Genomic DNA, 90,053 nt, shown 5'->3' on the forward strand with positions numbered 1-90,053 from the left:
ACGTCGATTTCTTTTGTTACTGTTCCCATGTCAAATCCTCCGATCGAGTTGGAAAAGCTGTGCGCCTACTTTAGGAAGAAAACCATCGAAAGAAACTGGGTTTTCAGGGATCCCTCAGGTCGCGTTCGAAGGATTCCCAGAGTCGCTGTCAGCACTATGATCGTGCCACTCGCGCTCCGCTCAGGCCGAGCACTGGACGCTGGGGAAGGGTCTTGATCGTGGCTGAACCAACAGAACCGGGCGCATCCGCTGACTGGCCCCTCACCGTGCCGCGCTACAATCACTTCTAGGAGAAGTCTGTGGCTACCGCGTTGCGGTGGTACTCAAAGATCATGCTCGTGTTGGTGGAGGCGACGCTGTGTCGAGCTGACAGGTGGTCGACGACGAAGAGTCGCACCTGTGAGGAGTTTTCTACCGCGATGTGGACCAGGAAGTCATCGTTGCCGCCCACGAAGAACAACTGGATCACGTCGGGCAGCCGGCGAACTTCGTCAGTGAAAGCTTGAATGTTCTCCTGGCGGGCTCCCGGTCGCAGCGATACTCCGATGATGGCTTGCAGGCCCCGGCCGAGCTTCGCCTGATTGAGGGCTGCGTGAAAACCGGTGATGAGGCCGCGGTCGAAGAGCGACTTGATGCGGGTGTGAGCAGTGGATGCCGCAATGCCGACCGCGCTTGCGATAGCCGCATTACTCGTGCGAGCATCGCGCGAGAGAAGGCCGAGGATCTTCGTGTCGATCGGGTCAAGGTCGTCAAGCATGCGAAGATCCTTCGGTCAGGATGAGTATTTAGCGCAATTTTCGCATGCTTTCGAGGTTTAGGGGTCGAGTTGCCGATTAATATTCTGACTTTTCTCGAAAAGTCAGAATTTCTGACAGGCTAAGGCCACTACTGCGAAAGGTAAGTCGATGCAAATTTCTGTGCCTGCTGAAATCAAGAACAATGAGAATCGTGTCGCGATCACTCCTGCGGGTGTCGACACCTTGGTGGCAGGCGGGCATACCGTCACGCTGCAGGCCGGGGCCGGTATCGGTAGCGGCTTCTCCGATGAGGAATACGCTGCAGCGGGCGCACACATCGTCGTTGCGGCTGAAGAGGTATGGGCATCCGCCGACCTCGTCGTGAAAGTAAAAGAGCCGATTGCTTCGGAGTACGGCTACTTTCGCAAAGATCTCCTTCTTTTCACCTACCTGCACCTCGCCGCAGACCGCGCGCTGACCGAAGCTCTCGTTGCTTCTGGAACCACCGCGATCGCTTACGAAACTGTTCAGGGCGATGACCGTTCGCTTCCTCTTCTCGCACCGATGAGTGAGGTCGCCGGTCGACTTTCTATCGTCGCTGGTGCTCACGCTCTGCTCAAGGCTGAGGGTGGCGGTGGTCAACTTCTCGGAGGAGTTGCCGGAACGCCGAAAGCAAAGGTTGTCGTCATCGGCGGCGGTGTCGCTGGCGAGCACGCTGCGGCCAACGCTCTCGGCTTGGGCGCCGACGTCACCATCATCGACATTTCCCTGCCTCGTCTTCGCGCGCTAGAAGTGCGTTTCAACGGTGAAATTCAGACTCGTGTTTCGACGCGCTACGAAATTGCTGAGCAGCTTCTCGAAGCCGATCTCGTCATCGGTTCGGTGCTGATCCCCGGCGCCGCAGCCCCCAAGTTGGTGACCGACGAGATGGTTGCGTCAATGAAACCAGGTTCAGTGCTCGTCGACATCGCCATCGATCAGGGCGGATGCTTCGAAGGCTCCCACGCCACGACCTACGACAACCCCACGTTCGCCGTGCACAACTCGCTCTACTACTGCGTCGCCAACATGCCCGGCGCCGTGCCGCGCACTTCGACGCGCGCGCTGAGCAACGCAACGCTGCCGCACGTTGTGGCGATCGCGAACCTCGGTTGGGATGCCGCTGCTGCTGCATCGCCGGCTCTCGCTCGCGGGTTGAACGTCGCCGGTGGCGAAATCGTCAACGAGGGCGTTCGCGCGGCAATGGCGCGCTAGCAGTCTTCCGTTAGCAGTCGCTCGCTAGTCGCCCGCTAACGGTGGTCGGCTAGCGAGAGTGTTAGCCGACCGCTTGAGTGACTAGCTTGCTCACTTGGGCTTCGACGTCATCCGTCCATTCCACTAGGGCGTAGGCGGCAGGCCACATCGGGCCATTATCGAGGGCGGCTTCGTCGCTGAACCCGAGGGTCGCATAGCGCGACTTAAATTTGAGGGCAGCCTGAAAGAAGCACACGATCGTGCCGTCCTTGGCGTAGGCAGGCATCCCGTACCAGGTTTTCGGCGTGAGGTTGGGGGCGGCGGCGAGCACGGTTGCGTGAACATGTTCAGCCAGCGTGCGATCGATGTCAGGCATCTCGGCAATCTTGCTGAGCACATCTTCCAAATCTTCGGCAGCGGATGCTTCACGTTTCGCTTCTCGAGCGCGCTCCTTCATCGCCGCACGTTCGTCTGGGCTGAAACTCTCTTTCGCCATGGACAGGCCTCCTTGAGGTGAGATTACTCTCGTGGCGCGATTGTCTCTAGAGCGTGGTTGGCGGTTATCTTTTGACGGCAAGTCGAGGGCTGACCTGCACCCAGCCTGCTTCGAGGGGCTCGCTATAGCCGGGTGGTAAAAGATGGGCGCCACCGCTACGGCCGCCACCGCCAACCGAGACAGCTGCACCTTCAGTGGCAAAGGCCTCTGGCGGTACGCACACGTGGGACGCGCTCCAGCCGTAGCCGTGTTCTTCCGGGCTTGGCGAAAGAACAGCGATGACGCACCAGTTGTCTTCGTCATCCCGGCTTGAGTAGGCGGTCATCTCACCTTCCTCGCCGAGGAGAGTGAGATCGATTGACGGAAGCATGCCGTCGTCGTCTAGCCACTCGGGAAACTCGGCATCTTCGACTGAGCCGTCTGATTGCAACTCCGTCGAGGTCACGCACCCTGCGAGGACTATGGTGAGCGCAGCACCGATCGCAAGAATCGCGGCAATCGGTTTACTCATCCGTTCAGCGTCGCAGCCCGGTCATCCAATGGCAAGGCTGCTCCATTTTTCTTGGTGATTAACTCACTTGTCATGCCGGCGCGTTCTTTCGAATTTTCATTTCCTCCCTGACGCGAGCTCACGAGGCTAAATTTGTCACCATGAGTCAGGATGCGGAACTGTTGATTGGGTCAACTCTCGACGCCGGCTGGCTGCCCCAAGGAGGGCGAGCAGACGTCATCCGTTCGAGTGTCGCCCCTAGCCCGGCGAGTTTGGTGAGGTTGCTTCTCCGTCGAGGAAGCTCAGTCTTCTGTGTGCCGCGAGACGGTTCAGAGAAACTGGATCTGCCCACCCAACGGGTGCCGCCATCCGATCCTGACGGCCGAGTAGCAGCGCAGCATCTCGTGCAGTTTGTGCTCGGTGCCCCGACCGAACCGAAGCCGATCGGGTTCGTTCGCAACGTTGTTACCACCGCGGCGAAAGGCTACGAGTGGCCGACCCCTCATGCTCACTTCACGCTATGGGCAGCGGATGGTAGTCCGGTAATACCCGGAACGTGGGTAGATATTGGCACCCGCTCAGAGCTCTCAGACCGACACTGGTTTCCGCTTTTAGAGTGACAGCGCATTCTGGCGCGCGTGAAACTCTCGCGCCTGCGCGGTGAGCCAGCCGAAGAGTAGCGTGCGGTCGCGTTCGCTCGACTTGTCGTCTTCGGGATGCCACTGCACGGCAATCAGGGGAGAGCTCGGGTCGGTGCTTTCCACCGCTTCAACCACGCCGTCGGCGGCGCGACCGGTGGCGGTGAGACCGGCGCCCACGACATCCACCGCCTGGTGATGGCCGGAGCGGATTGTCATCGTGCCGTCGCCATAGAGCTCGGAAAGCTGCGAAGTGGGTGCGAGCGTGACGTCGTGGTCGACCATCGCATCGACGCCCTTACCGCTGTGCACGACGGTGCTCGGCTCGAGGTGCTGGATGAGGGTGCCCCCACGCGCAACGTTCACGATGTGCATCCCGCGGCAGATCGCGAGCAGCGGCAGGCGACGTTCGGTGGCCTGGTTCACAAGTTCGATGTCGACGCGGTCTGTGGTGCGATCGATGTTGTAGAGCTTCGGATGCCGCTCGGCTGCACCATACTCGTCGGGGTCAACATCGCCACCGCCGAGCAGCACGACGCCGTCTGCCTGGCTGAGCGCAGCATCCACGTCAGCAGCGGTGAACCCGTCGACGCTAATGACCCGGGCACCAGTAGCTTCGATGGCCGATTTCATGGAGGCTTCGAGCCCATGAATGAGCGCCGTGAGCTCGGGCTTCTCCTGGTCGCCGCCGGCCGAGGCCCTCGACAACACGACGGTGGGAACGTACTCAGGGGTGGTCGTCATGGGCGGAATCCTCTTGCCAGCATTCGGTCGCTCAGACCGCTGAGATCAGCCTAATTGAGGTGAGCGCGCGCGGAGAGCAACGCGACCGCAGCGCCGGATGCTACGAGCCGCCGACGGAATTAACGACGGCAATATTACCGTCGAACTCCTTGACGGTAATATTGCCGTCAGATGTGTTGACGGCAATAAGACCGTCGGATACGCTGAAGGCAATAAGACCGTCGAAGGGGGCTAGTCATGGGAGCGCGAGGAGAAGTGAAGAGTGCGGAGGCGCTCGGCCGGATGCTGCAACAGGGCCGATTCGTCAGCGGTCTCTCTCAGCGCGAACTCGCCGAGCGACTTGACGCCGATCAGAAGTACATTTGGGCTTTGGAATCAGGAAAGAAACAGATCGTGCTCGAACGCATTTTCGAGATCATGAGGGAGACGGGCATCCGGATGTATCTGGAAGTCGACGAGCCGCAGGCGGGATCAGCGGAGAACACGGGGGATGCCAGCAATGGCTGACCTCCGCGTCGAGCTCTACGGTGAACTGGTCGGACATCTCGTAGGCGGTGACCGCCGCACTTTCGACTTCATCGCGACCCCAGAGGCCATCGCCGCGTGGGGGCTGGGGAGCACGATTCTTTCAGAGTCGGTGCCGCTCGACCTCGTCGCGAACCGCAGCCGCGCAGGGCGCCGCCGCAATTTCTTCGCCGAGATACTTCCTGAGGGGCGAGCTCTGGAGAACTTGGCCGCGGAGATCAGGGTCTCTGCCGATGACGTGATTCCACTCCTTGCCAGATTCGGGCGTGATGTTGCCGGCGCGATACAGATTTACGACCCGGAGGCTCCGGGGGAGCCCCGCACGCCCGCCCGTGCGGCGGTTAGCTCCGCCGAAATTGGCCGGATGCTCACCAATACCCAAGCGGCGCCGCTCGGAAATCGACCCCAATCGGGCCGAACATCGCTGGCTGGCGTGCAAGACAAGATCGTTCTCGCGCGCGAAGATGGCCAATGGTTTCAAGTGGTGGAGGGCTATCCCTCCACCCACATCGTGAAGCCACCGTCATCCCGCTACCCCACCATCACGTTCGACGAGGAGTACGGCTATCGTGCAGCGAAGGCCGCAGGCCTGACGTCGCTGGAGGCGAAGATCGAAAACTTCGACGGCATCCAAGGTCTCGTGATTGAGCGCTACGACCGCTCCCCGGACGCGCCGCAGGGGCGCATCCACCAAGAAGATATGAACCAGGCGCTCGGCGCGTCGAGGAACGAGAAGTACCAAGAATTCGGCGGCAAAGTAACGCTCAAACGAATATCGGATGTTCTAGGTCGCGACGGCGATCGGGAGTCTGTTGAGCAACTACTGAGACTTCTCACGGTCTCACAAGCAGTCGGAAACCTCGATATGCACGGCAAGAACATCAGCATGCTCCACCTGCACGACGGAACCACGAGAATCACTCCGGCCTACGATGTGGTGCCGCAAACCCACCTCGACAGTGACGGCAAGATGGCGTTGGCGGTGAGCCGAAAGTATGCGCATAGCGCCATCACTATCGACGACCTCGTCGCGGAAGCTGAGACGTGGAAAGTGCGTTCGGCTCGCGCGATCATCTCATCAACACTCGACAGCGTCGACGTCTTTCTTCGCGCAGAGGCGCCCGTTGCACAGGCCTACCCGGGACTCCACGATGATATTTCGCGGTTTACCCGGAATCTGCTTGACGGTAGGCAGACCGGTTACGTGTCCTAAGACATCGAGTTGCAATGGCGGTGAGTAGCCGCGTTGCTCGCCGCGCTCGATCATCAGAGGCTGCGCCGTACGTGAAATGATCTAGGCTCAATTATTGAGTTTCATTGACGAGGCAAGGAGCGCAGCATGTCGGAGCACGATCGCGCGGCCGATCACCTTGAGGTGCGCATCGAAAAGCGCCTAGGTCATCCGGTGCGTCATGCGGCACGGTTCGCGGCCGAACTCGTCGGAAGTGTGCTGATGGGTGACACCAGCCCGAGAGGGCCAGGTGCCGACCTCGTCGTGGTGCGCCGCGCGACCGGTGTAGAGATTATCCGCACCCCTGTTGACTCGGTGGAAGAGGCCGATCAGTTGCTCCGCGTAGTGCGCCGCGATCTCGACGAGAAGTCGGTTCTCGAATTCACTGCCGAATGGCACGAGCCTTCGTAGGCCCCTGTTTTGGGTGTATCAAGTTATTGATACAGCAGGCACTCTGTATCAATACACCGATACAGGGGGAACGATGACGTTAGACAACGGCTTAGTGGTTATTTTCGCGGTGCTCGCGATCGCGATGATCATCGTGTTCGTGCGGCTCGCCAAGGCGCCGAATCCGCTTCACGTCATAACTGAGGAGGCTCGGCCACAAGTGCGACCCCCATCCACGGTGACCGTCGCCAGCCTCGAAGCGCGCCGCTGGTGGAGCTTTGCGCAACCCCGCACAATCGCCGCGATGGCGGCGCTCGCGGTGGCCACGCTCGTCGTGCAAACCGCCGTGGTGCTCGTCTCACTCCTCGACCAAGGCGCGTTCGGAGATGATCAATCGACCGCGCAGCTTGCTGCGGCCGTCGCTGCTGCGATTGTCGTTGTCACCGCAGTCAGCTTCTTCTTGCTTCGCAGGTTCGCACACCGCGCCGCACCGCCAGAGCGCGAGCAGTTGGCGCTCGACATTGCTGTGCGCAGCGTCTCTGCCCGCATCGTCACCTCCGTCACGAGCGCTCTACTCTTTGCCCTTCTCGCCAACGCCGTCGCGATGCTGGGCAATCGTGTTTCGGTTTACCACGCGGTGCGAGCGGGTCAAAACTCTATGGGCGCTGTGGCGTTCACAGTGGACACCATCGCCGGCATCCTCACCGCTGTGCTGGTAATCGGAGCGATCGTCGAACTCATTATCAGCATCGTGCTCGCGACTTCCTTGATCGGTCACAAGATCCGGCAACGTCGTACACCTGCAGAGCAGTCGGCGGCATGATCACCGTCGATCAGTCGCTGGCGATCCCGGCCTTCGAGCAGATCCGCGGTCAGCTTGCCCATGCCATCCGCGCGGGCGAATTGGATGCCGGAGCCAGGCTCCCTTCAATTCGCCAGCTTGCCGGCGACCTGCGTGTCGCACCGGGAACCGTCGCTCGCGCGTTCACCGAGTTGGAGGCCGCCGGGCTCATCCGCAGCGATCGCCGCGGCGCTCGCGTGGAAGAGACGACGGTTGCGGGTGACGATCTGCGCACCGCTGCGGCAGCGTTTATCCGTTGCGCGCGCGAGGCTTCTATTCCGCTGGAGGATGCCCTTAGCCTGGTTCGCGCTGACTGGGAGTCGGCAGCCTGTGAGGGGGAACCTGGCAAGCAAGCTCGATAGACTTGCCTGAGAAAACTTCAGTCTGATAGGGGCGTCATGGCAGTGGAACCGGTAGCGGCACAATCAGCGACAGAAGCACCGGCAGCACAGCCGATCGCAGTGATCGCCGGAGCCAGCGGTTTCGTCGGGCCAGCAATCGCCAACGCCTTCCGCGAAGACGGTTACGACGTGCGGTTTATCGGTCGTAGCGCCGCTGTCACCTGGGACGATCCTGCCGCTATTGCCCTCCTCATTGACGGCTCAGCAATCGTCATCAACCTCGCGGGCAAGTCCGTGAACTGCCGCTACAACGTCAAGAACCGTAACGAGATTTTGCGCTCGCGAGTGGAGACGACTCGGGCACTGCGAGAGGCGATCGCCGCGGCATCCGCCCCGCCCGCCATCTGGATGAACGCCTCAACGGCCACGATCTACCGCCACTCAACCGACCGCCCCAACAGCGACGACAATGGCGAACTCGGCAAAGGTTTCTCGGTGGATGTTGCCCGCAACTGGGAGAACGAATTCTTCGAGAGCGACCTGCCGCAGACCCGCCGCGTTGCTCTCCGCATGGCGATCGTGCTGGGTGATGGCCCGGCCACAAACCTCCTTCTGCGGCTTGCACGCATCGGTCTCGGCGGCCCCCAAATCGACGGCTGGTGGTTCGGCCACAGCCGTTACCGTGGCATCGGCCCCACGCCAACCGGCGGCGGTCGCGCCGAAGGTCACAAGACGGGCGGGCGCCAAAAGTTCAGCTGGGTTCACCTCGACGACGTGGTGCGCGCGATCCGCTTCGTGCGCGACACCGACACGATCACCGGGCCCATAAACGTCGCGAGCCCCAACCCCTCAGACAACCGCACCCTCATGAGCATCCTCCGTCGCGCTGCCGGTATGCCTTTCGGATTGCCTGCCTGGCGTTGGATGCTCGAGCCAGCCATGTGGGTGCTGAGAACCGAACCCGAACTCATCCTCAAAAGCCGCTGGGTTGTGCCAGGCACGCTCACCCAGGCGGGCTTCACGTTCGAGCATCCTGACCTCGCGGATGCGATCAAGGACATAACCGAGCGTTGAAATTTAGCTCCAACAGCCCATGGAGACCTGAACGCGCGCTGAGACTAGTGCCGGATTTTCGAGAGGATTGACCCGCTCGGAGGGAATCTCAGAAAGATCAGTGTGGCAAGCCATTGGTGGAAATGAAGCTGAACGAACTTAGCCACGTTTCAGTTATCGCCGCCGGTGCTTTTGCGGTGCGCGGAGCACTAATTGAGAGCCTTCCGCGGGGCATCGCGACCAAGCGTTGTTGCGTGCATAGCGATAGGGTGCGGATGTGGAATACCTGTCGACTGAACTCATGCGAACGCTGGAAGAGATCAGCGCCCGCTTGGCAGCCTTGGAGTCAGCTATCGCGGTTCGCGACGCGAATGAGACTACTCGCCGGGAGTCCTCGCTCTGGGCTATTGAAGAGCTTCGCGCGCAGGCTTCAGCCAGCGGAGCCGTCATCTACGCTGGCGTTGTGCCTAGTAGCAGCGGGGGACAAATTGAATGGCAATATGGTCTGCCCATCGACATCATTGTCGCTCGCTCGTGGCCCGAACGTGCTGGCGCCCTTTCAGCTCTGGCGCATCCCATTCGCCTTCGCATTCTGCAGCTAATTTTCGAAGGCACCGACCGCATCGTTGACATGGCTGGCCTGAACGATACCGGTACGACTGGTCAGATATACCACCACGTAAAGCTGCTGGCTGATGCTGGATGGGTCGTCCCAGCCGGTCGTGGCCGCCTAGCGATACCTAGCGCTCGTGTTGTACCTCTGATGGCACTCTTTGCGATCGTTGATTCTCCGGAGTGACATTTACTCTTGTAATTTCGCCTACAAGCGCACATAATTTATGAATTACTCAGAAAAGTAGAGTTATTCCGTAATAATGCGGGCCAAGTAGAGACCGAATCTGTGGTCATGGGTATCCCTCTCGGATGCTCCGCAGCGTCGGCGCAGAGAGGGAGCAAGATGAGTACAGTGACGAAAGCACTAATTGGACTAGTCGGTAGTACCGCGATCGTGGCGACAGGAATTGTTGTCTCAACGAGTCCCCCGACAATCGCGAACGCCAATACGGCAGCGGTATCGGTGGTTGCGTCCGCTGCCGTGGTCGGGAGCGAGTCCGACGACATTAAACAGCCGAACGTTCCTGTTGCGGTGGCGACTGCACTGGCCCGAGGCTTCACGGCCGCAAAAGCACCGCAAGCGGTCAGCCAAGCTGCCCGCCAAGGATCTTTTCTGCAAGGGCTGGGGTTCTTGGCGTCGGCACCCACTAACGCCGACGCCGCCGCTATCCAAAACGCATACTTCGACCGCTAAGAAGTGGATCTCTGTGTGGGTAGCTGTTTCGGCGGTTCCAGCATCTGCGCGAGGAATTAGATGATTTGGTCACGCTATTCCTCGTTCATGAGGGTGGTACTCAGCGCGCTTGGGTTGACGTTCGTCTCGGCATTCCTCGGATCAGCTCTGGTTATGGCGGGCCCGACGACACCATTGACGTTCCCGGCGCTAGGCGTCGTGGCGTCGGTTATGCAGCCCCATTTCATTCAGAACTGGAGTCTCTTTGCTCCTGACCCGATCAGTGAAGAACGTGGAATCGCCGCCCGCTATCGCTGTGAAAGTGGCGATGTAACCGAATACGTCGACGTGACGACCCGTGTCATTCAGGAAGTGCAGAGGGATCGATTTTTTCCAAGTAGAGAGTCGCGCATCATTAGTAATGGAATTCTTGAACGCTTCGCGGAAGATCCCATGCTGCGGGCGCTTCGTGATTCCACTGATCACACTGTCCTGAACTCCCCTGCCGCTATCGAGATTATTGTGGCGGAGGAATCGGGCCGAGATGCTGCAGAACTGATGCTCGCCCGATACGCGATTGCGATCAGTGATGAGGGTACCTGTGATGCTGCAAATGGCATGCCTGCTGTCGGCGCGGTTCAGCTCCGCTACGTCTTTCACGCGTTCCCCGGGTGGTCACAGCGACACGACCTTCGCTCCCAAGGCGATGTCACATTCACAGACTCTGGCTGGATTAGCCCGTGACTGGCGTAATGGGTACCTCTAGACACATCATCGATCGAGTGTCCCGGTGGATGACGATGACTCCGCACGGAGAGACGTCGCTATCATTGCTCCGCGCAGTCGTCGGGTTTCTCGGGCTCGCGTATTATCTGGTCGATTACGAAGATCGGCGCCTTTTTTTCGGCCCTGATGGTGTTTACGGAGCAGCGGCCGTTCGCGAAACGGTCGACGACCTGGGGACCTTCGATCTGTACGTGCTTAGCGACTCAGTTGTGTTTTTCGAGATCGTATTTCACTTGGGCATCCTTCTGAGCATTGCGGTCCTCCTTGGCGTCGGAGGTCGTGTCATCCTCGCCTGCCATTACATCGTTCTCTGGTCGACGTACACGCAGAATGTTGCGCTGCTGGATGGCGGGGACAATCTACTCATGATCGTGATTCCCGTGCTGCTGCTAACGCGGTGTTACTCACGGTTCAAGCTGCCGATTATGCAACTACCCCCTATGCGGCATCCGGGGATGTTTGGCTCAGCCCTCAACAATGTCGGCCTACTGCTCATTGCTGGGCAAATCTGCATCGTTTATTTGATGTCGGGTTTGTACAAAGTTCAGGGACAAATGTGGCAAGACGGCACGGCGCTTTATTACATATTGCGCGTGCCTGATTTCTACTTCCCCGGGGTGACCGAGTTGCTTTTTACGTCAGACATCCTTCTCGTGCTCGGAGCTTACGCCACCGTCCTCTCGTCCATAGCCTTCCCTTTTCTTGTCCTCTTTCCTCAGGGTCGGCTTCCAGCGGTCCTAGTTATGACGGCTTTTCATCTCAGTATTGCGACGTTCATGGGACTCACCGCCTTTGCGCTCATAATGATCGCCTGCGATCTTGTTTTCGTGGACCGTCATGTCTGCGCGGGTCGACGAGAAATTACGGCGATGGTAGGCCGCGCGCTAAGGCACGTTGTTGGTGTCCGATCTCGGCCGACTTCGAGCCGCGAGGTCGATGCCCTTGGAATCACTGGGGAGGTAGGGTCGTGAAGTCGGATAGGAATTCGGCAAGCGTCATCACGGGCGGTCGCATCGAGACTCGTTTGGGAGCGGAGTATCGAGCCGGCGCGCTCGTCGAGTGGGCAAGCGTCACAAAAACAGTAACTGCGGCCACTACACTCGCTGCACTCCGCGAAGTAGGAGTTCAGGAGTCCACGCGGGTATCCGAACTGTTGCCTGATGTCGATATTGGAGGACGTTATTCGGTGGCTGACCTCCTCGATCACACCTCGGGTCTGCCCAGAGTTCATCCGGGGATGCCCAGCGGAATTTTCGGTGACCCATACTCTGGGGTTGAGGATGCCACTGTGTTTGCGGTTCTCTCGAGAGACTCATCATCGGGCGGAACCGCTCGTGAGTATTCGAATCTAGGCTACGCCGTTCTGGGCGCAGTTATCCAAGCGATTACAGGTGAAGGCTGGCTTGAAGCGTGTGAACGCCTCGTGCTCAAGCCTGCTGGAGTGAGTTCCGCGACTGTCTCACCAGCGGATGCAGATCGCGTACTCTTGCGCGGTTTATGGGGAAAACCTCGAGAGCCTTGGGGCTTGTCTGGCAGCGCGTACGTCGCTGCGGGCGGTTTGTGGTCAACGCTCGACGATGTGGCTCGATTTGGTGCGTTCGCCAAGTCCTCTAATCCACACCTGCGAGGATGGGAACGTCGAGATGACCTTGTTTGGCACAGTGGACAGAGTCGTGACAGCGGGATATGTCTTCTTCTTACAGACAACGGAGCAATTGCCGCGCATACGATTGGGCACATCCCGGGGGCCGCAGATAAGTTGGCGCTTGACCTTCTCCCCGCGGATGCCGAGGAAATAGCCGTTGACGCGACACGACCGCGCTAGTGATTATTTGGAGGCGCGCCTTGAACAGCGTCGTCTTAGTCGTCTTCGCCGTGCCGGACGGTTCGCCGCTGGCGTTGTTGGGGCGCTGCTCGCGGGAGATTCCGCGATAGCAGGCCCGGTAGCCGACCTCGTAGTGACTCGGCGTGAGACAGGAGGCGAAGTGCTTCGCACTGAGGCGGGGCCGCCCGAAGTGGCTGAACAACTGCTCCGCACCGTGCGTACAGACCTTGAGCAGAAAAGCATTGCCGAGTTTGTGCAAGAGTGGCATCTATTCGAGTAGAAGGCTCTAAAACTCAGCACCTTTTGGGGCCCGCCCATTTAAACGTCGCGAGCCCCAACCCCTCAGACAACCGCACGCTCATGGGCATCCTCCGCCGCGCGGCCGGAATGCCGTTCGGTTTGCCAGCCTGGCGATGGATGCTCGAGCCCGCCATGATGGTGCTGCGAACCGAACCCGAACTCATCCTCAAAAGTTGCTGGGTTGTGCCAGGCACGCTTACCGAGGCCGGCTTCACGTTCGAGCATCCTGATCTTGCGGATGCTATCAAGGAGATATCCGGCCGCTAGCCTCGATCGCAACGGATGCCGGTGTGCCCGTGATGCTCGGATTCATGAAGCGTTTCGGCTTGGCCTATAACCGGCTAAAGAGCCTCATTGACGAGACGGAACACTTCATTGGGGCGCCTCAGGGCGCCGAAGAATTCAGCCCCTCCGCCGCAACCGCTACTTACGCGGCGCTCGTGTCAGCTTCGCCCAAAAACCGGCTGATCGCATCCAGGACCTGCTGGTCGCGCATCACCCGGTGATGGTTGAGCCCGGAGGTGAGCAGGGTGCGGGAGTTCTCTGGATGCGCGGCAGCGAGCAGTTCTGCCTGACCGTACGGCACCCAGGTGTCGTCGCGGTCGTGGATGATCAACAGCGGTACGTCGAGCGGGGCCGCGGTTGCCGACAAACTGTTCCAAAAATCGGGCACGGTGCTAAAACGACGCCGTTCGATTCGCTGAATCAAGCCATCGAGGGTGCGGGGGTTCAGCTGCATGACCCCGCTGACGCTCGTGACCACGTACCGTAGCTCTGCCACCCCACCGATCGACACCAGCCGGCCGGTCTGAGTGCCATTGCGGATGGCGAGAGTCGCTGCGAGGTTGCCGAAGGAATGCGCCACCATTGCTTCGAACGGGCCGTACTGTTCACCGAGCATCTCGATGGCGGCGGCAAAGTCGCGCACATCAGGCAGCCGCCCGCGTGACCGGCCATGCCCCGGTGCATCGAACGCAATAATGGTGCGATCGTCTCGACGCAATTCGTGAACAATGTCGCCAAACTCAGCAGCGCGGCCATGCCAGCCATGAGTTAACAGCACCGAGTTGGGCCCGTCTCCCCAGGTGTAAACGGCGATGCGATTGCCGTTAACGCGGATCGTCGACCGGGTTGCCCCGTCGATAACCGACTGTTCGCGAGGGTGCACCTGCTTAGGCAGGCCACTCGATAGCCAGAGCACATAGGCAGCCTCGATAGCGAGCCGCGGAGTGAAGCGCTGCATCAGGCCGAGCGTGGCGACAGCCGTGTCACGTACAGACATTAATCCCCTACCCGCGGTATTGCGAACACGCTAGATAGTACGTCAGCCCGTCAAATATGAGCAGAAAGCAGTCTCCGAATGTGCCGAACTTTCTCCATCGCGCGTCGGGTGCGGATGCCTGTTTTGGATGCTCGACCTGAGCAACTCGGCATTGCGGCAGAGCTGTCTAGCCCTAGCACTGGGGGGCGGTGGATGCGCAATTTGACGCCACTCCGTTCTCGCAGTCTTCTAGTGTGGAAGGGGAAAGCGTGAGACTATCGAGTCTTTCCTGTTAAACCCGAATCTGCATAAACCCGAATCTGTATAAACCCGAATCTGCTCGAACGCGAAATTGCTCGAACCCGAATTTCGTGTAAACCGGCTTTGCTTGAACCCGAAAATTCGCGCAAGCCGTACCCGCATGAACCCGAATTTCTCAACCCTTCGTCAGCCTTACCCGACCGACAGCCCCGCAGTGGTGTCAATCGTTGGGTTTTGTTGGCGGTACGTGAGGTACCCCTGATGCTTACCCGCCGCGCCCATTCCCGAGCGCAGAAACCTACCGATAGTCGTTCGCGCCCGCTGAGGGCAGTTATCTCTGCGGCGACGGCACTACTGGTAGTTGCGGCGACGCTCATCCCGGCAACCGCTGCGGCCGCTTTCGAACCAGCCGCTGTTCGCAACGTGAAGTCGGCTAATGCGACTGATGTCGCGCCTGGCGACTCGTTCAACTGGATGATTGAGGTTGGTTGTTCGGTACTGACGGACGAGTGCGTTGATGCCGTTTTGACGGATGAAATCCCCGCAGAGTTCATCGTTCCTGATCCCACAGAGATTCTTCTGACTCCCACGCTCAGCGACTCCGAGCGGACCATCACGGTGACCGGGCAAACCGTCACGGTGGCATTTCACCAAAACCTCACGACTCCGGCCGGCAAAACGGGCCTCACAAACGGGACTGTGACGGTGACTATCCCGGTGACAGTGCGATCCGACCTCGACTACACCCCGACCCCGCGTACCGTGGAAAATACATCGGAAATGGTCGCCGAGAATGCCCCAATGCGGCCAAGCACTGCTTCCGTGAAGCTGACTGTTCCGCTGGAGCTTGCGACTAAGCCCACGAAGTCGTTTTCGCCGGCCACGAACATTGCCGTGGCTGGTCTCGGAACGCAACTGGCCTTGGGCGGAGAAAACACCTCCAATGCTGCTGTTTCGTCGCTGACCATCCAAGACCCGGTGAACCCTGCCGCAACCGGAAACATTTTCCGCACGGCGCTCGAGCTGAAGACTCTTGATTCGGTTACGTGGCCAGCTGGGGCGACGTCGGCCGTCGTCTCGCTGTGGGACAGTTCGCTGTCGACACCAGCATGGGTGGATGCCCCCTCCGTCAATTCTGGCGGCACTCTCGTTTTCCCGGCTAGCGTCGTTCCCGCGAACGCTGGCGGCGTGCGCATCGTCTTTTCGTCGGGAGCGACCGCAGATATTCCGCGCGCGGCCACCGCGAACTTCATCCTGAATTTGGAGAACCGTGCAGGCGTCGTTGCCAAGACGTATCCCAACACTTCTCAATCAGTCGTCGTGCGTGATTCGTTTTCCGCGGACAAAACGGTCACGGCCAACTACGTAGTAACGACTGCTACGAGTGCAGTTTCCGCGGGCAAGTCGATCACTCCTGACCGGATGTCGACGATCGCGTTCGGTGCCAACGATCTCACTAAGGGCACCGTCACCCTCACCGGTGGCAACGCTGGCTCGATTCCCCTGACTTCGCTCACCATTGCTGAGCCGTCTGATCCGACTCTCATCGACGCCACGAACCCGCTCGCTCCGGCGCACACTGGTGGTGGACTGATCTTCAGCGGTTTCACTACCGGAGTTGTGTGGCCCGCAGGAGCAACCGGCGCCAACATTACTTACTACTTCGCCGACGGCACCAACAGCGGGGCGCTGGCCGCAACGGCCCCGGGATTGCCTGCTACGGGGTCTGCGAAACGAGTCACCGGCTTCAGCGTGACATTCACCGGCTCTATGGCCCAGGGCGTCGGCGCAAAACTTCCCTTCGCAATCACTGCAAATACGCTGCAGGTTGCCCCCAATTTGAGCGTGGACTATCTGAACAAGATCAAGGTCACCGCGGTGGACAAATACAACCAAAATGTCGGTCCGAAGTACGCGTCGGATACGGTGACGGTGCTGGCTGAACAGATCAACCTTGAGACGTCGAAGTCGCTCTCGCGCGGTACCTTGCGCGCATCGCCAGGGCAGACGACCACAGCGACACTCACCACTCACGTGCTTGATTACCCCAGCTCCACACGATCACTCGACCGCATTGAAATGACAGATCCGTCAGCGGATACTGGCCTCACTGACTGGTACAAATACTTCAACGCCACAAGGCTTGTCGTTACGCCCGTACCGGGCGACGCGACTCTCACAATCTCTTACCGAGACTCGGCGGGAGCGTACACACCTCTTACCGTGCTCTCCCCAGGAGTTCAGACTTACGACATTCCCTCTGGCATCCGTGGAAGCATTTATGGACTCAAGCTCGATTGGAACAGCACTACGGGGTTCCAGCCAGACCAGACTCTCGTCGCAAACGTTGAATACGCCCTTCGTTCGACGCTCAGAGGCGAAACTACGTCGCTGCCGAACGCTGCCGCAACGCTAGAGAACTGCAGCGCATCCAGCGGATCGAGCAGCGTCGGATCGACGGGCCTTACCTCCAATGACGCCGTCTCCAGCCCCTGTCCTACGGTCAAGCTCGTTCCGTATGAGGGTTCCGGGACGGGCGGGTCAGCGAACCTGCTCGATAAGAACTTCATCAACACGAATAACACCACCAACCAAGACATCATGAACACTCGCAACAGCGAGAGCACACGGGCGCGCCTCTCGTGGTCTACCGATGGCTACTCGGGTGTGAACAAGATGGTGATCTACGACGGAGCTGTAGATTCCGCGGGAAACCCCGACCCCTCCGCCTGGACCAAGGGAATGTACGACGCGTACAACCTTTCTCAAATTCCCAAGCTCAGCTCGATCGACCCGCTCGTCAAGTACGACAAAGTGGCCATTGAGTTTTACAGCAAGTCAGCTCTGAGCAGCGCAACGGCGTGGGTGTCTATCACGGGTTACTGCACGCTCGCAGCACCATGCGACGGCGGAACTGCAGCCGCTCGTACTCTCACAGCCGCGCAGCAAGCTGACTTCGTCGCTGTGCGGTTCACATTCACTGAGGGCACGAACCGTCCAGGTCTCGCTCCGGCCCCCGGCAGCGGCGTGGCAGATTCGATTGGCAACAATCGCAAAATTGACCTCGTATTCCAGATGCGAGACTCGTTGCGCAGCAACGCGGCGACGCCGGTTGTCGACGGTTATCGCTACAACGCTGACGTGACGACCCCGACTCCACCAGCGATAGCGCACAGTGTGATCCGCAACGACGCTCACTCAGAGGCCACGCTGGCCGTAGGCGATCCGCTCTACGACCGGGCAGCTGACACCCTTGAACTCCGCGATCCCGCACTTGCCGTTTCAGCCGCAAAGGTGTGGGCCGGCGGGCCGATCCCCATCCCCACTACTGGTTCCACCGTTGCCGTTCAACCAACAAGTCGGGTGACCCTCACGGCGGTGAACCAGACCACAGCCAAGGTGCAGTCCCTCTCAATCAGTGAGCCAAACATGTCGGCGGCAACGCCCAACGATTCGCCGTTCGAGGACTGGAACCTTCAGCGATTCCAATCGGTTAGTCACCCGGTAGGCGCGACAGGACTCACCGTCACAGTCATCCGATCGACCGGGGGAAATCTCACCGCGAGCGGTACGAACCTGGCTGCAATGACGACCACGATTCTCGGCTGGACTCCCACGCAACTAGCGGATGCGACGGCCTTTACATTCGTCTACACCGGCCAGATCAAAGCAACCGCATCAATCGCCAGCCCCGGAGGAACAGCGGCCATTGCTTTCGACTTGAGCCTACGAACGTCGAAGCGAAGCGGCGGAGCGATTGTCGCCGGTACGGATTACAACTCAACGCAAGCGACTATTGGCGATACCCGATGGAACCCGTCGAGCCCGGCCGCCAACCCGACCTTCGAAACCTCTTCTCTCTCCGCTGTCAAAGGCGCGAACATCGGGCTCATCGCCACCACAATCGACGTGTCAACGACAAAGAAATTCGGTAAGACCTCCGAGGCTGAATCAGACCGCAGCACTTTCCCGCTCACGCTGGAAGCCACACCCAGTGGCAGCGAGAGAGTGCAGTCTCTCACCATCACGGATGACCGCGCGACGTTCTGGAATGCATTTGATTTCACCGGGATGGCGAGCGGAACACCAGTGCTCCCGGCGTTTAGTCCGTCCCCGTCGGGAAGCCATACGGTCATCCAAGTGGAAGCCTGTGTTGGCGGAGCATTTATTGCCGCCGACGTGGTGACCGCTCCGAGCTCCAGTTGCACCGATCGTGGTGGCTCGTGGAGCGGTGCTGGGCAGTGGAAGACCCAGGCTCAAGCGCAAGCGAATTTCTTGCCGACCGGGGTCACTGCGGCCCAGGTGCAAGGTCTCCGTTTCACGGTGAAACGAGCCGATGACTCTCAGTGGGAGAACCCGCAGGCCCCCAAGGTGAGCATCCCGATCCTGGTCCAGCGACGGGTGGATCTGCGCACAGGCGATCCAGTACCGACCGATCTCTCGGTTAACTCGGCGGCGCCGGGCGAAACTGTTCTCGGTACCACCACGAATTCGCTCAGCGCGAGCGTTCTCGGTATTTGGGGCAAGACGGCGACCGCAACAAACTCAGCTACCTACTTGTACAAGCATGCGACCACTGGCGTGCAAGTGAAGAAGAGCCCCACCGGAGTGAAAGCTCCCGGTCGTCTCTTTGACTACACGCTGAAGGTCACAAACACGGGAACATGGCCCATTGTGAACCCGGTCATCACCGACTACCTTCCGAGCGATAGCACCGGTGCGCAGCTCATTTTCGATCCCGACAAGCCCTGGACCTACAAGTACGCGCTCTCCGGTGCGGCACCGGCCACGCCTACCGGCACTGCATTGCCCGTTGGCACTACCGGTCCCATTGTTGATACAACTTCGGATGCGTACGGCCCGACCACAATCGAGTTCACGTTTCCCGCAGGGTCGGTATTGGAAGTCGGCCAGTCCTATGTGATCACTGTCCCGATGATGTTCCGACCGGGGCTCGTCAACGACACTGCCGTGACGAATAAGTTTGGAATCAGTGGCGATCGGGCATTCGATACCTGCACCGCCCCTGCCGGCTTCACAGCGGACTACGTCAAAGCCACCGGCGAGTGCCGAACCGAGACGACGGTGCGCCCATCTGAGCAGGCGGCACTTCGCGCGCTCATGACGGTAAAGGCCGACCTCGACACTGACTTCCCCATCGATCAAGGATTCACCGGTGGAACGAACGCAGAGTGCACCGCAGCTCAGAGCAGTGCTGGATTCTCAAGCCTTCCCTGCGTTCCCCTTACGCTTCCGGGCCAGAAGGAAACCTGGCGGCTCACCGCTCAAAACACGGGTACGACCAACATGCCGCGGCTGGTGCTCTCCACCAGGCTCCCTGCTGTGAGCGACAAGACGATTCTCGACGGCTTTGTGCGAGACTCGCGCTGGGCTGCAGGGTTTGCTGACGAAATATCGGCAGATCTTGGCATCCCGGGCGCCACGATGACGACCTACTACACGACCGCGGCATCTCCCTGTAAGGCCGTTCTCCAGACCCCGTCGAATCTCAACGCGTGCGGGGAAGACCCGGCAACAGGGTGGGCAGAGTGGACTGCTGGGGCGCTTTCTGACCCGACCGTTGTCACTGGCCTCCAGTTTGTGATCGACTTCCCGAACGGCAGCTTGTTCGCGCCGGCAGACATCGTCACCATCGATGTTGTGACGCGAACTGCTGCACTGTCGGCGACTCCGGGTGCAGATACGACGGCAAAGAACTCGCTGTCGGCATCCGCCATCACGAGGACTGGGGCGACTAACACTCCTGTAACGGCCCTCGACTACTCTGTCGTTGCCGTTGCCTTGGCGACGGGCAGCCTTCGCCTCGAAAAGGAAATCACTGGCCCAGCAGCCTCGTTCATTCCGAACGGTCAGACCTTCACGGGCAAACTCGTGTGTACCTCGTTGGGTGAGACCATCGAGCGCAACTACACCATGACGTTTGACAGCAGCACGGCGCCGGCGACGGTTCCTGCCGTAACGTTCGACGACCTGCCGGGTGGAGCTTCGTGCACGGCTACGGAAACCACGGCAAGCGGCCAGTCAAGTTACAGCGCGACTACGGTGACTATCGATCCGAGGATTACTGACCCGACTCTCTTGCCGACGGTGACGTTGACCAACGACTACCAGCTGACAGGTCTCGCAGTGTCGAAGACTGTGACTACAACTGCTCCCGTAATTCCGACACAGTTCGAGTTCACCGTGAGCTGCACCTTCCTCGGGGTCGCTGTGCCGCTCGCGGCGGCCGATGCGACCTTCACCTTGGATGCCACGGAGACTCGCACCATCACCGGTGTTCCAGTTAATTCCAACTGTGTAGTCACCGAGACGGACGCGAAGAGTGCGGACACCACGATCATGACGGCGAGTACTGACTCGACGCATATTGGGTCAAGTGTTGCAGTCGATAGTGCTGCTCGCACCGCGACCTTCACCAGATTGAGCCCGAACACTGCAGCCGGAGTTGTGACAAATACGGCGAAGGCCAATAACAGGTTTGACGCACCGGCAGCCCTCGTCGTAACGAAGAAGCTCTTCGGCGATGGTGCAACCCAGTTCGGTGAAGACAAGACCTTCAGCGTGGCTGTGTTGTGTACCTTCGGGGCGACAACCCAGTATGACGATTCGGTTCTGTTGAATGCAGGAAACGCGTGGCAGGTGGTGCTCGAAAACATTATTGCCGACTCGGATTGCACGTTCACGGAACCCAGTCTCCAAGGGGCGGATGCCGTAGTCATCACGCCGAACGACGGAATCGATGCGACCGTGGGTACACTCACTGTTCCCGCACCAACAGTCGCCGTTCCGTCACCGATCGTCAACATTGACGTCACCAACTGGTACTTGACGGGTTCAGTGGAGGTCACCAAGACCTTCGCTGGTGATACCGGTGCGATTGATAAATTTGCGCGCAACCCTGTTCCGGAGATCGAGTTCGAGTTCAGCCTGAGCTGTCAGCGCGATGGCGAAGATGTTGTAGTCCCGGGTGGGGCAACTCGCACGGTGACAGCAGCATCCCCGGTAGCTGACTACACCGGCGTAGCTTCTGGAGCCGAATGTGCACTCACAGAAACTCGCACCGGTGGCGCCAGCATCACCCGCGTTCTGGATGACAACGACGAAGAACTCGTTGACGGCATGTTCACGATCACGGTCGACAACACGATTCTGTCGGTCGATGACCAAGCTCAGCAAGACCTGTCCGTCGAGAACACGTTCCGATTTGCCGAGCTGGCGGCGACGAAAAAGGTTACTAACGCAGACGATGCCACATCACGTGCTGCTGGTCCGTTCGAATTGACGCTGACCTGCACGCTCGATGGACGAAGCATCAACGCGGAGGAATCGGCGGCACGATCGATCTCGAATGGTGAGGTCGTGACCTGGACAGAGCTCGCTGAGGGTGCTGACTGCACGATCGTGGAGACGGTCACCGGTGGTGCCGCGCAGACGTCGACAGTAGCAACCGCGGCAGACGGCAGCGCTGGACCCTCACTCGTAGGTACGTCAGTAGAACTCCTTCCGCTGCGGTGGACCGGAGCCGATGCGCCGAACGCGATCACCTTTACGAACTCGTTCCAACTCGCGTACACCGGGTCGAACGTCAACGCGACATCACTGCTGCTGCTTCCGATCGGACTATTGCTGGTTGGTGGGCTGTTCCTTGGTTTGGTAGCAGCCAAGCGTCGTCGAAGCCGCGAGACAGTGTCAAGCGAATAATGCGGAAATTCCTCGGATCATCGTGAGCGGTTCTTGCGCGCATGATCCGAGGACTCGGCGTTCGGCCCCGCGCGGTCAGCGCCCACAGGAGTGGCGTTGCTGGTATAGCGGCGCACCGATGGACTAAAGGCGAACTGCGACGGTAGTGAGCAGTTCGACCCATCGTGCGCGCGGCCCTGAGCCCTGCGCGGCTGCGTCGGCACCAGCGAGAGCATCCGCATTAGAGAGCACACAGAGATCGAGCTCTGTGAGCTGAGCAATATCAGCGATGGGCACTTGGAAGGTGCGGAATGGCCCCAGCGGCGGGGGAGTGCCAGTGGCTATGGCGCGGGCGCGAGCCTCTTCAAGATCAACATCGTCGAGCTGTGGGCGCTGGTCAAGAACGAACCCGGCGGCACGGAGTTCGACAGCACCATTCGCATTGGTCGCCCACGCTGCGATCTTCCAAAACAGTTGCGGGATGCCCACGCCCCGGTACACCGGATCCTCGTCACCGAGCACCGGCGCCGTAAACACGCTGATGCGGTTTCGGTTCGTGCGCGCGTACTCCAACACGTGATCTTCGAGACCGAGCCACAACTCTTTCGACTGGTTGAAGCCCGCAGCTTGGGGTGCGGCGTTCGTGAACGCGAACGTGTCGTAGTTGGCTTGGCTGGCGGTCGCCCCGTCTCCCCAGACAGGGTCTCGCCGCCGAACGAGATGCCCGCGGTCGAGATCATTGCGGGCGTACACCGCCTCGCCGGTCTGTTCCTGCTCCGGGATGCGCGAATCCAGATGCCAGTCATTGCCGCGACCCACATCTACGAGCTGATCGCCATCAATATTCACGCCGGTCGTGCTGGCGAGACCCCGCAGCGGATCCAGATTTACCGTGAAATGCGTGTACGGTAACTCGCGGATCGGGGTTCCTGACGCTGGGGAGGGGCACGGCACGGGAACGCCCAAAAAGTCAGCGTCGTACCCCTCAGCGCTGAGCGATGCGGCATCCATAAAAGTAGTTAAACACTCGCTCCTGACAATTTAGATGACGGGCACAGCGGCGGCAGCAGCGGACTCATCAGCCGAATCGTCCTCGAGCGCCGTATCCTCGATGGCGCGCGCCGGTTCGGTCAACAGGAATGCTGTCGTTGCCCCGATCGCGACGAGGATAAAGATCGCGAGTCCGAGCAATCCCGAACTGTTGAGCCAACCACTGGTCAAGGCGAAGACGGCAATCACAGCGAGCCACGCGGTTGCGACGACCGTTCCTCGTGACCGGCGGCGAGCATCCGCTGCTAGACGCCAGCGTGCGGTTGCGAGAGTGACCGAAATCAGCACAACGACATTGACAGACATGCCAACCCACACGGGGTGGATTCCGAGGTGGAAGCTTGAGGGTGACCATGCTCCGAGCTGGTACCAGGTCAGTCCAGCGAGGAAGCCGGTGATGAGGGATGCGTAGGCGGCGCGACGAGTGGCAAGCGGCCAGAAGAACACCGCAAGCACCGGTGCGAGCGTTGCGCCATTGCGCAGCGTCCACGCCAAGATGTTCCACCACGCGGCCTGTTCGGTGCGCAAGAACGCAAAGAGGATCATCAGGCCAGTGAGGAGCACGAGCGACCACCGGGTGTACCGAACCAACTGCTCCTCGGTTGCGCCGGGGCGAAGCGCGCCACCAACATCGCGACCAAGGCTCGTCGCGCCCGAAAACTGGCACGGTCCAGCCCAGCCGAGGGCACACGCCCAGACACCAAGGAAGAACACACCAACTAGGGGTGCAGGAAGCACCTGAGAAATATAGGTGGGTACTGCAACGAGTCCCAGAGCTTGATTGGGAACAACGATCGCTGCGGCAGTGCCGAGGATTGTGCCACCCACAATGAGCGGAAGCCCGAATCCGGCGGCGAGGAAGAGCCCCTTCTGGCCGTCCTCAGGGGTGCGGCACGACAGACTCATCTGGAACGCGGCCTGCGCGAGCAATACATTGACGATGAACGTTCCAAACCACGCAACGATCAGAGTCACGCCCGAGTTCGACAGATCAAGCATCTTCGGGTCGGTGGTCGCCAACTCGGCTAGACCGGCGAAACCTGGCCTGATCAGGAACGCGGTGAGTCCCACGGCGAGCATCGCGATGAAGGCGAAGCAGTTCATTGTCTGGCTGAATGCAATCGCACGCATTCCCCCAAACCAGAGGAACACCAGCAGCAGAACCGCAGTCACAATGATCGATGCATAAATCGAGAGATCGGTAAACGCGGCGAGTGCCGAGGCGAAGGCGATGGCCGTTGCAACGGACCACATCGGAAACGTGAAAGCAGTGATGAGTCCAGAGATGATTTGGGCTACTCGACCGAAGCGTTCGCCGATCATCCCGGTGACCGTCACGACAAGTTTTTCTCGAAGCGGCTTCACGAGCAGCAGAGCAATAAGCAGCACCTGCACCGTTTCGGCAGCCCCGTACCAAATCGCCGAAATTCCTGTGTGATAGCTCAGCTCAAGGATCGCAATGTACGACGACCCCGAGAACAAGCCCGTGATGCACACCGCCACAGTCAGTGGACTGAACGTGCGGCCACCAACGAAGAAACCCCCAGCAGTCGTTGGCTTGCGTGCAGCGCGGCGTTGGATGACGGTTCCGCCCGCTACGAGCAAGGCGGTGTAGGCGATCGCAAGCCCGATTGTCCAGAGCCCTGCGTCGGTCATGAGCGGTACCGATCGTCAGAGTGCGGAGCAAACGTTTGCGGGGAGAACTGCCATTGAAGGTCGAGCGCCACGTTGGCATCCCGCAGCAGGTTCGTGGCAGGGCAGCGCTTGTCGACCAAGCGGCGAAGCTCCGCCAGTTCGGGCTCCGAGGCGGTCGTCACGATCTGCACCAGAAGGGCGTAGTCCGAAAAATGTGGAGAGACATCCGCCGTTCCAGCGAACCCCCGAACGTCCATGTGCGCACGGCTCAGAGTCTCGACGTCTTCGAGAGCAATGTCGAGTTCTTTCGCCACTGACTCGATGGTCACGGTGATGCACGCATTGACCGCACCGGCGACGAACTCCATGGGGGTGGGCGCCGTGTTCTCTCCGCCCTTAGCGAGAGGTTGGTCGGTGACGAATTCGAACTCGCGGATGCGGACCCGAGTGCGCAGGTGACGCAGCCACGATCCGGTGGCGCGCACCGATTTCACCCAAGGGTCGTGAGCCGGGGTGCGAGGTGCAGCAGCAGCCTCAGCCTCTGTAAGTGAACTCATTCCGCGCCATCCAATCTGGCCGCAGTGAAGAAGCAGCCCTATCGAATTCAAGGCCCTTTTCGACTGTGGCCATAATGACGTCGTAACGTAACTTCACATTGGCTCGGCCCTCATCCGGTCATTGCGCAACTAGCCCCGAGAATGGTGTGGTCGAATCAGCTAACCGTTGAGAGGCAACGCTTGCGAAGTGCGTTTTCTCAGGTTGCGCGGCCACGTGCTCAGGGAAATCTTCCTCTCCGATGCCGCCCGGAGCGTAGAAGCCTTCGATAAAATTGCGAGCCTCAGCCATCAGCTGATCTCGTGTCATCCGAGGGTGAAGGCCATTGCCCGGCGATGCAGCATCAGCAGCAAATACTCCAACGCTGAAGCCGTAAGTTCCCTCGGCTGGGCCGTTCAGCCACGCAAAGTTGTAGCTACTCGCCCGGTCGGGATGCGACTCTTCGCGAACACGGAATTGCTCGCCAAACACCGAAAATTCGAAGTCATCCAGCAACTAGCTACCGCCCTGTTCCCTTGATCTAGTCGACGATCTCCGTCTGAGTTTCGATGAAGGCGCGCTCGTCGTCGGTGAGGTGCTGGGGCGCAGTCGGGACGGCGCTCCCCGAAAGGGTCTCGATTTCTTTGAGCACTGACGCGCTGAGCTCGCCATGGAGATCCTTCTGAAGCTCGTGCTTCGCAGAAATGCTCAGCTCGGGCCACCAGCGCTCAATGGGGGGAAGGTTGGTGTGTGAATCCATGGGGTTCCTCTCCGCGGTCGGTTGACCTATTCTGCACCAGGTAGATGATGGTTTCATCGTCAACGCGCTGTTTCCTCAGACCGATTCATCTAGGGAATGTCAGTGGCTCAGAGTATGTTTTAAAGAAAGTTGGCCGACACGCCGAGACACTACATCTGGGGTAATGACATGGGTGTCATTACCCATATATAGTGAAATCTCCGACAAACCGTCGGCAAACTTCGAGAAGACTTTAAGGAGGATCGAATGGATAACGACAACGACAACGTCGGCGGATACGCAATTCCCGTCGACCCAATGGATCTTCTGCAGTGCGATAGCTGCCAGTAGAAACTTACTGAGCTAACGCCTCACAAGATTACTGAAGCCCCGGCAGACCTCACGGTCACCGGGGCTTCACCCATTAACGGGCGAGACCACAGTGGCTGCCGCTCACAGCCACAGAACCCACACACCCGCGCACCCAGAACATTGCCTAAGCTGGACACCGTGCCAGTGAATAAAGAACTAGAAGGTCGGGTCTTCCCGCCCACCAGTCCCTACCTCGTTGGGCGAGAAAAAGTGCGCGAATTCTCCCGCGCCGTCTTCGCCCAGAGCCCCCTTAACCACGACCCCGAAGCCGCACGCGCAGCCGGCTACGCCGACGTCGTCGCACCGCCCACCTTCGCTGTCGTCATCCAAGAAGCAGGCCTCGCCCTCCTCCTGGCTGCCCCAGACACCGGCATCGACTTCTCCCGCATCGTGCACGGCGAGCAAAAGTTCACCTACACCCGGCAGATCGTCGCCGGCGACGAACTCACCGCCATCCTCACAGTCACGAGCATCAAGTCGCTCGGCGGCAACGACATGATCACCGCCGAAACCGCCATCAGCGATGCCACCGGCGAGCACGTCGTCACCGCAACCTCCGTACTCGTCATGAGAGGCACAGAATGAGCGACCTCGTCGTCGGCCAGGAACTCATCACCGGCAAAGTCACCCTCACCCGCTTCTCCCTCGTGCGTTACGCCGGAGCGTCCGGAGACTTCAACCCCATTCACTACCGGGATGATGTTGCCGCCTCCGTCGGGCTCCCCGGCGTTCTCGCCCACGGCATGCTCACCATGGGCCTAGCCGTGCAACCCGTCATCGACTGGATGGGCGACCGCGGCGAACTCGTCGAATACGGTGTGCGCTTCACCCGCCCCGTCGTCGTCGACGGCAACGGCGGAGTCACCGTTACTGTCACCGCCAAAGTTGGCGCCATCGAAGACGACATCACCCGCATCGACCTCACCGTCAGCGCCAACAACCAAACGGTGCTCGGTAAATCACAAGTGAGGGTCAAGCTCCATCCATGATTGACACCGCCCCCAGCGAAGGCACAGCGCCGCAACACAACGCAATGCTCGCCAATCTCACCACCATCAAGGTAGGAGGGCCAGCACACACGCTGCTTCGTCCCGCCACTGAGAAAGAACTTCTCGCGACCATGCGAGACGTGTGGCAGCGAGGTGACGAATGGCTGCTCATTGGGGGCGGCTCCAACATGGTTATTAGCGACGAAGGATTCGATGGCACCGTCATCCACATCGCTACCCGTGGCATTCAACTCGTCGCGCAGACCGAGACCTCGCTCACCCTTCGAGTGCAAGCCGGAGAATCGTGGGATGCGCTGGTGGCGCGCCTCGTTTCACGCGGGTGGGCAGGGCTCGAAGCGCTCAGCGGCATCCCCGGATCGGTGGGCGCAGCCCCCATCCAGAACATCGGCGCCTACGGTCAAGAGGTCGCCAGCGCGCTCGACGGCATCGACTTTCTCGACTACGACAACAGTGAATTCGTTCACCTCACGACCGCCGAACTCGAACTTGGTTATCGCAACTCTGTGATCAAAGAGGGTCGCACGGGTGTTGTTCTCGCCGCGTATTTCACCCTGACGGCCTCGCCCGAGAGCACCGTGCAGTACCAACAGCTCGCGACCGCACTCGGCGTGAGCATCGGCGACCGCGTGCCTGTGCAGCAGGTGCGTGACACCGTGCTCGCACTTCGAGCATCCAAAGCAATGGTGCTCGACCCCAACGAACCTGACTCGACCAGTTGCGGCTCGTTCTTCACCAACCCGATCGTTCCCGAACACATTGCCCGTGCTCTTCCCGCGGATGCCCCACGCTGGGTAATCGATGATGAGCCTGTTGTCGACGTTGCGGTTCCGCTCGGCGAAGAGCCCGCTCCGCCGCCCGTGCCCAAACCGCGCCTCGTTAAACTCAGTGCTGCGTGGCTCATCGAGAATTCTGGCGTCAAGAAGGGCTTTCGGCTGCCCGGCTCCCGCGCGGCCGTCTCCACTAAGCACAGCCTGGCGATCGTCAACCGCACCGGGGCCGACGCCGCGGAGGTCGCGGAGCTCGCCCGCTATATCGGGGCGCGTGTGCTCAGCCGGTACGGCATCCACTTGCAGCCCGAGCCTGTCGCTGTCGGAGTCGAGCTGGTCTAGCTGCTCTAACCGGCGAACTTTCCCGCTGGCCGCCAACGCGCGCTGGCCAAGTTGCTGCGTGTCAGCTGCCTGAAAGACGCTACTGCGCTCTATTGCGGGCTGCGTGATCGAGCGCCCTAGTGATTTGGCTAAAGCTCCACAACCATGTGAGCTCAACCGGGCCGCGGTCGAAGCGCTTCAGCCAGAGAGACGAAGCGGCGCTAACGAGCACAACAACAATCAGATAGACGAGGATCGTCGCCGGAACGCGCGCTACCGGATCGAGCTGGGATGCCAGCCCGAACCCCCACCCGTAGCAGATGACGGACGCGATAATGTTCTGCAGCACGTACGAACTGAGGGCTGTTCGACCCACATCGCGAACGCGTCTGCCCACAAAGCCGCGACGTGGTCGAGCAGCAACGAACTCGACAACAAGCGCGAGCAACCCCATCGCCACTAGTGGCGCAGTACCGTAGCGCGTGAAGATCAGGCCGGCAACATCTCCGGCGAGCCCGATGGTCAAGTCGAGAACGAAGGCGAATGCTCCGATGACCATCAGTGCGCGTCTGAGCGAGCGGCCTGCGGGCTCAAGAACACCTCGGCGCACTAAGAAGGCGCCGAACAGAAACATAGCGATGGACAGTGCGGTGATGAACACAGGCTCCAGCCGAAAAATCACCACGTTGTCGAGCCGAAAGATGACCAAATCGAACCAAGTGCCGTCGGCGTAAGGGTTCGGCTCGAGAGGCTGCCGATTCGGGCTAATCGACGACATCGCAACCACCGCCGTCAGGCCGGTGAGAAGCAAGAGATGAAGGCTGGCGGCGACGATCATCCAGATTCGCTGAGCGCGCTCAGTGGTAACCAATAGGTAGGCAACCACCATGCCGGTGACCGCGTATCCCATGAGCACATCGAACTCCACGACGAGAACAAAATGAAGAATGCCGTCGACCAGAAGTATCGCTGCACGCCAGGGATACCGACCGGGCCAAGCGCGGCCTGCTTTGATCGCCGATCGTCGCTGCAGTTCGAGGCCTACTCCAAACAAGAGCGTAAGCAGTCCGAGAAACTTGCCCTGGGCAAGTTGTTGCAGCACTGACTCGACCGCAGCCCACGCTGCCGGCGTTACGGCAACGGTCGAGTCCTCCAAGTACCCGATGAACCCTTCGGGGTTGGTAAAGATCCAGATATTTGTTGCGAGTGTTCCCAAGATCGCGATTCCGCGGAGCAAATCGAGCGATTCATATCGCGCGGCAGTGGCTGACATGCTGGATAACCTACCCACTGCAAGGGGCGCGGATGCGGTGCCACTCGCTAAAGGCTGAGAAATTGTCGGCATGGCGTGGTTGCGGCAATCCCGGCGGATGAACTCTCAGGGCAGCAGCCCCAGCTCCATCGCCTTCGTCACCGCCCGCGTGCGGTCTTTCACGTCGAGCTTTTCGAACACGTGGATGAGATGAGTTTTCACCGTTGCTTCGCTCACAAATAGGGCGGCAGCAATCTTTCGGTTGCTGTTGCCGGCGGCCACGAGGGCCAACACCTGGGTTTCGCGCTCGCTGAGCGAGACCTTCGCGGGCTCGCGCATGCGGTTCACGAGTAGCGCCGCAATCGACGGTGCCAGCGCAACATCGCCGCGGGCGACCGAACGCAGCCCCGCCAAAATCTCTTCTTGCGGTGCAGCCTTCAGCAGATAGCCGCTCGCGCCCGCTTCAATCGCGGTCAGGATGTTTTCGTCGGATTCGTAGGTGGTCAAGATGACGACGCGGGCGTCAGGCCGCGCGGCCATGATTTGCGCGGTCGCTTCTGCCCCTCCGAGTCCGGGCATGCGCAGATCCATGAGCACTACGTCGGGGGAGAGCTGTGTGGCCAGGGCAACTGCCTCGGCGCCGTCGCCGGCTTCGCCGACCACGTCGATGTCATCCGCTGCCCCGAGGAGGCCCACGATTCCGCTGCGCACAATGGGGTGATCGTCAGCTACTACTACGCGGATCATGCGGGCACTTCTCTCGGAATGGTGGCGCGCACCGTGGTGCCAGCGCCAGAACTGTCGATGTCGAGGCGGCCGCTGACGAGCGCCAAACGTTCCCCCATGCCTTCGAGCCCGAAGCCGGTGCGTGCAGAAGAGGGGTCGAATCCGGAGCCGTTATCGGTCACCGACAGAGTCAATTCACCGCTGTTTGTCGCGACCGCGATGATTGCTGTGGTGGCATCGGCGTGCTTGCGCACATTGGCCAGTGCTTCTTGGGCGCAACGCAAGACGACCACCTCCATTTCCCGTTCGAGTGCGGGCAGCGGGCCCGCATCCACCGAGACTGTCAGCTGAGTTTCGCGGCTGTAGCGTTCTGCCAGCCGTTCTAGAGCGCTAGTGATTCCTTCGCCGGTGAGACAACCGGGGCGGATGCCGCCACCAGCGCCCGCGTTTCCGCGAGTGCGGCGCGGGCACTGCCTTCGATCAGCTCAAGCTGTTTGGCTGCGGCGGCAGTGTTGTTGTTGTCCAGTTCGCGCTGAGCTCTTTGGGCTACGAGCACGAGCCCGGTGAGGTCTTGCGCGATGGTGTCGTGGATCTCGCGGGCGAGCCGCTCTCGTTCGCTGGAGACTCCGGCATCCCGACTGATGGCAGCGAGTTCGTCGCGGGTGGATTGCAGTTCGAGAACCAGGTCTTGGCGTTGATCGCTGAGCTTCGAGATCTGGGTGATCCAGAGGCCCAGCGCAAGGCTGAAGATAAGGGAGAGCGCGGTGACGGTGCCGCTGTAAAGAAGAGCGCTCGCGCTGAGCCCCATGCTGATGACTGAGCCGACTCCCACGGAGAGGGCGAGTACAACGTTGCTGATGATGGCGTTTCTGGTGCGTTCGGAGACCACCCACACGAGCGGGTAGGCGAGTGCCTGCAGCGTCGCCATGATCGGCATGAACGAAACGCCGGTGCCGACGGCGATGACCAGTACGGTCACGAAGACGAAGGCTGCAGTTCGGCTGGTGTGTGATCGGATGCCGACCGTGAACCACGCGAGGCCGAACGTTGCGAGTGCTACCCCGGCTCCGATCCGATCGTCGAGGCCGTAGCCGCTCGAGCCGACAATGAGCGCTGCCATGATCGTCGTGGTGACGATCACGGCAGCGCTCATCCAGCGAACGAATCCCATTTAGCTATCCTTGCGGATCCAGCGGAAGGTGATGCGCGTCATGATGAGGCCAACCACTAACCAGAGGCCGGTCGCGATAGCAACGCCGGGCAGGTTCCAGCTTTCGGCCTGTTCCATGACTTCGAAACTCGCGGGCAGGAACACTTCGCGCATTCCCTGCGCCATCCATTTGAGCGGGAAGATGCTGGCGAAATTTTGCAGCCACTCGGGCAGCATCGAGAAGCCGAGGTACACCCCGGAGATGAACTGCAGCACGAGGGCTACAGGAATGACGACGGCGGTGGCGCTTTTTCCACTGCGGGGCAGCGCGCTCAGAGCGATTCCGAGAACGGCGGATGTCGTGACTCCGAGCACGAACACCCACGCGAAGGTCACCCATTTGCTGGGCTCGCTCGGCAACTCAACATCGAAGGCGACGCTCGCGATCACAATCACCAGGGTGGCCTGCAGCACACCGGTGACGAATACTTGCCCGATCTTTCCGATGAAGTAGCTCATCACCGGCAAGGGTGTTCCGGCGAGGCGTTTAAGGGTTCCGTCGCTGCGTTCCATCGCGATGTCGATGGCCATATTTTGCAGGCCGCTGAGCAGCAGGCCGGCGGCGATCATCCCGGGCAGGTAGAAGGCCGCAGCGGTGAGCGGCTCGTCCTCGGTGCCGAAATTTTGTTCGCTGAATGCCACCGCGAAGATAGTAAGCATCACGACGGGGAACAGGAAGGTGAAGAAAACCGAGTCGCCTTGGCGAAAATAACCGCGCACTTCGAGGAGGATGCGGCTGAAGCCCAACTTCAGGCTGCGACCGATGCCGAGGCCGAAGCTGGGTGCACCGCCCGGGTGGGGTGCGATCGCTTGCGAGTTGCTAGTGCTGGTGGTGGTACTCATCGTGCGTTCTCCACTTCGCGGGCGTGCGCGTGGTCAGAGACCAGTTGCAGATAAATGTCTTCGAGGCTGGGGCGCACAATTTCGAGCCCAGCTGGTTCAGCGCCGGCCGCCATCAGTGATGCGACGACAGCTCCGGGGGAGTGCGTGCGTTCTTCGTGCACGGCGCCGCGCCCGGTCGCGGTGTCAGAATCGCGCCAACGCACGATGGGCGTGCGAGCTTCTTGCCCACCAATCTCATCAATCGCACCGATGTCGATCATCTTTCCGCCCGCAATCACTCCGGCCCGGTCGCCCAATTGCGCTGCCTCGTCGAGGTAGTGGGTAGTGAGGAGGATGGTCGTGCCGTCCGCCTTGAGCGAGCGAATCAGCTGCCAAAACTGTTGACGAGCCTCAGGGTCAAAGCCCGTGGTTGGTTCGTCGAGAAAGAGAAGCTCGGGGTTGCCGATGATGCCGAGCGCGACATCCACTCGCCGACGTTGTCCACCAGATAGTTTGCGGATGAGGGTGCCCGCTTTTTCTTCGAGCCCCACCGAGGCGATGACCTCATCAACCTTGCGCGGGTTGGGGTAGTACCCAGCAAAGTGAGTGAGCTGCTCGCGCACGGTCACGTTGCCGCTTTCGCCGCTTGACTGCAGCACGATGCCGAGGCGGGCCTTCCAGTCGAGCCTGCCTTTGCCCGGATCGACGCCGAGCACCTTCACGGAGCCGCCGGTGCGATCACGGTAGCCCTCCAAGATCTCAATGGTTGTCGACTTGCCGGCGCCGTTGGGGCCCAGCAGGGCGAAGGTTTCGCCGCGCTGAATCTCAAAACTGACAGAGTCAACAGCGGCAAAGGAGCCGTAAGTTTTGCGCAGATCTTCGACCTGCACAACGGGAGCGGTGGTGTTCATGCTTCTATCGTCGCTTGTCTGGGCACGCTGCGACAGGTGCAGACGGTTAGAGGGCTGTCAACCGATCGGTTGATGGACGGTATCGTCCCGCATGCGGCCGCCACGATACCGCCGCGCAGGGTGATCGAGTCTTCAGCCAACCCCGGTAGCGTCGGCGTATGACGTCGCCAGTAAAATCTCGCACCTTTTCTGTTGCAGCGCTCGCGCTCGCCGTGACTTTCGCTGTGACCGGATGCTCGGCCGCCAGCACCTCGAGCGGCACGTCTGAACTCAGCTCGTCGCCGCCAGCCAGCTCAAGTTCTGACGCGGCCACGTTTTTCCCGGATGTCGAGGAGGTGCAGGTCACCGAATCTGGCACCAACACTTTCGACTTCGCGGTGACGATCAGTTCTGCTTATGACACCCCACAGCAATATGCCGATGGCTGGCGCGTGCTGTCGCCCGATGGCGCCGTCTTGGGCGAGCACACGCTCACGCACGATCACGCCAGCGAGCAGCCGTTTACGCGCACTCAGTCGGGCGTAGAAATTCCTGACGGCATCACCGAGGTCACGGTCGAGGGTCGCGACCAGGCCAATGGTTATGGCGGAACCACCGTCACGGTCGAGTTGCCGGGTCGTTAGGCTCTAGTCGCTGTCGCTGTCGCTGTCGCTGTCGCTGTCGCTGTCGCTGTCGCTGTCGCTGTCGCTGTCGTCAGGGTCGTCTGTCGCGGTCGGAGGCTCTCCCTCGACCGTGGGCTGAGCACTCGGATCGACGCTAGATTCCGCACCCGAACCCGCTCCCGCGCCCGCCGCAGCATCGGCCAACATCAGCCGCAGTTCTGCGTCGAACAGGGCAGCCTCGTAACCGTCGTCAGGGGATTCCCGCAACAGCAACGTGGTCATGGCGTGAAGTCGTGCATCCGCGCGCCCACTCTCGGCGATCCCGTCGAGCAGCTCGGCGGCGTGCTCGCCGAGCGCCACGAGCGACCGGCTGAGGCTCATCTTGGCATCGCGATCGCCGCTGCCGAGATGAGCGACCAATTGCGTCGCTAGCTCGTGTTCGAGTCCCTCTGGCACGAGCACGGTTGCGACTCGCCACGCGGTGCGCGCAACGGTCTCGTCGGAGTCGTTCAGCACCGCGGGAGTGATCGCTTCCCAGCCGGCAGGGTCGCCGATCTTCGATAGCGTGTGCAGCGCTTGACTCCGTGCCTGAGCAGTCCCCGATCGAGTTTCCGCAATCAGCAGGGGCACGGTCACGGCCGATGGATGCCGCATCAGCGCCCACGTGAGTGTCTCGCGAACGTTGAGATCGGGTTCGATGGTGCAGCGTCGAGCAAGACGCCCACGTATTCGGGGCGCGGATGCGTTCCGGCAGCCATCGCGGCGTGCAGTCGCTCGGACGGCAGCGCGGTTGCGAGCGCAACGCCTAGCCTTCCGGCGGCTGCCTCAGCGGCAGCATCATCATCAGCATCGTCATTATTCGGTGGCGTGGTATTCATCAAATTTCTCCACCGCCACGGAGGCGGCGCTGTTAGCTAAAAAGTTTCTGAAGGCGTTGAACGCCTTCGAGGAGCGCGTCGTCGCCGAGGGCGTAGGAGAGGCGGAGGTAACCGCTTGGCCCGAATGCTTCTCCGGGGATAACCGCAACTTCGGCCTTCTCGAGAATGAGGTCCGCCAGTTCGAGGCTCGTGGTTGGGGTGACGCCAGCCCATTCGCGGTTCAGTAGGCCGGAGACATCCGGGTACACATAGAACGCACCCTGCGGTGTCGGACAGTGCAAGCCCTCGATCTTGTTGAGCTCTGAGACCATGAGCTTGCGGCGGCGGTCGAAGGCGAGTCGCATTTCTTCCACAGCATCTTGCGGGCCAGTGAGGGCTTCGATGGCGGCGCGCTGCGAGATGTTGGAGACGTTGCTCGTGAGGTGCGACTGCAGGTTCGCAGCCCCCTTCATAGCGTCGACGGGGCCGACCATCCAGCCGAGACGCCAGCCGGTCATGGAGTAGCTCTTGGCCACACCGTTCACGAGGATGGTGGTGTCGGCGAGCGCAGGAACAACCTCAACGATCGAAACGGCACGAATTCCGTCGTAAACGAGGTTTTGGTAGATGTCGTCGCTAATCACCCAGATGCCGTGCTCGAGTGCCCATTCGCCGATGGCTTTGGTCTGCTCGGGGGTGTACACGGCACCGGTGGGGTTGGATGGCGAAACGAAGAGCAACACCTTGGTTTTGTCGGTGCGGGCAGCTTCGAGCTGTTCGACGGTGACGAGGTAACCCTGATCAGCACCCGCAAAGACCTCAACCATGGTGCCGCCGGCGAGCTTGATCGCTTCAGGGTAAGTGGTCCAGTACGGGGTAGGAACGATTACTTCATCGCCCTGATCAACGAGCGTGGCAAACGCTTGATACACAGCCTGCTTGCCACCGTTGGTCACAACAACCTGGTTGATGCCGACCTCGAGGCCGCTATCGCGCAACGTCTTTGCGGCGATGGCTTCTCGCAGTTCGGGCAAGCCGGCTGCTGGCGTGTAGCGGTGGTTCTTGGGGTCGAGCACTGCCTTGGATGCCGCATCCACGATGTTCGCGGGCGTCGCGAAGTCTGGCTCGCCAGCCGCATAGCTGATGATGGGCCGCCCGGCCGCGAGAAGCGACTTAGCTTTTGCGTCCACCTTGAGGGTGGCCGATTCGGCGATGGCGGAAATTCTGGCAGACAGGCGAGGTGAAGTCACCCGTCAAGTCTAGGGCTTCGCGAGGTCAAGTGCTCAGAGATTTCAGCCGCCGCACAGGCACACGCGCGCAAAAACATGCCCGCGCCGCGCGAACGCGGTGCGGGCATAGAGAAGCGGCCGGAGCAGTGGTCCTGGGGGGACGACCAGCTCCGGCCGCTGTGAGTTATCTACGCAGTCCGAGAGCTAGGACTTGGGGTGTGTACGTAGATAACCTTCGCGCGCGAAGTAGGCACCCGCTGCCAACAACGCGACGATGAGGGCGATGAGCGTCGCAACACCGGCACCGGTGTATGCGAGCTGCCCACCGAGGGCAGAGGTCGGGAGTTCCGGAAAGTCCAGACCGGGGAGACAAAGACCCACGCAGGGGTCGGGGTCGCCGTCGGGATCACCGGTGCCACAGTTTTCGGTGCATCCGGGATCAACGACTGACAACACGTTGGGGCCGACTGTTGCGGTCGCAACGTTGAGGGTCATGAGGCGTCCATTGCCGACGGCGACTCGTACAGCGGTTTCGCTGAACATATTGCCGGTGACATCTCCGTTTGACGTGAGCTGTTCTTGAACGTTGACCTTGATCGAGACGAGATCCTTCAGCACTGTCGATACTCCGGTGTCTCCGAGAAGGCCAGTGACGGCGGGGTTCACTAACCCAGTGTTGAGGTTGTTGACGAGGGATGTCACGACTCCACCGTTCGCGAAGAGTGAGCTGTTGAGGCTCTTGCCTAGGCTGCCGATCAGGGTCTTTACGTTCAGGTCGGTGGCGATGGTTCCCCCGAGGAGGGAGACGTTTGCTTTCGCTTCTACTGCCGTTCCGTTGATGAGGTCGTTTACGGTGCCAACGATGCGCACGTCGACGGTACTGCGGAGGTCAGGAAGAACGGTGCTGACGAGTTCGCACACGGTGTCAGTTGTGTAGCCGATGATGCCCTGGGTAACGCCCTGCGTCACGCCTCCGAGTAGTCCACCAAGAAGACCACCGTTGAGCAGGCCACCGCCAGACGAGTCTCCCGTAAGAATGTCGCCGATGATCGGGACCTGAATCTGGCGGCACACGTTGCTTTGCGTTGGAGCCTGTGGTGTCAGCAAGTTGAGTGTTGCGGATGCTTCAACCCGAGCATTGCGTAGTGCGAGTTCTACCCGATCGACGATGTCGTCGGCGAGGGTGGCAACCGTAGTAGTGATGCCGTTAAGAATCTTGTTGACGACGGCGTCGGTCAGCAGCTCGCTGTTAGGGGCGAGGTTGTTGAGGTCTTTACCCAACAGGGCTTCGAGGTCAACCATCACCGCGCCGGTCTCCAGGTTGAAGGTAACCGCACCGTCGCCGTAACTGCCCTTCAGCAGATTCTTGACTGCGTTCTCTAGGTCAGCGGTAATGAGCACTTTGACGTCTGCTGATGATCCAAGAACACCAAGTGTGGGATCGAGGATGCCGTCAATGGAGTTTCCGAGCGCACCGTCGTCACCGCCAAGGCTGACCAGTTGCCCGTTGACTCCGCTGAGCGCGTTAGTGACCTTGCTGGTCAATTTGCTAATGGCGGGGCTCGTGAAGCTGAGCGTCGCGTCGGCGATGGTGTAGTCACCCGATGCTGACGTCATCGAACCGTCGGCGCGAGCCGCAACCGCATCCAAATCAAGTTTGAGGTCGGTAAGTACTGCAGTGAACTCGTTGCCGAGCAGCGTGTCGAGGTCGAGGGTGAGGTCGCCGGCGGGGCCAGCAGCGACATTACCGATGCCGATTCCACCGTCATCGTGAATGGCGCCGGTTGAGGCGAATGATTCGCCGTCTTTACCCGCCTGTGCGTACTGGTTGATGCCACCAGCATCGATGACGTCAACCATGGGAAGTTGGATTCCGCTTGGCAGGTTCAGCACTGTGGCGCCGAGTGCGTCAAGAACGAGAGGGTCACGGTTGACTTGGAGCGACTGCGTGCCGTCGTTGGTGGCTGCTACTTGGCCGAGACCGGCAATGTTGCTCAGGTCGGTGCCGAGGATGCTGCCGGAAAGGAACTCGGCGTAAGCGTAAGAGGCTCCGTTTGTCTCTTCGGCGCTCGCCGCGACTGGGGTAATGAATGTGAAGCCCGCTACGAGGGCTGCGGTTCCCAGGGCCGCTCCGAAACGGACTACTGGGGTGTGCGTGGTGTTCCCGACTGGCTTCCCAGTGCGCGGGATGTGTTGTGTAAACACGACTGGTACCTTCCTGATCCTGTGGGGAAAAGGAAACTGATACGACGATGAGGCCAACTTGAGGGTTGTGCCACGAACTACTGCCTGATCTCAGTTTCGCTTGCCCATTTGGTGGTGATGTTTTTAGTTATGCGGCGAGATGGTTAGGTCCCGCGTGGTGTTGCCCGAATTTGTTGTTCTGGTTCTGCCGGTTTAGAGGGGTGGCTCGCCCCGCTTGTATAGAGAGACTGCGACCCCGGTCGGTTATGACGCGGCTTCTCAGATGTTTTTCAAAAAAGTTAGCTGAGCGCGAGCTGAGCAGCGCTCACCTGTCGTTGACATTGGTCGGCCGAACCTCGTAGCCTCGCCAGATCCATCACTCGACGAGTGCCGAAAGGAACGAAGAGAATGAAGGTAAAACGATCATGAAGAAAGCCAAAATAGGTCTAGCTGCGGGAGCCACTGTCACCGCAGTTGCGTTGTTGTCAACGATGGCGGCGCCAGTATTCGCTGCCACACCCGCGACCGCGGAGCAGTCGCAGGTCAGCACACTCGACACCCGGCAGAGTGCCGAGTGGTCACCGGAAGACGCCGCCATTGCGGCGACCATCGACCAGCTCACAGTCGGTGTCGATCAAGCAACATCCACATACGATGCGAGGAACGTGCCGGCCGAGGCTGCGAACAGTGACGTTGGCGAGCGGTTCGCGGCCGAATTCGCCCGCTCCGGTGGCACGGTGATCGCTGCGGACGGTCTAACAAGTACGCCGTCCGCCGAAGTCCACGACCGTCAAGCGACTGCTGCGGCAACCGGCCGGATCTGGCAGGACGCATGGGGCGTGCACATGACGTTGCCTGAGGACACGATGGATCGACTCTCGACGCTTGCTCTGACCGGAAGCGCCGGCGCCGGTTCAATTGCGGCGCTCTTGGCGGTCAACGTCGAAGGCTTCCCCATTAGCACCACGGGTGCGCTCGCTTCGGGCGGGGTGGCAATCGGTCTCATCGCCGCCTCTGGTGCATTGCAGGTGTGCAACATTAATGGCAACGGGGCCCAGCTGAACTACAACTGGGTGCTGTGGACCTGCTGGCCGCTATGAGAATCGTCCAGATTACCGCAGCGTCTGGGGGGCTTCTGCTCATCGTGCTCAGCATCGTAAGCCAAGTCCAAGGTTTGCTCGGCGGGCGCGGCTTCCTTGAGCAACAACAGGTCGCCCTTGCGATCCTTGGAGCCGGTCTGGTCATCGTCGCCTTTATCGCGCTGGCGGTCCAGAAGCGACGACGTCCGGAGGAAACCGACTAGAAGCTGTACGCCGCCGCGCAGCAGTAGAGCAGCAGTAGAGCAGCAGCGGGCGCGAAAAGCGAGCACTGGGCTGAAACGTCGAAGCTTCAGCCCAGTGCAGCGACCCCGAGCGCACCCTTCTTTCACCGTGAGCGAGTGGGCGCACGGTGTCCGAACTGCGTTAGCCGTCAGGATGACGTACACTTGTTCAGGTTGTTGATAACTGCAATGCTTTTGCGCGCCTGCGCCTCACATTTCGATGTGGATGTCGCGGTGTGATTGTGCGAAGGTGTTGCTGTGAAAGGTGCAAATCTTTCGCAAAGGGTGGTGGCTCAATTGGTAGAGCAGCGGTCTCCAAAACCGCAGGTTGCAGGTTCGAGTCCTGTCCGCCCTGCAAGTCCCAGTCCGTGTTTCACGGGTCGGGTCGAGCAAGCCGAAGTATCGGAAGGTAACTAAGAGTGGCCAAGAAAGACGTAGACGAGCCCAGCGAGGACGTCGTCGCCAAGGCGAAGAAGGACAGCGAGCAACGTCGTGGACCCTTCGGGCGCATGGCACTCTTTATCCGCCAAGTAATTAACGAGCTCAAGAAGGTCGTCACGCCAACGAAGCGTGAACTGGTCAGCTTTACTCTCGTCGTTCTTGTTTTCGTCGTCATCATGATGGGCATCGTTTCCGCCCTCGACTTCGGATTTAGCGCCTTGGTTAACTTCCTGTTTGGCAACCCTGACTTAGTGGTTTAGCCCTTCCTTCTTCCGACTTTCACAAAAAGCATTGGCTACGGCCGAAACGCAGAGCAACGAAAAGAGATTTAGTGTCCGAGAACCATCGCGAAGACTCCGAGCTCGCTACGGCAGCAGAGCAGTCCTCCGAGGAGGATGAGGCTCAGACGGGCAACACCCTGGCTGAGGCAGAGCGTTCAGAGGATTCCGCTGAGCACCAGGCAATGCACGTTGAGGGCAGTTCTGCCGATGTCGACGCTGATCTTGCTGGCCTCCTTGAAGCTCTGGATGCGGCAGTTGACCCCGAAGCAGATGCTGAAGTAAACGACGCGCTTGATGTCGATAATGCTGCTGAAGCTGACGCCTCCGTTGCCGCCACTGATGACGAAGCTGCAGACGACGCTGAAGCTGAAGGTGCAGAGGTTGACCCTTACGCCGAATTCCGTATGGACCTACGTCTCCAGCCAGGTAAGTGGTACGTCATCCACTCCTACGCCGGCTTCGAGAAGCGCGTCAAGCACAACATTGAAAACCGCAAGGTATCCATGGCTATGGAAGATTACGTCTTCCAGGTTGAGGTTCCGATGGAAGATGTTGTCGAGATCAAGAATGGCCAGCGCAAGCTCGTCAACCGCGTTCGCATCCCCGGCTACGTTCTGGTTCGTATGGACCTCAACGAAGACAGCTGGTCGGTTGTTCGCCACACTCCCGGAGTCACCGGCTTCGTGGGCAACGCGCACAACCCCGTTCCCCTTCGCTTCGAAGAAGCTTTCAACATGCTGAAGAGCCTCGTTGAAATCGTTGAAGCTCCCGCTACTAAAGGCTCGTCCGCTAAGGGCAAGACTGCAGCGCGTTCGATTCCTGCCGAGATCGATTTCGAAATCGGCGAGACCATCACGATCAAGGAAGGTTCGTTCGCGGGCCTGCCTGGTTCGATCAGCGAGATCAAGGCCGAGAGCGGAAAGCTCATCGTTCTGGTTTCCCTGTTCGAGCGCGAGACCCCGGTCGAGCTCAGCTTCGACCAGGTCACCAAGCTTTAAGGGCTTACGCCCCTAAAAAACCACCGCGCCCTCCGGGTGCGGGAGAGCTGGCCACACGGGTCAGTTCGTACTGAAAAGGAAACACAATGGCACCGAAAAAGAAGGTTACAGGTCTGATCAAGCTTCAGATCCAAGCCGGCGCCGCTAACCCCGCACCGCCCATCGGGCCTGCGCTTGGTCAGCACGGCGTTAACATCATGGAGTTCTGCAAGGCGTACAACGCCGCAACCGAGGCACAGCGTGGAAACGTTATCCCGGTTGAGATCACCGTGTACGAGGACCGTTCATTCACGTTCATCCTCAAGACCCCGCCGGCAGCAGAGCTCATCAAGAAGGCTGCTGGAGTTGCAAAGGGTTCGGGCACGCCGCATTCCGTTAAGGTTGCGCAGCTCACTAAAGACCAGGTTCGTACGATCGCCGAGCAGAAGATGGCTGACCTCAACGCCAACGACGTCGACGGCGCAATGAAGATCATCGCGGGCACCGCTCGCTCGATGGGAATCACGGTGGAGGCATAATGTCCAAGAATTCCAAGGCATACAAGGCTGCCACCGACAAGCTCGAAGAGGGCAAGTTCTACACACCTACCGAGGCTGTAGCTGTTGCTCGCGAGACCGGCTCGAAGAAGTTTGATTCAACCGTTGAGGTTGCTCTTCGCTTGGGTGTAGACCCTCGCAAGGCTGACCAGATGGTTCGTGGCACCGTTATCCTGCCTCACGGCACGGGTAAGACTGCTCGCGTTATCGTTTTCGCAACCGGTCCTGCAGCCGAGGCAGCTCTTGCTGCTGGTGCTGACGAGGTTGGTGGCTCGGAGCTCATCGAAAAGGTGGCTGCTGGCTACACCGCTTTCGACGCAGCAGTTTCGACCCCCGAGCTCATGGGCCAGGTTGGTCGTTTGGGTAAGGTTCTTGGCCCACGTGGCCTCATGCCAAACCCGAAGACCGGAACGGTTACTCCTGACACTGCTAAGGCTGTATCGGAGATCAAGGGCGGAAAGATTGAATTCCGTGTCGACAAGCACTCCAACGTGCACTTCATTGTTGGCAAGACGGCGTTCACCGCTGAGCAGCTCGACGAGAACATCAAGGCAGCGCTCGACGAGATCGTTCGCGCCAAGCCCAGCTCGTCAAAGGGCCGCTACATCACCAAAGCAACGGTTTCCACGACCTTCGGTCCTGGTATCCCGGTCGACATCAACTCGATCTAATACTGCTTAAATGAACGGGGGCCGGCTTCTGCCGGTCCCCGTTTGTGCATTCCGGAGGAGTTTTTCGTGACCGTGACCGTTCGCTCTGCCATGCTGACCGACGTTGAACTTCTTCAAGAGCTCGCTCGCCAGACGTTTCCGCTCGCCTGCCCGTCGACCACTACCGCAGACGCCATTGCGAAGTTCATCGCCGAACATCTCTCCGCGGAATCGTTTCGGGGTTACCTCAACGATGACGCCCGCCAAACGCTTATCGCTGAAGTTGACGGTCAGCCGGCAGGTTACGCGCTTTTCTGCACCGACGAACCCCGAGATCCGGATGTCGCACACGCGCTAACGGTGCGACCTACGATCGAGCTGAGCAAGTGCTACGTTCTCGCTGAATTCCATGGTGCTGGGGTGGCACGTGAACTCATCGCGGGCGGTATTTCGCGCGCCCAGACTCAAGGTTTCGCCGCCATGTGGCTTGGAGTTAATCAAGAAAACGTCCGTGCCAATCGTTTCTACGAGAAGATGGGCTTTCAACTCGTCGGCACCAAAAAGTTTTTGGTGGGGGAACGGTGGGAAGACGATTATGTTCGTGAACGAATTTTCACCCGCCACGTCGAAAGCGCCTAAGAAATGACCGTTGTTGAGCCGCAGCGTATCTCTCTCGAGGCCGTCGAAGGTTATGCCGCCGTTCTTGGCAGCATCGCTGTTGGCGTTGCCCTAGTTCTTATTTGGATGTCGCGACTTGCTATTCCGCGCGAACTTTACGTCAGCGAGCTCGGTGCCGAAGGGGAGCCGACTGCCGCCGCCTTTGAGATTGCGTTGCTACTCATCGTGTTGGGCGGTTCCGCCGTGGCGTGGGCTGCTCGCCGCGTTCGGGCATGGCCACCATTGCTCGCGTTCGGCTCGCCCGCGCTGTCATTGTGGGTCGGCTGCGGATTCTTTCTCGTCGCATCGCAGGTCACCTGCACTTCAGGCTGCCCACTGCCCTACGGCCCTACCTTTACGTGGCAAGACTTCACCCACACCCTCGCCGCGGTCATCGCTTTTGCCGCAGCGTGCTGGGCAATGATCCAAACGTCGTTCGCTCGCGAGCATCGGATTCTGGCGCGAATGTCGCTGATTACGGCCATCGCTGTGGCCGCGATAGCAGGCACCGGCGGGCTTTTCTCGCTCTTTCGTTTTCAGACCGTGTTGGGCAGCAGGCTTGAGTTTGTGGCAACCACTATTGCGATCGCCTGGCTCATGATGCTCGGCACCGTCATCGCTGCCCGAAAGCTGGCGCGCGACCGCTCCAGCTGAGAGGTGCGCCCCCGCACTAGTTGCGTGGCGTGGTGAGCAACTGGTGCACAGCCAGCGCTACCGCGGAGCCTTCATCAGGTTAAGCAGACGGTCGGCAAGGCCGACCAAAACATGGATCTGGTCTTCGTCGCGGTCAACCCAGAGGTACTTCGGTTCCGCATGCACGGGAACAAAATCGTCATGCTGTTCCCACACCACAAGCGTGCGATCGGCACCCAACACATACTGTTGCCACCAGACTTGACGCAGATACGAGCGTGGGATGCTCCGCCACGCCTTCTGAGTCGTCTTGATCTCTGACAGCACGACAGCACCATCGATCACCGCTACGCCGTCGGGCGTAGCTAAGTGCAGTGGTTGATCATGCGCGTGATAGAGCGCAGAACTTGCCTGGATGCCATGCTGAGCCAACACCCAACGAGCGATCTCTGGCTCCCGCAAGCGACCGTGATCGGTGAACGCATTTCCGGTGAATCCCGAGCCGAGAAGCTTGCTCTCGACAACACCACGAAGTGACTGTTCGGTCGCTAAGCGAGCGGCATCCGTGGCGGTCACACCGCGGCTTCTGGCACGCAACCAGGCCACTCGATCTTCAGAGTGAGCAACAACTCGGTCCCGATGATTGGGCGCAATCGGTTCCCAGAGATCGAGTTCCGGTTGCATAGTCACTCGTCCATTGTCTCGCGACTCTGCGGCCTCGGCGCTCTCAGCACGCAGAAAGGTCAATTTGCTGCCGCCATGAGACGCATTGCTTCGCGTCACGTCATCCAATGGGTGTGGGTACTGGCAGAATAGGCGCATGCGAGCTGGTCAAACCGATAATGTGTCGCCATCGAGACGCCGTCGTCGGTGGTCCGCTACGGCAGCGACGGCGCTCATCGCGCTCGTGACGTTCGTTCCGGCTGCCGGTGTTGCAGCATCCACGGGATCAATTCCTCCCGACGTTGAGCAATTCGCGCAGGCCGATGACGGTCTTGTGTTAGAGCTCGAAGAGTACTTCGGCGCTAACCAGCGTGGCGATGGCCTCGATTTTTCGGATGGCATTGAGCTGGGCGAGATCGACAGAATCTTCCTCTGGTCTGTGGACTATCACGCGGGAAAGGCCACGGAGACACCGGTGCAGTATGTGAACCGGTGGAAGGTTCCCGTGCTAATCGGCGAAGAGCCCATCGGTATTGCCATGATCGGTATTGACCCGGCCACGGTCGAGCCAGAAATGATCGACTTCATCCGCAGCCCAGGCACAGCGTTGGCCCTTGATGACATCGACGCCAGCGCAACGCTCGTGCACGAACCCGAGACCGGTGCCTGGTTCAGTCTCATCGACGGCGCAATCACTCCACTTGTGCGGGGTGACAGCGGAGTCTCAAGCGAGCTCACTCTTGCCAAGTATCAGTCGATGCTCTCCAGCCGAGTGGTCAATATTGTTGATCCAACACCGCAGCCTGATCAAGGTTCTGTGCAGTCTGTTGTACTGATCGCTACGACGGCCGGTGTGCTGCTGTTGGCGCTGCTCATTCCCACAATCATGGGTCAGGTACGCGGACGTCGCGAACGTTTGGCGGCTAAGGCCGACGGCGACGACAAGCTCGACGACGAGGGTGAAGTCGAGGGTGGCGTCGAAGACAAAGGCGAGACCCACGATAAGGCGACTCCCGAGGCGAGCGACTCCACAAGCGTTCACCTCGATGCAGATCTTGCGTCTACGGAAAGTGACTCCGCGACTGCAGCGGTGACCCCAACTGTGACGAACAAGGCGGCACCATCAGCAAAAAAAGCGCCAGCATCAAGAAAGACACCAGCGTCAAAGAAAGTTGAGGCTAAGGCCGAGACCCCCGCTAAAAAGCCCACCACCACGAAGCCTGACACAACCTTGCCCGCAGTAACCAAGCCCGCTACAACTAAACAAGCTGCAAAGAAGTCTGCCGTGAAGAAGCCTGCGTCAGGGACAACCGCCGCGAAAAAGTCGGAGAGCGCCGGTGCAGCGACTAGTGCGGCAGCGACCAGCAGTCCGGCGGCAAAGGCCGCTGCGGCAAAGAAGCCGACAGCCAAAAAACCTGTGGCGAAGCAGCCAGCATCCGGCTCCACGACTGTCAACAAGACAGCCGCGAACACAAATGCCACCAGCAAGCCCGCCGCAAGAAAGCCAGTGGCCAAGAAGCCTGCTGCGCCTAAGCCGACAGGCGCGACAGAGCCGTCGGCAGACTAGCCAACAGTGAGATCGTTGCGTTCGCCGCTTGATCGCGACATCCGGCGACTAGCGCTTCCGGCACTCGGGGCGCTCGTGGCCGAGCCAGTCTTCTTGCTCACCGACACCGCGCTCGTTGGCCATCTCGGAAGCGCCCAGCTCGGCGGCCTCAGCGTCGCGAGTGCAGTGCTGCAAACCGCCGTCGGCCTGCTCATTTTTCTTGCATACTCCACCACCCCGGCCGTAGCGCGCTGGTTGGGAGTGGGCGACCGCGCACGCGCCGTCGCCGCCGGTGTCGACGGGGTATGGCTCGCGATCGTCCTGGGCGTGCTGCTTGTGATCATCGGTATACCCGCGACACCATGGCTGATCAGTCTCTTCGGTCCCGACGCCAGCATCATCGACTATGCCAACCAGTACCTAGCCATCTCTATTCTCGGTCTGCCAGCGATGCTCATCACTTTCGCCGCATCCGGACTGCTGCGGGGTCTTCAGGACACGCGAACACCCCTCGTCGTCGCTGTGGCCGGCTTCGTCTCTAATGCCCTACTCAACGTGCTATTCATTTATGGATTCGGCTGGGGCCTCGCCGGATCAGCGATCGGCACCGTGGTGGCGAGCTGGGGAATGGCAATCGCGTACATCGTGATGCTCCTGACAATTGCGCGCCGCGAGCAGGCCAGAGTCAGGCCGCACCTGGGCGGGATGCTGACCGCGGGGCACGCCGGAGCTTGGTTGTTGCTGCGCACCGCTTCTCTGCGCGCGGCAATGCTCGCGACGATTGCCGTCGCGACCGGGTTCGGGGTAGCCGAGCTTGCGACGGTACAGATCGCCCTCACAATTTTCGCAACGCTTGCCTTTGTGCTCGATGCTCTGGCCATCGCCGGGCAAGCGATGATCGGAAAAGAGCTCGGAGCGAGCGACATTCCGCAAGCCCGCGCGATCACGCGCAGGCTCGTGCAGTTGGGGATCGCGAGTGGCGTTCTGTTAGGGCTAATAGTTCTGGCGATGTCGCCGTGGGTCGGTTTCATCTTCAGCTCGGATATCGACGTTCGTACCGGGTTGGCCGCACTTCTTCCCGTATTGGCTTTGGGCATCCCGATCGCCGGCTTCGTCTTCGTACTTGACGGGGTGTTAATTGGGGCAGGGGATGCCCGTTACCTAGCTCTGACAGGCATCATTAATCTTGCGGTCTATCTGCCGCTGCTGTGGTGGGTGCAGGCCGCCGATCTCACTGCGGTGCCGGCGTTGGTGTCGCTGTGGTTCGCCTTCGGCTTGGGCTACATCGGGGCCCGAGCAGTGACCTTGGGGTTGCGTGCCCACGGCGACCGTTGGCTCGTCACCGGGGCGACGCGGTAAGACTTACCCGCGCCGCTCCAGTGTCAGTGTCGCTCGCGCGGTGCCCACTCACAGCGAGTTCACACTACTTCTTCTCGGTCACCGCACCGTGCTTCAATTGCAGACGGCGTTCGGCGCGTTTCGCCACTGCAGAATCGTGCGTCACGATGATCAGTGTTAGTCCTTCATCGCGCCACAGGCCCTCCAATAGATCCATGATCTCGTCACGGGTCTGTTCATCCAGGTTTCCGGTCGGTTCGTCGGCGAGCAGTACCTTGGGTTCCTTAACGAGGGCGCGAGCGATCGCGACGCGTTGTTGCTGTCCCCCCGAGAGTTCAGAGGGATGGTGAGTGAGCCGTTCGGCCAACCCCACCTTCTCCAGTGCTTCGGTTGCACGACGCTGACGTTCGGTATTTGAAAGCCCGAGAGGGGCAAGCGCCGTCTCCACATTCTCTTGAGCTGTCAGCGTCGGAATGAGATTGAAGCCCTGAAAAACGAATCCGATGGTGCGGGCACGAATCTCCGCGAGTCGAGAATCCGGCATCTTGGAGAGTTCATCGTCGCCCAGTGTTACCGCGCCGCTGGTGGGACGCTCGAGTGCACCCAACATCTGCAATAGTGTCGATTTGCCGCCACCAGTGGGGCCCTGGATGGCCACCATCTGACCGGTGGGGATGCTCAAGGTCACTTTGTTGAGTGCGCTGACGACGCCGCGCTTTGTCTCGTACGTCTTGGTTAGTTCGCTGAGTTCATACATAGAAAGTCTCCTTGTGGTCTTCGGGTCGGGGGATCAGGCGGCGCTGCGGAGAGCTTCAGCGGGGCGCAGACGGGCTGCGCGCCATCCACCGAATGCTCCGGCGATGAGCCCGCCGAGGATGGCCAGAGCTACGGCAATGCCGATAATGCCGAGCGTCACCGGAATCTGTAGGGCGATATCTGTTGTTGCTGCAGCAGTGGTCGTTGCAGCATCACCGAATCGTCCATTGCGGCCCCCGGGGCCTGCGCCGCCACCGACAGCAGTTGTCGCTGCGGCACTTGCGCTCAGTACGGGCGCAGCGATGTTGATCGCCAAGATTCCGAGCAACCCAACGGCAACGCCGACCACGCCACCGATCGCACCCTGAACGAGTGACTCTCCGGCGACTTGCCGCACGACGGCGCCATTGCTCCAACCGATTGCCTTCAGGGTGCCGAACTCACGGGTGCGTCGAGCGACGCCAGACGTCGTGAGCAGTACCGAGATGAGGAAAGCGGCAGCCAACACAATGATCGACAGCCAGGTTCCGAGCTTACCGACGAGGTCGGAAGCGGTTGACAACGATCCTGACACGCTCGACGCGAGGTCTTCTTGAGTCTTGACCGTGGCATCCGGCAACGCTGTCTGGAGTGATGCTTGAACTGCGGTGATCTCGGTCGACGACGCGGCTTGCACGTAGACGGTCGAGATTTGATCCTCAAGTCCAGAGATGCGCTGGGCGGTGTCGAGGGGGATGTAGGTGTTGGATGCTGTTGTGGAGTCTGAGGAAGTCGACGAGACGGTTCCGATGATGTCGAATTCCTCACCACCGATCTCTACGGTGTCTCCGACACTCAGCTCGCTCGTCGTAGCGTATCCGGAGTCAAGCACGACCACGTTGGTACCGGCGTCGGTGGTCTCAAACGCACGACCGTCGACGAGTCCTACTGAAGTGAGGGGGCCGACACTTTCGCCAGCAACATCAATTCCGGTGACGCTGAACGTGTCGACGCTGAAGGAGCTTCCGCCGGCTCCGTCTGGGCCGCGGCCTGCTTCGCCGGTTCCGGGCTCAGCGCCGGGCGCTGCGCCTTCTGCAGCGGCAGCGTCGCCAGTGGGGATCTCGCCAGAGAAGCTCACGTTAGAGAGAGTGAGGGTGGCGGTTGCTGCTGCAACGTCGTCGAGTCCTGCGGCGGCGGTGAGGGCGGTCGCGTCGAATGTTGTACTCCCAGCGCCGCTAGTGAGTTGCGATTGTGCCAGGGCAGTGGTGCCGTCGGCGCTATCGCCTTCCTCGGCACCAAATTCGAAGCGCGATGGGCCTTGCCCTTGGCCTTGCCCTGCTTCTCCCTCTGCGGGCTGTTCAGGTTCTTGAGTGACGGTGATGTCGGTGCCGACACCATAAATCGATGCCAGCACGCTCCCTTGGGCGTCTCGCACCCCAGCCGCGACGCCGCTCACAATCATCACTAGGGCGATGGCGAGCGCCATGCCGGCCGCGATGATGGTGGTTTGTTTGCGTCGGTTGCTGAGTTCTCGATACAGGTACGTTCCGAACATGGGTCTCCTCGGTGCTTCGGGTGGTCAGGGAAAACTTAGGAACAGTCGCTATCAGTGCGCTATGCCGAACCTGAGAGCAAGCTGTGAGCGTGGCCAGAGGCTGGCGTCGCGGCATCCGGTAGGCGTACACAGACAGTTCATAGAAACCTCCGAATAACTAGAGACTATGAATCAGTCACATCACCTCCCAGCGGTCCAAGCGCAACCGCGGTTGAGCCGTGCCGATGGCACTGCGATTCGCGCGGTGGTGGTTGACGACGAAGATTCCCTCACCGACCTGCTCTCGATGGCACTTCGCTATGAAGGGTGGGATGTGCGGCTCGCCTCAGACGGAAACCAAGCACTCACCACGATCCGAGAGTTTCGTCCCGACGTCATCGTTCTTGACATCATGATGCCGGGCCTCGATGGGCTGGCAGTGCTCACTCGACTTCGCGCCGACGGCATCCAAGCTCCGATTCTCTTTCTGACAGCCAAAGATGCTGTCGAGGATCGAGTTGCTGGGCTCACTGTTGGCGGGGATGACTATGTAACCAAGCCATTCAGCCTAGAAGAGCTCGTTGCGCGCTTACGAGCGTTGTTGCGTCGATCCACACTCACTATTGCCGGCGATGCTGATCCCGTGATTGAAGTTGGCGACCTTACGCTCGATGAGAGCACCTACGAAGTAACGAGAGCAGGTACCAAAGTCGATCTCACCGCCACCGAATTTGAACTGCTGCGCTACCTCATGCGCAACCCGCGACGGGTACTCAGCCGGGCACAAATTCTTGACCGGGTGTGGAGCTACGATTTTGGGGGCCGAGCGAGCGTTGTGGAGATCTATATTTCTTACCTCCGCAAGAAGATTGATGTTCTGGGCCCGCCAATGATCCACACGGTGCGTGGCGTCGGATACATGCTGAGGGTTGCCGAATGACGAGACCACGTGAAGTGCGAGCCCCCGGCACCGGCCGCAGGCTTAGCCTGCGTAAGCGACTCGTCATTGGCAGCGCAGCCCTTATCGCGCTCGCCGCAGTGCTCATCGGTGTTGTCAGCATTCTCGCGCTGCAAGGCTTTCTCGTGAATCGTCTTGACACCCAGTTACTCTCGGCCTCTGGCCGCTCGCAGGGCGCTCTAGATGGTCGGCCAGGAGGCAATAATCAGTCGTCGCCGACGGCGCGCGATTTCGTCGCGCTTCCTGGTCAAAGCGAGGCACTCTTGCTGGGTTGATTTCTGCCGATGGCACGATCACCGCGGGGGTACTGGGCGCCAGGGGTGCGTCTGCACCTCTGACTGTCGATCAACTTTCCATTCTGGCGGCGCTCACGCAATCAGCTGAGCCGGTCACCGTCAATATGGGGGGAGACCTTGGGGAGTATCGAGTTCTTGTCTCCGGTACTCCATTCGCTGGAGAGTCTCTTGTCGTGGCGTTGCCGCTCGACGATGCGCGTGCCACGGTGGTGCAGCTGACCATTGTGGTTGCCGGCATTGGGCTTCTCGCTCTCATCATTGCCGCGTTCGCTGGAGCTGTCGCTGTGCGGTTCGCGCTTCGTCCTCTTGAGCGCGTTGCTGGTACCGCTACACGGGTGAGCGAACTCCAACTCGACAGAGGAGCGGTTGCCTTGGCTGAACGAGTCTCGCTCGATGACGCTGACCCGCGAACCGAAGTTGGGCAAGTGGGCGCTGCCCTCAACCGCCTTCTCGAGCATGTAGCGGCCGCACTCACTGCTCGCGAGGCGAGTGAAAAGAAGGTGCGCACGTTCGTTGCCGACGCAAGCCATGAGCTGCGCACACCGCTCGCGTCAATTCGCGGGTACGCCGAACTGACCCGCCGTGGTGGGCATGAGATTCCGGATGATGTCGCTCACGCCATCGGACGCATCGAAGCAGAATCTGTGCGGATGACGGCATTGGTCGAGAGCTTGCTGCTCTTGGCGAGACTCGACGAGGCGGCAGCCGTCGAGCACGAGCCTGTCGATCTTTCTCGCCTCATCATCGATGCCGTCAGTGACGCGCATGCGGCCGGGCCAGACCATGAGTGGGCGTTAGAGATTCCGGATGATTCCTTCTCGATCAGTGGTGACCGTGCGCGATTGCACCAAGTGGTCGCCAATCTGCTCGCCAATGCGCGGGTGCACACTCCAGCGGGCACGAAGGTGACGGCGGCACTGATGCGGGAGGGCGAACTGGCCATAATCGAAATCCGCGACGCTGGCCCTGGTATTGCTCCAGAACTGCAACCGACCGTGTTCGAGCGATTCGTGCGCGGCGATGGTTCGCGCACACGAGCAGCCGGAAGCACAGGGCTGGGGCTTGCGATCGTCACGGCGGTCGCCCACGCTCATGGCGGCACGGCAACAGTTTCCAGCGAACCTGGCACTACCGTATTTCGGATTGAACTACCTCTCGGTGTGACTGCGTAGGAATGCTCGCGGGTTCGTTGTCGATGTCGATGTTGTGGTCGCGGTGCGCGCGGCAGCTGAATTTGCGGCGGACCCCGCTATCCCGTAGTCTTACCGAAGCCAAAGACCGCCGGTCGTTCGCAGGCACGAAAGTGTGTGCGATCGAAGTTCGTGAAAACGAAGGCCAGCGCAGGTGTGTGAAGTAGATTTTCGGCCAAGTGTGGCCGCAACTCAGCTCCGTGCCTCTGCGTTAGTGCAGAAGGGCCGGAGCTTTTTTAGTTTCCAGCCAGAGCATTTTCTTGCTAGCGCGGCTCTGAGGCAGACACACATCAACCAGTAGGGAGCACCATGGCGAACAAGGAAGCATCGGTCGCCGAGCTTACGGATCTATTCCGCAACTCGACCGCCGTTCTGCTAACCGAGTATCGCGGACTCACTGTTGCCCAGCTCAAGGAGCTGCGCAAGTCAATCAGTGAGCACGCAACATACGCCGTGGTGAAGAACACGCTGACAAAGATTGCCGCTAACGCCGCAGGAATCTCGTCATTCGACGAGGAACTTGTTGGTCCATCGGCAATCGCATTCGTACACGGAGACCCAGTCACCGTCGCGAAGGCTATGCGTGACTTTGCCAAGGCAAATCCTCTTCTCGTGGTGAAGGGTGGTTACTTTGACGGTAACGCGCTCACCGCTGCAGAGGTCACAAAGCTGGCCGATCTGGAAAGCCGGGAGGTGCTCCTTGCGAAGTTTGCAGGAGCAGCAAAGGCTTCACTGTTCGGCGCCGCGTATCTGTTCAACGCACCGCTCGCTCAGGCCGTTCGCACGGTCGACGCGCTGCGCGAGAAGCAGGATTCCGCGCAGTAACGCGCGGGTTAATTAGCTTAAGAAATATAGGAGAAAATCATGGCGAAATTGTCAAGCGACGACCTCATCGAGGCCTTCAAGGAACTGACTCTCATCGAGCTCAACGACTTCGTTAAGAAGTTCGAAGAGGTCTTCGAAGTTACCGCTGCTGCTCCGGTTGCTGCTGCTGCCGCGCCTGCTGCTGCTGCTGAAGAAGTTGAAGAGAAGGACTCATTCGACGTCGTTCTCGAATCAGCTGGCGAGAAGAAGATCCAGGTTATCAAGGAGGTGCGTACCCTCACGAGCCTCGGTCTTGGTGAGGCGAAGGCCGTCGTTGATGGCGCTCCCAGCGTTGTACTCGAGGGTGCAAGCAAGGAAGCTGCCGAGAAGGCAAAGGCTGCTCTCGAAGAAGCCGGCGCAACCGTAACACTCAAGTAGTCGATTCCCTCTTAGGGATTCAGCCTCAATCGAGGCCTGCTTAGCCAGAAAGGCGTCACCCTTCGGGGTGGCGCCTTTCTGCGTTAACAAGCAGTGAGTTGCGATCGCTGCTCGACAGCCGTGCCTCAGGCACGCAGGCCCAATGCAACCGACTGAGCGCAGGCGTCGAGTGACGCATGCCTCGGGGAGGTGAGAGGGGGTGGGGCGCTTGGTAACCAGCCGAGCGCCCCACCAACGTGCCGATTCCGTTGACACCAGGGATCAGGTTCCGGAGGCGGAATATCGGCACGAGAACCGCTGGCTGCGCAAAAGAATTGCGGCGCCAGCGGAAGCAGTTCACCTAATCTATCGACGCGAATCGGTCGCAGCAACAGCTAGGAGGGTGATTGGCGGGTTAGTCGCGGGTGATCTCCACTTGGAGGCCCAGTTCGCGGGCTTTGCGAATCGCTTCCGATCGCGAAGTCACGCCAAGTTTGCGGTAGATGCTCTTGAGATGCGACTTGACAGTATTCACCGAGATGTAGAGGTCCTCGGCGATTTGAGTTGAGCTGCTGCCGCGCACGAGCTCCCGCGCGATTGATCGCTCGCGATCGCTCAACGACAATGAATCCTGGGGGCGAAGGATGACCGTGAGGCCATCTAGCCGCTTGATAAGAGCCCCGACCTCCAGCGGTTGGCTGCGAGTTGACGCTCGAGTGAGCATTGACTGCACTGTCTCGCTTGGCACGAGCCGGAACGGGCTGTGCAGCCGGCTGCGGGCGGCAATGCGCAGAGACCGGTCGAACGCGACATCCGACTTCTCGTCGTTGTTGAGGCAGAACAGTGCGGCTGCTTTGATGAGAAAGACGTCAGCGAGAGTGCGACGCGAGTGGGTATCGCCGAGTGCTTCGCAGCTGCCAAGAGCGTCGAGCGCCCCGCGAAAGTCCCCGGTCACAAACCGCAGGTGAGCCACGAGTCGACTAGGGCACACGGTGTGATGCTGCGTAGGGGTCAGTTGCGCAAGCACATCCCACGCGGCACCGGGGTCGCCGAGCTGAAGAAAGGCGGCTGCCCGCAATCCGCCAATCTCTGTTGCCACAAAGCTGATTGGTTGCCACTCGTCAAGTGAGTGCAGTGAAGCCCGCAACAAATCAAGGCCTTCGTGCGGGTTGCCAACATACAGATCGAGGTAAGCCTGAGCATAAAGTCCCAGGGGCTCCCATTCTGACTCGGCAATGCACGACTGAACGCGGTCAAGCTTGCCTTCGGCCGCGTCAGCCCCTCGTTGATTCACCGCGATCAATAGTTCGGTGAGCACTGCCGAAGCGTTGAAGCGGCTGTTACGCAACGCTGGGCTCGCGCCGGTCGATTCCGCTCGCGCTACATAAGCCAACGCGTGCTCGTTGTCGCCAAGCAAGAACTGGATAAGCGCTAAGCCGCCGAAGACGTCGAGTTGGTCAGCGACGCTCAAATTGGTTTCTGCGAGCGAGCCGGCGAGCCGGTAGTCCGCCTTTGCGCGGTCAAAATCGCCTCCGTGAAGGTAAATGGCGCCGCGGTGCAGCGCGATCTCCGCAGTGAGAGGGATGCGTTTGGCTAGCGGGATGACGTCGGTGCTGTCGGCAATGGAGCTAGCAATCGAAATGGAGGCCAAGGCATCGTCGAGTCTGCCAAGCGAACGCAGGGCGGCAGCGTGATGAACGTGATGGGTCGCGCGCACAATCGCCGGTGTTGTGGGATCGAGCAGCGAAAACGCGGCCTCAAAATAGGGGAGTGCTGCCGAGCGGCTGGACGCCCCAATCGAGCGAAAACTTGCGGCATAACAGGTGACCAACCATGGGTCGCTGTGCCACAGTTCTTGCGGTGCCGAATCGAGTAATTGCCGGATGCGATAGCCGTGTAGCGCGACAAGTTGCGGCCAAGCGGTGCTGATTTCGTCGAGCGCGAGTGTGAAGCCCTCGTCGTTTTTTGCCACGGCGAAGGCGCGCTCCAGCGTACTCACATCGGCAATCGCCATTTTTCTACCCCCTCTTCGAAACGAATGTCTCGATGAGTTCGTGGTTCTCGCCTAGTCGGGTGGGTGACGCGAATGAATAACCCTACCGCGCACCGCGTGTCTGGCTTGCGTTTCTTTAACATAACCCCCCATAATGGGCACGTTGCATTCTTGACCCCCGAACGTGTGACAAACCCGATAGAGCTACCCGGAATCCCCCGCCGGTCTGATGCGCTCCCCCGCGCATCAGGTTCGATTATGTTCCGAGTCGCTCGCTACCCGAGAGCGAAACCCGAAGTGAATAACTTTTTGGTGCGTTGGCGCGCCGTAAATCGAACCCCCCGATTCGATAAGTCCACAGGTCAGCCTCGAAAGCGCTGGTCGCTTCGAGACACCCGCGGTATCGCGGCCGTAGTTGCGCTTGCACTGGTTGTTGGTTCCGGTCTCGCTGTTGTCTCGGTATCGTCTGCTGCTGAAGCGCACACGCCGAGCATCAAGGTTTCGTGCAACGAGGTGACGGTTACTGGCCTCTATTACGAAGCGAGTCGCGATGGCGAAGGCCAGCAGAACCTCATCAAGTTCCAGCTCAAGGGCGGCGAAGAGCAAGTCTTCAAGTTCAGCGAGAACGGTACGAAGACTTTCGCGTTCCCGAACTCCACGGAAGCTCACACCTTTACTGCATCGGTGACAGCGTGGAACAACCCCACGCACACCAGCTGGAACCGCACGTGGACCCAGACTTCGACCCCCTGTACGTCGCAGAGCATCATTGACCTCTCTGCTCCGCGCTGTGAAGTTGTTGGTGGCTCGACCGACATTACTGCGAAGTTCAAGGATCTGGTTGCTAAGCGCCAGTACACGTTGACGCTCACGGGTGGCAGTGAGAAGCGCTCTATTCCCTTCACCCCCACGCAGACCGTAGATACCTACGTCTTCACGAAGGTTGCTCCTGGTCCCACGTACACGGTGACGATCACGGACACGACCAACACCAACCTCACGGCAAGCAAGTCAGTTCAGTCGGTTGCCTGCCCGGAGGTGGCAGGAATTGCGATCGTCGCCTGTGAGTGCACCGTGCCAGGCGGAGACGTATCCTTGAAGGTCAACTTCAGCGATCTGGTGATTGGTCATGAGTACTACGTAACCGTCGTGAACGCTGGTTCCGGCAAGGTTGTTTACGAGACGACGATCACGGCGAAAGATACCTGGGGCGTTCAGGTGTCGACCGACAAGGTCGAGACTTCGGGGAGTTACTACGCCACTGTTCTAGACAAGAGCCAGGAGGGTGCGGAACCGCTGAAGAGCACCACGCACACGTTCCTACCTTGCCCGAACGCAATCCCTGCTCCTGTAGTCACCGCGACCCAGTGTGACGCGCTGTCGTCAGACACGTCCGGTGAAATGAGCGTTGTTGTCAACGGGCTCGTTCCCGGCCGTACCTACAACGTTGTTGTGACGGACGCGGCTGGCAAGCTGGTACTAAACAAGAGTGGATTCGTTGCCTCTGAATCTCGAATCAGCGAAAAACTGTCTGGTCTAGCCAATGGTGCCTACACCGTGACCGTCACAGACGTTCTCATGCCTCGCTACACGAACAGTGCATCGGCAACGCTCGTACCATGTGCTACCAAGGACACCGCCGTTACCTTGGCTGCTGAGCAGTGCACCGTGCCCGGTGGCGTCGCGGCGATCACCGCAACCGTTGCCGACTACGTTGTGGGCCGCGACTACACCGTTGCGCTCATGCTCAACAACGTTGCTGTCGGTGCAACGCAGAAGCTCGACTCCAGCACCGGAGCCGAGCAGAAGTTCACCTTCACGGGCCTCAAGCCAGACAACAAGTATCGGGTAGTTGTTACCGACACAAAGTCGAGCCCGAAGATCACCGCTGCGGCAGATATGTTCCTCAGCGCGTGCCCCGAGAACCCGATTGTCATGATCGCTCAGGGCGAGTGCAACGTTCTCGGCACGTCAATGGTTTCGGTTTCAGCGAGCGACTTGGCTGTGGGCCAGATCTACACGGTCGCGATCGTTACCAAGTCCACCGGCAAGGCCGTCGAGGGAATTGCGCCGATCACGTTCGAAGCTGACCTGCCCACACAGGCGCTCACCTTCTCTGATGTTCCCAACGGCGGCACTTACACCGTTTCGATCGTGAACGCCGATAAGACGCTGAGTGCCATGGGAGATGTCACGCTCGAAGAGTGCGACCTGCCGACCTTCCCGCTGCCACCAGAGGAGCCACCCACAACGACTCCTCCCACGGTAGACCTGCCCACGGTAGACCTGCCCACCCTTAGCCTGCCTACCCCCGACCTGCCTACCCTGGCATTCACCGGCTCGAGCACAATCGCTCCGACAATCGCTGGACTCGGGTTCCTGCAGCTCGGATTGGTGCTCGTAGGGTTCAGTATTGCGCGACGACGTTCGGTAGTTCGCAAAGGCTGATCCTGACCGTTCGGCGGGTGACCTTGGTTGCCCGCCGAACATCGTTTGACGGTTTCTCGCACAGCGCACTCAAGCGCTGTGCGATTGGCCGTTAAGGGGGCAACGGCAAACTAGTCTCGAACTATGAGCACAGCAGGCAGCCCCCGACGCGGCGGCAGAGTCAGCGGCGGCGACTACTCAGCTCAAAAAGCCGAGAACGCGGCCGCACCAAAGATCCCCCACCTCCTGCGCAGGATCGCCCAACTATTCGAGCCGCATCGTGCGACGCTCATCCTCACCATCACGCTCGTTCTCATTGGTGCTGCCATCAGCGTGCTTCCGCCACTGCTCACCAAGCGTGCATTCGATGAAGGCCTATTTCCGCCAGCTGGCGACCCCAACATCCCGATCCTCATTCAGCTCGTCAGCATCATGGTGGCGCTCTGGGTTTCGTCCGCGGCACTAGGCGTCTGGCAGACCTATCTCACCGCCACTGTCGGCAACAAAGTAATGGGTGCCCTTCGGGTGCGCCTATTTGATCAACTGCAGCGGATGGAACTCGCGTTCTTCACGCGAACCAAAACCGGCGTCATCCAATCCAGACTTCAGAACGACGTCGGTGGAGTCGCCGGCGTGCTCAACAACACCGTGTCCAGCATCATCGGGAACACAGTGACCGTCATCGCTGCCTTCATCAGCATGCTTGTGCTCAGCTGGCAGCTCACCCTCGTCGCGATTATCGTTCTGCCGGGCATCGTGATCGCTCAGCGTCGAGTCGGCCAAGTTCGCGCCCGCATCGCCACAAAGACGCAAGAGTCGCTCAGCAACATGACCGCGATCACGCAAGAGTCGCTCAGCGTTTCGGGCATCCTGCTCTCGAAGAGCTTCAATCAGCAAACGGTTGAGACCGAACGCTACTCGCAGGAGAACGATCAACAGGTCGACTTGCAGGTTCGCCAGCAGATGAGTGGGCAGTGGTTCTTCGCGACCGTCAACATCTTCCTGTCAATCATTCCCGCCATCGTCTATGTCGTCGCCGCGTATCTCATCGCTGGCGACGTTGACGTGACCGCCGGCACGATCGTGGCATTCACGACGGTGCAAGCCCGGCTGATGTTCCCCCTCCTGGGGCTCATGCGCGTTGCGCTTGACCTGCAAACTTCCTCAGCGCTCTTTGCCCGCATCTTCGAGTACCTCGACCTCAAACCGGCAATCACTGACAAGCCCGACGCGCACGCTGTGCGCCAAGATGCCTTGGGTGCTGTCGAGTTCGAGAACGTCACCTTCCGCTATCCCGATGCCGAGGCCTCCACCAAGGCAACCCTCGAGTCCGTGAGCTTCTCGATTGAAGCGGGCCAGTACGCGGCGTTTGTCGGCCCCTCCGGCGCCGGGAAGACCACCGTTTCTTACTTGATCCCACGACTGCACGAGGCCAGCTCAGGCCGGGTGCTCTTTGCGGGGGACGATGTGCGCGATCTTTCGCAAGACTCCCTCATCCAGAACATCGGAATCGTCAGCCAAGAGACTTACCTCTTTCACGCCAGTATCGGCGAGAATCTCGCTTATGCCCGGCCCAATGCGAGCGAAGAGCAGCTGGAGGCAGCTGCGCGAGCCGCCAATATCCACGACACCATCATGTCGTTCCCCGAGGGATACGCGACCATCGTGGGGGAGCGGGGTTACCGGCTATCCGGCGGCGAAAAGCAGAGAATCGCCATTGCGCGCGTGTTACTCAAAGACCCCAGTGTGCTCATCCTTGACGAAGCCACAAGCGCTCTCGACTCCATTTCTGAACGCACCGTTCAGGGAGCACTCGACACCGCGACTCGTGGGCGCACCACGATTGCCGTGGCGCACCGGCTGTCCACAGTGCGATCGGCTGACGTGATTTTCGTCGTTGACGGCGGCTCGATCGTGGAGCGGGGAACACACTCCGAGTTGATCGCCCGCGGTGGGGTTTATTCGCGGCTGTACGCGGAGCAGAACCGTATCGACTAGTTTTTGGTGATCTCTTATTTACACAAGAACTATTGCACAATGGTTCTTGTGTAAATAATGTAGAGGTATGAACGATGACAACGTCTCGCCAGGCTCTGCAGCAACCTCGGTTCCGCTCGATAGCATCACGCGGATGCGGGCTCTCGCGCATCCGCTCCGAATGACGTTGCTGGCCGAGCTGCGCATCACAAGTCCGGCCACCGTCGGCAGGCTTGCCGTCATAGTTGGCGAGTCGGCAGGCACCGTGAGCTACCACTTGAAAGCACTTGCCGCTGGTGGGTTCATCGAACCCGCCGTCAACGCGTCAGGGGACCGCCGCGAAACGTGGTGGAGGGCGAGTCACGAGTTCACCGGACTAAGCGCAGCAGAACCAGAAACATCTCCGGAGTTCAGAGAGACCACAAACCAACTGCGCCATCAGTCGTTCGACATCTTGGCCGCCGAGCTGCATCGAGCGGTGGAACGAGAGCGCGAACTGCCCGAAGAGTGGGTAAAAGCATCAGGGTCATCGGATGTTGCGGCCTTTCTTACTGCAGAAGAACTAGCAGCGGCGGCAGCAGAACTCGAGGCCGTCTTGAGCAAGTGGCACGCTCGCAGCGACCGCACGCGCGCGGAGGCTCAGGCGGTGTACCTCATTGCCCACGCTATCCGGCGACCATGAGCAGGATGGACGTGCCGAGCACGCCAGACGTGCCGAGCGAATCGTCGAAGGACGCCGGTCAGTCAGCGGTCTGGCCCCTGATCGTGTTGCTCATCGCGCACGGGCTTTCGCTCGTCGGCAACGCCGTAACGGTGATCGTCGTGCCGCTCTATGTTCTCCAACTGACGGATTCGGTTGCAGCGACTGGGGTGGCCGGGGCCTTCGCAACGGTGCCGATGATTATCGGCGGCGCAGTGGGTGGTGTGTTGGTCGACCGCTTCGGCTTTCGTCGGGCAGCGGTTCTGGCAGATTTGGCCAGCGGGCTCACCGTGTTGGCCATTCCCTTGCTGGCCCTGACGGTGGGTCTGCCATTCGGCGTTCTACTCCTTCTCGTCTTTCTCAGCGGGCTGCTTGACACTCCGGGGCGTACAGCGAAGGAGGCTCTGGTGCCTGACTTTGCGAGTGACGCTGGAGTGCAACTGACCCGTGCCGCCGCCGCTAGTTCGGCAATCTCTCGATCGGCGATGCTGGCCGGGGCTGCTCTGGCCTCAGTGCTCTTGGTGTCAATCGGGGCTCTCAACTCGCTGTTCATCGACGCCATCACTTTCTTCGTGTCTGCTGTTTTTATTGGAATCATCCTTCCGCGCGCCTCGTCGAGTTCGGCTGCGGACGTAGGCATCATGCCGGCCGGGGTGTGGGCAGAGTTCGTCGAAGGGGTCAGATTCGCGGCTCGAACCCCAATCATCCGCAGCGTGGTGTTGCTCGTCGTCGTCACGAATCTGATCGATGCCGCCGGTTTTCTCGTGCTGTTTCCGGTGTACGCGCGTACTGTCACGCCCGACGGCTCTCTGCTCGGGCTCATCATGGGTTCATTCGCAGCGGGTGCTTTGACCGGTGCTCTAGCCTTCGCAAAGTTCGGCCACCGGCTGCCGAAGAAGGCGCTCCTTGTTGGGGGTTTTCTCATCGCCGGTCCGGTTCCCTACCTGGCGATGCTCGCGCACTGTGCCCCACCGTTGCTTCTCGCAGCGATGATGATTGCGGGCCTCGCCGCTGGCTCGATCAATCCGCTTCTTTCGGCAACGCTCTACGAAGTGGTGCCCCGTGCGCTGCGCGCGCGGGTACTGGGGGCGCTAACTACCGGTGTTACCGCTGGCATGCCGCTGGGCAGTCTTCTCGCTGGGTCAACGGTTGAGTTGTGGGGATTAGTTCCCGTACTGCTGGGCGCAGCCCTGTTTTACGCGATCGTTGCCCTGAGTCCACTTTTCGGAACGTCGTGGTCGGGGCTCACGCAGGCGTAGGCTGGGTTAGCCCTCGGGGTTGCGGGCGCACTCATTCTGCCGCGCCCACTGGGCCTTCTCCTAGCAAGGATTCGTTTGACTACCGTCGTTCATCCCGGTGACTCGCTCTCTGCACGCCAACGCCTCGTCTACGTTCTGGTGTTAGGCGCATTGACCGCGCTCGGCCCTTTCACGGTCGACCTCTACCTGCCAGCATTCCCGCTCATTGAGGCAGATCTGGAAACGACCGCGGCAGTTGTCCAGCTGACGCTGACGGCAACCACGCTCGGGTTTGCGCTGGGGCAACTCATCGTCGGTCCGCTGAGTGACCGCTTTGGACGGCGGCTTCCGCTCATCGTGGCCACGAGCGTGCACCTGATTGCGAGCCTCGGCGTCGCGCTCGCCGGCGACATCGAGATGCTATTCGTCTTCCGCCTTGTGCAGGGCATGGGTGCTGCTGCCGGTGCCGTTGTCACGATGGCCATCGTCCGCGACTTGTTCGGGGGCTTGCCGCTTGTGCGCATGCTTTCGCGGCTAGCCCTTGTTCAGGGGTTGGCTCCGATCTTGGCCCCGCTCATCGGTTCCCAGCTGTTACTGATCACTCCCTGGCGCGGAATGTTCGTATTCTTGGCCATCTACGGAGCGCTCGTATTGCTGGCGGCCTGGTTCTTCATTGTCGAAACCCTGCCCCCTGCTCGTCGTCGCGACCTAGGTCACGCTACGGCGCGTGATCGCTACAAGGCACTCTTCACGGACAGAGTTTTCGTGGGCACCGCAATCATCGCCGGCATGACATTCTCGGGGCTATTCGCCTACCTGTCGTCATCTCCGTTCCTGCTCCAGAATGTTTACGGACTCGATCCTCAAGCGTTCGGACTCGTTTTCGCCGCTAACTCCGTTGGCGTTGTCGTGGGGGTTCAAGCTAGCGCCTTCCTTATGCGCTACATCGGCCCTCAATGGATCCTCGCTGGCGCGGGGGTCGGGTTGCTGCTTTCGGCATCCACAATTGTCTTCTTGGATGTCGTTAACGGTGATCTGTTTGCCGTACTCATTCCACTGTTCTTCTTCGTCATGTTCTGCGGTTTCTCGTTCCCCACGACACAAGTGCTTGCGCTGGCGAACCACGGGGGAGAGGCGGCGACTGCTGCATCCGTCTTGGGGGCAGTGAACTTTGGGCTAGCCGGACTCACGTCACCCATCGTCGGCTGGTTCGGAATCACCAACGCGATTCCCATGGGCATCGTGATGGCCTGCACGGCAACGGTGTCGATCATCATCATGTGGACCGTGGTGCGTCCGCGAACGGTGCCCGCGCTCTCGCGCTAAGGAGCTCACGCGTTGAGGAGCTCAGGCGTTGAGCGTTACTGCGGCACGGGCCGACGCTGCGCACCGCGAACTTCGCGGACTTCGGCGAGCTGCGCAGTCAAAGCATTTGCTGAGGTTCAGGTATTAGCGTGGTGTGGTGCAGAAACAGCTCTCTCATGCCGACGCCCGTCGCGTAACAAATCATTGGCCGCTCATTAGTGGGGTAGGGGCGTTAGCTCTTGCCGTACTGCTCGGGGCCCTAATAGCGACCCGTAACAGCCCGCTCAGTATCGACCAGTTGGTTCTCACGGATTTCGTGAATATCCGCTCCAGTTTCTTCACGGGTGCGGCGTTGGTGATGAACTTCATCGGTGGCGGCTGGTTTGGGGTCTTCCTCGTGCCGCTCGGCGGCGCGCTGGTTTTTCTGCTCGTCAAACGCCGTTGGGCCGCACTGTACTTTGTTAGCGCCTCCGCGCTCAGTGCCGGAGTTGTTCAACTGCTCAAGGTCACCTTTGGTCGTGCGCGACCTACCGAGATTTTGGTTACCGCCGATCTTGGCTCATTCCCCTCGGGGCATGTAGCGAATGCGGCAACGCTTACCGTGGTTCTGATCATCCTGTTGCAGCGCCGTTGGGTATGGATCATCGGCATCGTGTATACGATCCTGATGATTCTTAGTCGCACCTATTTGGGGGCGCACTGGATCAGCGACACCATCGGCGGGGCTCTAATTGGTGTCGGCGTTGCCGTGATTCTGGCGGCCCCTTTCGCTCGAAAGCTCTCCGCCGAAACTGGCTGACGATTGACAATCAGAGGAGCGCTGGGCCCCGCCACTCTCTAGGCTAGAAGAATGACGGATGCCGCAGCCCAAGTAGAAGCAGCCAAGAAGGCCTTAGCCGAAGCGCAGGCCGCGCTCGCGGCTGCCGAAGCGGCGTCGGCGTCGGTAGCCGCCGAGGCGCAGGACCTGCTCGAGAAGACTGCCGAGCCAACGACGGCTGAGCCAGCTGACGCCGAGCCAAAGACGGCCGAAAAGCCCGACCCCGTTGAGGGCCCGCTCACCACAGCAGAGGTTTCTGCTATTCGCGATGGTTACGCTTTTGAGGGCGAGGTGCTCGAGATGGGGGCACTCGTCAACGGTGATGCTCTCGTTGATGTTCCTGTGCGCATCCCGATCGCGATGCTCAATCGTCACGGCTTGGTCGCGGGGGCAACGGGCACGGGAAAAACTAAAACGTTGCAAGTGTTGGCCGAGCAGCTTTCGGCGGCGGGTGTTCCCGTGTTCGCGGCAGACATCAAGGGTGACCTTTCGGGGATCGCGACCGCGGGAACCTCTAGTGAGAAGCTGTTGGAGCGCACAGATTCGATCGGTCAGGACTGGCAGCCGGCGGCATCTCCGACCGAATATTTCACGCTCGGCGGTGTGGGTACTGGTGTGCCGATTAGGGCCACGGTGTCGAGTTTCGGCCCGCTGCTTCTCTCTAAGGTGCTTGGCCTGAACGACACCCAAGAGTCGAGTCTTGGCCTAATTTTTCACTATGCCGACACGGCTGGGCTTCCTCTAGTGGATCTCAGCGACTTGCGTGCCGTCGTGCAGTGGCTCGTCAGTGACGAGGGAAAGCCAGAGTTGAAGAACCTTGGCGGGCTTTCTTCGGCGACTGCAGGCGTCATTCTGCGTGAGCTGATCAGCTTTGCGAATGAGGGTGCGGATGCATTCTTTGGTGAGCCTGAGATCGATACGTCGTTATTTTTGCGCACGAATGCCGAGGGCAAAGGCATCGTGAGTCTGCTCGAGATTCCGGGCGTGAACGATAAGCCTGCGCTTTTTTCCACATTTTTGATGTGGCTGCTTGCTGATCTCTTCAATGACCTGCCTGAGGTGGGCGACATCGACAAGCCCAAGCTGGTGTTCTTCTTCGACGAAGCTCATTTACTGTTCAAGGATGCGTCGAAGGATTTCATCGCGTCGATCACTCAAACTGTGCGCTTGATCCGTTCTAAGGGCGTTGGTGTGGTCTTTGTGACCCAGACCCCGAAGGATGTGCCGAGCGATGTTCTCGCTCAGATTGGTTCTCGTTTTCAACACCAACTGCGGGCCCATACGCCGGATTCGGCGAAAGCGCTCAAGGCGACAGTCTCGACGTACCCAACTTCGGGCTATGACCTGGGCGAAGTGCTCACCACACTGGCGACCGGCGAGGCGATCATTACGGTGATGAACGAGAAGGGTGCCCCCACTCCGGTGGCGTGGATCGCTTGCGGGCGCCGCGGGGGTCGATGGCTCCGACTGATGCTGCGGTGATGGCAGCAGCGGTTGCGGCCTCCCCGCTGATGGCGACTTATGGCACGGCGGTGGATCGTGAGTCAGCGCGCGAGATTTTGGCGGTCAAGATGAACGCCGCGGCCGACGCGGATGCTGCGCTCGAGGCGGCAGAAGAAGCGGAAAAGTCGGCGAAGGCCACAGCTAAAGAGCAAGCAAAAGTGCAGGCCGAGTACGAGCGAGCGCTCAAAGATATGAACCAAAAGTCTGCGCCGAAGTCGTCTACGCGCACAACGACACGTTCGTCGACGCGCAAGCAACCCAATGTTTTGGAAGACGTCTTGGGTTCACGAACTGGACAAACAGTGGTGCGCGAGGTCTTGCGCGGAATCTTTTCTACGCTCAAGCGCCGCTAGATCGGCTCCTCGTCGTCTGCGGCATTTCAGGCCCGGTCTCGCATCCTTTGGGTGGCTAGTTCCCTGTATTTACGGGCAATTTCTACCCTAGAGCCGGCGCCACCACCGCTCGATCACGCCCCGTTATGAACGCCGTTGCCAAATCGTGATCAATGAATTTCGTAAAAAGTGGTTGCGTTCACTTGTCAAACCCAACGTCGGCACAGTTTACTGGGCTAGGTCCGATTCACTTCTTGAACGGAACAGCACTCACTTTCCAATGGAGGAACACAGAATGCGTAAGCCACTTTCCATTATCGCCGGGGCGGTGGCCTTAGGCCTCGTTCTGGCGGGCTGCTCGAGCGACACCGGAACCACCGACCCAGAGAACGCTAACCAGGTTGAAGTATTCACCTGGTGGGCATCAGGGTCCGAGAAGGTCGGCCTCGATGCTCTCGTTAAGGTTTTCGAAGAGCAGAACCCTGATGATGAATTCATCAACGCGTCTGTTGCTGGCGGCGCCGGCTCCAACGCAAAGGCTGCCTTGGCGTCACGCCTCGAAGCCAACAACCCGCCGGACACGTTCCAGGCTCACGCCGGAGCCGAGCTCACGGACTACATCAACGCCGGTCAGCTTCAAGACCTCAGCTCGTTCTTCCAAGAGAACGGCCTCACCGACGTATTCCCCGAGAGCCTGATCGAGCGCATCACTGTTGACGGTGCGATCTACTCTGTGCCCAGCAACATCCACCGTGCAAACGTCGTGTGGGCCAACACTCAGGTGCTCACGGATGCGGGCATCGACCCGCAGGCAGCGCCTGCTGACATCGACGCCTGGCTCGCAGACCTCGCCAAGCTCAAGGCTGCTGGCGTTGAGACTCCTCTGGCCCTCGGTACCGAGTGGACCCAGATGCAGCTCTTCGAAAACGTTCTCATCGCCGACCTCGGTGCTGACGACTACTCGGGACTCTGGACCGGCGACACCGCGTGGGACGACGCTGGCGTAGAAACCGCCATCGGCCACTACGGTGAGCTTCTCGAATACACCAACAGCGACTTCGCTGGTCTTGACTGGGATGCCGCAACGCAGATCGTTCTCGACGGCAACGCTGCGTACAACGTCATGGGTGACTGGGCCGAGTCTGCATTCCAGCAGGCTGGCTGGACCTACGACAACGAGTACACCACGTGGGCAACCCCCGGCACCGAAGGAGTCTTCGACTTCCTTGCTGACTCGTTCACGCTCTCCGTTGGTGCCCCTCACGAGGCAGCAGCACTCAACTGGCTGACGACCATCAGCTCCGCTGAAGGCCAGAAGGCATTCAACCTCGCCAAGGGTTCAATCCCGGCTCGCACTGACACCGTTGCCGCTGACTACCCCGCGTACCAGCAGACCGCTATCAAGTCGTTCGGTGAAGACACCGTTGTGAGCTCGCTCGCCCATGGCGCAGCAGCCAGCATCGCCTGGTCGGGAGATATCTCCTCGGCTATCGGTAAGTTCGGCGCTGACCGCGATGGTGACTCGCTCCTGTCGGGACTCGTCGCCGCCGCTGACAAGGCTCAGGGCTAACTAGCACTACGAGAAATTGTGGGTGGGGGCAGCAATGCCCCCACCCACTACCGTGCAAACCGAGGAGCTCGCGCGTGAATAAAGGGTATAGAAACTGGGGGCCACCGCTCCTGCTGATCGCACCGACGATCATCGTCATCGGCATTTTCGTTTATGGCCTGATCGGCGCCAACATTTCGGTGTCGCTCAGCAATCGGCACAGTCTTGTGCCAGCAACCGAGTTCGTAGGACTCGACAACTACTTTGCGCTTTTTGCCGAAGAGCGCTTTATCCACTCGCTGCAAAACCTCGGTGTTTTCACCGTGTTCTTCATCGTGGGAACCATGCTTTTTGGCTTCATTTGGGCGTGGATGCTCGACAAGGGCGTCACCGCAGAGGGTGTCTTTCGCTCCGTATTCCTGTTCCCGATGGCCATCTCGTTCGTGGCATCCGGTGTCGTGTGGCGCTGGTTGCTCAACAGTGCCGAGGGTGATCGTGCATCCGGATTGAACCGAATCTTCGAGATCATGGGGCTCGACTTTCTGCAGAACGCCTGGTGGAGTGAACCGGGATGGGGCATGGCCGCAATCGCTCTTCCCGCAATCTGGCAGCTTGCCGGCTACGTTATGGCGCTCTTCCTCGCCGGGTTCCGTGGCATCCCTGAAGAGCTGCGCGAAGCAGCCCGCATGGATGGCGCAACCGAGTGGAAGCTCTACCGCTACGTGATCTTCCCCCAGCTCAGCCCCGTCGCCCTCTCGGCCCTCATCATCGTCGGCCACATGTCGCTGAAGGTCTTCGACCTCATCATGGCGATCACGAAGTCGATCTACCAGACCGAGGTTCCCGCAACCTACCTGTGGGTTGCCCTCACCGCGAACGACTACGCAAAGTCCGCAACGATTGCGACGATCCTGTTGCTCTTCGTCGCCGTGCTGATCGTTCCTTACCTGATCTATACGGCCCGAGCAGAGAGGAAGCAGCGATGAGCGTCGTCACTGAGACTAAGAAGAAGCCCAACGTCTCCCGCAACACAGAGATGCCCGGGCAGTCGGCGCTCAAGACGCGCAAGCGACTGAGCCGCACCGTCAAATACGTCTTGCTCGTGCTGTTCCTGATCGTCGTGTTGATGCCCGTCTACGTGCTGATCGTTACGAGCCTCAAGCCGCCGCAGGACGTTAACCCCGCCACCTCGTGGGGGCTACCCGTTCGCTGGCCCTGGGAGCCCGCGCTTGAAGGCGGCCCCACCGGCTTCGACAACTGGGCACTTGCCTGGAACGCGTTGTCGGCATCCATCGGTCGCACGTTCTTGCTGGCGGTTCCCGCCGCACTGATCGCATCATTCCTCGGAGCGATGAACGGTTTCGTGTTGGCTCGCTGGCGCTTCCCGTACGCCGACATCGTCTTCACGGTCATCCTGTTCGGAATGTTCATTCCTTACCAAGCGATCATGACCCCGCTGGTGCAGATGAAGACCACGCTGGGCTTGCCAAGCGATATCTCCACTCTGCTCATCGTTCATGTCATCTACGGTCTGCCGATTTGTACGCTGATCTTCCGTAACTATTACGCGAGCATCCCGCACGAGTTGATGGAAGCATCGCGCATGGATGGCGCCGGAATGCTGCGCACTTTTGGCAGCATTGTGTTGCCACTGTCGCTGCCGGGCTTCGTGGTGACGATCATCTGGCAGTTCACGTCAGCGTGGAACGACTTCCTCTTCGCTCTGTTCCTCTCGAACCAGAACGAGGGGCCTGTGTCGCTCTCGCTCAACAACCTGGCTCAAGGCGCTCAGTTGGCTAACTATGGCGCTGCCATGGCTGGCGCGCTGCTCGCTTCGCTGCCCACCCTGATCGTGTACATCGTGCTCGGAAAGTACTTCGTCGGCGGACTCATGAGTGGGTCAGTCAAGAGCTAGTTCTCCGCACGGCCGATGCCGCGGAACCACAGGTCGCTTCGGCGGCCGTGGGGCCGCGGCATCCAGCGTTTAAGCTCTGACGACCTGGATGAGCGCCAGCGCGCCCATCAAAATCGCGGCCGTAGCGGCGGTGCCGCCAATCGCAATAAGCGCAACGAACACCGGGTGGCGCTCCATTATGTAGAGAGCGTGGGGGTAGTCCTCCCGAAGCTCACCGGTGGAGACAGCGCCCGGGATGCTGAACACGGGAACCGAAAATTCAGCGGTGACCGTATCCATGTCTTTCTGTGTCCAATATTGCCCACGCATTCGGAGCAATCGCTTGTTGTCGGCGCCCAAGAGAACGAGCTGTGGCCGGGTCTCTGAGCCATCGCTGGTGTAAACCTCAGCGAGCAGAATTGATTCGACGTCGGCCTTGTCGAACTGAGTAATCCGCCCAAAGAAGAAACCACGCTCGGTAACCAGAGGCGAGTTGGGGCCAATCCAAATGGCGCTGCGAAAATAAGCGACGGATGCCGCAGCTGCTGCTGCGATGGCGACACCATTGGTGAGGGCCACGGCAAGCCATGGCCCGCCGGGGGCCGTGAGCGCGTAGAGCACTCCGAAAACAGGAACGGTAAAAACAAGTCCCGAGATTAATCCGCGTCGGAATAGCAATCGCGGCGGATTCAGCTGCCGACGAGGATCATTTCGAGAAGGTTTGCTGCTGGCAGGCTCCTGCGTCAACGGCGATCCCTTCGTTCGTGCGCAGCGCGCGATAACAATGGGTAAGTGCGGAGAATGGGGGATTCGAACCCCCGAGGGCTTGCACCCAACACGCTTTCCAAGCGTGCGCCATAGGCCACTAGGCGAATTCTCCTGGCGAGTTGAACACGCATAAGCGAAAACAACCTCAAGTGATCATAACGGGGTGGACGGTTCTGCGGTAATCGACGACGCGTGGCGCGAAAACTCGCCGGCATTCTGCGCGATCGCGAGCGGCCTCAGATTTGGGTAGACTGGTTTCGGCTCCTCGCGTGGCGCCATCCAGGCCAACTCCCCCAGGACGGAAACGTAGCAAGGGTAACCGGGCTCTGGCGGGTGCGCGAGGGGTCTTTTCTTTTGTCTGACCGAATTCACCCTGTCGGGCCAGATCATCCTCCGCGTCCTCGATCGCACTGCCGTCGAAAGCTTCGGCGTGCAGCGCTTCGGAATGGCTTCAGGCTCCTATGATGAGGAACATGAATAAAACTTGGAGTGACGCTGCCGTCCGCGCGCTTCAGGCATGGGATAAGTGCCCATGGTGTGACCGCGCTCAAGTGCACGACGGCGTCTGCGCCCATTGCCGCGCCGATCTACGCACCGAGACAGCCCTCGAACTTGCTGCGGCCTCGAAAGCTGCCGTCGCGGCCCTCGAACACCGGCAGGTCATCCTCAACCGGATTCTTATTGCGGAGCGGCCTCAGCCCGGCGCAGTCTCCACCACCGCAGAGACAGCCCCTGCACCGACAGCCCGCGCAACGACAGCCCGCGCAACGACAGCCCGCGCAGCGACAGCCCGCGCAGCGACAGCCCGCGCAGCGACTGCCTCCGCGGCCACCGCCATCGCTTCGACCGCCAAGCCCTCACTAGGCTCGGCTTCATCGTCGCGATCCACAATCAGCGTCCAGTCGGTGCTCGCCGTTGCCGGTGCTGGGCTCTTTGCGGTCGCGGCGATTGTCTTTACTTTCTTCAATCCCGACCTCACTGATGTCGGCACACGCACCACCGCTATTGCCATCATCACCATCGTGTTCATCTCGGCGGCGTGGCTGCTCGCTCGCGCCACACTCCAATTTTCTGCGGAAGCGGTTGGTGCTCTCGGGATGGTTTTCGTCATTCTCGACATCTGGGCGATTGCTGCCCAGACTCCCGCACCGCTCGGTGGGTATGGCGCCGCTGCGATCGCCACACTTCTCGTCTCTGGATTGTTCGTCGTACTCGCTACTGTGCGCCGAATGCGCGCGTGGCTCTGGGTCGGCCTCGTGGGGATCACCATTACGCCAGCTCTTGTCGGCTATGCGATCGATTCCCCGTGGTCTGTAGTACTTGGGCACCTCGGTGTTGGCTTTGCCGCTCTGCTCGTCCACGAACTCGCGCGCACTCTGGGGCGCCGTTTCGAGAGCACGCTGCGTGTAGACCATGCCACGGCAACTGGCCTCCAAGCGCTCAGCCTCGTCGTCGTGGTTGTTGGACTTCTCTGGCTGCCTTCTAGCGACACCGGTGCGTGGATTCTCGGTATGTCCGCCGTCTTCGCGGGGCTCGGGGTAATGGCATTGGTGAGTACCCGCAACGCGCTCGCGCCGCTGTGGAGCGTTGTCGCCGGTGTGTTCGTCGTCGCCTCTCTGACGATTTTGCCGTTCGCCGCGGTGACTGACGACACCGAGCGATTGGTAGCTCTTCTGCCCGCGGTCGCCGTTGGCTGCCTCGCGCTGTTGGCAACGGCATCTCGCGCCACGGTCGCCCCACGAGTCGACCGTGCAGCTCTGCTTGGTGGCGCGGCAATAATTGTGGTGCTCGCAAGCGTCCAGTCGGTGCTTATTGTGCTCGGTCAAGCGTTCTCGGCACCGGTACGTCTCGTGCCGTCCCTCTTGGGTGGCGCGGCAACTCTCGGTGTATTGGCTCTCGCGGTGGGGCTCATCATCGTCAGCATTGCATGCAGGACTCGTGCGCTCGGTCTTCTTGCCCTCGCCGTCGCGTTCGGTGGGCTCGTCGGCCTCACGACGTGGGGTGAGCTTGGCGACGTGACTCGCGTTTCTCTCGCGCTCTCAGCGGGCATTGCGCTCAGTATTCTCACGATCGTGCTTAGTCGTGTCCCCCGTGTTCCGCGCGGTGTCACACGGATAACTCTGGTGTTTGCGCACGTACTCATCGTGCTTGGCGCAGCGATGACAACCTCCGACCGGATACTGGTGGTGGTCGGCGGGCTCGGCGTGGTCGCGGCAGTCGGTGCGCTTACTTCTGCTGTGCCCCGCGCGGTACAACCGCTCCATGCGGCCGTCGGGTTCGTCTACGCCCTCGGCACTTTCGCGTACTTCCTTTCGGAATTCACCGTTCTGTCGGGGCTGCCGACAGTCATCGGCTTGACGGCAACCCTGGGCCTCGCCATCGCAATTGTTCTCACGGTCAGCCGTGCTGTTCCTGTGCGCTTCTGGGCCGCAGCGCTCGTCGTTGCCGCAATACCTTTTGCTCTCAGCATCGGGGTGCTCTTCTTTGAGATCAGCGGCTGGGTGGGACTCTCAGCAGCAACGGCGTTTGTGCTTGCCGCCATTCTCACCGTCATTCACCGAGCAGGGGTGCAACTACTGGTGCGCGTAGGGGCGGCAAGTCTGCTCGTGCCGACTTTCACCGTGGTGATCATTTCGGTCGTGCCCCAGTTCGTTGAGCAGAGCACCTCGCCCTTTACCCTGCCGATCACGGCGACGCTCGTTGCACTCGTGCTTCCGACTACTGAGCTCGTCGGTCGCAGCTTGCGCAAACTCGGGCACACTGAAGCGGAGACGCGCGGCGTGCGCCTCGCGCTCGAAGTATCCGCTCTCGTCACCGGTGCGATCGCTGTCGTGCTTACCCTCGTGCGCACAGCAACTGATTTCGGCACCACCTTCCTCGTGCTCGCAATAATCGGTGTCGGCGCGGTCGCGACCGGGCTGTTCCTCAAACGTCGCTACGCCTGGATCGTCGCCTACTTCAGCTTCACCGGCGCGCTGTGGTCGCTCCTTGCTCTCAATCAGGTCGAGCTGCTCGACGCGTACGTGCTGCCACCAGCACTCGTCGCGGCCCTCATCGGTCTCATTGCAGTGTGGCGCGGTCGACGTGGCCTCAGTCTCTACGCTGGTGGACTTGCTGTGGCGGTTGCTGCCCCGCTGCTCGTCCTTGTTGTCGCCGGAAATGGCCCGGCAGAGAACCCCATCGAGTGGCGAACGATCGCGATAATCATTGCCTCGTCCGCGCTGCTTCTCGCGGGATCGTTGCTTGCACTCATCCCAGAATCTTCACGGCATGCAAACCTGCGTCGATTGCGCGAGGCAACGATCTTTGCTGGGCTCGGTGCCTCTAGCGCCGGCCTCGTTCAAGCGATTCGCTACGGCACGGGTGCAGACGACGCGCACCTTCCGGAACCTCAGGCAGTGATGATTCTGGTGCTCGCCTTCGGACTTATCGCGACGGTGCTCGCTGCCGCCGCTGCAGCGATGCTGGCTTCATCTCCGCGACTTGCTAGCTCGCGGTTGCTCGCTGTTCCCGCACTCGCCTACTTTGTGCTTGCACCGGTCTCAGCGTTCAGACATGGTCCGGTCTTTCCGATAACACTGCTCGTAGTCATGGTGCTCGTGCTGCTGTTCATGATCGCCACCGCGCTGCGCGCTCGTAATCGCCTGACCGCTTTGCCGCCAGTGTGGCTCACGTTTATCTTCGCAACGATCGCGGGCATCGCCGGCTGGAGCGAGCACTCGATCTTCCGAGTCGAGCCGTTCTCGCTCACGCTCGGTGCGGCACTCCTGACTGTGGGCATCATCGGCTGGCGCAACCCTGTTGAGGCAACACCGACCCTCAACTCGTGGCCGCGCGGCCAGCGCGGATCGTGGAGATTGCTCGCGCCAGGAATTTTTGTGATGCTCGGCACGTCAGTGCTTTCCACGGGCACTGACCCGCAGACGTGGCGGGCCATCCTGGTGATCGGGCTTGCGCTCGTCGGCATTCTGCTCGGCAATCGCCTGCAGCTCGCCGCGCCATTCGTGATCGGAATCATCACTCTTGCCGTCGAGAACGTCGTCGTCTTCGCCGCGCAAATCGGAACAACGATCGACGCCGCAACCTGGTGGATCACTCTCGCCAGTGCCGGCGCCGTGCTTCTCGTGCTCGCAGTGTCGACAGAACGTCGTGCCAGCGGAGAGCGCGGGGTTGCCGCTCGAATGCGCGACCTGCGGTAGCGGCCAGTGGCGCTACTTAGGCAATTTCTGCGGCGTACGTTCACCCTCTCGGCGTAGGCTGAAGTTGTGGCGCAGAATATCTACATCACTTCCATTGAGGGCCATGCTGGCAAGTCCACCATCGCCCTCGGTCTCCTTGACACGCTCAGTCGTGAAGCAAAACGTCTGGGGGTATTCCGGCCGGTAGCGCGCACGAGCGACGAGCGCGACTATGTGCTGGAGATGCTGCTCGGGCATGAGGCCGTGAACCTCAGCTACGACGATGCCGTTGGTGTTGGCTACGACGATGTTCACGCCGATCCCGAGTTAGCGCTCAGTCGCATCATCGAGCGTTTCAAAGCGGTCGAGGCGCAGTGTGACGTTGTCATAATTGTGGGTTCCGATTACACGGATGTCGGCAGCCCAACCGAACTCTCTTACAACGCGCGCGTCGCGGCGAACCTCGGCGCACCCGTACTCCTTGTTTTGGGTGGGCAGTCTGAGGAGGGCGAAAGCCGTAGCCCAGACGACATGGCTCAGGTGTACTCGATTGCGCATCAAGAATTGGTTGCCGCGCACGCGCAACTGGTCGGTGTTGTCGTCAATAGGTCTGACCCTAATCATCTGGTCGACATCGTTGCGGCGGTGAGTGCCGCCGTCGGTACAGATGCCCCTGTCTGGGCGATTCCGGAGGACCCGTTCCTTATCGCTCCGAGCCTTGGCTCGCTCTTAGCCGCGGTCAACGGTGAACTGCTCAAGGGTGATGAAGAGCTTTTGCAGCGCGAAGCCCTTGGCGTTGTTGTGGCCGGAATGACCATGGAGAATGTTCTCCTGCGATTGATTGAGGGGTCGGTCGTGGTGGTTGCTGGCGACCGCTCCGATGTGTTGTTGGCGACACTCATGGCGCACGCGTCAGAGACGTTCCCGTCGTTGGCGGGCATCATCCTCAACGGCGGTTTTGATTTGTTGCCGCAGATTGAGCGCCTGATGGATGGACTCGACGTCGCTCTGCCCGTCATTCGTACTTCGTTGGGAACGTACGACACCGCACGCATCATTACGAAGACGCGCGGGCGGTTGGCTGCCGAGTCTCCCCGCAAATTTGATACCGCGCTTGCGCTGTTTGAGCAGCATGTCGATGCCGCAGAACTACTTCGCCGTCTTCAGTTGAACCCGCCAACGGTGGTTACCCCACTCATGTTTGAGTATGGGTTGCTCGATCGTGCTCGCTCGCTTCCGCAGCGCATCGTGTTGCCAGAGGGCAACGATGACCGCATCCTCCGTGCATCCAGCACTCTGCTGCGCCGAGGGGTCGCGAAGCTCACCATTTTGGGTGACGAAGGCGAAGTGCGGGGGCGTGCGGCAGAGCTCGGCCTCGACATCTCGGCGGCGATCATCCTGAATCCGCTTGATGAAGAGCTGCGCAACAGGTTCGCCACCGAGTATGTGAAGTTGCGCGCCCACAAGGGAATGACCATGGAGGTCGCTCGTGACACGGTGACTGACGTCTCGTACTTCGGCACCATGATGGTGCACCTTGGGCTGGCCGACGGCATGGTGTCCGGTGCCGCGCATACGACGGCCCACACCATCCGCCCCAGCTTTGAAATTATCAAAACCAAGCCAGACGTGTCGATCGTGTCGAGCGTGTTTCTCATGTGTCTCGAAGACCGCGTGCTTGTCTATGGCGACTGTGCTGTGAACCCTGATCCGGATGCGGCCCAACTGGCCGATATCGCGATCTCGTCGGCCGCAACCGCAGCCCAGTTCGGCATCGAACAGCGCATCGCAATGCTGTCGTATTCCACCGGTGATTCCGGCAGCGGTGCGGATGTGGACAAGGTGCGAGCTGCCACGGTGCTTGTCGGCGAACGTCGCCCAGACCTTGCCGTCGACGGCCCAATCCAATACGACGCCGCTGTGGATGCTGCCGTCGGCAAATCAAAAATGCCTGACTCAGAGGTTGCCGGCCGTGCCACCGTGTTCATATTCCCCGACCTGAATACGGGTAACAACACGTACAAGGCCGTGCAGCGCAGTGCGGGTGCTGTGGCTATCGGGCCGGTGCTTCAGGGCCTTCGCAAACCCATCAACGATCTCTCACGTGGTGCCCTCGTGCAGGACATCGTGAACACCGTGGCGATTACGGCGATCCAGGCGCAGGCCGTCGCGGCAGAGACTGCTGCTCTTGCCGCAACCGGTGCTGCCGCCGCAACGGGTGCTGCTGCTGCCGCTGCCACCGGCGCCGAGTCAGCCGCCGAGTCAGCCACCGCAGGGGAGTCAGCGTGACAACCGTTTTCGTCGTGAACTCTGGTTCATCGTCAATCAAGTGGGAACTGCTGGATGCCGAATCCGGTTCCGTCTACAGCGGCGGCATTGTTGAACGCATCGGGGAACCCGGGGGAGGAGCCACCGACCACGACGACGGCATGCAGCAGATTCTTGCGGAGCTCGGGGGCGAGCATCCGGCCGTCGTCGGTCATCGGGTGGTGCATGGTGGGGCGGAGTTCACACAGGCGACGGTCATCACGGATGCTGTTGCGCAACGACTCGAAGAGATTTCGGTACTCGCGCCGCTGCATAATCCCGCCAATCTCAAGGGCATCCGTGCGGCGAGGGCAACATTTTCGACAGTGCCTCATGTCGCCATCTTCGATACTGCGTTTCACGGCACGCTGCCGCCGGCGGCCTATACCTACGCGATCGACACCGAGCTTGCGCAGACCCACGGTATCCGTCGCTACGGTTTTCACGGCACCTCGTATCGTTACGTTGCGGACCGTGCGGCGGCGATGCTGGGCAAGGATCTCGCCGATCTCAAGCTAATCGTGTTTCATCTCGGCAACGGTGCTTCGGTGTGTGCAATCGATGGCGGTCGCAGTATCGACACCTCTATGGGGATGACTCCGCTCGAGGGTTTGGTGATGGGAACCCGGTCTGGCGATATCGATCCGGGCGCCCTCTTTCACCTGGGCCGCGCCGGAATGGATCTCCCCGGTTTAGACCACCTGCTCAACCGCGAGAGCGGCCTGCTCGGCATGACGGGCACGGGAGACATGCGTGATGTGCAATCTGCCGCTGATGGCGGGGATGCCCGCGCGCAGGCGGCGCTCGCTGTCTACTACCACCGGCTGCGCCATTACCTCGGGGCGTACTTGATCGCGCTCGCCGGTGCTGACGCCGTGGTGTTCACGGCGGGCGTGGGGGAGAACAACGCCAATACGCGCCTCGCGACGGTAGCCGGTCTCGAAACATTCGGCATTGAGATGGATGTCGCGGCCAATGCCGCGGCGAACCGCAGCGAGCGTGTGGTGTCGGCCGCCGCTTCTCGCGTGACGGTTCTCGTGATCCCCACCAACGAAGAACTGCAAATAGCGAGAGAGTCCGTCGAAGCCTTAACTCGGTAAACCACTAGCTGCCACTCACACACCGGCTTCGAGAGCCCAGAAGTCGGCGGTCTGTTCGCTCTCCGCACGTTGGGAAGGTCAGCGGGCACGACTACGCTAGAGGCGTGGTTGCTGCCCTATATCGCCGATACCGGCCCGAGACTTTTGCTGAACTCATCGGGCAGTCGCAAGTGACGGATCCGCTGCGCACAGCGTTGCGCACCGATCGCGTCAATCATGCCTATCTCTTCAGTGGTCCTCGCGGTTGTGGCAAGACGACATCCGCCCGCATTCTTGCTCGCTGCCTGAACTGTGCTGAAGGCCCAACAGACACCCCCTGTGGCGTCTGCCCTTCGTGCGTTGAGCTATCGCGCGACGGCGGTGGGTCATTGGATGTCGTAGAAATTGACGCGGCAAGCCACAACGGTGTCGATGACGCCCGAGACTTGCGCGAGCGTGCTGTGTTTGCTCCGGCCCGCGACCGTTTCAAGATTTTCATTCTCGACGAAGCTCACATGGTGACGCCGCAGGGCTTCAACGCGATGCTCAAGATTGTTGAAGAGCCGCCGGAGCACGTGAAGTTCATTTTCGCGACCACCGAGCCTGACAAGGTGATTGGCACGATTCGTTCGCGCACCCACCACTATCCGTTCCGTTTGGTTCCGCCAGCACAAATGCTCGACTACGTTCAGCAGCTTTCTGAGAGCGAGAAGGTAGAAGTTGAGCCCGGCGTTCTCCCTCTTGTGGTTCGTGCTGGTGGGGGATCGGTGCGAGACACCCTCTCACTGCTCGACCAACTGATCGCCGGCTCTGAGACGACGATGGTCGGCTATGAGCGCGCCGTTGCGCTTCTCGGCTACACCCACGCCGAGTTGCTCGACGAAGTTATTGATGCCCTAGGTTCTGGCGATGCCGCCGCAGCGTTCTCGTCTGTTGACCGCGTCATCCAAACCGGCCAAGACCCTCGTCGATTCGTCGAAGACCTTCTTGAGCGGATGCGCGACCTCATCGTTGTGGCAGCCACCGCAACCAACGCGGCCTCCGTTTTGCGCGGCATTCCTCAAGACCAACTTGAGCGTATGGCGCAGCAGGCACACACTCTCGGCGCAGCCGAGCTCTCTCGTGCGGCGGATGTCGTCAATGCGGCGCTGTCAGACATGACTGGCGCTACTTCGCCACGACTGCATCTTGAACTAATGATTGCCCGCATTCTGGTGCCCGCAAGCGACAACACTCAACGTGGTGCCCTCGCCCGCGTTGAACGGCTTGAGCGTCGCATTGGCATCGAGGGTGACGGTCCGCTCGCGGCGATGCCTGCAGTCGTGCCGGGGCAATCACCCGCACCGGCTGTTGCTGCGCCAGTAGCGTCGCCTCCGTCGGCGCAACCGTCTGCGGCAAGCGCAGCACCTCGCGCCGAGTCCGCTCAGTCGGCCCCATCTGCTTCCGCTGCTTCCGCGAACGAAACGCCGTCGTCTGGGTCGCAACTCTCCACCCCCGCAGCGGCGCCGCGCACCACTCCGGTCTCAATTCAGCAGGTCAAAGACTCGTGGCCAGAAATTCTTGACGTCGTTCAGAAACTCAAGCGCACCGCCTGGATGGTCGTCTTCACGGCCAAGCCGCTCGAACTGCGTGATGACAAAATTTTGGTGCTTTCGTTCCCGAGCGAGCGTGACGTCGAAGCGCTCAAACAGCGCAGTGCGCCCGGCGAAGGTGTCGGCGACTACCTCAAGAAAGCGTTTGTGCATGTGCTCGGCTTCGAGCCAGCACTCATGGCGCGCGTAGAAGGCAATTCCACTGCACCACCGGCAAGCCCGGCAAGCCCGCCGAGCCTGCCAAGCGAACCAGTGAGTCAGTCTGCTGCTCAGCCAGCGGATGCTCCCACAGATGAACCGCGCGATGCCGCGCCCCCGGCGACAGTGCCGCGCGATGCCGCTCCCCAGCCGACAGCGCCGCGCGATGCCGCTCCCCAAACCTCTGCCGCGCAGGGGCGACCCTCGCAGTCAGCTGCACCCGCAGTCGATGAGGGTCCCGAGCCTGAGGAGCCTGCGCCGGCCGAGGACCGCGAGCCCGGCGGATGGGCTGTAGCGGCCATCCCCGAATCCGAGCCAGAACCCGAAGCTGACCCCGCAGCAGCACGCGGTGGCGCTGCCGCCCAACGTTCCGCTAAGGAACAGGCGCAGCAAGCCCAGCAGGTGGCGAAGAAGCCCACGGCCGACCGGCTGGCCGAAGCGGCAGCCGCCGCGCCCCCAGCTCCGCCAGAGTCGCTGGCCAAAGTAGCAATGTCGGCAACGGCCGCACAAATGGATCGTTCGCGTTATGGAGAGTCAGTGGTTCGTGAGCTGCTGAACGCAACGTTCATTGAAGAAGAGCAGGTTGCGCCGCGAGTGACACCCCAGCCAAGAGACGAGTAACCCGTGTACGACGGAATTGTTCAAGAACTGATCGACGAACTCGGTCGCCTTCCCGGCATCGGCCCTAAGTCTGCCCAGCGCATCGCGTTTCACATTTTGCAGACCGAAAGTTTCGACGTGCGTCGACTCGCCGAGCTACTTAACGACATCCGCGACAAAGTGCACTTTTGCGCAATCTGCGGCAACGTCACCGAGCACGACACGTGCTCGATTTGCCGTGACCCGCGCCGCTCTCCCACCACAATCTGTGTCGTCGAAGAGGCAAAAGACGTCGTCGCCATCGAGCGCACTCGCGAATTCCACGGGCTGTATCATGTACTTGGTGGAGCTATCAGCCCCATCGACGGAATCGGCCCCGACCAGTTGCGCATCAAGCAGCTCTTGGGCCGGTTGGCTGACGGTGTCGTCACAGAAGTCATCATCGCGACCGACCCCAATCTCGAAGGTGAAGCAACCGCTACCTATCTGACGCGGCTTCTGATTCAGCCCAATCTTCGAATTTCGCGCCTCGCATCGGGTCTTCCGGTCGGTGGAGATTTGGAATATGCCGATGAAGTCACGCTTGGGCGGGCCTTCGAAGGCCGCCGAACCGTCGAAAACTAGCGCTTCCCGTAACGAACTTAGCGGGGAGTGCACGCACCGTTAGACTCGCACTTTGGGCAGCATCCGCCCGCTAAAAACCGCTTCAGGAGAACAATGAGCCTCATCGTTCAGAAGTTCGGTGGCTCATCCGTTGCCGACGCTGAGAGTATTAAGCGCGTCGCAAAGCGCATCGTCGAAACCCGCAAAGCGGGAAACGATGTTGTCGTAGTCGTCTCGGCAATGGGCGATACCACTGACGAACTCTTCGACCTCGCCGCTCAAGTTGTGCCGGTTCCGGCCGGTCGCGAACTTGACATGCTGTTGACCGCTGGCGAACGAATCTCGATGGCGCTGTTGGCGATGTCGATCAAAAGTTTGGGCGTCGATGCCCGCAGCTATACGGGTAGCCAGGCTGGAATGGTCACGGATGCTCAGCACGGTGCAGCACGCATCGTTGAGGTGTCCCCGCGGCGCGTTCGCGAAGCTCTCGACGATGGTGCAATCGCCATCGTCGCTGGTTTCCAAGGCTTCAACCGGGGTACCGGCGATATTACGACGCTCGGTCGTGGCGGTTCAGACACCACAGCAGTCGCTCTCGCTGCCGCCCTGGGCGCGCAAACTTGCGAAATCTACACCGATGTTGACGGTATTTTTTCGGCAGACCCTCGCATCGTGAAATCGGCCCGCAAGGTCAACACTGTAACGAGCGAAGAAATGTTAGAGCTTGCTGCAGCCGGCGCAAAAGTACTTGATGTGCGTGCGGTGGAATATGCGCGCCGGCACGGGGTAACAATTCACGTGCGGTCGTCGTTCAATAACAACACGGGCACGTTAGTGGTCAATCCGAAAGATGGAGAGAGCGTGGAAGAAGCAATCATCACCGGTGTCGCGGCCGATCTGAGCGAAGCAAAGATCACCGTCGTCGGCGTTCCTGACGTGCCAGGTAAGGCGGCTCAGATCTTCACGATTGTGGCCTCGGCCGATGCCAACATCGACATGATCGTTCAGAACGTTTCTGCGGCATCCACGGGTCGAACCGACATTTCGTTCACTCTGAAAAAGTCGGATGCCGAAGATGTGCTGCGTGCGCTGACCTTCCGTCAAGAAGAAGTTGGCTTCGAGTCGCTGCAGCACGATGATCAGATCGGCAAGCTTTCGGTCGTTGGTGGCGGTATGCGCACCAACGCGGGAGTTTCTGCGCGACTGTTTACTGCGCTGTTCGAGGCGGGCATCAACATGGAAATGATCTCCACAAGTGAGATTCGTATTTCGGTGGTGACGCGGGCCGACACTGTTGCTGAGGCTGTGCGTGTTGTTCACACAGCATTCGGGCTTGATGGTGAAGAAGAGGCTGTTGTTCACGGTGGCACTGGCCGCTAAGCGTTCGCAGTTTCGGTATATTCACGGTTCGGCGCTAGGGTGGCGAACACAAAACTTAGGTAGAGGGTCTCATGGGTAACGCGGGCGTCCGTATTGGTGTTGTTGGTGCGACAGGGCAGGTTGGTGCTGTGGTGCGCCGTCTGCTCGAGGAGCGCGACTTTCCGGTAGCGGAGATTCGTTTCTTCGCCTCAGCGCGTAGCGCAGGCACCACGTTGCCGTTCAAGGGTGAGCAGATCACTGTTGAAGACGCGTCCATTGCTGATCCCGCCGGGCTCGACATCGCGGTTTTTTCGGCCGGTGCCACAACGTCATTGGCTCAAGCGCCGCGCTTTGCCGCTGCCGGTGTCACAGTCATCGACAACTCGTCGGGCTGGCGCATGGACCCTGAGGTTCCCCTCGTGGTGAGCGAGGTGAACCCGCACGCGATCGACCAGGCCGTGAAGGGCATCATCGCGAATCCCAACTGCACCACCATGGCCGCAATGCCGGTACTGAAGGTTCTGGATGCCGAAGCTGGTCTCGAGCGCTTGATCGTCAGCACCTACCAGGCTGTGTCTGGCGCGGGCCTCGCCGGGGGCGAAGAACTGCTGGAGCAGGCCGCTGCTGCGGTGGCACAGAACACGATCGGTCTTGTCGAAGACGGCGGGGCCGTCACGATGCCGGCGCCGAACAAATTCCCCAAGAACATTGCTTTCAATGTTGTTCCGCTCGCGGGAAGCATTGTTGACGACGGTCTCAATGAGACTGATGAAGAGAAGAAGCTGCGCAACGAGAGCCGTAAGATTCTCGAACTTCCTGGCCTGCTCGTGAGTGGCACGTGCGTGCGCGTTCCCGTCTTTACCGGGCACTCGCTGTCGATCAACGTGGAGTTTGCCAAGCCCTTGAGCCCCGCGCGGGCAACGGAACTGTTGGCGGATGCTCCAGGGGTCAGCCTCAGCGACATCCCGACGCCCCTTGATGCTGCTGGTGCCGACCCCAGCTTTGTGGGTCGAATTCGCGCCGACGAGGGCGTGCCCAATGGCCGCGGACTTGCGCTGTTCATCAGCAATGACAACCTTCGCAAGGGTGCAGCGCTCAATGCGGTGCAGATCGCTGAGCTCGTCGCAGCGAAAGTAACCGCAAAGGTTTCGGCGTAGCGGAAGCAGTTTTCCGCCGCAGTCGTACAGAATTCTCGATATGAAGTTCGACGCTCTTGCTCGTACCGTCATGGCAACCGTGGTGGTCGCCGCCACACTCGGGCTTGCCGCGTGCGCGAGCGCTGTGGCGTCAGATGGGCCCGTCTTTGTTGCGGCCGCGGACTCCGATGGTCCCCGAGTTGCTTTCTATGGAGATTCCTACACTCGAGGAACGGGGGCGACAGACCCAAGTTTGCGGTGGTCGACAGTCCTTAGCGGGCAGCACGGGTGGAGCGAGTTCAACCCGAGCGTCAGTGGCTTAGGGTTCATGAGAAATCGCACGCTATTTGGCGAAGGTGATCTTCCCGGTCTCATCATTGCTGACGACCCGGACGTGGTCATTGTGTCGCTGGGGCTCAACGACAATTTCACTTTCGACGCGTACTCCGACGAACTTCCGGGCCAAATCTTAAGCGACTTCGAGCGCTTGTCGTTAGGGTTGCCGAACACCAGACTCATTGTCGTTGAGCCGTTTTGGTATAAGACTGAACGCCCGGCGTCCGTCGATGTGATCATCTCGTGGGTGCGCGATGCGGCGCTCGCCGTCGACGCGGACTACATTTCTGGCGCTTCATACTGGCTTTCCGCGCATCCGGAGTGGATATCTAATGACAATCTTCACCCCAATGACGCCGGACACGCGGTGATTGCCGCTCAAATGGATCGGGCCCTTCGCGCATTAAACCTCTAGCCACAGTTGCGGAGGTGATGCTTCAGGCCCCAGGCCCCAGCGCCTCCTTGCAAGAGCAATCGCTCGCGCCGCTCGCACCGAACTCTGTATATGAAGTTCGATTCAGTAGCCCGTACGATCGCCGCCACCGTTCTGGTCGCCGCGACCCTAGGCTTGGCTGCGTGCAGCAGCACACCACCGGTGGCGCCCCGTGATCCTGACGCGACTCGCGTTGCCTTCTATGGGGATTCCTACACGCTCGGAACAGGTGCCTCGGCAGCAGCTAACCGCTGGTCGACGGTGGTCAGCGAAGAACGAGGGTGGAGTGAGTTCAACCCGAGCGTTAACGGCCTGGGGTTCATCAACAATCGCAGCGTCTTCGGCGATGGTGATCTGCCCAGCATGGTCATCGCCGATGACCCCGACATCGTGTTCGTCACGATGGGGCTCAACGACAACTTCAGTTTCGGTTCCCGGGCTGCCGACATCCGGGCTCAGATCACGGCGGACTTTGACCGGCTGACAGCGGCGCTTCCGGATGCCCGCTTCATTGTGGTTGAGCCTTTTTGGTACACCGATGAGCGCCCCGCTTCAGTCGACACGATCATCGCTTGGGTGAAAGAGGCGGCCTCCGATATCGGTGCCGACTACATTCCCGGGGCTTCGCACTGGATCGAAGGCCACCCGGAGTGGATGGCCAGTGACGGGCTGCACCCCAACGATGATGGGTACGCGGCGATGGCGACCCAGATGGATCAGGCACTTCGCACTTTGGGCCTCTAGCAGACGGCTAAAGTGGAGTTGTGAATAAAACCGTCGACGTCGCTCTCATCGGCGGCGGAATCATGAGTGCCACTCTGGGAACGCTGCTCCGCAAATTGCAGCCTGACTGGGATATTCAGATCTTCGAGCGGTTGGGCGACCTCGCCCAAGAGAGCTCGAATCCCTGGAACAACGCTGGCACCGGACATTCCGCGCTGTGTGAATTGAACTACACCCCCCAAAAGAGCGATGGCTCGATCGAGATTTCGAGTGCGGTGAAGGTAAATGAGCAGTTCCAGGTGTCGCGCCAGTTCTGGTCTCACCTCGTGGCTGACGGTTCTCTGCCAGAGCCGAGCTCGTTCATCAACCCCACCCCGCACATGAGTTTTGTCTGGGGCGAGACCAACGTCGAGTACTTGCGCAAGCGCTTCGAGGCACTTAAAGATCACCCGCTGTTCGCTGGTATGGAGTACAGCGAAGACCCCGCCGTCATTCACGGCTGGGCGCCTCTCATGATGCCGGGCCGACGCAAGTCTGAGCCTGTTGCTGCTACCTTCATTCCGTCCGGAACCGATGTTGACTTCGGTGCACTCTCGCATTTCATGGTCAACAATTTGGTGGAAACGGGAGCCCAGCTCAACACCGGCATAGTCGTCACAAATCTTACGAAACAGCGTGATGGACTGTGGAAGGTCAAGCTGCGTCATGACGTCGGTGGCACTCCGGTTGAGCCTGTTACTGCCCGTTTTGTTTTCGTCGGCGCTGGTGGTTATGCGCTCAATTTGCTGCAGAAATCTGGCATCAAAGAGATCCGCGGTTTTGGCGGGTTCCCTGTCAGCGGCGAGTTCTTGCGCACTGACAACCCGGAGATCGTGGCCGCGCACAGCGCCAAGGTCTACGGCAAGGCTGCAGTCGGTTCGCCGCCGATGTCGGTTCCGCACCTCGACCTTCGAGTGGTCGAGGGTCAGGGCAGCCTCATGTTTGGTCCGTATGCCGGATTCAGCCCCAAGTTCTTAAAAACCGGCTCAGTTCTCGACTTGTTCGCGTCCATTCGCTGGCACAATCTGTTCCCCATGGTTGCCGCGGGACTCAGCAACTTGTCGCTTGTGAAATATTTGGCCGGCCAACTGATGGCAAGCCCCGAGACGAAGTTCGCCGAGCTCAAGCAATTCGTTCCGAATGCTAAGCCCGAAGACTGGTACCGCATCACCGCCGGTCAACGCGTTCAAGTGATGAAGAAGGACTCCAAAAAGATTGGTGTGCTTCAGTTCGGCACCGAAGTTGTGTCTTCCGCTGATGGCAGCATCGCCGGACTCCTTGGGGCATCGCCTGGAGCATCCACGGCTGTTCCGATCATGCTGGGTCTTGTCGAGAAGTGCTTCCCTGAGCGAATGGCTGACTGGCGTCCAAAGATCGAGAAAATGATCCCGAGCTTTGGCCAGCAGCTTTCCGACTCACCCGAGCTTGCGCAAGCAACTCTCGAGCGCACGGCGCAGGCACTGAAGATTCACCCGTAGCAACTAGTCCTCGCTCTGCGAGGCATTCTTCGTGACGTCACGTACCCCGGCAATGGGGTACGTGACGTACCCCGATTGTTGTCATACTGGTGAGAACGTGGCCAGACGGTAGAGGGGGAGTTCAGATGTCGATTGGACTGCCTGCTCACCTGCGCAAAGAAAGCGTTACGCGCGCGTTCTCGCGGACAATAAATACAGTCTCTCTCGTCTGTTTCTCGTTGGCTTTAGCTGGCGTGATAACCATGGAAGCCGGCGACGCTAACATCACGCTGTGGCCAGCGGCGCTGGCCGTAGTACCCATGCTCCTAACGGTGTGGTTGGTCAACCGCTACCGCACAGCGTTCTTCACGGTCGCGCACATTGTGATCGGCGGGCCAGCAGTCTATTGGTTCGTGCTCACGGTGGCTTCTGAAATACGGCCGTTGGGTGGGGTGGGCGAGTACCTCATCACCCTCCCCACAATCGCACTCATGCTTATTGGCGGCTCGGGCCGCAGCGTGGTGTGGAGCATCGCATGGTGCACCGTCGGGCTTGCCGTTGCGCAGAGCGCCGTGGCTTTGGCATCGTGGCAGGTGCTGGGCTACACGGCTGTTCCGTCTACTGTGTTCGCCGTCTACGTTGCCGTGATTGTCGTGCTGGTCACTCTCCGGCTCAGCCAGCGGGGGGTTCGTCGGGTGCAGTCGCGCCTCCATCGTGCTGCTCGTGACAACGAGCTTGCCGACCTTCGCTATGGCATTGAAGCGACGTCTGCTGCGGTGATGCACGACACCGTACTTGGCCACCTCGCAGCGATTGCTAACGCTCCGTATGGAGCTATGAGCCCGCAACTTCAGCGCGAGATTGAACGTGACCTCGATGTGTTGGTTGGGGAGGAGTGGCTCTCTGAGTCCGCGACCGACACCGACACTGGCGTTCGCGACGATTGGCAAAACAGCTCGCTCCTGGTGGCGATCTCCGAAGCTCGAGCGCTGGGCCTCACGGTTGAACTGACAGGTGATCTGTCTGCGCTTTCCGGACTGGATGCTGGCGGTGCTGCAGCGCTCGGTCCAGCGGTCAAGCAGTGCTTAGTAAATGTCGTCAAGCATTCGGGCACTATGCAGGCGGAGGTAGCGATTTTTGCGTCGGAAGACGAAGTCAGTGTGCTCGTCGTTGACGCCGGCAAAGGATTTGATGAAGCAGAGACCGGGGCCGACCGTCTTGGTCTCCGGCAGTCAGTTCGTCGTCGAATTGAACAAGTCTCCGGTGCGGTGCAACTGTGGTCGACGCCGGGACTTGGCACATCGGTAATGATTCGTATTCCGACCGGTGCGAGTAAGCAGCGGGATGCAAGTGCGCAGCTCGCAGCGAGTGCAGGCATCGAATCGAGCATCGAGGTCGAATGAGCGCCGCAACGGAATCCGTAACAATCCAGCAGCTCGATCCTTTGGGCACTCTCGATGGTCGCCCCGTGAGCGTGGCATCCGCGTTCGGCATATTCGCATTAGCAACCGTGATGACGTTCCTGCATTCGCAAATTATCGTTCATCTGTGGATGGCTGGCGCCTCCTTAATGTTGATTGGGACTGCCACGGCACTGATGATTTTTGCCACCGGCCCTTTGCGCGCGCCCTTCAGCGGTGAGATGCACGCTGTCGTGATTGGGCTCCTCATCATGGCTTATGCGCTGAGTTCTGCCGCGTTGGGAAGTGGGGGCTCAATGAAAACCGATATTTGGGCACCTCTCATTATCGGTATCGCATGTATGGCGCTGGCCCCGTACCGTCCGGTGGTGGAACTTGTCGCGGCAGGGGTGACGGCCTCCATCTTCGTCGGATTCGTGGCTCTCGTGTCGTACTCAGTTTCGCGCCTTGATGCCCCCGCAATGATCGTGATTTTGGCCGCAATGACACCGGTGCTAACAATGTCGCTCGGTGGCAGCGCGTTTGCCTTCTCTCTCGCCAAGACTCATGTGCGCTGGGAGTTTCGCGCTCGTCGTGCTGCGCGGCGTCAGTTGGACCGAGAGCAAGTGAGTGTTGCGCGCTCGGTGCAACAAGACCGAGTGACGATTCTCAACCGCGATGTTGTGCCACTGTTCGTTGACATAACTCAGCGAGGGATCATCTCGCCCGATGACCGTGCTCGGGCTGCTCAGTATTCGGAGTCGATTCGCGAGCTCATGGTCACAGAGCTCAACCGCAGTTGGCTCGAATCTGTGGTGGCGAATTCTTTCGGTGCGCTCGATGACGGTAACCGCGTTCAGGATCCACACCGACTCGCAGCAGCGATGACCTCGTCGCAGCGCACGGCGTTGAGGGCGGCCGTGTTGGCTGTGGCTAACGGTGATGAACTTGATCCCGAGAGTGTGCGCTTGGTAATTGAGAAGACTGCTACCGGAGCGACGATCATCGTTACTGGCACGGTCACGTCATCGGAATCATCTTGGCGTTCGTCACTTGCCCCCTATCTTGCCGTTCTTCGCGTGGTTTTCACTGGACTTCGTATTTCGTATCGCTCACCCTCATTGATTGTTAGGTTCACTTATGACACCCCCTGAATCCCGCCTCAGCGCGCATCTCGGCGATCGTGCGCCCATCCGGCTCGCCATCCTGGATGATCATGAAGTGTTGCTCGACAGCCTCAATAGCTGGATCACTAACAACGCTCCCGATTTCGATGTTGTGCTCACGGCAAGCACGTGGCTTCAACTTGTGCACAGCGACCGCTTTCCCACCGAGTTGGTCTTTCTCGACTTCCAGTTGAAGGAGCCGGTGTCGATCGAGGCTCGGGTTCGCACGTGTCGTGCCGCCGGGGCAAAGGTCATCGTTCTTTCGAGTCTGGACAGCCGGGAAGCCCGTGAACGAGCTCTTTCTGCTGGGGCTGCCACCTTCCTCTCGAAGGCGTTACCAATGCACGAGGTTATGGATGCTGCTCGTCACATCATGGGGGTGCAAGCCGAGGGCGGGGCTCAGCTTGACTGGCGCCCGCTACCCTCAGGCTCGGCCGACCAATCCAAGCCGAAACTCAGCGCTGGAGAAGCGGATGCTCTCACGCTTTACGCTTCGGGGCTCAGCACGCCTCAAGTCGCCGAGAGAATGAACGTGCAATATGAGACCGCAAAGACGTATCTTCGTAGGGTGCGTGAAAAATACGCAAAAGCTAACCGCCCGGCAAGTAAAAAGGCTGACCTGATTCGCCGGGCCGCTGAGGATGGATTTCTACGCTGATGAGCAAACTCTATTTCCGCTACGGAGCGATGAACAGCGGCAAGAGCACCGCGCTGCTGCAGGCGGCTTATAACTATGAGGAACGCGACCAGCAGGTTCTTTTGGCGAAACCCCACATCGATACCAAGGGCGATAGCGCCATAATTTCTCGCCTCGGGGTCACTCGCCAGGTAGATTTCACCATCGCACCCAATGATGATGTTTATGAGGTCTTCGCGCGCGAGCGAGCACGAGTATTCGAGAAGACTGGTTCGCCGGTGAGCTGCCTGCTGGTCGATGAGGCCCAGTTCTTTAGCGAAGCACAGGTTGATGACCTGCTGCGCATTGCGATCGTTGAGAGGGTGCCTGTGCTTGCTTACGGCATCCGTACCGACTTCCAGACGGTCGCTTTTCCGGGCAGCCGACGTTTGTTGGAGATTGCGCACTCCCTTGAAGAACTCAAGACGATTTGCCGCTGTGGCCGCAAGGCCGTCTTCAACGCGAGAACCGTGGGTGGTGAATTTATCTTTGATGGTGACCAAGTCGCCATCGATGGGGTGGATGTTGGCTACCAGTCGCTCTGCGGTGCGTGCTATCTCGAGGAGAGCGGCGGCGTTCTCAATAGCGGCTGGCGTCCCAAGATCGAGTTCAGCTATGGGAGTGCGCCTGACGCCGACTTTGCCTAAGAGAGACCGCGGCTCATTCGAACCGAACTCGCGAGCGAGTTAACGACTAAACGCCTTCCCGAAGGAAGGCGTTTAGTCGTCTCTGTCGCGCTGCAGATTGCAGTACAACCGAGTTAACTGTCGGGGTAGCGGTGTGTTCGTTCAGGACATAGGAAACGCATCTCTCGGGACATGGGAAACTTCTCAGCCACGATCAGAGTGTGTCCAAAGCCAAGCTCGTCATCACTGCCGTCACCCTCGAGGGTCGAACCCAAGCCGAAG

General features: G+C 60.1%; 84 protein-coding genes, 2 tRNA genes, 1 other RNA gene and 1 pseudogene (1 of these 88 only partly in view). 61 read left to right on the plus strand and 27 right to left on the minus strand.

Translation table 11 applies throughout. The features are described 5' to 3' along the window. Window positions 1–29, minus strand: partial view of an SRPBCC family protein gene (locus tag ON14_RS12210; RefSeq protein ID WP_010205503.1) — the start only. Its footprint begins 445 nt before the window's first position; the window shows 29 of its 474 coding nt (coding positions 1–29); its start codon is at window positions 27–29; its stop codon lies beyond the left edge, outside the window. Between the two features lie 257 nt (window positions 30–286). After that, window positions 287–757, minus strand: coding sequence for an Lrp/AsnC family transcriptional regulator (locus ON14_RS12215; RefSeq protein WP_010205505.1), 471 nt, complete (start codon window positions 755–757; stop codon window positions 287–289). A gap of 148 nt (window positions 758–905) precedes the next feature. On the opposite strand from ON14_RS12215, the gene ald reads away from it, so the two are divergent. After that, window positions 906–1,991: an alanine dehydrogenase gene (gene ald, locus ON14_RS12220; protein WP_010205506.1), complete on the plus strand. Its 1,086-nt coding sequence runs from the start codon at window positions 906–908 to the stop codon at window positions 1,989–1,991. 61 nt (window positions 1,992–2,052) lie between these two features. Here ald and ON14_RS12225 read toward each other — a convergent pair whose 3' ends face one another. Both ON14_RS12225 and ON14_RS12230 read right to left on the minus strand, forming a co-directional pair. Beyond that, entirely contained in the window at window positions 2,053–2,466 is a 414-nt protein-coding gene (locus tag ON14_RS12225; RefSeq protein ID WP_010205508.1) for an iron chaperone, read from the minus strand. 64 nt (window positions 2,467–2,530) lie between these two features. After that, window positions 2,531–2,977 carry a hypothetical protein gene (locus ON14_RS12230; RefSeq protein ID WP_010205509.1) on the minus strand — a complete coding sequence of 149 codons (447 nt, stop codon included), beginning with the start codon at window positions 2,975–2,977 and terminating at the stop codon, window positions 2,531–2,533. A gap of 140 nt (window positions 2,978–3,117) precedes the next feature. Here ON14_RS12230 and ON14_RS12235 point away from each other — a divergent pair, with 140 nt between their 5' ends. Next, complete coding sequence (locus ON14_RS12235; protein WP_026037718.1) at window positions 3,118–3,576, plus strand: hypothetical protein; 459 nt, start codon at window positions 3,118–3,120, stop codon at window positions 3,574–3,576. Here the strand turns inward: ON14_RS12235 and ON14_RS12240 are convergent. Then, entirely contained in the window at window positions 3,568–4,338 is a 771-nt protein-coding gene (locus ON14_RS12240) for a gamma-glutamyl-gamma-aminobutyrate hydrolase family protein (RefSeq protein WP_010205511.1), read from the minus strand. The genes ON14_RS12235 and ON14_RS12240 overlap by 9 nt on opposite strands. Before the next feature lie 237 nt (window positions 4,339–4,575). Here ON14_RS12240 and ON14_RS12245 point away from each other — a divergent pair, with 237 nt between their 5' ends. The 13 genes from ON14_RS12245 (at window position 4,576) to ON14_RS12305 (ending at window position 13,185) form a co-directional block, all read left to right on the plus strand. After that, on the plus strand, window positions 4,576–4,845 hold the full coding sequence (locus ON14_RS12245; protein WP_010205512.1) for a helix-turn-helix domain-containing protein: 270 nt from the start codon (window positions 4,576–4,578) through the stop codon (window positions 4,843–4,845). After that, the gene (locus tag ON14_RS12250; protein WP_010205514.1) at window positions 4,838–6,076 is read left to right on the plus strand and encodes a type II toxin-antitoxin system HipA family toxin; all 1,239 of its coding nucleotides are present in this window, start codon (window positions 4,838–4,840) and stop codon (window positions 6,074–6,076) included. Before ON14_RS12245 ends, ON14_RS12250 begins: the two co-directional genes overlap by 8 nt. 126 nt (window positions 6,077–6,202) lie before the next feature. Continuing rightward, complete coding sequence (locus ON14_RS12255; RefSeq protein ID WP_010205515.1) at window positions 6,203–6,505, plus strand: hypothetical protein; 303 nt, start codon at window positions 6,203–6,205, stop codon at window positions 6,503–6,505. A 73-nt stretch (window positions 6,506–6,578) separates the two neighbouring features. Beyond that, window positions 6,579–7,307, plus strand: coding sequence for a hypothetical protein (locus tag ON14_RS12260; RefSeq protein WP_010205516.1), 729 nt, complete (start codon window positions 6,579–6,581; stop codon window positions 7,305–7,307). Next, window positions 7,304–7,687 carry a GntR family transcriptional regulator gene (locus ON14_RS12265; protein WP_010205517.1) on the plus strand — a complete coding sequence of 128 codons (384 nt, stop codon included), beginning with the start codon at window positions 7,304–7,306 and terminating at the stop codon, window positions 7,685–7,687. Before ON14_RS12260 ends, ON14_RS12265 begins: the two co-directional genes overlap by 4 nt. Window positions 7,688–7,723: 36 nt before the next feature. Continuing rightward, window positions 7,724–8,740 carry an epimerase gene (locus ON14_RS12270; protein WP_010205518.1) on the plus strand — a complete coding sequence of 339 codons (1,017 nt, stop codon included), beginning with the start codon at window positions 7,724–7,726 and terminating at the stop codon, window positions 8,738–8,740. 280 nt (window positions 8,741–9,020) lie between these two features. Beyond that, window positions 9,021–9,518, plus strand: coding sequence for an ArsR/SmtB family transcription factor (locus ON14_RS12275; RefSeq protein WP_026037720.1), 498 nt, complete (start codon window positions 9,021–9,023; stop codon window positions 9,516–9,518). A 159-nt stretch (window positions 9,519–9,677) separates the two neighbouring features. Beyond that, the gene (locus tag ON14_RS12280; RefSeq protein WP_026037721.1) at window positions 9,678–10,028 is read left to right on the plus strand and encodes a hypothetical protein; all 351 of its coding nucleotides are present in this window, start codon (window positions 9,678–9,680) and stop codon (window positions 10,026–10,028) included. A 60-nt stretch (window positions 10,029–10,088) separates the two neighbouring features. Next, entirely contained in the window at window positions 10,089–10,751 is a 663-nt protein-coding gene (locus ON14_RS12285) for a DUF5819 family protein (RefSeq protein ID WP_010205521.1), read from the plus strand. An 8-nt stretch (window positions 10,752–10,759) separates the two neighbouring features. Next, window positions 10,760–11,764, plus strand: coding sequence for an HTTM domain-containing protein (locus ON14_RS12290; RefSeq protein ID WP_141630053.1), 1,005 nt, complete (start codon window positions 10,760–10,762; stop codon window positions 11,762–11,764). Next, a complete protein-coding gene (locus ON14_RS12295; RefSeq protein WP_010205524.1) occupies window positions 11,761–12,618 on the plus strand; it encodes a serine hydrolase domain-containing protein in 858 nt (285 codons plus the stop codon). The genes ON14_RS12290 and ON14_RS12295 overlap by 4 nt, the downstream gene beginning before the upstream one ends. Then, window positions 12,596–12,898 carry a hypothetical protein gene (locus ON14_RS12300; RefSeq protein ID WP_010205525.1) on the plus strand — a complete coding sequence of 101 codons (303 nt, stop codon included), beginning with the start codon at window positions 12,596–12,598 and terminating at the stop codon, window positions 12,896–12,898. The genes ON14_RS12295 and ON14_RS12300 overlap by 23 nt, the downstream gene beginning before the upstream one ends. Next, window positions 12,880–13,185: a DUF1731 domain-containing protein gene (locus tag ON14_RS12305; protein WP_337459758.1), complete on the plus strand. Its 306-nt coding sequence runs from the start codon at window positions 12,880–12,882 to the stop codon at window positions 13,183–13,185. Before ON14_RS12300 ends, ON14_RS12305 begins: the two co-directional genes overlap by 19 nt. Before the next feature lie 160 nt (window positions 13,186–13,345). Here the strand turns inward: ON14_RS12305 and ON14_RS12310 are convergent, their stop codons facing one another. Continuing rightward, window positions 13,346–14,200, minus strand: coding sequence for an alpha/beta fold hydrolase (locus ON14_RS12310; protein ID WP_010205529.1), 855 nt, complete (start codon window positions 14,198–14,200; stop codon window positions 13,346–13,348). A gap of 501 nt (window positions 14,201–14,701) precedes the next feature. On the opposite strand from ON14_RS12310, the gene ON14_RS12315 reads away from it, so the two are divergent. Beyond that, window positions 14,702–22,162 (plus strand): DUF5979 domain-containing protein, encoded by a 7,461-nt coding sequence (locus ON14_RS12315; RefSeq protein ID WP_010205530.1) that lies wholly within the window; start codon window positions 14,702–14,704, stop codon window positions 22,160–22,162. Between the two features lie 123 nt (window positions 22,163–22,285). On the opposite strand, the gene ON14_RS12320 is transcribed toward ON14_RS12315, so the two are convergent. From ON14_RS12320 to ON14_RS12340, 5 genes are all read right to left on the minus strand, one after another. Continuing rightward, entirely contained in the window at window positions 22,286–23,152 is an 867-nt protein-coding gene (locus ON14_RS12320; protein ID WP_010205531.1) for a DNA/RNA non-specific endonuclease, read from the minus strand. A gap of 30 nt (window positions 23,153–23,182) precedes the next feature. Then, window positions 23,183–24,847, minus strand: coding sequence for a sodium:solute symporter family protein (locus ON14_RS12325; protein WP_010205533.1), 1,665 nt, complete (start codon window positions 24,845–24,847; stop codon window positions 23,183–23,185). After that, window positions 24,844–25,383, minus strand: a complete 540-nt coding sequence (locus ON14_RS12330; protein WP_010205534.1) for an OsmC family protein — start codon at window positions 25,381–25,383, stop codon at window positions 24,844–24,846. The genes ON14_RS12325 and ON14_RS12330 overlap by 4 nt, the downstream gene beginning before the upstream one ends. Before the next feature lie 118 nt (window positions 25,384–25,501). Continuing rightward, window positions 25,502–25,876 (minus strand): hypothetical protein, encoded by a 375-nt coding sequence (locus tag ON14_RS12335; protein ID WP_010205537.1) that lies wholly within the window; start codon window positions 25,874–25,876, stop codon window positions 25,502–25,504. Window positions 25,877–25,901: 25 nt separating this feature from the next. After that, complete coding sequence (locus ON14_RS12340; RefSeq protein ID WP_010205539.1) at window positions 25,902–26,120, minus strand: hypothetical protein; 219 nt, start codon at window positions 26,118–26,120, stop codon at window positions 25,902–25,904. A gap of 489 nt (window positions 26,121–26,609) precedes the next feature. Between ON14_RS12340 and ON14_RS12345 the strand changes: the two genes are divergently transcribed. The 3 genes from ON14_RS12345 to ON14_RS12355 are packed head-to-tail and all read left to right on the plus strand — an operon-like array spanning window position 26,610 to window position 28,590. Next, the gene (locus tag ON14_RS12345) at window positions 26,610–27,056 is read left to right on the plus strand and encodes an FAS1-like dehydratase domain-containing protein (RefSeq protein ID WP_192812274.1); all 447 of its coding nucleotides are present in this window, start codon (window positions 26,610–26,612) and stop codon (window positions 27,054–27,056) included. Continuing rightward, window positions 27,053–27,460, plus strand: coding sequence for a MaoC/PaaZ C-terminal domain-containing protein (locus ON14_RS12350; RefSeq protein WP_010205541.1), 408 nt, complete (start codon window positions 27,053–27,055; stop codon window positions 27,458–27,460). The genes ON14_RS12345 and ON14_RS12350 overlap by 4 nt, the downstream gene beginning before the upstream one ends. Next, complete coding sequence (locus tag ON14_RS12355) at window positions 27,457–28,590, plus strand: UDP-N-acetylmuramate dehydrogenase (protein ID WP_010205542.1); 1,134 nt, start codon at window positions 27,457–27,459, stop codon at window positions 28,588–28,590. The genes ON14_RS12350 and ON14_RS12355 overlap by 4 nt, the downstream gene beginning before the upstream one ends. A gap of 79 nt (window positions 28,591–28,669) precedes the next feature. On the opposite strand, the gene ON14_RS12360 is transcribed toward ON14_RS12355, so the two are convergent. The 6 genes from ON14_RS12360 to ON14_RS12380 all read right to left on the minus strand — a co-directional run bounded on the left by ON14_RS12360 (window position 28,670) and on the right by ON14_RS12380 (window position 33,490). Further along, window positions 28,670–29,842, minus strand: a complete 1,173-nt coding sequence (locus ON14_RS12360; protein WP_010205543.1) for a DUF418 domain-containing protein — start codon at window positions 29,840–29,842, stop codon at window positions 28,670–28,672. Window positions 29,843–29,947: 105 nt separating this feature from the next. Further along, complete coding sequence (locus ON14_RS12365; protein ID WP_010205544.1) at window positions 29,948–30,568, minus strand: response regulator; 621 nt, start codon at window positions 30,566–30,568, stop codon at window positions 29,948–29,950. Further along, complete coding sequence (locus ON14_RS15265; protein WP_050993055.1) at window positions 30,565–30,882, minus strand: sensor histidine kinase; 318 nt, start codon at window positions 30,880–30,882, stop codon at window positions 30,565–30,567. Before ON14_RS15265 ends, ON14_RS12365 begins: the two co-directional genes overlap by 4 nt. Before the next feature lie 47 nt (window positions 30,883–30,929). After that, on the minus strand, window positions 30,930–31,718 hold the full coding sequence (locus ON14_RS15270; RefSeq protein WP_050993056.1) for a histidine kinase: 789 nt from the start codon (window positions 31,716–31,718) through the stop codon (window positions 30,930–30,932). Further along, window positions 31,719–32,600, minus strand: coding sequence for an ABC transporter permease (locus tag ON14_RS12375; protein ID WP_010205546.1), 882 nt, complete (start codon window positions 32,598–32,600; stop codon window positions 31,719–31,721). After that, window positions 32,597–33,490, minus strand: a complete 894-nt coding sequence (locus tag ON14_RS12380) for an ABC transporter ATP-binding protein (protein ID WP_010205547.1) — start codon at window positions 33,488–33,490, stop codon at window positions 32,597–32,599. Before ON14_RS12380 ends, ON14_RS12375 begins: the two co-directional genes overlap by 4 nt. A gap of 158 nt (window positions 33,491–33,648) precedes the next feature. Between ON14_RS12380 and ON14_RS12385 the strand changes: the two genes are divergently transcribed. Continuing rightward, window positions 33,649–34,113, plus strand: a complete 465-nt coding sequence (locus ON14_RS12385; RefSeq protein WP_010205548.1) for a hypothetical protein — start codon at window positions 33,649–33,651, stop codon at window positions 34,111–34,113. A 3-nt stretch (window positions 34,114–34,116) separates the two neighbouring features. On the opposite strand, the gene ON14_RS12390 is transcribed toward ON14_RS12385, so the two are convergent. The 4 genes from ON14_RS12390 to ON14_RS12400 form a co-directional block, all read right to left on the minus strand. Beyond that, window positions 34,117–34,746: a hypothetical protein gene (locus ON14_RS12390; RefSeq protein WP_010205550.1), complete on the minus strand. Its 630-nt coding sequence runs from the start codon at window positions 34,744–34,746 to the stop codon at window positions 34,117–34,119. Continuing rightward, window positions 34,746–34,970: a hypothetical protein gene (locus ON14_RS15945; RefSeq protein WP_010205551.1), complete on the minus strand. Its 225-nt coding sequence runs from the start codon at window positions 34,968–34,970 to the stop codon at window positions 34,746–34,748. Before ON14_RS15945 ends, ON14_RS12390 begins: the two co-directional genes overlap by 1 nt. Before the next feature lie 32 nt (window positions 34,971–35,002). Then, a complete protein-coding gene (locus ON14_RS12395; RefSeq protein WP_010205552.1) occupies window positions 35,003–36,199 on the minus strand; it encodes a pyridoxal phosphate-dependent aminotransferase in 1,197 nt (398 codons plus the stop codon). Window positions 36,200–36,382: 183 nt separating this feature from the next. After that, window positions 36,383–38,383 carry a choice-of-anchor G family protein gene (locus ON14_RS12400; protein WP_010205553.1) on the minus strand — a complete coding sequence of 667 codons (2,001 nt, stop codon included), beginning with the start codon at window positions 38,381–38,383 and terminating at the stop codon, window positions 36,383–36,385. A 404-nt stretch (window positions 38,384–38,787) separates the two neighbouring features. Here ON14_RS12400 and ON14_RS12405 point away from each other — a divergent pair, with 404 nt between their 5' ends. From ON14_RS12405 to ON14_RS12445, 9 genes are all read left to right on the plus strand, one after another. Beyond that, the gene (locus ON14_RS12405) at window positions 38,788–39,462 is read left to right on the plus strand and encodes a hypothetical protein (protein WP_010205554.1); all 675 of its coding nucleotides are present in this window, start codon (window positions 38,788–38,790) and stop codon (window positions 39,460–39,462) included. Further along, window positions 39,459–39,665 carry a hypothetical protein gene (locus tag ON14_RS12410; RefSeq protein ID WP_141630055.1) on the plus strand — a complete coding sequence of 69 codons (207 nt, stop codon included), beginning with the start codon at window positions 39,459–39,461 and terminating at the stop codon, window positions 39,663–39,665. The genes ON14_RS12405 and ON14_RS12410 overlap by 4 nt, the downstream gene beginning before the upstream one ends. Window positions 39,666–39,965: 300 nt before the next feature. Further along, window positions 39,966–40,038, plus strand: a tRNA-Trp gene (locus ON14_RS12415). 64 nt (window positions 40,039–40,102) lie between these two features. Then, the gene (gene secE, locus ON14_RS12420) at window positions 40,103–40,384 is read left to right on the plus strand and encodes a preprotein translocase subunit SecE (RefSeq protein ID WP_010205562.1); all 282 of its coding nucleotides are present in this window, start codon (window positions 40,103–40,105) and stop codon (window positions 40,382–40,384) included. Between the two features lie 71 nt (window positions 40,385–40,455). Continuing rightward, window positions 40,456–41,403 carry a transcription termination/antitermination protein NusG gene (gene nusG, locus ON14_RS12425; protein WP_010205563.1) on the plus strand — a complete coding sequence of 316 codons (948 nt, stop codon included), beginning with the start codon at window positions 40,456–40,458 and terminating at the stop codon, window positions 41,401–41,403. Window positions 41,404–41,489: 86 nt separating this feature from the next. After that, the gene (gene rplK, locus ON14_RS12430) at window positions 41,490–41,921 is read left to right on the plus strand and encodes a 50S ribosomal protein L11 (protein ID WP_010205565.1); all 432 of its coding nucleotides are present in this window, start codon (window positions 41,490–41,492) and stop codon (window positions 41,919–41,921) included. After that, window positions 41,921–42,610, plus strand: a complete 690-nt coding sequence (gene rplA, locus ON14_RS12435; protein ID WP_010205567.1) for a 50S ribosomal protein L1 — start codon at window positions 41,921–41,923, stop codon at window positions 42,608–42,610. Before rplK ends, rplA begins: the two co-directional genes overlap by 1 nt. Window positions 42,611–42,676: 66 nt before the next feature. Further along, complete coding sequence (locus tag ON14_RS12440; protein WP_010205568.1) at window positions 42,677–43,228, plus strand: GNAT family N-acetyltransferase; 552 nt, start codon at window positions 42,677–42,679, stop codon at window positions 43,226–43,228. 3 nt (window positions 43,229–43,231) lie between these two features. Continuing rightward, window positions 43,232–43,900, plus strand: a complete 669-nt coding sequence (locus ON14_RS12445) for a DUF998 domain-containing protein (protein WP_010205569.1) — start codon at window positions 43,232–43,234, stop codon at window positions 43,898–43,900. Between the two features lie 57 nt (window positions 43,901–43,957). Here ON14_RS12445 and ON14_RS12450 read toward each other — a convergent pair whose 3' ends face one another. Continuing rightward, window positions 43,958–44,563 (minus strand): YqaJ viral recombinase family protein, encoded by a 606-nt coding sequence (locus ON14_RS12450; protein ID WP_039742823.1) that lies wholly within the window; start codon window positions 44,561–44,563, stop codon window positions 43,958–43,960. Window positions 44,564–44,699: 136 nt separating this feature from the next. Between ON14_RS12450 and ON14_RS15275 the strand changes: the two genes are divergently transcribed. Further along, a complete protein-coding gene (locus ON14_RS15275) occupies window positions 44,700–46,109 on the plus strand; it encodes a hypothetical protein (protein WP_050993057.1) in 1,410 nt (469 codons plus the stop codon). A gap of 6 nt (window positions 46,110–46,115) precedes the next feature. Further along, entirely contained in the window at window positions 46,116–47,447 is a 1,332-nt protein-coding gene (locus ON14_RS12460) for an MATE family efflux transporter (RefSeq protein ID WP_010205576.1), read from the plus strand. A 64-nt stretch (window positions 47,448–47,511) separates the two neighbouring features. Here ON14_RS12460 and ON14_RS12465 read toward each other — a convergent pair whose 3' ends face one another. Both ON14_RS12465 and ON14_RS12470 read right to left on the minus strand, forming a co-directional pair. Then, entirely contained in the window at window positions 47,512–48,183 is a 672-nt protein-coding gene (locus tag ON14_RS12465; RefSeq protein ID WP_010205577.1) for an ABC transporter ATP-binding protein, read from the minus strand. A gap of 33 nt (window positions 48,184–48,216) precedes the next feature. Beyond that, on the minus strand, window positions 48,217–49,716 hold the full coding sequence (locus tag ON14_RS12470) for an ABC transporter permease (protein WP_010205578.1): 1,500 nt from the start codon (window positions 49,714–49,716) through the stop codon (window positions 48,217–48,219). 166 nt (window positions 49,717–49,882) lie between these two features. Between ON14_RS12470 and ON14_RS12475 the strand changes: the two genes are divergently transcribed. From ON14_RS12475 to rplL, 5 genes are all read left to right on the plus strand, one after another. Further along, window positions 49,883–50,635 (plus strand): response regulator transcription factor, encoded by a 753-nt coding sequence (locus tag ON14_RS12475; RefSeq protein ID WP_026037725.1) that lies wholly within the window; start codon window positions 49,883–49,885, stop codon window positions 50,633–50,635. Beyond that, entirely contained in the window at window positions 50,632–50,928 is a 297-nt protein-coding gene (locus ON14_RS15995; RefSeq protein WP_141630056.1) for a hypothetical protein, read from the plus strand. The genes ON14_RS12475 and ON14_RS15995 overlap by 4 nt, the downstream gene beginning before the upstream one ends. Continuing rightward, window positions 50,925–52,121, plus strand: a complete 1,197-nt coding sequence (locus tag ON14_RS12480; RefSeq protein ID WP_237719735.1) for a sensor histidine kinase — start codon at window positions 50,925–50,927, stop codon at window positions 52,119–52,121. Before ON14_RS15995 ends, ON14_RS12480 begins: the two co-directional genes overlap by 4 nt. A 327-nt stretch (window positions 52,122–52,448) precedes the next feature. Then, entirely contained in the window at window positions 52,449–52,964 is a 516-nt protein-coding gene (gene rplJ, locus ON14_RS12485) for a 50S ribosomal protein L10 (protein ID WP_010205581.1), read from the plus strand. A gap of 39 nt (window positions 52,965–53,003) precedes the next feature. Further along, window positions 53,004–53,381 carry a 50S ribosomal protein L7/L12 gene (gene rplL / locus ON14_RS12490; protein ID WP_010205582.1) on the plus strand — a complete coding sequence of 126 codons (378 nt, stop codon included), beginning with the start codon at window positions 53,004–53,006 and terminating at the stop codon, window positions 53,379–53,381. Between the two features lie 394 nt (window positions 53,382–53,775). Here rplL and ON14_RS12495 read toward each other — a convergent pair whose 3' ends face one another. Then, window positions 53,776–55,374, minus strand: a complete 1,599-nt coding sequence (locus tag ON14_RS12495; RefSeq protein WP_010205583.1) for a response regulator transcription factor — start codon at window positions 55,372–55,374, stop codon at window positions 53,776–53,778. A 237-nt stretch (window positions 55,375–55,611) separates the two neighbouring features. Here ON14_RS12495 and ON14_RS12500 point away from each other — a divergent pair, with 237 nt between their 5' ends. The 10 genes and pseudogenes from ON14_RS12500 (at window position 55,612) to ON14_RS12545 (ending at window position 69,116) form a co-directional block, all read left to right on the plus strand. After that, entirely contained in the window at window positions 55,612–57,801 is a 2,190-nt protein-coding gene (locus tag ON14_RS12500) for a hypothetical protein (protein ID WP_010205584.1), read from the plus strand. Between the two features lie 123 nt (window positions 57,802–57,924). Then, entirely contained in the window at window positions 57,925–59,778 is a 1,854-nt protein-coding gene (locus ON14_RS12505) for an ABC transporter ATP-binding protein (protein ID WP_010205585.1), read from the plus strand. Between the two features lie 67 nt (window positions 59,779–59,845). Then, window positions 59,846–60,439, plus strand: coding sequence for an ArsR/SmtB family transcription factor (locus ON14_RS12510; protein WP_010205587.1), 594 nt, complete (start codon window positions 59,846–59,848; stop codon window positions 60,437–60,439). Next, entirely contained in the window at window positions 60,436–61,716 is a 1,281-nt protein-coding gene (locus tag ON14_RS12515; RefSeq protein ID WP_081503569.1) for an MFS transporter, read from the plus strand. The genes ON14_RS12510 and ON14_RS12515 overlap by 4 nt, the downstream gene beginning before the upstream one ends. 75 nt (window positions 61,717–61,791) lie before the next feature. Beyond that, window positions 61,792–63,021, plus strand: coding sequence for a multidrug effflux MFS transporter (locus tag ON14_RS12520; protein WP_010205590.1), 1,230 nt, complete (start codon window positions 61,792–61,794; stop codon window positions 63,019–63,021). Window positions 63,022–63,157: 136 nt separating this feature from the next. Further along, on the plus strand, window positions 63,158–63,799 hold the full coding sequence (locus tag ON14_RS12525) for a phosphatase PAP2 family protein (protein ID WP_039742834.1): 642 nt from the start codon (window positions 63,158–63,160) through the stop codon (window positions 63,797–63,799). A gap of 318 nt (window positions 63,800–64,117) precedes the next feature. Further along, window positions 64,118–65,673 (plus strand): annotated as a pseudogene (locus ON14_RS12530) (helicase HerA-like domain-containing protein). A gap of 274 nt (window positions 65,674–65,947) precedes the next feature. Continuing rightward, on the plus strand, window positions 65,948–67,222 hold the full coding sequence (locus ON14_RS12535) for an ABC transporter substrate-binding protein (RefSeq protein ID WP_010205594.1): 1,275 nt from the start codon (window positions 65,948–65,950) through the stop codon (window positions 67,220–67,222). A gap of 74 nt (window positions 67,223–67,296) precedes the next feature. Further along, entirely contained in the window at window positions 67,297–68,187 is an 891-nt protein-coding gene (locus ON14_RS12540) for a carbohydrate ABC transporter permease (RefSeq protein ID WP_010205596.1), read from the plus strand. Beyond that, window positions 68,184–69,116 (plus strand): ABC transporter permease subunit, encoded by a 933-nt coding sequence (locus ON14_RS12545; protein WP_010205598.1) that lies wholly within the window; start codon window positions 68,184–68,186, stop codon window positions 69,114–69,116. The genes ON14_RS12540 and ON14_RS12545 overlap by 4 nt, the downstream gene beginning before the upstream one ends. A 69-nt stretch (window positions 69,117–69,185) precedes the next feature. Here ON14_RS12545 and ON14_RS12550 read toward each other — a convergent pair whose 3' ends face one another. Together ON14_RS12550 and ON14_RS12555 are read right to left on the minus strand one after the other, a co-directional pair. After that, window positions 69,186–69,716, minus strand: coding sequence for a hypothetical protein (locus ON14_RS12550; RefSeq protein ID WP_202800951.1), 531 nt, complete (start codon window positions 69,714–69,716; stop codon window positions 69,186–69,188). Window positions 69,717–69,890: 174 nt separating this feature from the next. Then, a tRNA-Ser gene (locus ON14_RS12555) sits at window positions 69,891–69,975 on the minus strand. 144 nt (window positions 69,976–70,119) lie between these two features. Between ON14_RS12555 and ffs the strand changes: the two genes are divergently transcribed. The 15 genes from ffs to ON14_RS12625 all read left to right on the plus strand — a co-directional run bounded on the left by ffs (window position 70,120) and on the right by ON14_RS12625 (window position 89,792). After that, window positions 70,120–70,216: signal recognition particle sRNA small type (gene ffs / locus ON14_RS15540), an RNA gene on the plus strand. 120 nt (window positions 70,217–70,336) lie between these two features. Then, on the plus strand, window positions 70,337–74,062 hold the full coding sequence (locus ON14_RS12560) for an SCO7613 C-terminal domain-containing membrane protein (RefSeq protein WP_158000094.1): 3,726 nt from the start codon (window positions 70,337–70,339) through the stop codon (window positions 74,060–74,062). 66 nt (window positions 74,063–74,128) lie between these two features. After that, window positions 74,129–76,330: a phosphate acetyltransferase gene (gene pta / locus ON14_RS12565; protein WP_010205603.1), complete on the plus strand. Its 2,202-nt coding sequence runs from the start codon at window positions 74,129–74,131 to the stop codon at window positions 76,328–76,330. Then, entirely contained in the window at window positions 76,327–77,448 is a 1,122-nt protein-coding gene (locus tag ON14_RS12570) for an acetate/propionate family kinase (protein WP_010205605.1), read from the plus strand. Before pta ends, ON14_RS12570 begins: the two co-directional genes overlap by 4 nt. A 104-nt stretch (window positions 77,449–77,552) precedes the next feature. Next, on the plus strand, window positions 77,553–79,838 hold the full coding sequence (locus ON14_RS12575) for a DNA polymerase III subunit gamma and tau (RefSeq protein ID WP_010205606.1): 2,286 nt from the start codon (window positions 77,553–77,555) through the stop codon (window positions 79,836–79,838). A gap of 3 nt (window positions 79,839–79,841) precedes the next feature. Then, window positions 79,842–80,441: a recombination mediator RecR gene (recR, locus tag ON14_RS12580; RefSeq protein ID WP_010205608.1), complete on the plus strand. Its 600-nt coding sequence runs from the start codon at window positions 79,842–79,844 to the stop codon at window positions 80,439–80,441. A 93-nt stretch (window positions 80,442–80,534) separates the two neighbouring features. Then, entirely contained in the window at window positions 80,535–81,800 is a 1,266-nt protein-coding gene (locus ON14_RS12585; RefSeq protein ID WP_010205610.1) for an aspartate kinase, read from the plus strand. A 71-nt stretch (window positions 81,801–81,871) separates the two neighbouring features. After that, window positions 81,872–82,936 carry an aspartate-semialdehyde dehydrogenase gene (locus ON14_RS12590; protein WP_010205612.1) on the plus strand — a complete coding sequence of 355 codons (1,065 nt, stop codon included), beginning with the start codon at window positions 81,872–81,874 and terminating at the stop codon, window positions 82,934–82,936. 40 nt (window positions 82,937–82,976) lie between these two features. After that, a complete protein-coding gene (locus ON14_RS12595; RefSeq protein WP_010205613.1) occupies window positions 82,977–83,666 on the plus strand; it encodes an SGNH/GDSL hydrolase family protein in 690 nt (229 codons plus the stop codon). Between the two features lie 90 nt (window positions 83,667–83,756). After that, window positions 83,757–84,428: an SGNH/GDSL hydrolase family protein gene (locus tag ON14_RS12600; protein ID WP_010205614.1), complete on the plus strand. Its 672-nt coding sequence runs from the start codon at window positions 83,757–83,759 to the stop codon at window positions 84,426–84,428. A 20-nt stretch (window positions 84,429–84,448) separates the two neighbouring features. Then, the gene (locus tag ON14_RS12605; protein ID WP_010205615.1) at window positions 84,449–85,924 is read left to right on the plus strand and encodes a malate:quinone oxidoreductase; all 1,476 of its coding nucleotides are present in this window, start codon (window positions 84,449–84,451) and stop codon (window positions 85,922–85,924) included. Window positions 85,925–86,166: 242 nt separating this feature from the next. Then, entirely contained in the window at window positions 86,167–87,306 is a 1,140-nt protein-coding gene (locus tag ON14_RS12610; protein WP_192812275.1) for a sensor histidine kinase, read from the plus strand. Next, the gene (locus tag ON14_RS12615; protein WP_010205617.1) at window positions 87,303–88,457 is read left to right on the plus strand and encodes a hypothetical protein; all 1,155 of its coding nucleotides are present in this window, start codon (window positions 87,303–87,305) and stop codon (window positions 88,455–88,457) included. Before ON14_RS12610 ends, ON14_RS12615 begins: the two co-directional genes overlap by 4 nt. Then, window positions 88,444–89,127: a response regulator transcription factor gene (locus ON14_RS12620; RefSeq protein WP_010205620.1), complete on the plus strand. Its 684-nt coding sequence runs from the start codon at window positions 88,444–88,446 to the stop codon at window positions 89,125–89,127. Before ON14_RS12615 ends, ON14_RS12620 begins: the two co-directional genes overlap by 14 nt. Further along, on the plus strand, window positions 89,127–89,792 hold the full coding sequence (locus ON14_RS12625; protein ID WP_010205621.1) for a thymidine kinase: 666 nt from the start codon (window positions 89,127–89,129) through the stop codon (window positions 89,790–89,792). The genes ON14_RS12620 and ON14_RS12625 overlap by 1 nt, the downstream gene beginning before the upstream one ends. Window positions 89,793–90,053: the final 261 nt, after the last annotated feature.

It is taken from the genome of Salinibacterium sp. PAMC 21357, assembly GCF_000247645.1.
Lineage (GTDB): Bacteria > Actinomycetota > Actinomycetes > Actinomycetales > Microbacteriaceae > Rhodoglobus.

Coding starts and splice junctions, on each gene's coding strand:
- ON14_RS12230 (WP_010205509.1), bottom strand. CDS start 2,977: ATGAGTAAACCGATTGCCGCGATTCTTGCGATCGGTGCTGCGCTCACC.
- ON14_RS12255 (WP_010205515.1), top strand. CDS start 6,203: ATGTCGGAGCACGATCGCGCGGCCGATCACCTTGAGGTGCGCATCGAA.
- ON14_RS12330 (WP_010205534.1), bottom strand. CDS start 25,383: ATGAGTTCACTTACAGAGGCTGAGGCTGCTGCTGCACCTCGCACCCCG.
- ON14_RS12620 (WP_010205620.1), top strand. CDS start 88,444: ATGACACCCCCTGAATCCCGCCTCAGCGCGCATCTCGGCGATCGTGCG.
- ON14_RS12560 (WP_158000094.1), top strand. CDS start 70,337: ATGAATAAAACTTGGAGTGACGCTGCCGTCCGCGCGCTTCAGGCATGG.
- ON14_RS12475 (WP_026037725.1), top strand. CDS start 49,883: ATGAATCAGTCACATCACCTCCCAGCGGTCCAAGCGCAACCGCGGTTG.
- ON14_RS12595 (WP_010205613.1), top strand. CDS start 82,977: ATGAAGTTCGACGCTCTTGCTCGTACCGTCATGGCAACCGTGGTGGTC.
- rplJ (WP_010205581.1), top strand. CDS start 52,449: ATGGCGAACAAGGAAGCATCGGTCGCCGAGCTTACGGATCTATTCCGC.
- ON14_RS12515 (WP_081503569.1), top strand. CDS start 60,436: ATGAGCAGGATGGACGTGCCGAGCACGCCAGACGTGCCGAGCGAATCG.
- ON14_RS12380 (WP_010205547.1), bottom strand. CDS start 33,490: ATGAACACCACCGCTCCCGTTGTGCAGGTCGAAGATCTGCGCAAAACT.
- ON14_RS15995 (WP_141630056.1), top strand. CDS start 50,632: ATGACGAGACCACGTGAAGTGCGAGCCCCCGGCACCGGCCGCAGGCTT.
- ON14_RS12280 (WP_026037721.1), top strand. CDS start 9,678: ATGAGTACAGTGACGAAAGCACTAATTGGACTAGTCGGTAGTACCGCG.
- ON14_RS12375 (WP_010205546.1), bottom strand. CDS start 32,600: ATGAGTACCACCACCAGCACTAGCAACTCGCAAGCGATCGCACCCCAC.
- rplA (WP_010205567.1), top strand. CDS start 41,921: ATGTCCAAGAATTCCAAGGCATACAAGGCTGCCACCGACAAGCTCGAA.
- ON14_RS12290 (WP_141630053.1), top strand. CDS start 10,760: ATGGGTACCTCTAGACACATCATCGATCGAGTGTCCCGGTGGATGACG.
- ON14_RS15270 (WP_050993056.1), bottom strand. CDS start 31,718: ATGGGATTCGTTCGCTGGATGAGCGCTGCCGTGATCGTCACCACGACG.
- ON14_RS12470 (WP_010205578.1), bottom strand. CDS start 49,716: ATGTTCGGAACGTACCTGTATCGAGAACTCAGCAACCGACGCAAACAA.
- ON14_RS12360 (WP_010205543.1), bottom strand. CDS start 29,842: ATGTCAGCCACTGCCGCGCGATATGAATCGCTCGATTTGCTCCGCGGA.
- ON14_RS12585 (WP_010205610.1), top strand. CDS start 80,535: ATGAGCCTCATCGTTCAGAAGTTCGGTGGCTCATCCGTTGCCGACGCT.
- ON14_RS12270 (WP_010205518.1), top strand. CDS start 7,724: ATGGCAGTGGAACCGGTAGCGGCACAATCAGCGACAGAAGCACCGGCA.
- ON14_RS12310 (WP_010205529.1), bottom strand. CDS start 14,200: ATGTCTGTACGTGACACGGCTGTCGCCACGCTCGGCCTGATGCAGCGC.
- ON14_RS12625 (WP_010205621.1), top strand. CDS start 89,127: ATGAGCAAACTCTATTTCCGCTACGGAGCGATGAACAGCGGCAAGAGC.
- ON14_RS12510 (WP_010205587.1), top strand. CDS start 59,846: ATGAACGATGACAACGTCTCGCCAGGCTCTGCAGCAACCTCGGTTCCG.
- ON14_RS12275 (WP_026037720.1), top strand. CDS start 9,021: ATGCGAACGCTGGAAGAGATCAGCGCCCGCTTGGCAGCCTTGGAGTCA.
- ON14_RS15275 (WP_050993057.1), top strand. CDS start 44,700: ATGCGAGCTGGTCAAACCGATAATGTGTCGCCATCGAGACGCCGTCGT.
- ald (WP_010205506.1), top strand. CDS start 906: ATGCAAATTTCTGTGCCTGCTGAAATCAAGAACAATGAGAATCGTGTC.
- ON14_RS12340 (WP_010205539.1), bottom strand. CDS start 26,120: ATGGATTCACACACCAACCTTCCCCCCATTGAGCGCTGGTGGCCCGAG.
- rplL (WP_010205582.1), top strand. CDS start 53,004: ATGGCGAAATTGTCAAGCGACGACCTCATCGAGGCCTTCAAGGAACTG.
- ON14_RS12495 (WP_010205583.1), bottom strand. CDS start 55,374: ATGGCGATTGCCGATGTGAGTACGCTGGAGCGCGCCTTCGCCGTGGCA.
- ON14_RS12245 (WP_010205512.1), top strand. CDS start 4,576: ATGGGAGCGCGAGGAGAAGTGAAGAGTGCGGAGGCGCTCGGCCGGATG.
- ON14_RS12240 (WP_010205511.1), bottom strand. CDS start 4,338: ATGACGACCACCCCTGAGTACGTTCCCACCGTCGTGTTGTCGAGGGCC.
- ON14_RS12505 (WP_010205585.1), top strand. CDS start 57,925: ATGAGCACAGCAGGCAGCCCCCGACGCGGCGGCAGAGTCAGCGGCGGC.
- ON14_RS12350 (WP_010205541.1), top strand. CDS start 27,053: ATGAGCGACCTCGTCGTCGGCCAGGAACTCATCACCGGCAAAGTCACC.
- ON14_RS12320 (WP_010205531.1), bottom strand. CDS start 23,152: ATGGATGCCGCATCGCTCAGCGCTGAGGGGTACGACGCTGACTTTTTG.
- ON14_RS12265 (WP_010205517.1), top strand. CDS start 7,304: ATGATCACCGTCGATCAGTCGCTGGCGATCCCGGCCTTCGAGCAGATC.
- ON14_RS12365 (WP_010205544.1), bottom strand. CDS start 30,568: ATGATCCGCGTAGTAGTAGCTGACGATCACCCCATTGTGCGCAGCGGA.
- ON14_RS12545 (WP_010205598.1), top strand. CDS start 68,184: ATGAGCGTCGTCACTGAGACTAAGAAGAAGCCCAACGTCTCCCGCAAC.
- ON14_RS12500 (WP_010205584.1), top strand. CDS start 55,612: ATGTTCCGAGTCGCTCGCTACCCGAGAGCGAAACCCGAAGTGAATAAC.
- ON14_RS12235 (WP_026037718.1), top strand. CDS start 3,118: ATGAGTCAGGATGCGGAACTGTTGATTGGGTCAACTCTCGACGCCGGC.
- ON14_RS12225 (WP_010205508.1), bottom strand. CDS start 2,466: ATGGCGAAAGAGAGTTTCAGCCCAGACGAACGTGCGGCGATGAAGGAG.
- ON14_RS12390 (WP_010205550.1), bottom strand. CDS start 34,746: ATGCGGCATCCATCGGCCGTGACCGTGCCCCTGCTGATTGCGGAAACT.
- ON14_RS12385 (WP_010205548.1), top strand. CDS start 33,649: ATGACGTCGCCAGTAAAATCTCGCACCTTTTCTGTTGCAGCGCTCGCG.
- ON14_RS12355 (WP_010205542.1), top strand. CDS start 27,457: ATGATTGACACCGCCCCCAGCGAAGGCACAGCGCCGCAACACAACGCA.
- ON14_RS12610 (WP_192812275.1), top strand. CDS start 86,167: ATGGAAGCCGGCGACGCTAACATCACGCTGTGGCCAGCGGCGCTGGCC.
- rplK (WP_010205565.1), top strand. CDS start 41,490: ATGGCACCGAAAAAGAAGGTTACAGGTCTGATCAAGCTTCAGATCCAA.
- ON14_RS12600 (WP_010205614.1), top strand. CDS start 83,757: ATGAAGTTCGATTCAGTAGCCCGTACGATCGCCGCCACCGTTCTGGTC.
- ON14_RS12285 (WP_010205521.1), top strand. CDS start 10,089: ATGATTTGGTCACGCTATTCCTCGTTCATGAGGGTGGTACTCAGCGCG.
- ON14_RS12215 (WP_010205505.1), bottom strand. CDS start 757: ATGCTTGACGACCTTGACCCGATCGACACGAAGATCCTCGGCCTTCTC.
- ON14_RS12590 (WP_010205612.1), top strand. CDS start 81,872: ATGGGTAACGCGGGCGTCCGTATTGGTGTTGTTGGTGCGACAGGGCAG.
- ON14_RS12615 (WP_010205617.1), top strand. CDS start 87,303: ATGAGCGCCGCAACGGAATCCGTAACAATCCAGCAGCTCGATCCTTTG.
- ON14_RS12410 (WP_141630055.1), top strand. CDS start 39,459: ATGAGAATCGTCCAGATTACCGCAGCGTCTGGGGGGCTTCTGCTCATC.
- ON14_RS15945 (WP_010205551.1), bottom strand. CDS start 34,970: ATGAATACCACGCCACCGAATAATGACGATGCTGATGATGATGCTGCC.
- ON14_RS12445 (WP_010205569.1), top strand. CDS start 43,232: ATGACCGTTGTTGAGCCGCAGCGTATCTCTCTCGAGGCCGTCGAAGGT.
- ON14_RS12250 (WP_010205514.1), top strand. CDS start 4,838: ATGGCTGACCTCCGCGTCGAGCTCTACGGTGAACTGGTCGGACATCTC.
- ON14_RS12450 (WP_039742823.1), bottom strand. CDS start 44,563: ATGCAACCGGAACTCGATCTCTGGGAACCGATTGCGCCCAATCATCGG.
- ON14_RS12315 (WP_010205530.1), top strand. CDS start 14,702: ATGCTTACCCGCCGCGCCCATTCCCGAGCGCAGAAACCTACCGATAGT.
- ON14_RS12325 (WP_010205533.1), bottom strand. CDS start 24,847: ATGACCGACGCAGGGCTCTGGACAATCGGGCTTGCGATCGCCTACACC.
- ON14_RS12465 (WP_010205577.1), bottom strand. CDS start 48,183: ATGTATGAACTCAGCGAACTAACCAAGACGTACGAGACAAAGCGCGGC.
- ON14_RS12405 (WP_010205554.1), top strand. CDS start 38,788: ATGAAGAAAGCCAAAATAGGTCTAGCTGCGGGAGCCACTGTCACCGCA.
- ON14_RS12535 (WP_010205594.1), top strand. CDS start 65,948: ATGCGTAAGCCACTTTCCATTATCGCCGGGGCGGTGGCCTTAGGCCTC.
- ON14_RS12260 (WP_010205516.1), top strand. CDS start 6,579: ATGACGTTAGACAACGGCTTAGTGGTTATTTTCGCGGTGCTCGCGATC.